Here is a 94,499-nt window from a genome sequence, read left to right on the forward strand (position 1 = left end):
CCCCCGCATGTGCTGCATCATCAGCATCATCAAATGAAATCCATAAAAATTGCGGATGATACTTTTCAAAATAATGGAGCGCTTGCGCAAAAGTATATTTATCATAGCGATCTTTATTATGAGGATGATCAAGCATTTGCTGTTCATTTAAATTATGCATGGTTGCATCGGCTTGCTCGGTTTCTGGATCATAAACGGGTAAATTACCAGCATTCACATAAGTTGTTTTAGGGATGTGCTCAACAGATAATGCAATTGAAGGCCATGATGCAAATGTTGCAACTTCTTTTTTGTTTAATTCTAATCGATGGAGTATATTTTCAGCCAGGGTCTCAACCTGAATCCTGCCGCAATCGTTATTTTCACAAAGTTGCACTTTTCCAGCCATTTGACTGTGATAAGACGGAAGACTTACGGGAATTGAGGCTACTTCCATCGTGTGTCCACTATTGGGCGCGCCATAAAAAGTTCCCTGATTTGCATAAAGTGACCACAGCTTGGGGAACTTGGTATGATCCATAAAAATATCCTGCCAGCGTGTCCCATCCAGTGTAATGTAAATAACATGTGTAATTTTTTGTGCGAAGCTAAGGGGTGAGTAAAAAAGAATAAAGATAATAAGTAAACGTATTAGTCGTATCATGTCTATCTTCCTTTTATTTATATCGCACGCAATATCTGTGTAATTGTGCTATGAGTCAATTATTTTATGTGCATCAATAAGAGAGATGGAGGTACGAATTAAAATCAATCATTCATACTACGAAAAATTGCCTTATTTTATAATGAACAAGCTTAATTTGCTGATAAGACCCGCGATATTTTAAAATCCACTTTATGATTTAATCGTAACCAAGCTCTTATTCACTCCCCACCTCATCCATAAAATTGCGAGGGTGTATAAAATCAAAGTCATGATGAGCAATCCTTGATAACCAATAAGCAAAGAAGCATATTCAAGCAATCCCCCAAAAACTGCACCCAAAAGGTTGACCCCGAACGCTGTCGTCGAGTGTTCGGTTTGACGAAAGCGATCGGTAAAAATAAGATTGGCAATAAATATGGGGGTAAAAGCGAGCAGCGTCGCTGCCGGAAAACGGGAAGCAGAGTCTAAAGACAATAAGTAACTATTGGGAATAAACCACGAGACGAAGAGGCTTAAAAGTAGCAATCCATATAATAGAAGGGGATGGAGACGATATGAAAAGCGTCTGGCTTCTATAGATAAATAAACGGTCGTTAATATGCCAATAAAGACTAGCGCATTAACCAACCATGTTGTACCGAACAAAAGAGCAAAATTGATAATATTTTTAGTTTCTAAAAGTAAAAATGCAGCACCCATGATAAAAAGATCTAAATCTTTTCTAATCGACAGATAGGATCCTACGCTTAACTTAATAGCCATTAATGATGCAAACAAAATAAACAGGATAGTCCCAAGGTATAAAATCGAAATGCTATTTTGTTCTAGATAAATAAAAGGATAGTTGTCAGTGGATGGGGAACTTGACTCACCGAAATTTTGCCAATAGGTAGGACATTGAAGGGTCCCAAGTTGTGGGCTAATCGTCAACACGGTTGCCCAATAGTCTTTTTCACTATATGTCTCTAAACAAGGTGAATGGTGATAAATAGATGCTAAGGTTTGCGCGAGTCGATCAACAAACCACCGCGGATGATAATAGTTATAGATAGTAAAAACACCATTAGCTTTTAAGTGATCTTTCGCAATGGTTAAGCCTTCCATGGTATATAAATAATTCTCTAGCCGCAGTGAAGATTGACCGGGAATAAGCATCAGTGAATCGGTGAGTGCAAAGATGATCATATCGTATTGATCATGACTTTGTTGCAAAAAAGCTCTTCCATCATTAATAAACACATGCACTCTCGGATCGGCATAAGGTGCATTGGGATTCAATTTTTTCCCAAGCGCGTAGAGCATAGGATCGATCTCCACCGCATCGACTTGTTTTGCGCCTTGAGCTAACGCTATGGCAACGTCCCCACCCGTACCGGCACCTATCACTAAAACTTTATCCAAAGGTTTTTCAACGCGGTGTTGAAAGGGAAGAAAGTAAAATGGTTTAACCTGGTGACGCTGCGCGACTGATTCAATGACTTGTTGTGCCATGCCATTTACATTCACCACATATCGATCTTTCGAATACTTTTGTACTTCAATTTTGTAGTAAGAAGACCAATAATGATTGGGTGCGCTTGATTCTTTTCCAAAGGTAAAAAGCAAAGCACTTAATGCCACAACTTGCAAAATGATGATGGAAATTGAGTTGAACGATCTCATTTTCATGAAAATAAAGAGATAGAGCAAACTTATGATTATTCCCCAATAGATTGGCCTGCCATAGAAAAAGGCGAGTAATGAAAATGAAATGATTCCTAGTAAGGATCCTAAAACTTCCAACCGATAAGCTTCTAATGGCGAAAATTTTTTAAAAGCCCTTGCGACACCGTCTGCGAGCGTTGCCATTAAACCCGTTACGAGAGTGAATAGTACGGGAACCGTGATCCAAACTGGATAGACATTGTCTTTAAAGTAACGTACATGATAACTAAGATTATCAGTTATCGGATTAACTCGGGCTTGGTATTCGAAACTAAAGTAATAACAAAGACACACTAAAATGCTTAAGAGAATAGGGGAATAGTGAAATAAAGATATTGAGGATTTAGAGCGTAAAAAACCTATCCCAATTCCCAAAAAACTCGCGAGTAATACGAAATTTGAAAAGAAGAAAAGAAAATAAATGTTGGATCCTGTCCATCGGATGATAGTGAGTTCCACAAATAACATAAGAAAACTAAGCAGAATGAGGTGCACTTTATCATGGGTTAATAACAGGTATAGTGAACTGATCTTACTGGCCATTAAAATCCCTATTCGTTTCAATAAATTCCTTGTTCCGATGCTAGCTGAGCAAAAACAAATCTACAAGAGTAAGTTTATTCAAATAAATGTACTTAATTCTTTTTGCTAGATTAAAACTAACGTTGTGATATCTTGGGCCAAGTTTGCAAAGCATGAGTTAATTTTTAAATAATACAAATGGGAAGTCAGGATGAGTATTCTTAAAATTGCGGTGATGTTGTTATTTTTGTTAACCTTTAATCTTACACACGCACAATGTACTAACACCTTTAATCAAGTTAACATTCCTTTTACCCACTTTAAACTTAACCGGGGTGAATGCATTCAAGCCACCTATCAAACAGAATTTCCCTATTTTGCATCAACTCAAATGGCACATCGACGCGGCGTCACTTGCAAACAAAGTCTATGGTCAGCTTATGACCCAGCCCTAGAATGGACTTACCACAAGGTGCAATATAAACAACTCTTGCCTGCTTCCATTGGGGTTTTATACACAAATAAAGCTGATGCTACAGGTGTAGTACTGATCAGTAATGATCATGGACCGTTTCCAGTTTACATTACGTGTGAATACGATTTTCGATAAATTACAATAAGTTAGCTAGATTCTGCCTCCGATAGTGATTATGGTAAAATAGATAATTAACTTAGGGACAAACATTTCAAGGAGGAATAATCGATGAATTCTTTTAAAGCCGCTTTATTGTTAGCAATGGTCATGCTTTATGGTTGTGCCACGACCAACCAACCAGCATCCCAGCAAGGTTATGTTAACCCTTCCTATTCGCCTTCAGTAACCAATGAGGGTTATATGTATCGCAGTCCTCCACCAGCCGCAATCCAAGCAACGGGCTTAAGCGGTAGACGCTAGATTTCACAGGGTAGGAGAGACGATTGCACCGTTCTAACGTCTCTCTGAACTTGACGCTTACCTGCAACCCCCCTTTAGTTTTCATACTTCCTTTTAAAAAAACAATTCATTCAATAAGTTAGAGAATTACTATCTTTGAAATTCGCTCTATACTTAGTAGATGTGTGAGAAAAGAGGATGATTAATGCTAAAAGTTATTAATTTTGCCAAGCTTGATAGCAATGAATTCAAAACCTTCTCAAGTATCTATAATAATCGGCTCAATAATCCTTGGATGCATTGGGCAAGACGACTCGATGTAGCCTTTCATCCTATATTCCTAGACCAATCGGAGGCAGGCAAAGTTTTTTTATATTTTCATGAAAGTGAGCCTATTGGAATTTGTCGAATTATCCTATCACCTGAGGGTGCTTATCAACATTTAGCTAAAATTGCATCCGTGGCTATTGACCCTAAGTATCAAGGAAAAGGACATGGAAAAAAAATATTAGACGAATTAAAACAATACATCATTGATCATCATCCTGAAATTGCACGGTTAGAATTAACATTCGAAATGGATAATGCGGTAGCGATGTTGGGACGTATTTACGATAAAGCCGGTTTTGTGCGCGAGAGTTATTACAATGATTGGTTTAGATCCAGTGATGATCTATATCAAGCAAAACAACATCCTTGGTACTCCGGAGAAATTTTCTCAGGCATGTTACTTGAATCTCAAGTTAAACAAGATTGCTACTTCCCCAGTAAACCCTTAGCTCAAATTAAACAAAATAAGTTGCAGACTCAGAATGACAACTATAATTTTTCTTTGGCAAAAGTAGATGACACTAATGAACTCACTACTTTTTTTGAAAAAGGCGCAACAGAATTATCGCATTTACCCTTATCAAAAAGGAAAGAAGTTATTCAGGATAAAATCAGCCGTGCAAAAATTTATACAGTACGGCTTTCCAAAGGGCAAATTGTCGCGGCAGGTGAAGTTGATGCAAAGCTAGCAGGACTGGGACACATTGCTATGCTTAACAATATACAGATCGATTTGAATCAAGAAGATGCTGGCATCGTATTATTTAAAAATTTAATTGCGCATTCTCAAGATTCAAATCCTGATGTAAAACGCCTTGAATTGAAATTGCCCGCATCGCAAATAGAAGCAATCGAGGCTTTACAAGCAATTGGTTTTGATTTTACTGGCTCACAAAAATATCGTTTCAAGGATCAAGATGGTCATTACCATGACGAACATTTTTTTGAATATAGTTTATTTAATCTTGATGACGCACTTGAATGCTGCCAACGCCGTAAAAATTCTGAGTCTAAATTACAAGAAAACAAAGAAACATTTCATTTTCCTTTGTCATTTAATTTTTTGAATGCACTGCACCATCAGCTGCAATCAATCAAAATTAGTAAAGTTTTAGATGCTGAACAAGAGCGTATACTTTTTAAATTGGTTCGCATATTATGTACGCAAGATTGCTTTTCACCCACTGAACGTCATCATCAATGCGCTAAACTAAAAGAAACATTTCCTGAAATGTTTTCTATTCCCGCAATTGTTAATCTTTATCAACTTTGCGTAAAACAATTGAAACCTAGCTCGTCCACGGAATTTTTTGAAAAAAACTCTCACTTCCAAATAAAAAAAGAAGAGACTGGAGAGCCTCATTCGTCATCCATAAGCCAGTTTGGATTGAAATGAGAGTTTCAATAACCGGTCTGTTATAAGCGTGCGTTATTAAAGCCACTCAAATAGAAAAGAGTACCTTTTCTTAATGAAGCCTTAAAACTTTAAATTAGTTTTTTTCTGTTTTTTTTATTATTTTACAATGCCTTAATCTTAATAAAGCGCTAAATTCTCGTTTGACATTCTCTCTGTGCCTCTCTATTATTGCTCAATAATTAATCAGAATAGGACCGGGCTATGATTCATAACCTCACCAAAGTACTAGAGAAATATGGCTTTGCTTCCGAGCATGCTCTCACACAAGTCCTTGAACTTTTTAACGCCGCAGGCTTTACCCAACCTGAACAATTAGAAAAAGATTTAGTCGTGGCTAGATTGACAGAAGACGAAAAAAAAATATTTCTTTCTAATCATTTTAACGCTCGAGAATATGAAGAGAAAGTTGAAGCTTGGTTTGAAGTAGTGGTCAATCAACTTTTAAATTTACCGGAAACTCCGACGGTCCATGCTCTGATAAGCAAACTTTCTTCAACTTTGAGTACGGATGCCTATCATAAAATATTTATCTTAGCGAATACAGATCGTGCTAAATTTTTAGGAAAACATTATGCGGATAAAAACCAGTTAAGGAAATCAGCATCTTGCAAATTCGTAGATGAAATAAAAGATATTAATTACCCATCTTTATCTTCTTTAGCTATACCCAATAATGCAGTAAACCAATACACGATGCCCCATATTTATTTCTCGCAACCCGATATAAATCGACACTATCTCGTCGTTTTAAGTCCACATGATTTCACAACTAAAAACATAAAGACTATTCATAAACAATTTCCGCCACACTATGGTCACTTAGAGATTGTTTGCTCATTAGCTGAATCTGTATCACAACAAGATTTACTCAATATTTTCTTCCGACACGTTCCTTTGCAACGCCAGAAAACAGAGAAAATAACTTTCTCACCTTTTAATCAAGTTCATCTTTTAAATAATAATCCTTTGGGATTGACGCAAACCTTTCAGGAAAAAGCGCCCAATCCATCCGCAGTTAAAGGACCACAATCAATTGGATTATTTCACTTTCACAAAACGCTTACGGCATTAAACAGTGATTCCCCAACACCTGCTTTAAAACCATAAGTCGGCTTACGTGTCGCTTTAATAACCGGATGACCCAAAATAAAGGTCATCCTCCTAACTTTTTTAAAAAATTATTTTTCTAATGGACTGGAGACATTTAAATTTTCCAAATTGTCACTCACTTCCTGACATTGCTCACCTTTACAAACATAAGCGGTGACTTGATCACGTGCTTTTTTCATGGCTAAAGCTTGCGGCAATGCTGTTATATCACTTGGAATAGCCAACACTATATTGTCATTTGTTTTGAGCTTATTCTTCCAATGGTTAAGTTCAGATTCTTTCCCACGTAATATAATAATCGATGGAGGTTTAAGATACGCTTGCAAAGCTAATAATAAAGAACAATGTTCTGTCGGGTGTTGTAATAATGCCGATGAGGCAGCATACAATGTCTTTTCAGCAGCTAAAAGATACTGCGTATTACCTAATAAATGCCCCAATGTCAGCAATACCTGCGCTGCTACACCATTCCCTGAAGGTATGGCTTCATCCATCATGGTTTTGGGCCGATAAAGCAATTTTTCATGTTGATGCGCTGTAAAAAAAAAGCCACCCTGGTCATGATCATAAAAATCATTTAAAAGAATATCCGCTAAATCAATGGCAAAATATAAATAATCATTTCGCCAATTAATCTGGAGCGCAACTAAGAGGGCGTCGATTAAAAAAGAATAATCATCTAAGTAACCCGTAAGGTAACCGCGCCCATCTTTGTAACACGCAAATAATTTCTTATCAGGTTTCACTTGTGCGTAAATGAAATCAAGTGCACGTAAAGCTGACTGGGTAAAACGGGATTCATTTAATACCTTCCCTGCCGTCAACATCCCTTTAATGGTCAAAGCATTCCATGCAGTTAATATTTTTTTATCAATGCTCGGTGCAATACGTAGCGCACGCGTAACCATCATTTTCTGTGTGGCTGAAAATAATATTTCTTTCGCATCGTTAAGGTTTATTTTTAATTGACTGGCCACCGCTTCCAGGGATTCGGCAAGATAGAGATGCCATTGTCCTTCGCAAAGAGGAGGGTGGAGCAAACCAAAATAACGCTCAATGAGAGCAAATTCCTCGGCATTCAGTAAACTTTCAAGGGTTTGCTTATGCCATAGATAAAACTTTCCTTCTTCACCCTCAGAGTCTGCATTCATACTTGAATAATATCCCCCGGCAGGGTCTTGCATATTGTTTTCTAACCAATAAGCAACCGCTCTCGCGATATTGTTAAAATCTACATCTTTACTTTGACTATACAAGTAAAGAAGCTGACCATTGTCATATAACATTTTTTCAAAATGCGGAATGCGCCACGCTTCATCCACGGTATATCTAAAAAATCCACCACCCAGTTGATCCACGATGCCACCTTTTCCCATATGACACATCGTGTCATATGCCATGGGCGAATGTCTTTGAATCAAAAATGCCAGTCGCGTAGGTTGAGGAAATTTTGGTGCAACCCCAAACCCGCCGTTTATTTTATCGAATTGCTGTTGCATTGTTTGTTCAGCAAGTAGCAAGGGTTCATCATTTAATAAATTGACTGGAATCGCATGCTCAGCTTTATTGAGAAAATTAACCAATTCATTGTTTTGTTTTTGTAGGGCGCTAGGATTTTCTTGGTAAGCTTGAGCAACCCGTTTTAAAATATCTTTAAATGCAGGTAATTGAAAACGCGGCTCAGGAGGAAAGTAAGTTCCACTAAAGAAGGGCACTTGATCTTGGGGTGTGAGAAAGACTGTTAAAGGCCAGCCACCGCCACTACGCGTCAATAAATAATGTGCTGTCAGGAAAACTTTATCCAAATCAGGTCGCTCTTCCCGGTCGACTTTAATGTTAACGAATAACTTGTTCATGAGTTGTGCAGTTTCTACATCCTCAAATGATTCATGCGCCATAACATGACACCAGTGGCAAGCTGCATAACCAATAGAAAGGAGAATGGGCTTATTTTCCTGCCGCGCCTTTTCAAAAGCTTCTTCGCCCCACGGGTACCATTCGACGGGATTTTCAGCATGTTGCTTGAGGTAGGGACTTGCTTCGTTAGCTAAATGATTCGACATATTTAATCCCGGAATTAATGATTAAACAAATAATTACATTATTTTATAGGCGATGAAAGATTTTTGCGGATTCAAAATGATGATTAACCCTTGAAAAATACAATCCTGCCCATATTAATTCTAAGTAACCAAATGAGGTTAGATCGATTGAAGGAGAACCTATGAATAAAAATTTTTACGTAAAACTTATTCTTTCTGTGGGTATGACGATTGTCAGTGGCGCATGGGCCGTTCAAGGTATCGCCAAAAATGTAAACTTTTATGACCAACCCGATGCAAGTAGTAAAGTAGCAGGATCTTATGATACGGAAATGGGCGTCATTCCTATTTTTACACCGAAAGATAGCCTCTGGACTAAAGTTGCAGACCCGCGCAACGGTAATGTGGGCTGGGTAAAATCGACCGAACTAGGCAATACGAAAGTGAGCTATCATGTCATTCGCAATAACGAGGGTACGCATGGTTATCAATATATTCATTATGGAAATACAACGTCACCTTCCCCGGACGCCATTTCAACTGAAATGAAGCAAATGCAATTAAAGCACCAAGCCTTTCAGCAAGACATGCATAAAATGATGCTAAGTATGTTTAAAGAAATGGACCACCCTTGGCCTTTTATTATGCCGGTGGTAGTCGTTCCGGAAAAAGTCTCGACCTTAAAGCAAGAAAAATCGCCCGCGACTGCCCAAGTTCATAAAAATAAATAAGCAAAAACAATTCACGCTGTGCAGACTTAAAGACTGGATAGCGTGGATTAAATGCAATTTCATGATTTATAGTTTTTAAAATTTTTTAAATTCACCTTTAATATATTTTACCGGAAAAGAAATATAATCTCTGCTGGTTTGTGTTGCGACTTTATTTGCAGGCATCGAACCCACGGCCATGATATGCGACAAAATTTCATCGACTGCATCACAGTTAATTAAATTTAAAAATTCATTTTTACTTAAAGCAACTTCGACGATGAGAGTGCGTCCCTTCATCGTCACCGCCATAGTCGGATTCTTTTCAGCGTAAACTTTTTCGATAAAAGCATTTACAGCATGCAAAGAAGGTTGAATACTTCTTAAAGTTGTTTCAAATTGCGACTTAGCACTATCTGAACCTAATATATTTTTGAATCTTTCCAAAGATAACATTAAGGCATCAAGGCTTGCCATAGGCGCACTGCCCACAAGAACGATATAAATCTTATTTGATTGGGCAGAGATTTCCATGGCAAAGTTTCCTTAAAGTATGAGAAAAACAGATAAGTAAGACCACCAAACTGCGTATTATTTTAACATAGAAAATTTGGGAATAATAAAGAAGAAGTTGAAGGCGTTTAGCGCTGTCACAGGGATAATTTTAATTGAAGGAATAAAATTGATGTTTAGACATTCTAAAATTCCACTAGGAATATTTGAAGCTCCCCGATTACGCAACATGCTTAAATATTGCCAGTTTAATAGTGTGATCATTTTTGATTTAGACAATACCGTTATCGAATCAACCCAAGCTTTATGCAGTGATCAATGGTTTGTCGGCTTACTCAAATATGCTGCAACGATGATCACTGATGAGGCAGAAGTCCGCACCCTTGTCCTATCCATTTATCATGCTGCTCAACATTACGCTAAAATGCAAAAGGTAGAAAAAAATACTTTGAAAATCATCAATGCTTTGCAAGCAATTGGCTTGCCTGTTATTGCTTTAACCGCACGGAGTACATCCATTGCCGAACCCACCCTTCGTCAATTAAAGGACATCGATTTAGCATTCTCCAAAAACCTATATCCCAAGTCATTGGCAATCCATAACAACGAAAATAAATCATCCACTTATCGAGATGGTATTATTTTTTGTGATGGATGCAATAAAGGGGCAATTCTCATTAACTTTTTTAAACAAATTGGTTTCCGCCCTCTCCATATCGTCATGGTTGATGATCAGCTGAAAAACTTAAACACTGTTCAATCTTTTCTTGAACCAAGTGGTATTCCTTTTGCTGGTTTACGTTATGCGTTTCTAGATTTAAAAACTCAACAAGTTGATTTGCTTGCAGCCAATCAACAGTTACAAACTATAATTGAAATGTTACCGATTGAAGCTCAAGAGGCTGCTTATAAATTACAATTAATTGACTCTAAATCAAGTCTCAAGCCTTAAATAATTCTGGCGTAGACTATTTTATAAACATTTTGGAAGCATAATCTTTTACCAACTCATGAATGTTCCCACACATCCGGCCAACAAACCAAAGCCTGAGGTAATGCATAAAACAGTACCTACAAAAATGCTATACCAACCCTTTAAAGCATATTGTGGGGGTAGGGCGCGTTTAGCTAAAAGAAATAAAAACATGAGTACCATAGGAAGCAAAATAGCATTCATGACTTGGATAGCCACACTTAACGCGACCAAATACTTAGCGTTACTATAAATTAGCAGAGCACATAAGATTAATATAAAAATATAAGAACCATAAAACCACGGTGCAGATTTTGGATGATCGCTTAGGGAGTGACGGAAGCCCATCATTTCTCCGATTCCCCAAGCTGCTGTTAATGACACAACTATCGTTGCAACGATAGCGGCTCCCGCCATTGCTAAAGCAAATAAAGTAAGACCATAAAAAGACCCTAGCTTAGGAATCACTGCATTACTAAACTCGGTGATATTTTGAAGTGGCATATTTGGATTGACTTGACCCAGGGTGACGGTGGCAAGTACTAAAACTGAAGCCATGATAACCTGAGTTAAAACAGCGCCCATGGCCGTATCCCAACGCGCTGCACGTAAATGATTTATTTTAAGCCCTTTATCAACTACGGCAGATTGTTGAAAAAAAATCATCCAGGGCATCAAGACAGCTCCAATATTGCCTGCGACTAAATATAAATAGGAAGTATTCCCCAAAGGAATATCAACCATTTCATATACCCAGCCGGTTCCACCGGGATGAGCAAGCCAAGCAAGCAAAACAAAAATAATTTCAAAAATTCCTACACAAATTGCAATCCGCTCAATCGAACGGTAAGAACCCGTCCATATCATAAGGGTAAGTAAACTAACGACCGTTACTAATGTTTTCCCGGGTGCAATGCCAAATAAATCACCCACAGCTACTAATCCACTCAGCTCGGTTAGCAATGCGCCGATGCAGCAAATCACGAGCGTCACGACTGAAATCCAAGCACTCCACGAACCAAAGTATTCTTTAATTAACTCCCCATGTCCCTTACCGGTTGCTAAACCTAAACGTAGGGTTAATTCTTGCGCCATAAATAAAACAGGCACTAGAATAATTTGCAAAAGTAATAAACGATATCCCCAAGTTGCACCACTTTGCGCAGATAAAATTAAACTGCCTGCGTCCGTATCGGCTAACATCACCAGTAAACCGGGCCCAATTAATGAAACTCTAGAGAAAAAACTAAATCGCGTTACTGTCATTTCTACTTCCCTGTAGAAAAATTTCGTGCATCATTACTTTGATTTGAGGGGGATGAGGTAAGGACTCTTTGTTTTAAAATTTAAATGTTTCAAGGGGTCACCGGTATTTTGTAGATTTCCATACTGCATCATAGCAGCTTGTCGAATCATGTCTGGGAAAAAGCTTGTGGCAACGGATAAAGATACTTCTGGCTGTGGATTTGCTTTAGTGAAAAAAGCAATAACTTCAAAATCAGTGTTTGAAGTATTGATAAAAGTATGCAAAAAACCTGCGGGCACATAAAAATAATCAAACATTTTGACAGCGATAGGCGTAGGCTCTGATCCCGCCATGATGAGATGGAACGTTCCTGTGCCTTGAGCCACGACGTACAAGGTACCAACATCAGGATACCAAATCGCATCACGCGCAACATTAGGTTTTAATTTGGCGCGCAAGATAGAAATATTTTCGAGGATAGCCCAATTACTTTGAATACCCCACACAACTGAGCCAATTAATTTTTCATCAAATAACGGCGTGACTTTAGCCAGATCAAAACCATATGGACTTGCAGTTAAGACGTGCCTTAACTCCGGAAGAGGAGGGAATTTCCCCACCAGCGGATTGCTAGTCGTACCTTGCCAATTGAGTAATTCAGTATGAGGGGAAGTATAAGCATCGCGTAAGGGCGCGGGGATCCCATTGAAGGCGACAGGTAAATCGATATCTTGTGGTGTATCTGAACTAAACCCAACAAACAATTGCGCGGGTTTATCACCCACATTATTAAGAGAATGCAATGCTGCTTGCGGGATGAACCAACACATCCCTGCAGATAAAGTAAAAACCGCACTCTCACCAGGTGAGCGCCAAATAATAACTTCGATAGTACCTGAGACAACATAGCCTAATTCTGAAGCATTGGGATGCCAGTGCGGCAACCGCATTGAAGCATCCCAAACCTCCAATGCATAACAAGTGACCCCTGCAAGGGCCGCGAAATTATTTTTATCAACAATAAAAGCTTTGCCAACATTGTTGGTAATCGTCGGAGAAATCACATCAGTTGTCTGCAGATGAAAAGCTGTTACGAGGCTACTTTTGTCCATGCTATTTTCATCCCTTGTTTTATTTATTATAAAGGTTTCAGTGTTGATGATGAAAATTTATTTTTAGTATATAAAAATAGATTCCCCCAATGGATGATTTTTCAATTAATTAACGAGTTAGCAGGTTTTAGGCATAAAAAATATGAATGAAAAAGGGGAGGTGCCTTAAATTAGAGCACAATAACTGCTTAATTTTTTACTATTAATGATTAAAAATAACTTATTTATTTTAATTAAAAACGTTAAATATACTCATCTATTTTGAGATTGAAATGACGTCTGGCTCTTTGTATTTGAGATTTAAATTGATTAATCGAATTGAGATCGGCAGCTGTAAAGTTATGAAAAAAAGAAGCGTGATCTTCCGATTGAAATTGAGTGATGTTATTTTTTAATTCACTAGGAAATTGTTGATTGCCGATGATGATGGGTGTGGGTAAATTACTGACATGAAATAACTCATGAACCTTTTTTGCAGCAGTAGGATTTTTTTCTAAATAAATATCCCATACCGTGGAACCATCAACAGCTCCCGATGCTGTTTTCAATAATAAATCTTCAAATCCGTTAGTCTCGACAAATTTAATAACAGTATCTTGCGGAACTAAATCTATTAAATAAATGAGAGGCGCCCAATAACTCGTTGTGCAGTATTCATTAACCCGACCTAATGAAAAGTTTTTAATTTCTTCAATAGTCATATTCTTTGTTGTAACAAAATTAGATTGCAATACACTTTTATTATCGGGACCAAAAAGTGCTTGCGCAATAATTTCATACTGACTTATATAAGGAAGTGTTCCCGCAGGAATAAACATTGCAGCTAATTGACCTTGATCATAAGCATCAATCATTTGTGACAAATCATGATAGGGTTTAATTTCACATCCAATCTTTGCTGCAAAATCACTCGGCAATCCAAGGTTATCATCATAGCCTAATGTAATTTTTCCCATGCCAATCTCCTTAAGCGCAAGGCGCAATATTAATATGATAACAGAGGAATTATACAAAGTGTAAAGGGCGAGATTCAGAATCTAGTCACGTATTCGGAAATTATTTTAACTCAATACGTTAGCGCCATAAAGTAATCGGTAAAAATTTCAGAGATCTAGATTAGCTCTAAACCTTAGAGGTATGTCCCCTAAGATGTAATGCGTGCAGTCGCTCAATTCATCAGTAAAATTTTTCACAAGAATATGGTGTTCAAGCCTATTGCCTCAAATTTCTCTCTTCTTATCACCAAAATTAGGTCGGGCGCTTTTAGCTCATTAAGCGCATGAAACTCTTTATTTAAAATATATAGCTCCCTATGTATGTTGACTTTACTAAGTCATGGTTTTAAAGTATGCAAATGAATTTTTAAATGAATACTAGGAATATCTATGTCAACTCAAAAAATCATGACCAAACGTTTATCACTACTATTACTCAATTCTTTACTCACCGTCCTTCCAACCAACTACGCGCTAGCTAATCAGTGCATAACCAATATTGACGATCATGCCCATCATATGCATTTACCAACAAGTCGAAGTTGTACATTAGATTTATCCCATTGCAATATAACGATCGAGCAAATACCCACCATCATTGCTTATATAAAAAAGGATGATTTTAATCGTATTGATTTAGCAGATAATGATATCAATGAACAAGGGATCAATAAGTTAATCGAAGCAAATATGGAGGCCTATAGCATCAATTTAAGTAAAAATAATATTTCTGATAAGAGTGCTGCTATGCTAGCCAATAGTAGTAATATTAGCCAATTATATTTGAATGATAATAATATTACGGATAAAGGAGCAATTGCATTAGCTAAAAATACTAAAATAATTAATTTACAATTAAATCATAATCAAATCGGTAATGCCGGATTAAAAGAACTTGCGAAAAATGTGAAGTTGCAAACACTAGGAGTTGCTCATAATCAATTTGACGCAGAAGGATTAGTAGCATTCACGCAAAACAATGTTATTGACAGTTTAAATATTTCTGATAACCATTTAAATTATACTGCTGCAGATATCATAGCTAAAATGCCTCAACTTAAATTTTTATATGCCAATAACAATCAATTCTCTGATAAAGGCGCTGTCGCTTTAGCTAAGAAAGCTACGCGATTTATCGATATAAACCTGGCTGAGAATAATATTGGTGATGTAGGCGCTAACGCGTTATCACGTTTAGAAACAACATATTTAAATTTAAATAATAATCATATTAGTGCACGAGGGGCGCAAGCATTAGCTAAAAATGATACCGTGCGTACCTTGCAATTAAATAATAATGAAATTGGTGATACTGGTATTGCTAGTTTTAGCAATAATCGAACGCTCACCTACCTATACGTAGATCATAATCACATTACTGCGAGTGGTGTTAAACGCTTGACACAGACAAAGTTGCACGATTTACACATCAATGATAATGAAGTTGGGGACGAAGGCATGGCCGCCTTAAATAAATTATATTTAGAATTTATTTATATCCGCAATAACAATTTACATGATGCAGCAGTAAAACCCTTTATTAATTTTTGTGCCTTAAGATTAATTGATATTAGTAATAATCATATTAGTCACAATGCGATTGATAAATTGCGAGAATCATGTGGTTATAAAAAAGTGATTGCTGATCATAATGATGGTTAATGTAATCACCTAATGCAACAAAAGGGATATCAAAAATGGATACAAGAACAGCCGAGAAGGTTGATCTAATAAAAAAGTTAAATCCTAATTTGCAGAAGCTCCATAAATACCGCAATGGGGTTAGCTTTTTTAACAACCCATTTGAGATTTATTCGCATGAACCATCATTGTCTTCATCATATATTTTTGATGACTCAAGCAATACTTTTGAACTACACAAACTGCTAGGAAAAGGAGCTTTCGGATCAGTCAAGAAGGGTATTTTAGTCAAATCAGGGCAAATTGTTGCCATCAAAATTCAGAATGTTACGAGTCAGATTGAATATTATTTTAAAACTATGGGTGACAAAGAAAAGGCAAGAGTTTACGTCAACAAACAAATTGAAATAGAAGATACTTTATTGAAATTAACAAATCAATTCATTTCAGGCTTAACGAGGATTAGCGTAAATAATCAAGAGAAACATTACTCTATAATGAAATATATTGATGGGATTAAATTGAAGAACATTTTTAGTCAACTTTCTGCCTCGGAAAAAATACGATGCTTCATACAACTAACAGAACAATTAGAGTTTTTACACGCTAATCATTACTTACACTTAGATGTATGGCCAGACAATATTTTATTTAGTAATGCCAAAGCAATTCTGCATGACTATGGTTGCTCAGCTCAATTAGAAAATGGAATATATTTGAGTCAATTAAAAGGTTCGCATATTCCCCCAGAAGTTATCTGTGCATATAAAAAAAATGAAATTTGTACCTATAGTACTTATTCAGATATTTATGCTTTAGGAATGACAATGTATGAATTATTATATGATAAGTATTATGACTATAATGCAGATGAAACGCTTCATGATTTTGCTAACCAATATAGCAATTATCATCAACAAATTATTGACTTTTTAAGTGAAAAAAATGACATAATGTCACAAATAATAAATGGCTTAATTAGTATTAATCCTGCCGATCGATTACCGACCAAGGAAATTTTAAACAACTTACGGTTAATACAAAACAATCAGCATCTACTAACACTCCTGGATTGTTCAAATTCTCCGGTAAAAAAAATTTGTATTTAACTTATTAATCATTAAATAAAGGGAGTATGCAGTGTGTATATGCTCATATTTGTAGAGTTCCCGCTTCGGTAATTCAATTGTTAAACGCAGCTTTTGCATATTACAACTGAGGTACAAACAATTATATATAAAGGAATGTTCCAAATTTATGGGTTTTGAAGCACAGATCATAGTTAATTAAATGTAATTGCAATGATCATTAGATTATTGAAAATGATTTACTTTCAATATTAAACATAAATTTTAAAAACTTTATTGCGTAAAAGGCTTGAGATTGAATATTTTTGGCGATTTCAAATCGATGTTCGTTTCATGCTCATCAAAATCGGGTTTGATGCGGATAACATGATTATTCAAAATATCAATTTGTACCTTGTCACAATGATAATAACTGCTGATGTCCCTCACAAATTTTAAATTAAATGGTAAATACTTTTCTTGCTCAATCTCTACTCCAAACGCGCCCAATGCACCTTGATAATTCGTGCGATAAGCACGAATATAAAAATCATCAACTTTTTTATCGATGATCAATACTCTACGATAATCGATACCTGAATTTAGATAATTAGTAAATTCTAATAAATTGATAAAATTCGCAATTCCCAAAAAAAATCCAACAAAAGCAGAAATTATTAAAGGAACTGTAATTTTAAACAAATAATTATACGCCAAATTTTCTTCCCTATTGGAAATGCTATATTTAATAGTAATTGTGTTGCTGATATTGTTGCGATAACAACACATGTCAAAAATTGATTTACTAAATGTAAGGCTTTGAATAGTAAATTATATGTTGGGTTTGTAAAATGAACTTCCATATCAGATTTTAAGTATGAAAAACCATTAAAACTAATAATGATTATTTCTTTTAAAGATACAAAAAATAAATTTGTTAACAATGGCAACAGCATCGCTAGTACTGTCAATTTAATTAAATGGTTTTCGATTTTCCATTTTCGCTGAAAACATAAAACAAAAATTAAAACCAAAGAGATTACTGGAGTATAAAAGTAGGTTAGGTAAGCTGTGAGAATAATTAGACCCATATAAACTAATGATGTAGCTGTATTGATATCCAATGTTTCAGGCATACTTAATTTGCTAATAAATCGATTCATTACTGATTAGGCCTTCTAAATGTAGAATATTTTATACGATAAAATTATATTTTTTTTATCATTATTTTTTATAGATCCGACAATGTTTTTGAATAACATCATTTCAATTTTAATCGTTCATGCCATTTGCAGAAATGTATTAACATTTATAAACTAGGAAGAATTGTTATTTCAAGTTCACTATTGCTGCAAACCAAAATATAAACAGCTATCGAACATAGGAACTTTTCAACGACTTACTGCCATACAAAATTACTTAATTTTGAGAGAAGGTAGCCTTACTATCTGTGATAAACAATCTTTGAAATTTTTTTCATGTTGAGCTTTTTCTTCTGCCATAGGATCAAAATCATCTTTTGATTTAAATAAGTCTAAAGTATAAGCGTTGAGTACATTATAATAATACTCAACCGGATAAAATGGAGAAGTTGAATAGGTTGGGTATATATCTACTTGCGGGAATATTTCCTCGCGACAAGACCAACGTATTTCTGCGGGAAAGTCTTTTTTCTTGTAACTCATACCAATCTTATATTGCTCTCCGTCTTCCTTCATCATAAATTCTCTAACTTCTTTGGCTTTTTGAATAAATTCCTTGGCGGAGTAAATCGATCCTTCCTTTGGATACCAACCATCCACGATTTGAGCCTTCCCCCACGTTTTAGGATCAGCTAGGTTACCTTCTCTATTAACAATGACGATGACATGATCAAAATTGAAAGAAATAGTTTCTATTCTTTGTATGCCTTTTTTATGCTCCCATAAATATTTAGCTAAAAGACAAGCTCTTTCAGAACATTTTCCTGCTCTCTTGGCTTGGGCGATGATCGCAAGCAATAAAACATTTCTGTGATTTTCTTGAAGATGAAACTCTGGATCCCATAAAGGATTGAGCCCGGAAAATTTTATTGCAAAATGGGGATCTGGATTTTGTGCAGAGGCATAATCTTTGCAATGATAAAACCATTTTTTATTTGTTTTAACAAATAATTCACGTGTATTATACGAATCAAAATAGAATTCTGTTTTATCTTCATTAGTTAATTGGAGAGCATTGGTCTTTCTGTAATTTCCTCTTTTGTGATAACGAAATTGTTGAAAGCAAACCCACCCATTTGTTTTTTCTATATCTTCCATTTTATTTGAAGCGCCCAATACGCATGTTGAAAGAACATGTTTAAGTCCTGTCGTAAGTAACGCTTTTGTACGATCTTCAGTAGGGGAGGTAAAGAAAGTGGAGGTGCTGAGCATATAATAACCATGAAAAATTAAGGATAAAAAAAGATTTATAATTATTGAAATGATATTATTATATACAATTAACTATTAAGGCAAGCTTTAAGCTTACTTCTAACTTCTGGTAGTCTTTCAACGCGTCTTAACAGGGCGAGTAGCATTGATTGTTTGAAACCACGGGTATTCACGCCTCTACTACTTCTTGTAACTTCTATTACAGGAAGTAGCTTGGATCTAAGGAGCGCGCATTCAACTTGCTAATGCAACCACCAAAATGTTAAATATTCCGTGCTAACATAACCACTTCGTCCGCGGAATATAGATCTTTTATCACAGCAACTTCTTCCGCTCCTAAAGCTTTTCTATACAGGGCTTTGGCTTGATTATCAGTCCTCGTAGATACTAATACAGCTTTCAGGCTTGAATTGTTATCAGCTAAATATGCCTTAATATGAGTTAATGACTCTTTAATCAGTTTCGTGCCAATGCCTTTGCCTTGATAATTTTTTAAGACTGCTATCTGTTCAAGCTCTATAACGGATTCTTGTCGAAATCCACTTTTTTGCAACCATTCTATATAGCCTACAACATTATCTTTTTCATCTCTTGCAACAAAAAACATTATTCTTGGAAAGGCTGCAAAATTGCAGCTTATCCAACCATGAGAATTATTTTGCCTAGGAAATTGTTGCGTATGTATCTTGGCTACCACATCGATATCCTCATGATGCATATGTAATACAATCACTGGCAAACCTACCTCCGCTATTATCTTTTAAAAATTTCATTGGGTGATTTATAATTAAGAGTTTTCCGGGGTCTATTATTCAATTTGTCCTCTATTATAGCAAGGTCTTGATTAGTCACTTTAGTGAACTCCGAGCCTTTTTTGAGGTATTGCCGAATTAAACCATTCGTATTTTCATTAAGGCCTCGTTCCCATGAAGAATAAGGATGTGCAAAAAAGAAATCTGCATTGAGTTCCATGCTGACTTCCTCATGTTTTGCAAATTCACAGCCATTATCTGAGGTAATTGTGTGAACGTATTTTTTATATTCTGCCAACGCATCAGTAATGGCGGCTTTTGTCATTTCACTCGTTTTTTGTTTAAGTTTTCTTAGTAATGTAAATTTTGATACTCTTTCCACTATTGAAAGTACAGCCTGTTTCTGATTTTTGCCAATAATCGTATCGATTTTCCAATCACCTATTCTTTTTTTTTCACCAACAATTTTAGGACGTTCATCTATCATCTTTCGATTCTTTATTGCTCCGTATCTAGCAACACTTCCATAGCGCTTCCTATATTTTTTATTTTTATGCCGTAAATGTTTATAAAGTTCTCCGCCCTTTTGTTTATCCTCCATAATAAATTGATAAATCCTTTCGTGGCTAATTGAAAATAATTCCCATCGTTTAGCGTAACCACTTATTTGCTCCGGGCTCCAATCCTCAAGAAGTTTTGTCCTTACGAATTCTTCAACTTCTTTAGTAAATTTATAATAATGACGCTTCGCTTTTCTTCTAGCATCAGCATAGCCTTGGGCGTAATCTGGTTTATATGCCCAATAACCTATGCTTGTCCGTACATAAGTTAAATTGCGCCTAAATTCCCGAGAAATTGTAGACTTGTATACCCCGACTTCTTTGGCAATCTGATTCTGATTAAAGCCAGCCTTCCAAAGTGCCAGGATTTGACATCGTTTTAGATAATTTAGATGCGTATGACCCACGAGCAATCCCTTTTTTTAATATTATTGACAGCGTGCACAAATATAAATACTGCCTAATAATTAATCAAAGGTTGCATTTCAAAATTGAATCAAAGGTTCACGAATCCAACTGATAAATACATATAAGGTTCTCACGTGCTTAATTTTGAACTTTCTATACGCCCAATTCTTTAAGTTGTGCGTATAATTTTAATACGATAGGTCAATCTATTTAGCAAAAATAAATGTACCTGTATTCCCACCATTATGCGTAACGATTGAATGTCCCGTTCCTGAAAGAATTGATTGTCCAACACTATCATTATTTTCTACAATCTCAACCTTGATTTCAGAATATCTATCAGGTGCTTGAATCATAGTTGCAAGAAAATTAGTTTTTATTTGGATTTCGCAAGGAGTTACCTGATTTGAAATATTCGTTATGACAGAGTTTTTATTAGAAACTGTCATGAATGAGCCGCCAAATGGCACTACTTTATTTGGATCTTTTGAGGTAATTTTTAAAATATATGCTTTCATAGCATGGTTAGAAAATTTATCTGCATAAACTATATTTATTGAAGATAATGAGAAGAAAAACAATAATATTGCTTTAATAAAAGTATTTTTCATGTTATTTCCCTTTGCAAATCAAACTAAACTGATAAAAATCTGATAGAGGATACGGTTATGAAACTATTGTCTTTTAGCGGTTACTAGCATTTCATACAAGTGACCAGAGACAGATGAAATTTGGATACGTCTTTCTTGATTTGGCGCTAGAATAAATTCAGGCTTAGAATGTATTTTTTCTTCTCCATTTTTATACTGAACATCACAATTCATTGCAATGGCGTCTTTAATCCCGGGTGCTGAAATATCTCTAGCAATTAATTCTAGGCTGAGACTATTTGTTCCATTTGTATTAGCTACAAAAATTGATGCCACTTGATTAGCCCGACTGCGAATACGCGGGCTTGAAACAAGCTTACCATCGATCAATATCTTTGATGTAATATCAAAAATACTTTTTTCACCCGTAATCCCACTTGTCATGGCTATTACTATTCCTCCAGTGAATAGTAAAATTGCGCTGAATGCGGTTATCAAAAAGGAACGTTTAATTGTTTTGGATTTCATAGCTAAAAACCTTCTTTTTAAAGTGGAATTTGTTAAATTAGTAAAAATTATATTTTTAGGTTCAGTGCAGATCATTCCTAGCAAAAGGTCACCATATTCATTTATGTTTGCACGTGTTCGTGTGCAAGTTTTCATATCACAAAAAATTTCCATTTCAAGTTCCAGTCTACGATGAAGGTAATATGACCATGGCACGAAAAATAATAATGCCTTCACTAAAAGCGAAAATAATTTCCACAAAGAATCATTTTGTTCCAAATGAATTTTTTCATGAATTATACTCATTTGTATTTCTCGAGGTGTCCATCTTTTTTCTGCGTCTAATGGGAAATAAATTTTTGCAAAGGGAAGACCAAAACTTAAGGGACTTTGAATGCGTTCAGTAAGATAAACGGTTTGTCCGTTGATCGTTGATAATAATGATTTTGATAATTGTACCTTCGCAGTTAAATATGAAAATAAAATACGAGAAAGCATTATTGCAAAACCAATCATATATGCGACAAATAAATAAATTAATCCATTGAATTGCGAGGAGGTCAATATATTGGGTACAATTTGAACCAATGTGTGATTCATTATTGCACTGGGCAGATTGACTTCAAGCGTTTTCCACGAAAATAATTTAAAAACGCTAAAAATAAATGGCGCTAACCCGATCAGCATTACACCAATTTTAATAAACTTAAGTTTTTGTTCTACAGAAGTATTTGCAAAATCCAAAACTCGAATTAAAAATATAATGAACAGACTCAAGCCTGACAATGAAATCAGAAAAAGAAAATATGAAAAGTAATTCATTCCTAATCACTGAGTAACTTTTTCAGAGATTCTATTTCTGAGTCGTTGAGTTGTTCATTCTCAACTAAGTTCAAAACCAACTTACCTGGAGAGCCACCAAAGAGACGTTTAGCTACCCTTTTCATTTCCGTTAAAATAAATTTCTTCTGCTGAAGAATGGGAAGATACGAAAACGCTTTTCCTACTTTTTGATGTTTGATGTATCCCTTTTTCTCCATGGTTTGAACGAGAGTGAGAAGAGATGTATAGGCAGGTTGGGGTGTTCTTTTAAGGCAATCTAAAATATCAGAAACCTTAAGGGGAGCTCGCTCCCAAAGTACGTACATTACTTCTAGTTCATTCTCTGTTAAGCCTGGTTGTCTCGGTCTTGGCATAATAAATATCTCTAATCTACTAATTAGATAGTAGATTAGAGATATGGAAAATAAAATGCAACTAGTTAATTAGTAAATATCGCACTTGGCTTGAAATTCACCGTAAGTGCTCAGTGATGTTTCAAGATAAGTGCAACTACCTTTTTATTACATGACCTCATTTCTCAATCCATCTTGCGTGGTGACCGTATCCAGGGTTTTACGGGGCAATTATTCGAACGGAATTGAAAGTATCCTCGCTTTATCTTTTGATTTACACTGTACTACTTCGTAAATAAATAACTTCTATGCAAATGAAACCTATTGAAGAGCAAGAAATTATCAGTCTCATGAAAACTTATTATGGAATTGATATTCAAGCTGTGCAATTTATCTCAGGTGGAGCTGATATCAATGCATGTGTGTATAAAGCAGATGCAAAATCGACATCTTATTTTATAAAATTTAAACAGGGTGATCATGATGAAGTTAATTTATCGATTATCCGTCTCCTTCATGATTCTGGCATAAAGGAAATTATTCTCCCTATCCTTACCCTCGAAGGGAAATTATATCAACAGGTAAATCACTTTCATGTCATTAGCTCCCCTTTCATCCCTGCGCCCAATGGTTTTATTAAAAATTTAACTGAAAAACAGTGGAAACAGCTTGGACAAGCTTTACATCAAATTCATGCAACGTTTGTTCCCATTCAGATTAAGCAACAATTAAGAAAAGAAAATTACTCACCTAAATGGCGCGAAATGGTTAAATCTTTATATAATAAAATTGGATCTGATATAACAGATGATAAAATTACTAGCGATTTCAAATCTTATTTGAAACAAAATCTTAGCATCATTCATCAATTAGTGGAAACTGCTGAAGCGCTATCACACAAAATTCGTCCTAATTTTGATACTTATGTGCTGTGCCACGCAGATATTCATGCAGGCAACGTTTTAGTCGCTGCGGATGAATCTATTTATATTATTGATTGGGATGAACCCATATTGGCTCCTAAAGAACGTGACTTGATGTTCATTGGTGGCGGTGTTGGTAATGTATGGAATAAATCGGATGAAATTCACTATTTTTATCAAGGTTATCAAAAGACAAATATCGATCAAACTATTTTGTCTTATTACAGATGCGAACGCATTGTCGAGGATATCGCACAATTTGCGGAAGCCTTACTTGCACGCGATCAAGACATCCAATCGCGACTTGAAATGTTTGGGCATTTCAAAAGTATGTTTAATCCGGATGGCGTTGTCGAAATTGCTTTTGCCCCATACAGAACCGAATAAATCATATTTTTGAATGAGGCGAGCCCGCCAATAGGTGTAGATGCTTTTTTACCCCATCATACTTATCTCCATGCTATCACCTGTCTTAGTTATGAATGCCACCTCCAGTAGCATTGGATGGATCGTCGTATAGGCTAAACCAAATGTTATTTATGTCTAGCCCTTGAAGATTTGGTTTGAAGTAACTTCTTCAAATCACCTTCGCTTTATCATTTTAATTCTTAAGCGGACCTTTATTATTTTGGATAAACATCCGTTCTATCTGGGAGGGCACTTGTATAATACTGACCGTTATTTGTTAAAGCGTAAGTCATATTTTCATCAGGAAATTGACTACCGATGACATGAAGATTTTCATTCACGCAAGTAAATAATTCTGGGCCATATTCTTTAGCTAAATAATGACCGTAATTATGTGCTTCACAGCCATCTGTATGAGTTGCTTTAAATATTCTTTTCTTCACGATCTGACAGTGATGACGATCACCGTAACCCACACCAAAGGTTACTAAAAAGGTTAATGTTTTATGGTCCTTATTATGGAATACCGTGGTATGAAGAATATTATCTTCAGTCTGATTAAACGTACCCCCTGCAAACCCCTCAATAGATAAATTCAATAAAATTAAAGTAAACATTGCCAGCAAATAACTCTTTTTTCGTTTCATAACCACCTCAGATTAGGAATTTAAGCTGGTAGTATGATATTTTTAATCTATGATACAATATCCTATCAATCACATCTCATATGATCTATTTTCATAAATGAAAGAATTAAATAATAATCGTATTAGCGAAATGGAAATTTTTTCTCATGTCGTAGATAGTGGGAATTTTTCGGAAGCCGCCCGACGTTTACACATGGACCCTTCCTCAGTCAGTAAAATTATTTTGCGATTAGAAACAAGATTAGGCGTACGGCTAATGCATCGTACCACTCGCAAAGTCGTTTTAACGGAAGAAGGCGAACATTTCTATCATAAAGTGATTCGTATTCTCGCAGATATTAAAGAAGCTGAAGCATCGCTTAAATCTCAGCCAAAAGGGAAAGTTCGTATTACTTGCTCCATTCCTTTTGCTTTACATCAATTGATTCCTGTTTTAGCAGAATTCACCCACTTGCATCCAAATATTGAAATTATATTATTAACAACTGACGTCGTGGTGGATTTGCTTGTGGAACGTTGTGATATCGCAGTTAGGATTGGAAAATTACCTGATTCATCTTTAAAGATGCGCAAACTTGCAGAAAGTAAAATGATATTAGTAGCCTCACCAAAATATTTGAAACATTACGGTACGCCACAAAAACTTGAAGATCTTAAAAAACATATTTGTCTCAATTTTTATGGTCATCCTGAATTAAATCGTTGGCCTTTTAAAAACAAAAAAGCAACTTGGGAATGGGATGCTAAAGATTCCTTTAGCGCAGATAACGGCGAGAGCATTGCTAAAATGGTGTTGTCAGGCGGAGGTATAGCACGGCTTTCTGCATTTATGATAAGAGAAAATATCACACAAGGTAAACTTATCCCTCTTCTTGAAAATCATCGATACGATGAAGAACAATCCATCTACTTGTTACACCCAGGCCATGTGTCGGCCCGTGTTAAATGTGTCATTGAATTTATTTTTAATAAATTGGGTGACAAACACTTTACTTAAAATAGAGTCAATAATACAAATTCATTAGTTATATAATAGTTAAGAACGATTAATTGGATACGGTATATCTCAAATTCGCTGACACATACCGCATCTCAATTTTTGAATAACTTTTTAGTGCTTGTCAGAGTATCTTATTTAATATCTATCTCAAGGTTATTCCTGCGAGGCTACTGAATATCGCCGTGCCATCTGCATTCGCATGGTGCGCAGTTAAAATTTTTAGCATTCGTAATAACAATGCTATGACCGCGATCTAAATACAAATAACATTGCGATGTCTATCGTATTTTTACCATTCTAATGTTTTTCTCGAAGCATGATTCATCATTTCGGTAATGATCGTATGCAACTTATTTGCTAATGTTTCAGAGGAACTATTATTTAAGGCTAATTTATGGGTATGAGGGTCAACCAGGGAAAAGATTTCATCAACGATAGCTGGAATAAGATCGTTATCATCGACATAGCGTTTAAGAGGATTTTCAAAGGCATTGATTAACTCTGCTAATTGGAATTGACTCAACCTATAAAATGGACTACAAACACCAAAATCAATAAAATAAGCTCGTCCTGATGTTTGATCAAACAAAATATTATCCGACTTAATATCACCATGGGCTATACCCATATCTTGAAAACGGATAAGTTCGAAGATTGTTGCCATAATGATTTGAATTAATTGATTTAAAGAGAGACTAGCATAATCGATTTGATCAAGGGTTATTCCGGGTAGTTTAGGCATAATGAAATAAACTTTGCTTTTATCGTTGCTTCGAATCACTTTACCAACTGAACCATAGGCTTGTTTAAAATATTTTGCTTCATCAAGAATATCTTTAAAAGTATCTTCATCTTCCAAGTGACCACGATTATATATTTTTACAGCATAGCCTTTATCATCAGGTTGATATCCCCCTTTCTTTTTTAAAAATTGTACTGCGCCTTTAACCCGTGCAAAAGCACCCTTGCCAAAGAAAGCATGCGGATTAGTTTTTTTATCGCGACCCCTACCATCAGCAATTAAAAAAAAATTATTTTGATTAATTTTAATCACAGTGTAACGAGGAGCTTGGTTGTATAAGTTAGTATCTTTTTTACTTATAACAGGATCAGCATTGGAATTTATTAAATGCTGTATTGCTGTCCATTCCTCTTCACTCACTGACATGTCATAAGAAAGCATGACGGGAGAAGTAATCTGCTTATTAGAACGCATTAATTATATTCCTGCATTTACAGTGAATGGATGGGTTAAGAATTAATGGCGCAACATAACCTTTGAGTAGGGCAAGCTAAATGTAAGTTAAATTTTTCAGGCTTTCTTTTAGATTACGCTTTAATTTGTTTACTTTAGTTCATTGATTTTCGCTAAAATCGAACAAAAAGCCAACACCCAATCCATAGCGTTTTCGTTATTTTGTTTTGCCTGGTAAGCACACACTAACATTGACCTCTAAAAGACGAGCTCCTAAAGCGGGTGGCTTCTTGTGGTAGCTCCTTACAAGCCTTGGTAATATCCAAGTTTTGGCTGCCTTCCCAACCCAACCATTCTTTTCCAAGTTCAATACGCTTGAGGTGACTATTTATTTAGAAATGGGAGTAGGGAGAAGGAGGTATATTTAACCTTTACATAAAATCAATAACTTAATGGCTATGAGCTTTCCTATTACGCTGAAGACAAGTGTATATTATTGACACAATTTAATTTTTAGGTTATTTTATGACCCATTCTAACAGAGGTCTAAAAATAATAAAATGAAAGCATTCCTACTGAATAGTCTTGGCAAAATTAAATACGCTCTTACCTCCCCTTATAACGCCCTTATCAATATGATGCTGGGTAATGCAGCAGCGTTAGGTGGCTTTATATTATCTGTTGTGACCTTTTTTGGTGTAAAGATCAAATCTGATTTTCAAATTATGTTGGCAACAGCATCCTTACCCATAACTGTTGTTGGTTACTCAACAACAGAAATACTGAAGACGAGATTTGTAAATCAAACGCAAACTCAACTTGAAGCAGACCAGCACTTAATTGATAGTATTATAAATGATTTAAAAATATTAGAAATGAAAGCTCAGGTTCCTGGCGACTCTTACCTACAGATTTTAAACACGCTTAATTTAGCTGCGCCCCAACATGATTCCGTTTCAGCTTATTTAGCAAGTGTACCCTTGCAAGATTGTATTCAACGCAACAGTGCAAAAAAATCAAACTACGAACATGGTCTAAAATACTCAACCCATTTTTTAAATGGCTCGCTCAGCTTACTTACTGGCGCAAGTTCTATTTACATTCAATTTATTGTTCCTGCCATTTTAAAAGAAGAGCAAGATAATGAACGCATCGCACTCGCTGCCAATATTTGCGCTCTTACTTTCGCTCTCTATTCAGGGATTAGCTCGATTATCAATTCTAATTATTATTGGCAACAATTGGATAATAAACGGTTGGATGTTGCAAAGTCGATACACGTCCTATTTTCAAAATTATCTCATGAATCGGATGAAAATATACCCAGTAATATTAAAACGTTAATGACAGATTGGAATGTTAACCACCCCACACTTACGCCTTAATTATTAAAAAAATTTCTTAGACGAACAGGAGCAGAGGATGCTCATTAATTTCTTATTCGAATACTTGCTTACGTATAGCACTTTTACAGATAACGCTTGTTCAACGATAATCTGAAAATCATCTGAAGCTCATCTCGGATGTTAAAAAGAAGATCAAGCCCTTATTTTTAAAAATCTAGCTAACAACCCATATCAAAGTAATTTTCCTTCTCATGGCTATTTAATTAGTCGACAAAAATAAAAAATTTAAAGTTAAATAAACACGAATTTTTGTTTATCCCTTTTGAGAAGTTAGGTAAACTTTACTTTATCGGACATACGCTTCATAACTTAATGAATTGTTTTGACTAAAAAAAAAATATTTTAAATCATCACCAATCATTCCGACCCATAATCATGCAAAATATGATCAAACCACTTCAACTAGGAAAACAGATTTTTCCAGTTAATCTTATTCAAGGACCTTTAGCTGGTGTTAGCTGTGCCCCTTTCCGATTGTTAACCTGGCGTTATAGCAAGCCTGCTTATACTTGCACTGAAATGATATCTTGCAAAACGATTCTGCATTCATCAGACCTGATCAAAAAACGTTATATTACTAAATATGCAGACGAAGGTCCTGTTTGCTTTCAACTCTCAGGAAGTGAAGTGAGTGAATTAGCCGCAGCGTCTCAACTGGTAACAAGTTATGGCGCTAATTTAATAGATTTAAACTGCGGTTGTCCTGCAGGAAAAATACGTCGAAAAGGCGCAGGCTCGAAGCATTTATCCAATGCAAGTCATCTATATCAATTAATTCGGGCGATGAAACAAAATACCCATGTGCCTGTCTCAATTAAAATTCGCGTGGATGGTTACAGTACTGAAAATTTCAATCATGAATTGATTCATGCCATCCAAGATGCTGGAACTGATTTCGTGGTTGTTCATGGTCGTCATTGGACAGAAAAATATAATGTGCCTTGTCATTATGATCAAATTCAATATTTCGTCAATGAGCTTTCAATTCCCGTCATTGGCAATGGCGATATTGCAAACGATGAAACGCTTCTTACGATGATGAAGTTAGGATGTAATGGTGCCATGGTGGGTCGAGCCAGTGTCGGACAACCTTGGCTCATTGGTCAACTCATAGCAACATCGCAACACTTAGAATTTTCTATCCCATCATTATCCGATACTGGCAAAATATTTTTAGAGCATGTGGCTATGCTTATAGAGTTACTGGACAACGAAAAGCATGCACTGCTGCAAGCCAGAAAAATTGCAAAATATTATGCGCGCTCAATAAAGTATCGAAATGAATTTTGCGAATCCGTTAATCATTGTTTTACTTTTGAAAATTTACAAGAAATTTGCTGTCATTATTTTAATTGAATAATTATTTTTTTTTAAAAATTGACCCCAAAATCCCTCTAATTATTTGCCGACCCAGCTGGGTTCCAACACTTCTTGCAGTTGATACAAGGACTGCTTCTGCAGGAGTTTGTCGTCGATTATTTCGTGATTGACGATTCGACGACTGACTTTTCTTATGACGCGGCTCTAACGCTCCAGGGGAGGTGTTTCTTTTATTTAATATTTCAAAAGCTGATTCGCGGTCTACTCCTTTTTGGTAGAAATCTTGTAAAGGGGATTGCTGAATTAAAGATTCTCGCTCAGTTGCCGTAATCGCGCCCATTCGCGATTCGGGAGGGAAAATTTTAGCTTGCGATACAATCGATGGAATGCCTTTAGCATCTAGAAATGAAACCAACGCTTCGCCTACACCTAATTCACTAATAATAGTTTCAGCTTTTAAATTTTTATTTTGGCGAAAAGTTTGAGCCGCGGCTTTAATACTTTTCTGATCTTTGGGGGTAAAGCCACGAAGTGCATGCTGTACCCGGTTACCTAATTGACCTAATATGGATTCTGGAACATCAATGGGGTTTTGCGTAATAAAAAAAACGCCAATCCCTTTCGAACGAATAAGTCGAACCAATTGTTCTATTTTGTCTAATAAAGGCTTAGGAGCTGAATTAAATAAAAGATGCGCTTCATCAAAAAAGAAAACTAATTTGGGTTGATCTAAATCACCAACCTCAGGCATTTTATCAAAAAGCTCAGAGAGTAACCAAAGCAAAAAAGTACTATACAAGAGACCATCATTAATTAACGAAGTAGCATCAAGGATATTTATTTTTCCGAAACCTGATGAATCTTTTTGCATTAAATCATTTAAACGGAACGCAGGCTCGCCAAAAAAAATGTCGCCCCCACGCGAAGCTAAAGTAAAAATACCTCTTTGAATTGCCCCAATCGTACTTGAAGACATATTTCCATATTTATTTTGCAACTGCGTGGCATTTGCTTTCATTAAAATGAATAGACTCTCCAAATCTTTGAGATCAAGGATTAATAAGCCTTGTTCATCAGCAATTTTAAATGCACTGTTTAAAACACCTTGTTGGGTGGGGTTTAATTCTAATAATCGAGCCAATAACAGCGGCCCCATTTCACTGATCGTGGTTCGAAGTGGATGACCTAATTTGCCATAAACATCCCAAAATTCAACGGGACAACCGCGTGGCGTATAATTCTTAATAGCAAGAGTTTTGATTCTTTGCTCTAACTTAGGATTCATCCTGGCAGGATAAGCTATCCCTGATAAATCACCTTTTACGTCAGTCGTGAATATGGAAATACCAGCGCGTGAGAATGCTTCTGCCATCTTTTGCATGGTAACTGTTTTACCGGTACCGGTTGCGCCTGCAATTAGGCCGTGACGATTCACCATGGTTAAGTTTAAATTAACGGGCTGATTTTCTTCATCTACACCAATCGGAATTTCCATAAAAATTAATGCCTCGCAGCTGTTTTACGGTGCGTTAAATTTTTAGAGGATGGTGGTGTTCGTTTTGCAACTTTAGTTTTTTTGCTGCCACGACTTTTAACTGGCTTCGAGGACGCTAAACTTTTTCGTAATAAATCAACAAAATCAATCACTTTACCGGTTTGTTTCTTCGCAGTGGATCGTGGGGCCATTTTTGATGCGGGTAAGTGATTTGCTTTTTCTTCGACCCATTTTTCGACTGCTTCTTTGTATTCATCTTTGTATTGAGAAGGTTTCCATTTTGCTGTCATGGAACCGATTAGCTTTTGAGCAATTTCTATTTCTTTATTATTAACTTTATATTTTTTGTAATCCTCTTGCGGAATATTAAATTCATTTAAATCGCGAATTTCTTCCTGATAGCGTAACAAATGAAGAACAAGAGCATTTTCAAAAACAGAAACCGCGGCTAAATATTCTTTGGTACTGATGATGACTTTCGCGACACCTATTTTATTAGCACGTTTTAAAGCTTCTCTCAATATGACATAACCCTTTTCACCATTTTTATCTGGAACAAGATAATAAGTGCCATCAATATTAAGGAAGTTAATACTATTTTTATCCACGAATTCTTCAATCGCGATGGTTCTTGCATTCTCTCCAGCCACTCTTTCCAATTCACCTTCTTCTACAGGCAAGATGACATCTTTGGCATACTCATATCCTTTACCAATTTGCTCCCACGGTACTTCTTTATTCGTCTCAACATCAACACGTTTATATTTTATTTTCGCACCCGTCTTGCGATTAATTTGCTTAAATGACACACCCGTCGACGGATCCTCGGAATTAAATAAAACGATCGGAATACTGACTAAGCCAAATGAAATAACCCCTTTCCAATTTGATCGTGGCATGTGCTCACCCTGCTCCAGTTAAATAAAAAGATGTTTATTCTTATTATTTTAGTTAATTAAGGGTGTTGGAAGGTTAAGGATTAAATATTTTTTTATCTCCAAATGGAAAATTCTGGAATTTAAGACAGGATTAGGTGATGAATTGTACAGACTGAGATGCTTTTCTACCGCCTGTGGTTAGAATTTGTCTTTAATGATGGAGGTTATTTACCTTTCTTCGTAGGGTCATTTTGTGCTTTATCCGCCATCGGCTCACTTGCGCTCTGTTCGGTTTGCGGGGCGTGAAATAAGCTATCTTTTCTGCGTTTTTTATCCTGGTAAACCCTAGTAGCAACGCCTACAACACTCCCTAATGTAGCAAGACCGAGTGCAAGTTCCGTGCCTAAAGTGAAACCAGTTAGAGCACCTACAACACCACCAGGAATCCCCATTACGCCGTAGGATATAACGGATCCGAGCAATAGACCGACAATCGCCCCAACGATTGCGCCAACAACACCATAAACTGCCACCCTCATATTTTTACTCATGCGGGGTTTATCTTTAAGCGTAACGGCAAGATCCTGGGTGAATTCTTCAATAAGTTCGACTGGCATCTTAGAGATTCCAAATTCTTCAACCTTTTCATTACTCATTAAAGTTTTAAAGCGTATAGCAATCGCAGCGTTGGTTACTTCGTTATCACTGCGCTCATCATAAAGCGTGGTAAAGAAGCTTTTAAGCTTAGCAATAACTTCGGAATTATCTTCATTGGGTGCAGGAATGATTTCTTCTTGTGACTGAATTCTATTGGCAATCTTATACAACAATGGATACTGAAGTGCGCTATCAATTATTTCAACTAATTTATTAATTTTAGTATTACTAGGTAAGTCTTGAAGAGAAAATGTCCGTTCAGTTGAAATACGTTTAGTTAAGTTAGGGATTTCATCAGTTACATAAACAAAATACTCTTCATTATTCTGATGTAATGTGTAAGCTTCATCATTTACTAACCTTAAATAATGATATAAATTTTTATTAACTTTAATTTTAAAATGCGCGGCTTGATCTTTAACTTCAGGGATATAACCTACACGAAAAATCTTATCTTCATCAAATTGATCATTTAAAAAATTCTCATAACTAAACATTGAACCAATAGTAGCATAAACATAATCCACCCTATTAGTGTAATAAGGAGGAGTTTTATTTTTATTTGAGTTGACCCTAAATATTCGAAAAGAATTGCGATAGAGCTTTGTCTTTTTGTTTAAGTTATTTCGAGAATCCATAAAATTCACATCATTTTATTAGGTCTCTTAAGCATAGCAAATTAATATTAAAAAATATTAAGGTAAAGTTAAGCGTCATTGATCTTATCTATTGAATTAAATAACAAATTGCCTTAAGACAACACATTAATGGGGAAATAAGATTGCTTTAAGCAATGCAAGTCATAATCACTCAACTTTAGCCCTTAAAGAGTCGATTTTGAAATGCGTGATAAAAAGGTAAGAAAATATCAAAAAATATCGGATGAACAATTCATTCAGGATTTATTTAATAGCCTAGCTAAAATCCCCGTTACCTTAAATTTACTTCTAAAACTTTATACGCCTGAATATTTAAGTAATATTAAAATGGATATACACGGCAATCCAATTTATAAAAGTGTTGATCCAAAGGAAATTTATGTCTTTGGAAACTTTACAATAGATTTAATGACGGAGATTCATAAAATAGAAACAATGCTGTTGTGTATAGAAGAAGAAATTTATACGGATTTTCTTTTATATATTGCAAAGCCCATGATTGAAAAAATTAAATTAGTATACGAGAATTGCTTCCCAGAAAAATCAAGCCAAAATTTCGTTGAAAAATTTGAACAATCCCTTGTCACTAGTATTGTGTATTCATTCAATAAAGTAGATGTAGAAGATTTTCTAAGAAAAAAATTGATACTTGCTATGTATATTAATGCGCCAACTATGGCTGAAGTAAAAGATAGTACACAAGCAAGTATCCAAATATTTATGAATGCATTTAAAGATTTTGAAAAAGAAAACAATTTAACTTTGGACGCAAATACTGCTTTTCAAAATTCAAGAGAATTTTGGCTATGGCTAGAAAAGAGATATGAAGAAACGACCAAAAATACCTTCTACCCTTCATTGACTTCTTTTTTAGCTCCCCTAGTTTCAATCTTCGCAACTGCGCCTTATTATTTATTTGCTGGGGAAATAAGTTACTTTTTGCTCGGTGCAAGTGCATTAGCAGGCGGCACCATTGGAGTGTTATTAATGTCGGGTGAACGAACATTACGCAAAGAGACCATCAAGTATTACGCGCAAAATTATAATAAATATGCCGTAGAAAATGAAGAAGATGAATGTGATAAAGAAGTTAATATGCAACGGGGTGTGATTTTACAAAAAAATAATAATTTCGAATTAATGGCAAAATTTGCCATTAATTATTGCCTTAAAAGTATGAACAGAATCACTTGTCAAAAATTGTCATTGGCTAATGCAGGAAATTTACGAGACACTATCCCTGTTTTTAAATTGCAACATGGAGAAAATCACTCAGCGTCTCTTCATACCATTCTTACTGCGATGGATCTTTATACTAAAGCGAAGTCAAAACGAAAAACGTCAAAACCTTTGGCCATCACTGTTTCTTCGGCAAGGCAGACGCTAAGCTCGACTAAAAAAATTGAAACCATTTTGTCTGCCGAATTAAAAGCGCAAGGTTTGTTAGTCGAAGATAATTCAGGATCGAAAGCCTTTTTTAATTATGGTGACGATCCATATGCTAGTCTGATTAAAAATACATTTAATGTAAACAATAACAATGGTCCTACCCCTAAATTCATTGCCAAAAAGGGAGAGTTTAATGGGTTTAAATTTTTAAGCGCAACACAATACGAATTAAAACTATATGATGGACATAGGATTGCATTTATAAAATCAAATGAAATAGTCAATATTAATAATCATGCTGTAACAGTATGGAAGCCTTATAAATTATTTCACAAATAGCAACTGAAAGCTGTTTACCATCCTCAAACCCACTAGCATGATGTAGTGGGTTTGAAGTGACGCTTTTACTTACTCGGTATAAGACGCATTTCGCATTTTGTACCATTGTACTTCAAAATTGCGGTTGTGTTTTTCTTGAGCGTAACTTTCTTTTTGCCACTCGCTGTCTTACACGCTACATCCTTTCCAGCACGAAAACCGAATGTATAAACGCCAGGTGGGACATTTTTATTTTCGTAAGATTTTCCCAACATGCCGTATTTTTTTCCCTGGACGGAAAATCCAAGCGCAGAAACTTGTTTAGAATTGGTTTTCACTTTTACTTGTATAGCGTACGTTTCTACCGCAAAGGACACCGTGCTGACAGCCAACAATAATCCTACGAGAAATTTTTTTCTCATCATGGGCAAGTTCCAATTTATATTAAGAGAGGGGGAGTAAATTATTACACAATTATATCTATCTAGCATTTTTTATAATGATGCAGCTAGAGGTAGAGCTTGTCCTGAATAACAAGATACCTCTATTATCAATAATTGTTAGTTACCCGTTACAATATCTTTCACATCTTCCTTTGTAGAGCGTAAATCGCCTTTGATACGATTCCCCTTACCATCAGCTTTAAGCTCAGAATCATTTGTCATATTTCCAAGCGCAGCTTGTGTTGTTCCCTTTACTTTTTCTCCCGTAGCTTTTTGACGTTCAGGATTGTTGTCGCAGGCTGTGATAAAAAAAGCAGCAACGATGGGTAGAAACAAGATTTTAGTAATATTTTTCATACGATGCATCCCTATTTATTTTATTTATGTATTTTAGGTAATGCAGCAGTTTACACGCCGCGCACGAGCGGAGCAACATGGCGTGCATTTTTCACTCAACAATCGAATATGTTTTTTTCAATTGCAGGCGTGATGTCTTGCAAAAATTATCGTGCTTCTTCAAATTCAAGCTTGAATTCCCGCAATTCTTTGCCAATTCGATTGAGCTCAGCTTCATTTAGTAATCTTTCAACTTTAGGGAATAATTTGGTTTCTTCTTCGGTAGCATGATGCTCAACATCTTTTTTTAATTTAAGAAATTTTTCTTCCCAGGCTTCTTGTATTTTTATTTTTTTTATTTCCTTGATGGCTTTTGCTGCAGTCTTTTCTTCGAAAACCAAATGTTTGATCACATCACGTAATTTTTCATTCGTCTTTAATTTTGGATACCAAACCTCTTGCTCCATTGTTTCGTGTCTAACTAGTTCATGGGATAATGCTTCAAACATTTCTCTTTTGGTTAAATCACGATGAACTTTATTACTAATTTCAGCAAAAGCTTTTCTTATTTTATTATGCTCTTTAATAAGGAAATCTACCGCATTCATAACCTTCCCCTTACTATGAATATAAAAATTTAGTATAGCACTGAAAGTCTCGTCTTTTTTTTAACCCAGCTTTATTAGACAAGGTGTTAATCAATTACTTAGCTTAACGCTTAACTACTTCTGAGCAAATATAAATCACCTTGAGCTGATTTATCGTAACTTTTGATAGTTATTTAATTAAGGATGAGAGAAAATCCGCAATCGTTAAACACAATTTATTTGCTGCTGAATGAACAAGGAATGAAGCATGTTTGAAACACTTTTATTTGCTGTAGATCATAACATTGCAACGGTTACGTTTAATCGACCTCAAGCTTTCAATAGCTTCGATAACAAAATGGGTGATGAATTAGAAATCCTTACCGAAGAAATTCGCAATAATGCAGCAATTCGTGCTGTATTGTTGCAAGGTGCTGGGGATTTATTTATGGCGGGTGGTGATATTAATTTTTTTTACAATCAATTAGACACGATGCCTAAATATGTTATGAAAATTGTACGCACATTGAATGCATCAATTCTTAATTTAATGCAAATGCCCAAGCCAGTTTTAGCAAGTGTCCATGGGTCGGTTGCAGGTGTTGGGATGAGTATTATGATGGCAGCAGATCTTGTTATTGCTGCCGAGGATACCAAATTTACCATGGCTTACAGTGGTATTGGCATCAGTCCTGATGGCGGCGCATCATTTAATTTACCGCGCATAGTTGGCGTAAAAAAAGCGATGGAATGGCTTTTACTCTCTGATCTTTTCGATGCAACAGCTGCGCAAAATGCTGGATTAATTAATTGGGTTGTTCCTCAAGATCATCTTGCAGATCAAACACAGAAATTAATTAAACGGCTCGCGCAAGGTCCTACTCAATCTTTTGCGCAAACCAAACAATTAGTCAATTCAAGCTGGGAGCAAAACTTGGCAACTCATCTTGAGAAAGAAGGCCGTGCTTTTGCTACCTGTAGTGTCACTTCTGATTTTAAAAACGGTGTGAAGGGATTTTTGCAAAAAACTCGCCCGCAGTTTGAAGGGGTTTAACAAGAATTCGTTTATCTTTTATGAGATGTTGAAGGTGGAGATGCTTCACAAGTTATTGCGGGTGAAGCATTGCCTCATTGGCGACTTTTGCGAACCTTCCAAATTTAAAGAAATCATTCTTCGACAACTACACCGTTTTTTAAACGGATTTTTACTTTCGAATTAACAGCGACGCGTTCCCCTGGAAGAAGGATACCGACTAAATTAAGGGGATCGGCTGACGTGAGGGTAATGACATGGTCATCAGGAGTTGATTTGTGACAAATACGCAATGATTCAACTGCGCTAGGAAGGGCAAATTGTTCCCCTAAAAAACCACTCACGAAACGTCCACCGCGAATCTCACCTCGATCTTCCAAACGACGAAACGTCATTAATAAATCCCGCCACCGTGGTAAATTTTTCTCTCTAACAATTAAATCCCGAAATACAACACCATAGCGAGTTAAAAGCTGCCAGCACGTGGCTTCCAATTGCTTTGCTGTTATTTCATCAGTGCCATAAGCTTGCAGTAAAGACCAACGGGCACCCGAAGCTAAAGTAAAACGGCTACGTCTGCCTTTACGTAAACGGCGACGTTTATCGATAAGAGAACGCAAATTATCAAAACCATCTGCAGTGATTAAACCCGCTGCAACAAGCTCCCATAATCCTTGTTCAACTTCTGCAGCTAAATGCTTAACCCCATACAGAATGTCAGGAAAAAAAGAAGCACCCTTTTGCTGTAAAAATTCATAAATTGATAAGGCAATAAAACTTAATTGCTCTAAATTTTCCGTCACCTTTGGTTTTTTTAAGATGAGATTAGCAGCTTGCTCCCGTAAGAAAAAAGTTATTGGAATACTGCTATTTGCCGCAATTTTTTTGGTAGTATCATGATGTTCATCAAGCATAAGCGGATGTGAAGACAAGCGGCCCCAGCCCACAACGCCTGTTAAACAAAGTTGATCCAACATACTCATTTGATAATCAAGTAATCGTTTTGAAAAAATTTGTCTTTCCCAGCGATTGGCAGGAATTTCAAATCCTTGTAATTGACGAATAATATTTAGCAATCCTTGTTCGCCCTGCAGTTGAGAATCCGAAGTCAAATGCTGCCATTGGCAAAGCCAACGCATAAAAGTCGCGCTTGGAACGGGAGCAATTTCTTGACGTAATCGCCCCACAGTCAATTTATGAATTCTCGCCAATAAGCGTCGCTCACACCATTCCAGAGCAGAAACATCATGGGTAAATTGCCCACGAAGAATTAACCCTGTGGCTTCAAGACGTAACAGGATTGCATCAATTTCAGAAATGCTAAGATATAAAAGATTGCTCAGCTTATCGGCACGCGTAGGGCCAAGATGTAAGAGCCATCCGCGTAGTAAATCAAGTAAAGCATCTTCGCGTTGTGGAATAGTTTGTTCAACAGGAATGGGCGAGCGAGGGAAAATGGCTTGAGGATATATTTGTTTAAAAGTTTCAACTTTCTCAACAGCCATCCACATACATATGCCTTGTTCATAGGCAATAACACCTGTTTGACGCTGCGTTAATTCATGCATCAATCCTTGCCAATGTTGAAAGTCAGGATCACTCTCAGTGAAGGTCTGAGGTAGAGCAATTAAAGTTTGCATAACATCATGCAACTCTTCTGCTGATCGAATGTCAGGCTTAGCATCATGCATGACTAGCTCAATTGCAGATTCATCCAACTGACCCACTTCTTGCAAAAGCGTTTCTGGCAGCATGCGACGCATTTCAATTGCACGTGCACGCCTTTCTTCAAGCGGCGCATCGTCTAAATAGGCGTAAGGATTTGCGTTTAAAATTTCATGCGCAAATGCCGAAGGTGTCGGCGTATCCACGGCAATACATTGAATGGTTTCATCTTGAATGGATTGAATAACACTCATCAAGCCTTCTATATCCATCGCCTCAGTTAATGAATCTTTCAATGCTTCAAAAACTAAAGGATGATCAGGTGGAATAATATCTTGTCCCGCTAAATTATCTTGGCACGCTGATGCGTCAGGAAACACTGCTGCCAATAAATCATCTGCCAAAGCACGCTGAATGTTGGGAGGAACTTTTTTACCAAACCGAAAGCGCGAAAGTGCTAAAGAGCGAGATGCAGTCCACCGCCACCGTGTAATGAAGAGGGGTGATTGCAAAACGGCTTGTGTTACGACATTTTTCAAGGTATTTGTATGTAAAAAATGAAATACATCACCTAAGGGGAAGCTATGTTGTTCCGCAAGAGAAATATTAATTCCGTTATCCGTCGCAGCAGCTTGTAATTCAAAATTAAATGAACGACAAAACTTTTTACGCAAGGCAAGTCCCCATGCTTTATTAATTCGTGCTCCGAAAGGTGAATGAATAATAAGTTGCATCCCGCCCGTTTCATCAAAGCAACGCTCAGCAATTAACTTTTGCTGTGTCGGTACAGTGCCTAATAAAGCACGACCTAATAAAATATATTCAATCAATTGTTCTGCACCTGACTGATTAAGACCGCAATGCTTGTTTAACCAAGTGATGCAGTTTTTAATATCAGGATGATCTGCTTGATGACGGAAAGTTTTAATGCTAATAGCAAGTTGATTGCTAACCTTTTCCCGCAGATCAGAAACATAACGGGATAATTCTAAGGATCGCGCTGGGGCCTCACCGCGCCAAAAAGGTACACTGGGCGGAGCACCGTGCGCATCTTCAACCAACACGCGTCCTGAGGCAGATTCAACGCGTCTAATTTGCCAAGAAGTGGAACCCAATAAAATAATATCTCCACGATTACTCTCGACTGCAAAATCTTCGTCTAATGTACCGACAATATTCTGCTGAGGTTCAGCAACTACAGTGAATAAACCATTATCAGGAATTGCGCCCCCACTGGTAATTGCTGTAATGCGGGCGCCACGACGCGCTTTAATCGAACCTTGAATGGAATCACGATATAAATATGCACCGTATCGTCCTCGACTGCCCGCTATACCTTCTGACAGCATTTTAACGACCGTTAAAAATGTTTCAAAAGTTAAATCTCGATATGAATAAGCTTGCTTAAACAATTCAAATAATTTTATTTCTTGCCATTCTTCACTGACGCAACTTGCAACAATTTGTTGAGCTAAGACATCTAAAGGTTGAGTCGGAATAATAAGTTGATCAAGCTCTCCGTCTTTAATCGCCTCAATGACCGCTGCACACTCAACTAATTCATCCCGCGTTGTTGCAAATAATGCACCTTTCGAAATGGCACCATGCCAATGACCTGCACGGCCAACGCGTTGCAAGGCAACTGAGATGGCACGCGGCGAACCCAACTGACATACTAAATCAATACTGCCAATGTCAATTCCTAATTCAAGAGAAGCAGTGGCGACTAAAACTTTTAATTCACCTTCTTTTAATCGATGCTCCGCAAGCAATCTCAACTTGCGTGATAAACTCCCATGATGCGCAGCTACTTTATCCTCACCCAGTCGTTCGCCCAAATGATGAGCCACCCGCTCAGCTAAACGTCGCGTGTTGACAAAAACAAGCGTAGAACGATTTTCATTAGAAAGTTCAACAATGCGATCGTAAATGTTATCCCACATTTCATTACTGGCAACTGGCCCTAATTCAATATCAGGTACTTCAAGGGTCAGTTCTAATTGTTTGGTATGACCAATATTGACAATTTTTGGCAGGGGTCTCTTCACTCCTACCAAAAATTGCGCGACAACTTCCATGGGTTTTTGCGTGGCAGATAAACCTATTCTCAAAAGAGGTTGTTCGACCAGAGCTTCAAGACGCTCTAATGATAAAGCTAAATGCGAACCCCGTTTGTCATCGGCTACGGCATGAATTTCATCCACAATCACAGTCTTGACAGATCGAAGCATTTCGCGACTTTTAGCGGATGTTAACAGGATATACAAAGATTCTGGCGTCGTTACTAAAATGTGTGGTGGTTTTTTAAGCATAGCTTGCCGATCACGCGGCAAGGTATCCCCGGTTCGGACTACCGCTCGAACTTCTTGAATGCAAAGTCCCTTTGTTCTTGCAAGGGAGGTAATACCGTGCAAGGGGGTAAGGAGATTTTTTTGGATGTCGTTGCTTAAAGCTTTTAAAGGTGAAATGTAGAGGACCTCAGTTTTATCCTCTAAACCCTGCGCTAAAGCCTTCCGGACCAATTGCTCAATGCAAACAAAAAAGGCTGCCAAGGTCTTTCCTGAGCCCGTAGGAGCGGAAATGAGTGTCGATTCTCCCTTTAAAATGGAAGGCCAGCCCTCAACTTGGGGCTCGGTCGGCATGGGAAAATGGCTAATAAACCATTCACGTACGATAGGATGTGCCCAAATTAATGGATCCGGGTTTATAGAAGGCATGGGTACTCATCGAATTAGAATATGAAAATTATATAACAATATTATAACTTATGATTGATTTTTGAGCTGATCCTTGGAGCTTTTTACCTATTTAAGGGTTAAGGAGCTTATACGCGGCTTATCAAGCTGTGCATCTTACCCCCTATTGATTATTTCTTGTCTGCGTATGTACTCCTACCACGCGTATAGGAGTTTGCGGGTAAGGTAAGTGGTTATCGGCAAACAGGTTGTAATCATTAGCACCAGAGCTCTCGGCGATAGCGTATTCGTAAGTTCCTTTGTTTGCCGCTTGAATATGATTGGAAATGATTTGATTGAAAGTCGAGCCTAAATCAGTGGCAGAGAGATAGATTGCAGTTTTTAGCATGCCTCTCGCAGATTGGTTATAAATCATATTATTCTGAATTAAATTATTTGTTACAGCGCGTGCGTGAATATCGTTCTCGCCACTGTAGCCAATTTTATTGTTGAGCACGGTGTTTAAATGGCCGTGATAAATATAAATCCCTGAACGTAAATTATTGCTAATAAAATTTAAACTTAATTTATTATTATTTGAAAGTAACAAACCATGGGCTTGACCAGGTTGGACAGTAATGCCATTGACCCCATTATTCGTCACAACATTTCGTTCAACAATATTATTTAACGCACCCGTACAAATATTAATACCGTGGCGACCATTTGCGTCGGTAATATTATTTTGAATGAGAGAATCTGCACAAGTATCACAAACAATGCCGTCTTCATCATTGTGGTCGGCGAGACAGTTTTTAATGGTTAAACGTTTAGTAGTTGTCGGACCAAAATCATTACCATGCGGATCAAATCCATAGCGCGGGAAATGATGCATATGAATATCTTCAAAACTACTATCTAGATACGTGCCAAAGTTACCTACAGCTGTTTGATAATAAGGTTTAGACATTTTATTACCGTCCATAGCTAAATGCATAAAATGCTGATTAGAGAAATAACGCTGTTTATCATTAGGAGCATTATCCATAAATCGCGATCTAAAAATGCCAGCTCGATAAAGTTTAGCACCATCAGTAAGCCGCAGTACGGTTCGCCATCCCGTACCCGTTACGGTGAGATTGTTTAGTGTTGTCAGAATGCTTTCATTAATATGATAAGTACCAGGACGAAGTATAAGTGTACCGCCTTGCATTTTTTTTAATAGAGTTATTGCATCATTAAGCATCTGCGTATCATTTTTTCCATTTCCGGATAAAAGGGGCTGCCCCACCACCGCGCTATCGCTTGCTGCAACAACAAGTGTTTTGGGGGCATGGTCTAAAAGCAAATTTAAAGTATAAGTCATATCCGTATTACGGTATCGCAGAGCTGGATGGATAGGAGAGTGTGTAACTTGTATTGTGTAATTGCCTGGCTTTAAAAAAAGAACAATAGGTCCATCTTTTGGCTTCGGACCCCTATAAGCATAATCCACAACACCTAAGCAATTGGAACTGTCTAAAAGAAAATTTTTCTGATCGTATAACGCAATAGTGTACCCTGCATTTAATCCATTTAAAAAAATGCTAAGTACATCGGGTTGTATCAATATTAATTGATATGAATTATTACCTTGATGCTGCACGGAATAATGGTTATTTAAAATCCCAAGTGGATATACGGTAGCCGAAACACAAGTTGAGACAAAATATAAATTTAAAGTCATAGCAATAAAATATTTTTTAAGCATCTTATTAACTCTTTAGATTTAATAAAGAACCTGTCTTACAAGCCTGCCATAGCATTTGTCGCGCTTGCAAAAAGGCAAGCCAAGGAGAGGGTTTTGCGGAACGAACAATCGCTAACATATCGGGCGCTATGGGTGCACAGTGTTGAGTATAAAAAGTTAGAATTGAAGGGGCGGCGCGCTTAATATCAAATTGACTACCAGCAACTGCGTAGGAAAAACCTCCTTTTGCTCGCAATGCATCAATGGGTGCTTTTGAATCTTTAAATTCGCCATTAATTTCATGTGCTCGAATTTTATTTTGCATAAAGTAATAAGCTTTATCAATGGCAGGTAAATTAAGCTGAGTGATAAGTTTTATTTCAAGCCACGGTTGCAAATCATACTGATGATAATATAACGATGATCGGTTGTGATAATCATAAGATTGTCCAGTTTTAGGATCTAAATTAATTTCGGCATGCTGCTCAGATGATTTAATGTCATCATGAAAATCCTGGGAAAGTCCTAAAACTTTATCTAATAGTAAGACCATTTTAAGTTGATGGGTGCGATGGTTATTAATTCGCGTAGCGGGACCAAAATGCCAAGCCATTTTCTTTTTGCGTAATTGTGTAAACCACGTTTTGATTTGGATTTGCTCTGCGCTAGAGAGTTGGCAAGCAATTAAGTCATAAGCCCAAATTAAACCTTCTAATCGCGTTTCATTAATGGGATTGCCCGTGGGATGATTTTTAGCAGACCATAGCAATAAAATTTCACGTGCCTTTTCTAAGTAGGCTTTATTACTACTTAACCGATACGTCAGCGCAAGGACGGCAGCTTGATCCGCTTCCCGCATGACACGTCTTGAGTTTTGCAATTTTTTATCAGTAATATTGGTTATGCCAGCACTTGCAAGTATTTCGATCGCTTGCGAAGGACTATGCATTGCCTTATCTGCTTGTTTTTTTAAAACACTAAAAACTTGAGCGTGGTTTACATCTTCATAGAGCAACGACGTGGTTGGCCACAAGAGTGGAACGCACTTCTCCTGCGCGAATGCAGTTAAATTGAATAATAATAAACTGCATCCCAAAACAAAAAATTTAAACACAAAATCTTCCTTACCAACAAATGCCATGATATTGCGAAGATTGGGGTGGCGTTTTTTGAATTCTCACCAAATCAATAATGACATGCTCGTCTTTAATATTCGTAACAACTTGCGCGAATTCTTGAGCATTATTACCAATCACAATAGTATTAGAACGATGCAAAACTTCTTCAATACTATCCACCATTAATTCAGAAATATGTGGAATATGCTTCAAGATATAGTCGCGATTTGCCCCTATTAATTTTGCTGTAGCGACGTTTTTATCAAAAAGAGTTAATTCGTACCCTTTGCCGATCAAACGTTCAATCAATTCAACGGTAGGACTTTCGCGCAAATCATCGGTGTTAGCTTTGAAGCTAAAGCCTAAGATGCCAATTTTTTTATTACCCTGATGAATAATCATATCAAGCGCTTCATTGATATGTAATTGATTACTTGGTAACACAGCATTGATAATGGGCAAATCAATATTAAGTTTTTTTGCAGCAAATAAAAATGCACGCAAATCCTTAGGAAGACACGAACCACCAAAAGCAAACCCAGGCTTGAGATAGTAAGGCGATAAATTAAGTTTAGTATCTTGACAAAACACTTCCATAACTTGATGGCTATCAATTTTTAACGTTTTACACATTTTGCCAATTTCATTTGCAAAACCTACCTTAAGCGCGTGCCAAATATTATCGCAATATTTAATTAATTCGGCCCCTTCCAGATCCATTACGATCGTATCCATATTAGTACAAGCGCGATTTAATTGAGTCAGCATATCAATTGCAACTTGGTCGTCGGTTCCAATGACATTCTTCGGCGGATGTTTAAAATCATGAACTGCAGTACTTTCCATCATAAATTCAGGATTAAAGCAAACACTAAAATCTTGATGAGCTTTTTTTTGCGAGGCAGCTTCTAGTATTGGAATTACAATTTGACGCATTGATCCCGGCAACATGGTACTGCGATAAGCAATGACGTGATGTTCTTGTTTATCTTTCAAAGCATCACCAATGGCTTGACTTACTTGCTTTACATATTGTAAATCAAGACTATGATCTTTTTGACTGGGCGTACCCACACAAACAAAAGTTAACTCACTACCAAGTACAGCTTCTTTTGCCTCAGTAGTCGCCCGTAACATTTGTTTTTGCACAGCCTCTTTAGTCATTTCAGCAAGCTCAGGTTCAACAATTAATGCTTGACCCTGATTAATCATTGCAACTTTCATTTGATTGGGATCCACACCAATCACGTGATGCCCCATATCAGCAAGGACCGCGGCTGAAACTGATCCTACATAACCTAAACCAAAAATACTTATCTTCACTATCATCTCCCTCTAAAGTATGTGAATCATGAAATTAAAAAAGATTGAAAGACCGTGAAAAATAAACAATTGCCGGCAAACCCGCCATTACTTTATTGTTTTTTGCAGCGCTATTTTGCAATTCAATGGTCACTTGGGCACTGCGATCAATACCCAGTTCACGAAAACGATATTGAGCATTTACTTCATCAACAAAACCATGCGTACGATTAATTTCTACTACTTTGCCATGAAATATTTGATTCAATGCAGGGACATACACTTTAACACGCGCACGCATGCGCAAATGGGTAACTTCATTTTGTGTAAGATAAGCAACGATTTGTTTCTTTGCCCCCATTTCTTGTAACAAAAGTAACGGTTTGGTGTTTTCTATTACGCTGCCTTCGCGTTTAAACAGTTGCACAACTCTACCGGTAAAGGGTGCAGTGATAACAAATTTTTGCGCAAACTGAGTATACATTTCTACGCGCGCTCGATTGATACTTAACTTCTTTTTAGCAGCAACAATTTCAGCCTCCAAATCTTGAATGCGCCCTTCCACTTTATTACCCGTAAAATAAATTCCTTTATCAACAGATTGTAATGCATCATGCTCAAGATGCATTAAAGCCGTGACGTTTTTTAATTTATCATCAGCGGTTCGAAGTTTTGCTTCAACAATATCCCAATCGGACTGGCTTAAATAACGTTTTTTAAATAACGGTTGTAATCGACCAAATTGTTTTTTAGTTGTTGTGTATTCAGCTTTAGCGATATCCACAGTTGCATTCGCGGCCGCAATGCGATTTTGACCGACTTGTTGATATAACTTTAATCGGTCTTGTTCATTGCGGAGTAAGGTCTGATAATAATCTACTGTACACTGCGCCTCTTCAAAAGCCAACTTGGCCATTTGCAAATCTTTTTCAATGTCATTATTTTCAACTTTAGCAAGCGGACTTCCTTTAGTGATAACTTGATTCTGTTTAATATAGACGTGGCTAATATAACCACTGAGTGGCGCATGAATGGGTTCTATTGTCGCCGCAATGACGGCAGTCGTAACTTTTAAATGCAAGATGTAAGTATTAAATGATAATAAAAGTATAATTAATAATATAATTCCTGACAAACTATAGAGTGAGGCAGGTGTAAAACGCTTAGTGAAATGTGGTAGCAATTTCAAATCCATTTCTATTCCAACCCTTAGGTTTACAAATCGATCACTTGCCTTCAGTCTGAATTGCTTGTTAGGCTATTCAATACACCCCTTCGATTCTAACGTTTATGCGGGTGTTAGCAAAGCGTTAAAAATTAATTACTTTTAATTAACCTTCAACAAGTGCAACGGAATGCTTATGCTGATACCTGTCATTTTATCCGGCGGCGCTGGAACCCGTTTATGGCCCCTCTCACGTGTGCTCCATCCCAAACCATTTTTGAAAATGCCTGATGGGAATAGTTTATTGCATAAAACATTTGAGCGGGCTTGCAGCCTGCCTGATGTGACTGAAATCATAACGATTACAAATAAAGATTATTATCTTAAGAGCATGCCTGAGTATGCCAAATTTATTTGTGCCGAGCATCTACGACCCAAGCAAAGTTTTTTACTTGAACCCTTTGGAAAAAACACTGCTTCTGCAAGTGCGCTTGCTTTACTTAAAGTCCTTGAAACGTATGGGGAGGAAGCAATCTTAATTGTTTTGCCTGCAGATCATTTAATTGTTGATATTCAAGCCTTTCAGACGGTATGTCATCAAGCAATTTTTTCTGCGCAAAGTGGTTACTTGGTTACCATTGGAATTAAACCTTCGCACGCAGAAACTGGTTTTGGCTACATAGAATGTGGACGTGATTTAGATGACCAAAAAGTTTTTTCGGTTAAACGGTTCGTTGAAAAACCTAATCTTGAGATAGCCAAACAATTTTTCGCAGGCCAACAACACTTATGGAATTCAGGTATTTTTTGTTTTCAAGTCAAAACGTTAATGAAAGAATTTCAACAACTTGCCCCCACCATTTTAGAAAAAGCAATAGAGTGCTGGCACCATGTAAAACGGGGTGACAATAATACTTTTCAATTTGACCCCGTCCAATTTGAAAAGTTAGAAGACATTTCACTTGATTATGCTGTCCTTGAAAAATCAAAAAAAATAGTTGTGGTTCCCGGTGCATTTGATTGGCAGGATATTGGCTCATGGTCCGCTTATAAAAATTTACATGCTGCAGACGAACAGGGCAATGCAGTCGTTGGGGATGCCTTAATGATTGACTCCCATAATACCTATATCCATAGTGATAAATTAGTTGCAGCCATTGGTTTACGCAATTTAGTCGTTATCGATACGAAAGATGCCTTACTTATTTCAGAACTTAATCGTTCGCAAGAAGTCAAAAATGTAGTTCAAATGCTACGTAAGCAATCACACGAAACTTATTTTCAACATTTAACCGTTGAAAGACCGTGGGGTTCATACTCCATACTTGATCAGGGTGAAAATTTTAAAGTTAAGCGCATTAGCGTGCATCCCGGTGCCTCATTATCATTGCAATCACATGTTCATCGATGCGAACACTGGGTTATCGTGGAAGGTGAGGCGACTATCATTAATGGTGAGGAAATTACAATATTAACAAAAAATAAATCCGTTTACATACCGCAAAATAATAAACACCGAATCACCAATTCAGCAGATGAAGAATTAGTGTTGATTGAGGTTCAGGTCGGTGATTATTTGGGCGAAGATGATATTAAACGTTACGATGATTTATACGGACGGGTTACAGTTTAAAAAAAATGGGTTGGTTATAAGACATTATAACCAACCCAATTGTATTACCCTGTTACTACTTATACTTCGTTATCCTTAGCTACAGAGTGAGGCCCCATCAAACGAATAGGCTTTTTAATGTTATGCAAAGTATTATTAACAACTTCGTTATAATCATTCATTGCATCATGCTCCACAATACCAAATTTATAGGCTGTTAATGCTGAAGTGCGAAGGTAATTGTTCCAAATTTTATTTTGGGTGGAATAAACGGAATGATCACCTGATAAATTGATGCCACCGTACTCGCCCTCTTTTACGCGTGAGTTATCAGCTAATTCATTTTCGATAATTTGATTAGTTGATGCAGCTCGAAAATGAATACCATACCAGCCGTTAAACTTGATTGTGTTTTTCTCAATTCTTGTATTACTACTACGATATACATAAACCCCATTCTTACCATTATGATTTAAAGTATTTTCCTTCAATTGGTTATCATTTGAAGTTCGATACAAATCAGCTCCGGGTTGTATGGTAATCCCGTTCACTTCATTATTGGTAATGACATTATTTTTTATAACATTCTTTATCGATTCCGCGACAATATTCACCCCATGTCGACCGTTAGCATCGATAATGTTATCTCTAATAGTTGAATCAGTAGTTTTTTCAAAAATAATTCCATCTTGTCCATTATGATCAATAAGAGAATCTTTAATGGTCAGATGCACAGTTGCGCTTGCTAAATTATTTTTAACTAAAGGAGTTGTTTCATAGATACTTTCATGCGGATCTAAGCCATAGCGAGGAAAATCATGCGCGCGTATATCTTCAAAACTACTATCAGCATAAGTTCCGTAATTGCCAACACTGGTAATAAAAAATGGATTGCCGACTTTATTGCCATCCAAAACCATATGCATGAAATGTTGATTAGAGAAATGGTCTTTAGCATGATTCTTACTGTCTTCAATAAAACGTGAACGGATTAAGCCTGCACCTTCAAGTTTGGCTTGATCAACAAGCTTCAAGACTGTACTCCAACCTGTGCCCATTAAAGTAAGATTGTCTACCGTCGCTTTGATATTGTTATTAATACTGTAGGTACCGGGTCTTAGTAGTACGCGTCCTCCTCCTAAATTACCAATCCATTGGATCGCTTGATTAATCGCTTTATTATCATGACGGCCCGTTGCAATAATTTGAGGTTTGCCGACTTTGACACTATTGCTTGCAGCAACAACAATCGTATTAGGGGCATTGTCAGGAATGAGATTGAGGGTATAACTTGAATCGCTTACTCGGTATATATCGCCAGGAATAACATCAGCGGGTTCGACATGTACAAAGAAATAGCCAGGTTGTAAAGGAAGAACGACAGCACCATCCGTTGTGCCGCTTTCAGAAGGACTATTCCACTTTGTGCCGCGATTCGTTGATTTACCAATCACCACACCTTTACTATCCAGAATCTCCACCGTATAACCAGCACTTAAGCCATTAAAAAAAACACTAACTGGCGTTGCATAAGGAATTTTAAACTTATAATAATTTTCACCTTTATTTTTTACTGTTTGTAGATTCGTTAAACTTCCTAAGTCTTCATATGCATGGTGAATGGGAGTTGCGAATAAGGCTTGCGAAAATAAAAAGGGCGCACAAATAATTATTGTACTTCGCATTACACTGCTAGACCTCAATGGATTGAGAATTTTTTTCATATAAGTCCCTTCCTTGGTTTAGAATAGAGGATTGTAGCGATCTGTCTGATACGATCAACAGTATCATATAATTTAGCAAGAATATTCCGCTGTTCCAAATGAATTGATTAAATACAACGAAACAACCGACTTTAATAAAATTTGCTAAATGTCGGAAATAACAAGGATTTATTTAAAAATATGGACACGGAAAAATTTTTAATTTCATCATTGCCAATGCGTGTCTTAAAAAAGCTTCGCGACCATACTATAAACAAAATTGCTTTTTCTTGGAGAGATTTATTTTTCCTATATCTCTATATTGCAGCCCTTATCACCATTGTGATGCTGCTACCTACGCAAGCCACCCATTATTATGATACCCGTACCGCTTTTATTGCCTTAGGCCTATTAGGAATTTGGCGATATAGTTGGTGGGGATTGCATGTTATTCGTTCTTTTATTTATGCAAAGTTCGTTTTTCCTCGACGTCGCTTATTAGCTAATCAGCTTTGGCAATCCGGTTGGCGGCCGACTGTGCTTTACATCATGATGACAACTTATAATGAATTGAAAGAAACGACTGAAAAAGTTTTAGATACGCTAGTCAATGAAAGTAAACATTTAAATATACCGATAAAATTATTTGTAGGAATTGGGTCGGAATATGATCAACAGGTTATTACTGATTTTTTTTCGCGCGTAAAATCTGATTTTATAAATGTTAGATTTGTGCAACAAAAAATGCCTGGCAAACGATACGCCATAGGTGAAACCTTACGTAGTATGGTAGTCGATGGTTTGGCCGAAAATGATCCCGTTATTTTTATGGATGGTGATACTTACTTTACTGAAAATTCGATTACTCAATGTTTACCATTTTTTGAAATCTATCCTAAGCTACAGGCCCTTACAACACATGAACAAGCTATTGTTTATGGCGCCCCTCATTGGATGAAAAAGTGGTTGGAAATGCGTTTTATTCAACGCCATTTTACGATGCAATCTTATGCTTTATCTAATAAAGTTTTAACATTAACTGGACGCATGTCGATGTTCCGCGGCAAACATTTATTGTCACCTGATTTCATTGAGATTATTGAACAGGATCATTTGCATCATTGGTTATGGGGACGTTATCGTTTTTTATCCGGTGATGATAAGAGTACGTGGTATTACTTATTAAAAGAAAAAGCTGAAATGTTTTATATTCCTGATGTAACCACCGTAACAATAGAAATCATTAAAGGCAACCCTTTGTCACGCATGCGAGAAAACTTACGACGCTGGAGTGGTAATACGCTTAGAAATGGTGCACGAGCGATTGCCTTAGGCCCGCAGACAGTGGGATTTTTTATTTGGTGGTGCATTGTCGATCAACGCATTGCCATGTGGAATATGCCAATTGGTTTGATGATTATTGCTCTAACTGCTTTAACAAAAAATATAAGTGTATTGTTAATTTATTTAATTTGGATTGGATTTTCACGTTTATGTTTATCAACAGTGTTATTTTATTATGGCAAACGTATTGATATGTCTTTCCCGTTTATTATTTACTTTAATCAAATTATGACGAGCTTTATAAAAATTTATATTCTTTTTCGCTTACCGCAACAACGCTGGCAAAATAGGGGAAATCAGCAAGCTGGCTTTGCGCAAACTCAGCAATGGCCATGGCGGGATTGGGTAGCTAATTCATTGACCGTTTTTTATCTGTTATTATTTTTAGTTATTATTCTTCTTTATTTGGATATCATTTCACTTCCAACTTTTACAGATATCAAAACAATATCACTTTAAAATCCACAAAGTGTAACGTCGGATGAAATTTTTACGCAAGAAGTTAAACCTTCTTTCACGGTATAGGGTTTGAACTTCATATTTTCGATCATCAGCATGCTTGTGGTTGGTGTAAGCCCAGTTAATCCTTGATTTGCAGGTGTATAATCTATTGGAAATACGACTTGGGCGGGCGCAAGAGAACTAGCTTCACTTGGTGTTATAACAGGCGTAGGTGTGGGAGGAGCCGGTGGTACGGGTGGAACAGGTGGAACGTCACTGAGAATATTACCGGTTAAATTGGTGGGTTGATTGAGTGCATAATTACTAGCAGAAACGCCATCTAAGCTCAACCCAGATACTGTGACAGGAATGTCGTTGCCTACATCAGGATTAATAAAGTTGGCTAGATAATGATTGACATCTAACGTAACGGTATCACCGCTAAATACACCTATTAATTGCGCTGTTGAAGTTGCAAGCGTCGCAAGCGTTGTACCATTATAATATTTATCATTCACCGTAATGCCAATAACACTTAAAGGTGCTTGCGTAATATCTGCGATTAATCCTGAAGGTTGAGACACACTATAATTAGAAGAACCGCTGCCATAAATTGTGTAACCGGTCGCAATGACTGATTTATTAATACCGGCATCTTGATTCACAAAATTACCTATAGCATTGAGGCTATCTAAATTGACGTTGTCGCCACCTATTACACCCGAAAGGGAAGCAGAGGTATTATTCAATACGGCGAGTGTGGTGGCATCATAAACTTTATTATTAGCAACCACGCCGGTAATGATTAAATCTTTCGCCGTGATATTGGCCGTTAAACCAGTTGGTTGTGATAACGCATAATTTGACGCATCACTACCCGTAATTGTATAACCCATGGCAGTTACAGGTTTTGCAACCCCAACGTTTTTATCATTAAACGTAGCGGTGGAACTATCGCTATCTAAGTTGACAGTATCTCCCATCACAACACCGGATAATGCAGAGCCAGTATTATTTAACGTTGCGATAGCGTTACCATCGTAAACTTTATTGTTAGCTAAAGCACCCGTAATCGTTAAATCTTTAGCAAAGATGGTTGCTGTTAAACCTGTGGGTTGAGAGAGCGCATAGTTGGATGCATCGATACCCGTAATCGTATAACCACTTGCGGTAACTGGCTTTGCAACACCGACATTTTTATTATTAAACGTACCCGTCGAACTATTACTATCTAAGTTGACCGCATCACCATCAACGACACCCGAGAGCGCAGAACTGGTATTGTTTAACGTAGCGGTCGTATTACCATCATAAATTTTGTTATTCGCTACCGCACCGGTAATCGTTAAATCTTTAGCAAAGATGGTTGCTGTTAAACCCGTGGGTTGAGAGAGTGCATAGTTGGATGCATCGCTACCCGTAATCGTATAACCTATAGCGGTTACAGGTTTTGCAACGCCAACATTTTTATTATTGAAGGTGGCGGTTGAACTATTACTATCTAAGTTAACCGTATCACCATCAACAACACCGGAGAGTGCAGAACTGGCATTGTTTAACGTAGCGGTCGTATTACCATCATAAATTTTGTTATTCGCTACCGCACCGGTAATTGTCAAATCTTTTGCAAAAATGGTTGCTGTTAAACCCGTGGGTTGAGATAGCGCATAGTTGGATGCATCGCTACCCGTAATCGTATAACCTATAGCGGTTACAGGTTTTGCAACGCCAATATTTTTATTATTGAAGGTGGCGGTTGAACTATTACTATCTAAGTTAACCGTATCACCATCAACAACACCGGAAAGCGCAGAACTTGCATTGTTTAACGTAGCGGTCGTGTTACCATCATAAATTTTGTTATTCGCTAACGCACCGGTAATTGTCAAATCTTTCGCAAAAATGGTCGCAGTTAAACCCGTGGGTTGGGTAAGCGTGTAATTTGAAGCATCGCTGCCTGACAGTGCAAAATCCATTGCAGTTACTGCTTTCCCAAAGCCAACATTTTTGTTATTAAAAATCCCCGTTGCACTACTTGAATTAAGCGTTACTGTATCGCCGTCAACAACCCCTGAAAGCCCAGCTGAAGTAGTATTAAAGGTAGCAGTCGTATTCCCATCATAAATTTTATTATTAGCGACAACTCCGGTCGTCGTAAGATCTTTTGCTGTAATTGTACCAATATTTGCATTAGCGGAACTTGCAGCAAGTTGATAACCATACACCGTCGCAGCTCCGTTTGTTGCACTTGCAATCGCAATTCCTGTAACCGCAACATTTTTATTGGTGCCAACATTCTTATTATCATAATTACCATTGACTGGATTGTTAAGGGTAACAGTATCGCCATTAATCGAACCCGTGCTTGAATAATTTGCGCCAGCGAGTGTTGCAGCCGTGGTGCCATCATATACCTTCGTAACATTACCTATAAGAGATGCAGTGATCACCGGTGCTATAGAATATAAGACACCATTGCCAGTGCCAAGGACGCTCGTTGAATTATAAATCGCATTATATTGTTTGAAGTTATAAGTCAGGCCGCCGAGCGTGTCGTTGGATGGGTCTACAGTCCAAAGAAGATAGTTACCACTTGCTGCTGTGAGTGCATTGCTTCCAACATTGTTTATGAAACTTTGTCCAGCGAGAACAATTGCATTACCATTTCCAGAAGCGATAATGCCTGAATTCAAAATGAGGCCGGCATTACTTGCATTAAGCGTGACGGTACCAGCGGATATACCATTAATTGTTCCTATATCATCTGTTATCGAATCGATCGATAAAGCATGGGTCGTACTGGTTAGACTCAAGTTGCCCGTTACATTGCCCGCTAAAGTTTGCGGTAAAATGTTATTGCTATTTAAGGTAATATTTCCGCCAGAACGTAACGCTAATTTTGCATTACTTGTTCCTAAATTAATGACACCGCCTTGCGTTATATCACCACTTGCTTGCAATGTTAAGACGCCATTGGTTGCAAAATTTGCGCCAGGTGTCCAAGCATTCACGGCAATACTATTTACCCCACTATTTCCGATCCGTACATTCGTTGCACGTACATCACTCAATGCGCCACTTGATAATAAAAGATCCCCAGCAGCACCGGCAATACCAATAATTTTATTAGCCGTTCCTGGCTGCAATATCACGGTTCCAGCAAGACCTGCGCCGGTACCCGTGCCACCAATCTGTGAAGGCGTTGCACCACCGGCTAAGCTCATGGCATCCGCACTGAGGGTAATTTTGCCTGTTGAAAGTAATTGTGAAGCATTACCTAGTGTTAACGTACCTGCTCCTGCATTCGCGATTAAATCACCGCTACCAGCATTCACAACCGTGGAAGCTGCTTGTGTAACGCCTACACCGGTTAACGAAATGGTGCTACCACCCGTTGCTTGGATCCCACCATTTATCGTAAGTAAGCCACCCGCAGCAATTGTAACGGCATTCGTAAGTGTTCCTAAATTAAGGGGTCCTGTCATATTAAGTGCAGATGTTGTAACAAGACTGAAAGCTCCACCGCGTGTAATAGAACCTAAAGTTGCAATGCTGTTACTAGCATTATTGAGTGTTATGGCATTCGTGGTATTGCCAATTAATGTACCTGTGCTAACTGAGGTAGCTGCAGTTTGAGTCACAGCGCCGGTAATATTACCTGTACCTAATACAACTGTGCCTGAATTAACAGTAATGTTTCCCAATGCTAATGATGTGGCGTTCAGAAAACGTAATGCACTTGCTGTGGCGTTCGTATTGGTTAACAACCCAGCAAATTGCATGGCTCCGCCTCCGCCTGACATAGTAATCGTGCCGCTATTAGAATTAACCGTGCCACTGGTTTGCGTAATACCATTACCGGTTAAACTAATATTATTTGCTCCTGAGGTTAGAATATTATTAGCAAGCGTTAGTAAGCCAGTCGTTGTAATGGAAAGTGCATTGTTAACAACGCCTGTCGCAATTGCACCATTTACACTTAATGCACCTGTATTGTTAATAGTAAGTGCACCACCGCGCGTTATCGCACCAAGTGAGGCAATGGTATTAGGCGTATTTCCTAAATTAATACTGCTTGATGTATTAGCTGATAAACTATTAACTGCAAGTGTCGTGGATGCATTTTGCGTAACAGCTCCGCTTACGTTCCCAACACCCAATACTAAGCCTCCAGATGCTGCGCTTATATTACCTAAAGCGATAGTTGATGCATTCGCTAATTGAATGGCACTTGTTGTAGCGTTCGAGGAAGTTAATGTTCCTGAATTAAGTTGCATACTACTACCACCACCATTAATTGAAATGGTTCCAGAACCGGAATTAACATTCGTTCCATTAGATTGACTCACGCCTGTTCCAGTTAAGGAAATATTATTGTTAGTCGTTGCAATACTTTGCGCAATCGTAAGTGATCCACCTGCACCCGATGCGTTTAAGGTAACAGCACCTGGTGTCGTAATCCCATTTACATTACCCATATCATCCGAACCATTACTGACCGTTAATGCATTCGTCGATGCATTTGTTAATGAAAAAGCGCCATTGGTTTTAGAAGCAAGAATATTAGAAAATTTATTACTGGTATTTGTTAAAATAACATCGCCTGTACCGCGCACTAATAATTTAGCATTACTATTTGTTTTAATATCAATAGCAGCTGCCTGAGTAATGCCGCCTGCAGCTAAAGTTAACGTGTTGGAAAGATACGTGCTACTCGTAGTCCAAGGTGTGCCTGCAGATGCAACCGCCATGGCTCCGGCATTAACATTGCCTAATCTTAAATTGGTTGCGCGTAACGTTCCTAACACCGTACTTGAAATATTAAGTGCACCTGCACCGCCTGCAACCCCAATGGTTGTGCCGATACTGCCTGGCTCAATGATTAACGTTGAAGCGGTTCCTGCACCGGCACCCGTACCACCAATTTGACTGCCACTATTAACTGCCAAAGCATCGGCAATAATATCGATGGTTGATCCTGTATAAACTTTCGAACCATTATTCGTTGTAAATGTACCTGTACCCGCATTTAAAGTAATGTTGCCGTAAGTGCCATCGATAACAGAACTGCCGCCTTGAGAAATACCTGTGCCCGTTAACAACATGGTGCCGTTATTGGTTGATAAATTATGGTTAATGGTAAGTAATCCGGAAGCATATAAAGTTAAAGTATTACTATTTGTTGATAATGCGCCGGCAGTTGTTAAAGTGCCGCCATTACTTCTTAATGTTAAGCCCGCAGAACCTACAGCAAGGGCTGAAGCTGGTAATGTAAGTGTGCCACTTGAAGTCACAGAAAAAGGTGTATTCGCGTTAAGCGTGGGTGTTGCCAGGGTAATATCGCCGGTATTGGAAATCGTAATACCACCTTGACCCCCGGTAAGCGTCAATATTCCGCCATTGCTTACCGTTGTAATGGGAAGCGAATTGTTACCAATTGAACTTGATCCAGACGTTGGAACAGCGAAAGTAAAACTACCATTTGTACCAGCATTAATACTGGTACTTGCAACTTGCTGAATGGAACCACCTGTCGTATTACCGCCCGTTGCAGTGGTTGCGGTCACGCCACCACCGCTACCCGTTGAAACATTTCCGATATTGATTGAACCTGATCCACCACCTGCGGCATTAACAGCGATACTGACAGCACTGTTTGTAGTGTTATTTGTAACTAAAGAACTTCCAGATGACATGGTAAATCCTTCACTACCCGAACCTTTCGTATTGGCTTGAATCGCAATCGCACCCGTACCACTTGTCACTGCTGCATTTAAATTAATATCGTTGCGAGAAATTATGTTAATACCATTGCTACCTGTATTGGTTAGCGCATAGGCATTAATACCACCTGGCGTTCCCCCTACTAAATTACCAATTTCTAAATGAATAAGCCCCGTACCTGCATTAATTGAAACACCGCCTCCCATTGAAATTGAGCCCGCACCACCCGTGCGGAAGTTAATATCAGCATCAGCTTGATTTGCAGTTAAAATAATGTCGCCATTATTAGTTGTTAAATTAGCGTTTACAAAAATACTTCGACCCGCTCTAACAACAAGAAATTTATTAGCCGTTGTTAAATTGACTGCTTCATTGAAAGTTACATCAGAATTTGCTTCAAGGGTGATGTCAGCGGCTGCTGCATTTAAACTGTCGGGTGTAATAACGGTTGTACCAGCAGGATTGTCAGCATAAAGATTATTGACGCCGGCTTGGTAACTTGAACCGCCACTACTTTGAATGGTTATGAAACGAGGATCTAATAACAAGGTACCCTGCACACCGTTTGCAGCGCTTGCATCAACATTACCACGATAATCTAACGTTTCTTTACCGGATACTTCAATGTCACCGCCATCACCGGAAAGCGCGCCACCGCGAGAAAAAATACTTCCTAAATATGATGTATGATCATCTGACCATAGTACAATTTGGCCGCCATCACCTTGAGTCATAGCATCAGCTAGAAGTGTGACATCTTTGCCAACTGTTGTATTTTTAGCATTTTTGATCGTAGGATTTTTTCCTTGGAAATCGCCACCCACTAAAATTTTACCGCCACCTTGATCCCCCGATGCATCAACGATAGCTTGTTTTTCAAGTGCAATACGCTTTCCAAGTACGCGAATTGCGCCGCCTCTCTCCCCAGCCTGTTTACCGCTTGCAATTAATTTTCCACTAACTCTAACGTCACCTTCCCCACCCATTAAAATTATTTCGCCATTTTTAACACCCACCGATTTCGCTTCAACCACGCCCTCCATATTAATGGCCTGATTCAACACTTGACCTGCAGATTGCGCCGATAAAAGCACTTTTCCTCCCGCTGCAGAAATGGTGCCCTTGTTGGAAACAGCGCTTTCAAGCGGTTGACCATTTTTATCAACAGCCGTTTGATTAGCATCGCCTACAGCAAATTGAACAAGCTGATCACCGCTAAAATCAATTGTGTAAGCTGTGCTTGAACCTAACACAACAGTACCCATCTGCGCTTCGATACGGCCATTGTTGACAGCTCCACTGCCAACGAGGGCGGCTAATCCAGCATTATGAACGACGATGGTGCCTTCATTAACAACCGATCCATGCCAGGCCGGTGATTGTTGGAAACGATATTGCCCAGCCATAAAGTCATGATCATTAATATTGGCAGTTGTAGCGACCAAGCCGGCAACATTGACGTAAGCGTTAGGTCCAAACCAAATCCCTGCAGGATTGACCAACCAGACTTGTCCATTGGCACTAATTTGACCGTAAATAGAAGAAGCACCTTGAGCAGGGTTAATGCGATTTAAAGCGATACTTCCGGAATTAGGTTGTTGATAGATTACTTTTTCAGCTGCCCCAACATTATAAGAATTCCAATTAATAATAGCCTTATCAGTTGTTTGGGTAATATGCGTAGTAGGGCCTTGCTGAACAATAGTTGCATTCCCGCCGGCTACAACCCCGCCTTGGGGCCCAGCATATCCCCCTTGGGATGACAATGTTGCGAGTGTCATCGTAAACGCTGCAATTAAAATCTCAATCTTCTTATTCACTTAAATCCGCATCCCCTAGTGCTTTGATTTTTAGTACATTACACTTAAATTTGTATAATATTTGAATACAATATGGTGATAAGTATAGACGAAAGAAAGGGAAGTTGCGTCGTGATAAAATGTTGAAATTTAACGATTTTTACTGAGTAAACTCCACCTTTTTGCCCTCTATATAATATTTGATTCTATTCGGTCTTATTGAGGGGGGACCAAGGGGGATTTAAGGAAATAAACCAGGCATCCAACGATGGGCTAGCGCTGCAGGGAAAGTAAGTTTAAGGGACGATTTAGGAGAATCGGAGGTGAGAATCCCTTTTTCAATTAATACTGCAGTTAAGCGACGCGCATGTCGATCTGTTACATTCAAAATTGTGGCGACATCACCACGAAGGAGTTCGCCGCGATAAAGAATCGCCTCAAGAATTTGTAATGCTTGCTGAGGCAAGTTGCCTAACTGAATTTCTTCTTTCGCCCAAACCAAAATTCTGGTGCGCAATTGATCGGGCTGCATTAATTTTTCCATAAAAATAATTTGATCAATGCAAGTTTTAAGAAAAAATTGGGTAAAAGCTGCAAGCGCTTCCTCACTTAAATTACCTCGCCCATCCAAATCATTTCGACGGGGCAAATCACAGTCGGCAAGATGCGTTTTATAATCCTCTACATTGCGAGCTAACCCACGTGCAATTGACCACATTCCGCCTGTGTCCAAAACATCGCGTGTTATGGCGTGGGACATTAAACGCGCTACACGCCCATTTCCATCCAGAAAAGGATGGATCCATAATAGGCGGTGATGAGAGGCAGCAAGCGCAAGTATGGTTTCCGCTTTTCCTAAGGATTCATAAGCTGAAGTAAACCGCGTCAGAAAACGAGGTAAAGCTCCGGGACTTATCGCAATATGATTACCAACTTTAACATTCTCTTGACGTAATTCACCCGGAATAATTTTTATTTTTTTATCATTCTCAGTGTCTTCTACCCACAATAAATCTTCTGGTAAGAGGGTGTAAAAATGGCTGTGAATAGCACGGATAGTTTCAGGCGCGTAAGGATTTTTAATGTTGCCTTGATCAATCCATGTTTGTACAGCAATATGCGCTTTCGCTTCTTGCTGTAAATTACGCTTCTTAATGTCAGTGCTGTATCTTCCTTGTAGAGCTTGCTCAATTTCAATAGGATGCGTGTTGTGTCCTTCAATTAAGTTACTGTAGTAACAATTCATGGATCTTACCATGTTGGCCAAAGAGGCTTGCATGGCAATGGGCAAACTACGTCTAAATCCAGAGGATTTAGCCACTAAATCCATAGCAAGGTCGAGGAGTAGGGGACGATGCGTGGAATGTTCCGAAATCAAGAGCGGCTCCATGATCGAACAGGGCTCGGTGCGATCGTAAGTCGAGTAAATGTCCTCTTTTTTGTCCGCTTTTTTTATTTTCATCATGCTGATTATAGCACTTTTTTGACAAAAATAGCGCCGTGTCCCTGATTAAATGTCCGCTTTTATGTCCGGTTTTTAAGCTTCTACGCTCAACATATTCCTTAATACATAGGGCAAGATGCCGCCATGGCGGTAATAAGCGAGCTCATTTAAGGTGTCAATCCTAGATTGAAATTGGATGACTTCCTCACGTCCTTCTTCAAAATAAATGCGCGCCGTTACCAACGAGCTTGGCTCTTGTAATTGCGTTTCAACCTCTAAAAAATCAAACCGCTCCGTACCTGTTAAGCCAAGCGACTGACGGGTCACATCCGGTAAAAATTGTAAAGGTAAAATACCCATCCCGATTAAATTGGAGCGATGAATGCGTTCAAAACTCTCAGCGATCACAACCACAACACCGAGTAATTTCGGGCCCTTGGCAGCCCAATCCCGCGATGAACCGGTTCCATATTCTCTCCCAGCAATCACAACAAGTGGTGTGCCATCCTCCTGATAACGCATGGCCGCATCAAAAATACTCATAACTTCGTTACTTGGAAGCAATTTGGTAATACCGCCTTCCTGGCCTGGTACCATTTCATTGCGAATACGTATGTTAGCAAAGGTACCGCGCATCATAACTTCATGATTGCCGCGACGTGATCCTAAAGAATTAAAATCCTGCGACGCAACCCCTTTACTTGCTAAATATCGGCCTGCTGGACTATCAGCTTTAATAGACCCCGCGGGAGAAATATGATCAGTGGTTACACTATCGCCAAGCATGGCGAGAACACGGGCTTGCTTAATGGTCTGAATAGGGGTTGGATGTCTCGACATGTTAGCAAAAAAAGGCGGCAATTGAATGTAAGTGGAATCCGCTTGCCAATCATAAGTTTGGGATTGGGGAACTTGCATAGCTCGCCATTGCGTATCGCCTTTAAACACATTTTGGTAAGTACTCTTAAACATGGCATCGGAAATAACAGACGCTTCCTGCGAAATTTCAGCATTGGTGGGCCATAAATCTTTTAGATAAACGGGTTCATTTTTTTGATCATACCCAAGAACATCGGTAAGCAAATTGATGCGGACTGTCCCTATCAATGCAAACAATACAACGAGAGGCGGCGAAGCTAACCAATTAGCTTTAACTTGTGGATGAATCCGACCTTCAAAATTACGGTTGCCAGATAGAACAGCAGACACTGTTAAATCATTTGCATTCACGCACTCAGCAACTGCATCAATAAGCGGACCGGAATTGCCAATACAAGTCGTGCAGCCGTAACCCACTAATGAAAAGCCCAAATGATCTAGATACGTTTGCAAACCAGCTTTCTCAAGGTATTGAGTGACGACTTGCGAGCCTGGGGCAAAAGATGTTTTTACCCAAGGTTTTCGTTTTAAACCACGCTCATAAGCGCGCTTTGCAACTAAACCTGCTGCAATTAAAACATTCGGATTTGAAGTATTAGTACAGCTTGTAATAGCTGCAATAACGACGTCCCCATGATGTAAATCGTAACCTTCACTCGTTGCATAATTTTGATCAAGTAATTGACTATGATTTTCATCGATTAAAAGTTTATCAAACGTTGCTTTAAGAGAGGCTAAATCAACTTGGTCTTGCGGACGCTTAGGGCCTGCCATGCTCGGTTCAATCTTCGATAAATCAACTGACAAGACTTCAGTAAATTCGGGAGCATGATTGGGATCATGCCAAAGTTTTTGTGCTTTCGCATAAGCTTCGATTAATGCAACCGTTTCTTCACTCCGTCCTGTTAAACGTAAATACGTGAGTGTTGCTTCATCAATGGGGAAAAAACCACAGGTTGCGCCGTATTCCGGGGACATATTCGCAATGGTTGCGCGATCAGCGACAGATAAATGGAGAAGCCCGGGGCCAAAATATTCTACAAATTTTCCGACAACACCGTGCTCTCGCAAACGATGGGTGATAGCTAAGACGAGATCGGTTGCCGTCACCCCTTCTGTCAGTTGTCCGGTCAATTTTACACCGATGACTTGCGGAATAAGCATAGAAATGGGCTGACCCAACATTGCAGCTTCTGCTTCGATACCGCCGACCCCCCACCCTAATACCCCAAGACCATTAATCATAGTAGTATGACTATCAGTCCCCACTAAGGTGTCGGGATAAGCTAAAGCTACTTCGGAAGTTTCTTGGTGATGCCAGACTACTTTAGCTAAATATTCCAAATTAACTTGATGACAAATGCCCGTGTCGGGTGGAACGACGCGAAAATTTTCAAAAGCTTTTTGTCCCCAACGTAAAAAAGCATAACGTTCATAATTACGTTGCATTTCCATTTTGGCATTAACACCAAATGCACTCTGAGTTAGAAATTCATCGACTTGAATAGAATGGTCAATGACTAAATCAACAGCAGAAAGCGGATTAATGTGTTCTGCGTTACTTCCCAAAGCTTCGATGGCATCACGCATTGCCGCTAAGTCAACGACAGCTGGGACCCCGGTAAAATCCTGCATAAGAACGCGTGTTGGACGAAACGCAATTTCGCGATGCGATTTTTTTGTTTCCAACCACTCTACAACCGCATGAATATCTTCAAGCGTGACACTTTGTTGGTCTTCATGGCGCAATAAATTTTCTAATAGAATTTTTAAAGTAAAAGGTAAGCGATCAACTTCTTTTAAGCCTGCTTCTTTTGCACGTTGCAAACTGTAATAGTCATAAGTTTTCCCTTGAATCGTGAACGAAGTCCGTGTTTTCAAACTATCGACTGAGCGTACTCTATTTTGAGAAGATGTGGGTTTAATATCGCTTGTCACCTTCATTTCATCACGAGGTGTGGGCCATGCAGGCGAATCACTAGCGGGAAAAGATTCTTCAGAAGATTCTTCAACAGAATAAACGCGGGGATCATCGGAATTTTCTTTCTTGGAGTTATCATGATCTTTATCAATCGCCATGGCGTAAACCTTCAATGATGGAGACGTAATTTAAAAGTCTACCTTATCAATCACTTAGTTACCATCAACGTAATCAACCTACCCTTTTCTTGCACTTTTAAGAGCAAGCCTTTAACATGAGTAAAATTAAAAAGTACCGTCCCATGAAGGTCAAAAATTTGTTCATCATTAAACGTTTACAGCAGTGGCAAAAAATTTTTCTAGCGCTAGTTTTAGGCACATTACTTGGCCTTTTCGTTGGACCTCCTATCACGATCATTAAGCCCATTGGTATTTTATTTATTCATGCGATTAACATGATGATTGTACCGGTTGTTTTTACTGCGATCATCAATGCTGTTTTATCCATGGATGATTTAAAGATAATGCGCCGCATTAGTATTAAAGCTTTTACGTTTTATATGTTTAGCATGGCGATTGCTGCAAGCATTGGACTTTGGATTGGTAATCTTTTTACACCCGGCGCTGGCTTAAAATTAAATTTACAAGCGGCCGAAACAACCACAACCCTTGCACCTTCCTTGAGTGAAATAATTGTTAACATTATTCCTACCAATCCAGTCGCTGCGCTTGCTTCAGGAAATATCTTACAAATTTTAGTTTTTGCCTTAATCTTGGGATTGTCTATTCAACTTGCTGGTGACAAAGGCAAACCGGTTGCCGATTTTTTTAAATCCTTTGGCTCCGTTGCAATTAAGCTTTCTCAACTCGTGATGAGCTTTGCTCCGATCGGAATTTTTGCACTGATGGCATGGATTGCAGGGGAGTATGGTCTGAGCGCACTCATTCCGCTGATGAAATTAGTTTTAACTGTGTATTTTGCCTGCTTTTTAATGATTATTTTTTATTACAGTGGCACCCTTTTCGCTTACACACGATGTTCTCCCAAATTCTTTTTTCGTTCAATTAGCGATGCCATGTTATTTGCTTTCAGTACTTCAAGTAGTACTGCAACGCTGCCCGTAACCATGCGATGCGCGGAGGAAAATTTAAAAATTTCAAAAAAATTAAGCGGATTTTTATTACCACTTGGTACTACCTTAAATTTAAATGGCTTATCCATTTACTTAGGCGTCGCCACTGTATTTGCTGCTAACATAAGCGGGATCCAGCTCGATTGGACTCAATATGTTACGGTCATTTTCACCATTATCCTGACTGCTATGGGTGCGGGTGGCGTACCAGGATCTGCAATCATCGTCATGAGTGCTGTCTTTAATTCCGTAGGATTGCCGCTTGGCACGGTTGCACTCATCTCAGGTGTTGATCGGCTTATCGACATGGCTCAAACAACGACCAGTGTAGTAGGCGACTTGCATGCAGCTTATATGGTTGCTCACAGCGAAAATGAGTTAAATTTGCCCGATTTTTCCATCCAGAAATCCTCCACAACTAATATAATTGATCTCCCAAATAGCGCAATCGAGTAATAAGCCTATATTTCAAGCAACTTCTACTGAAATAATCTTTCAAGCCTCTGTTTCTTATATAATAAGAAACAGAGAAGTTATTATTCATAACAGGCAAATAATGAAAGTACGTTACATTAACGGCTTACTTCTACTTGGGTTGGTAATTCTCTCTATTACCTCATTTCTCGCTTATGAACAAATCACGCGTTTAAAACAAGCCAATGCTTGGGTCATGCACACACAGGAAGTAATTAATGCAGCAAATAAAACCATTTTAGCCACAGAAACCGCACAGCTTTTAATTCTGCAATATTTACTTACGGGTGAAACAAACAAAATAAAACAATTCGAACGTCACGTTTTGACGTCAAAGCAACATATCTCCATTTTAAATAAATTAACCGCAGATAATCCGGCTCAACATTACAAAGTGCAGCGTCTCGAACAACAAATGAATTCTTACTTAGTTGCGTTAAGCCAAATTGTTAGTCACATCAAACCTGTGCAAAATACAGCGCTTGCTACTAATTTTCGAACGCTTGAAAAAAATCACGTACAACATATCAATGAAACGCTTAGCTTAATTAGCCAGGATGAAAAAAGACTGCTGGTCGAACGAGCAGCAGTCTCCACTTCAACCTCACATCTCATTAATTTGATCTTAATCATTACGGGTGCGCTTGGTACTTTAATGCTTTTATATAGTTTATATTTTCTAAATCATCATTTAAATAAACGTCTTCTAGCTGAACGGGCGAGCGCTGAAATCCAAAACCGGTTACGTCGGATTATAGATAGCAGTAATGACCTCATTGCGGCAGTAGATAATGATTTAAATTACATTGCATTCAATAATGCTTACGAAGAAAAATTTAAAGAATTGTTTAATCAACCTTTATCCTTAGGATTTAATCTAAAAAAATTATTACCCAGCAAACGGGTTGAAAATATGATTTTAGATTGGGAACGTAGTTTAAAAGGTGAAGAATTTAAAATTATTACCAGTTTTGATGAATACAGGAAGGATAGTCATTACTTCGAAGCCACGTATAATGCGCTTTACGACATGGACGGTCACCGAATGGGTGGCGCTCACATCATGCGCGATATTACGGAACGACGTAAAGTCGATCAATTAAAAAATGAATTTATTGCTGTTGTCAGTCATGAATTACGCACGCCGTTAACTGCTATTAAAGGTTCATTGTCTTTATTATTAGGCGGGGCAATCGGCAGCCTTGATGAAAAAATTAAAAATATGTTGCAAATCGCCTATAATAATTGTGAACGTCTTATTACGCTCATTAATGACATGTTGGATATAGAAAAAATTGAATCGGGGAAAATTGAATTTAATTTACAAAAAATTGACTTAAACACGCTCATCCAAGAAGGGATTAGCGCAAATCAATCTTACGCCGATAGTTATAATGTTTCAATTGAATCAGAAATGCCGTCTCAACACGTCTACGTCTATGCAGATCATTCTCGTTTAATACAAGTTCTTAATAATTTACTCTCAAATGCAATCAAATTTTCACCAACTAAGCAAGCTATCATCTTGAATCTTTCAACCAATGATCATCATGCGATTGTTTCTGTAACCGATCACGGTGCAGGTGTTCCTGTAACCTTTAGAAAACAAGTTTTTGAAAAATTTTCTCAAGCCAATACTTCTGATGTTAGAAAACATGGGGGTAGTGGTCTAGGTTTAAATATTAGTAAAGCAATCATTGAAAAAATGGGCGGTACCATCCATTTTAGATCACAAGAAAATATTGCAACCACATTTTATTTTAGTCTTCCCTTAATTTCAAAACTTAATATGAAAGAACCACCTATTGAATAGGAATTCTCATGGCGATCAAAGATCAGCTTAGGATTATTTCGCGCGTTATTGATAGGACTGAAGCACTAAAAATACAGTATGGTCATAATAAAATTGCGCTAAATGAACTTAAAAAATTAAAAAATAATCTTACTTCACTCAAACAATATTTAAAAAATCTTGATGAAACTAATTCCACCTATAAATCCAATGAAGTTAATGAATTGGTTAAGCCCCTCTTTTTGCATTTAGATATTTTGAAAATTGAAATGACTGCGAACGATTATCGTAAATTGAGTAAAGCATTAACTGGCTTGAAAAAGTTGTTACACTTCCACGCCAAACGTTATTCCACTTTCCAATTCATATGTGCTTGGGTGTTAGAATTTTTTTATTTTATTTAATAACGGTTCAACGTGCTGATAAAGTTATTAGAGCGGAAAAAACTTGGATTACCTGCCAAGCGATTAGCTAGCAGGTTTGCGCAGCAATCCAAGTTTCAATCATCCTTAAGCAACTGTCTTTTTTTCAAGATTTTTGGTTGCAGGTCCTTCTAACACGTTGCCCGCTGTATCGAAACGGCTACCGTGGCAGGGACAATCCCACGATTTTTCAGCATTATTCCAATGAACAATACCTTTCATGTGCGTACACACCGCAGAGACCGCATGTAACTTATTATGTTGATCACGATAAACCGCACACTTTTCTCCCGCGATTTTGACGATAGCACCTTCTTCATTTTTAATTTCATTTAATGATTCATGTTCGCCAAATGTATAATCTTTTAAATATTGAGCAAATACATTAGCATTTTCTTTTAATAACGAAGGAAGAGAAGCAACAAGTTTTACTCGAGTTGCATTATAAATTTCTCGCCAGATATTTTCATTACCAGATATAGCCTCAGATAAGATGGCAGCAGCAAGCGCACCATATACTAACCCGTCAGCGAAGTAACCCGTTGCCATCAAAGTTCTTTTCGCGCCACGATGGGCAAGTCCAATGTAAGGTATATCATCTGCTGCTTGGTAATGTTGAGCTGACCATTGATAAGCTGTTTCGGCAACATCATAATGATTTTCTAAATAAGCTTTCAATGCGCCGAAATGACTTTTTGCATTTTTTTCTTGGCCGGTTTTATGATGACTACCTGCTACCATCAACAAGCCAAGCGCATCGCTTTTCCATGGGTGCGTACAAGTCGCATGATGTGGATCGCTTAAATCCCAAAAATGGCCTTCCGGATAATCATTATTTTTAAGCGTAACCGCCATTACATAGCTTCGATAAGGTGCAGTAAACATTTGTACCGGATTGATACCGATGGGTGTGTGCGTTGCAATGATGACTTGCTTGGCTCGTATCGTGCCATCCTTTGTTTTGACGGTACAATGTTCTTTTTCTTCAGCATATTCTAAAACGCGACTATTTTCAAAAATTTGACACCCTGCTTTGGCAAGATAGTCGGCAAGTTTAATGACGAATTGATACGGATTGAAACGTGCTTGATCTTTTAAAACAAGTGCTTTTTTGAATTTGACTGGAATCGGCAACGTTTGGACAGTTTTAGCGTCCAATCCAATCTGCGAGAAAACAGCTGCTTCACGGTCAAATTGTTTTATTTCTTTATCTTCAGTTGCATATAAATACCAAGGTCTATGAGCGAAACGACAATCAATATTAACTTCTTTAATAATCGCTTCAATAAGATTTAAAGCAAAAGTACGTGAATCAACGACCGCCTTCGCAGTTTCAAGATTAAATTTACTGACAATATTTTGTAAATAAGGTTGGACAGGTAGATACAAATTACCGGTTGAATAAGCAGTCGTTCCATCACCAACAAGACCTGCATCTAACATAATCACTTGCTTGCCTTGCTTGATGAGTTGATAGGCAGTGATTACACCCGTTATACCGCCACCTATAATTACAACATCTGTATCGACAGATCCCGAAAACGAAGAAAAATGTGGTGGTTTTGATGCTGTATCTTTCCAAAGAGAAATCGTATCCATGATTATTCCTAATGTCTAATCGTAAAATTGTTAGTAGCTAGTCATTCGATAAAAAAAAATTTGCTATTCACATGACTAATCACTGATCCTTTTTAGAAAAAACTTTTAAGATTTATCCTTTGTTGATTTTGTTTTTTTAGCTTTAATTCTTTTTTTACGACGAACTAAATTAAGGGATTCTACAAAAACAGAAAACCCCATGGCAAAGTAGATATATTCCCGCGGGATATGAAAGTGAAAACCATCAGCGATAAGAACTGTTCCGATTAAAATTAAAAAGCTCAATGCGAGCATTTTTATAGTGGGATGTTTATGAATAAAGCGAGATATAGGTTCGCTAGAAAAGATCATCACAATAATGGCAATCGTAATCGCAAGTGCCATTAACCAAAAATGCGGCGTTAAACCAATCGCAGTGAGAACACTATCTAACGAAAAAATGATATCGAGGAGCGCAATTTGCGTCACGACCCAATAAAAACCGCTTTTGATGGGGCGAATTGAATCCGCTTCGTTATTTGTTTCCAATTCGGTATGAATTTCTTGCGTTGACTTCGCAACTAAAAACATCCCCCCTGCAATAAGAAAAATATCCCGCCCAGAAAATGAAAAATCAAACAGAGTCACGATGGGATACGTTAATTTTGTTAACCAAACTGCTGAGCCTAACAAAAGTAACCGCGTGACCCAAGCCATGAGAAGACCCAGTTGCCGTGCTTTTTTTTGTAAATGATTTTCAACACGTTGCGAAATAATGGCAAGAAAGACTAGGTTATCAATCCCGAGTACAATCTCTAATACGGTTAACGCTAAAAAACTAACTAATAAATTAAAAAATTCGGTCATACCTAAAGCATTCCCTTCTACTCACAAAATATTTCTAATAATATATTTAACCGTTTTATCAAGCAGATGGCGATAAATTCTCGTTCAAAGCCCAAAAGTTGACTAGCATTTGGTCAAAAATTCTCTTAATATTAAAGAGTAAGCCACCTTTCTGGAGGTTAAATCATGGAAAACATTGATCTCAAGCAAAAGCTGGCTTTATTACGAAAACAAAGCGTCTTTTCCCAGTTAAGTGATAAAGAAAATGAAGAACTAGCCTCCCTTTTAAAAGAGAAACACTTCGAAGCTGGAGAGACGGTGGTTAATGAAGGTGAATTAGTCGACAGTGTATACTTAATCGTTCAAGGTAAAGCCGACGTGCGCCACATTCGTATCCAAGACGGTCAACCTGTCATTACTTCTGTCGCTAAACTTAAAGAAAATGACGCAATCGGACTGAATGAAAGCGGTTTCTATTCGATTTCAGGCGTTCGTACCGCATCAGTCATTGCAGAAACCCACCTTGTACTTTTATTCTTAAGTGTTGCATCTTTTCACGGTTTTGCATTGATGCATCAACATGTAAATGAAATAATGCGACGAAATGCTCAGAAAATATTATTAAGTGATTAAAAAACATCAAATGTTGTTTTTGGTTCTACACTTTTCTTGGGAATAATTTTAGCTTTGATAATATGAGAACCTTTCACTTTTAAGATAATAACGCGAAACTTTTTAAAATCAATTTTTTCCTTTTCCGCAGGTAGTCTTCCTAAATGATTCAAAATAAGTCCGGTTAAGGTTTCGGGCGCTGGATCATGCGCTGATAAATCAATTTCGATACCGAGCGCCCTTTCCAAGGAAGATAAAGGACTGTCGCCCCGTACCGTTAAACTTCCATCTGGATTTAAAATCCAATCATCTTGCGTACGGTGAAACTCATCTTTAATCCGGCCAATTAAGATATGTAGTAAATTATCGAGTGTTACAAAACCTAACAAGGTTTCACGATTTTTATAAACCAAAGCGAAGTGAGGCATGCCTTCGCGAAATTTACGGAGTAAATCAAGCGCGGGTAATCGTTGTGATACTTTTAAAACGGGTCTTAAAAAAGGTTTTAAGTTAGTGATTTTTTTTCCATCGTAAAGGGCTGCAAAAAAATCTTTAACATGCACAATGCCAATAATTTTTTGTTTACGATGATCAAACACTGGGTAGCGACTGTAACGATGTTGTGATGCGATTTTAAACATTTCATCCAGGGTCTGATCGGTTGATAACATAATCATTTCTTCTTGCGGTCGCATGACTTCCGTTACTTTTAATTCGGCAAATTCTAAAGTGTGTTCCAAAATTTCTGTTTCATCTTTACTGAGTTCGCCATGCAAATGACTTGTACTTAAAATAAGTTTAATTTCGTCTGTCGAATAAAAATATTCTCCACGTTGCACGGTATTGAACCCGGTTAGTCTCAATAAAAAATTGGCGCAATTGTTGAGTACCCAAATGGCAGGATACATAATCCAATAAAATGCATATAAGGGTAGCGCAGTCCACAGTGAAACCTTTTCTGATTGACGAATAGCGAGCGATTTTGGCATCAGCTCGCCAATCACAATGTGTAAGAATGAGATAAAGGTAAAGGCTAAAAAAAATGCGCCGAGTTTCACAAATTCAGGATTTTTTAAACCGATCAATCCAAACAGGGGTGTAAAAGCTCGCGCAAAAGCTGGCTCTCCCACCCACCCTAATCCGATTGAGGCTAAAGTAATGCCTAACTGGCAAGCGGAAAGATAGGCATCAAGATGTTGATGTACATAAAATAAAACCCGTCCACGGACCCCATAGAGGCGTTTTATGGCAGCTACCCGAGTATGCCTAAGTTTGACCATGCCAAATTCAGCTGCAACAAAGAACGCATTCATGAGAACTAGAGCGACAGCTGCCAAAATGAAAAAAAGATTGGTCATCTTAAGGGTAGATATCCAAGTTAGACGTATTGTTTAGTAGGATCGGGCTTATCGGTTGGGTCTTTTGGTGGTGGTTCTTTCACGGGTGGCGTTTCATTGGGACTTTTTGGCCTATCATTCTCTTCGTGAGTTAATTTAAAATGCATGGATAATCCTTATGTAACTTTTTAGTTCAATATATGATGGTCACTCTTTACCTTATGCTACTCTATTATTTTTGTCCTTTTTAACGTTCCCTTAAGGCTTACGTTACTAAAATAGAAAATAACCTTCAATGAGGTTTTCATGTCAGCCGAGCAAAAGAGCAAACTTAGTACAATAATTGAACAAGCTGAATCTCAACTTAAAAAGACTTGGCTGAGAGTGGATGCAGAAATTGCGAAATTTCGCGCTGCAGAAGAGTTGCAAAACAACATCTCAACACCTGCCATCCAAGCTAAATATGAAGACATTGCTAAGCATATCAAACTACAGCTCGTGAGCCCTATCGCTAAAATAACAGCTGGAGCTTGTGTAGCGGCTCTAGAAAGGAATGCCCGGGCAGATACACTATCTAATTATCAACGCGAAGGACAAATTCCTTCCGTTTCTAAATTAAGTTTATTTGCACCCGCTAATCGATTAAATAAAAAACAGGGTACTTTAGCGGCCAAGACCACCCCTATTTCCAAAGTTAGGTAAAGAACCTTGAAGGCTTCAACCCTGAAATCATACAAATTAATGATATAATCAAATCATTGTCTGGCCAATTCAAGGATGATGACCATGTTCATTCGTTTACTTCCAATTCTTATGCTGATTTGTTTATTAGGTGGTTGCGCAACACCAATGGGTAGTCCCTGCAGTAATAACGGATGCGGCAGTTGTTACTATGATGTATTGCAATGTCAAACTTGCAATACCCGTTATTGTAATGGGATGTACACTTGCCCACCTTGCAATAACTATCATGAATGTATCGACCGGGTCGATAAATCCGGTTGTCTCCGCCGTTGCTAGTTTAACGTCGTGCTAGATGTTTGAAATGAATATAACAAGTAAGAATAGCCAATAAGGTAAAGGCTATCGCAAGTTTATCAAAATACTGCGGTAGCCATATCATTAACAAGAATAAAACAAATGCTTCTGCACGTTCCATTAATCCCGGACTAAAATGCGCTGCTTTTTCGCGTATTGGTTTTGCGTAAACTTCAGTTAAGAAAAAACACGTCATGCACAAGTAACAGCCTCCCAACATAAACAAAGCAAGAAAACCCCGATGCACAGGATCGATGGCCAATAGACCAACGATAACTGCAAACTCAACAATACGATCTGACATCACATCCAGTATCACGCCCCCTTCTGTTGTCAAATCAGCTATCCTTGCGATGGTACCGTCTAGTGTATCTAAAAACCCTGAAATCAGCAGTAAAACGGTCGCTAAAAGGGGACGATTGACGATAAGCGCCGGTGCTACAAGGATGCCCGTTAAGCACGCCATATAAGTAATCATAGACGGTGGAATCTTTTTTAAAATGCGTGCAATAGGATCTAAAAAATAAAGTTGATAGATAGGACGTAAATAAGTATCAAGCATTGCTTACCTCACTTTCCGGGATGAAAGAGAATCCTTCTAAATCCAAAATGAGTGCATTAACGTGATTCATCATTAAGGAGAGTCGGGGGGAAATTTTTTTTCTGAAAAAATCAGAATATGCTTGAGAGATAAAGAGTGGGGATGGAAAAAAAACTTTAAGGTCGCCGCAAGAAGTCATGCTACATCCCTAAAACGAAAACACTTGCATTATTATGCCATTGTTAGACCTGAGGGGTAAATTGTAATATTGCTCCCCCAATTATAAAAACGAAACAATGCAAAGAGAGGCTTTTTATGCTAGTATATGTCACCATAATCTATAAAAAAATTTCTCAATTCGAGCTTGAAATTCTCATAGCCTCCGATTATAAATCCTCTTAAAAAGGTGTGCACATGCGTCTTCAAATAATAAACATCAAGATATTAATTATGCTAACGCTTGCAACGCTTGCAGCACTGGCTACGTTTCCTTACGGTTATCGCTTTATTTCTCATTACGGGCTTGCTAACGATTACCTAACACTTGCGACAAGTATTTCATTTGCGCTGATTGCAACGCTTGCTAATGCAATTCTTGGCACTTATTCCTTGGTTAAAATTGATATTGAAAAATGGGACAAAACCACTATCGTTATTATTTTCATTAGTCTTTTGGGATCTATTCCCATGGGGTGCGTAAGTTTTTTTGGTTACATTGGAATTTTACCCGGGTTTATTAATGCTTTAATGAGCTGCATCGTAGTTTTTGTAAATGCTGCTATTGCTTTCACGGCGATGCGCGCCATTGCTGCTAAACGTAAATCTCTGCTCATCTTCTTTTTCAGTACAAATGAGCAACGCAGCTCACAATGGCTACTTTGTGTTATCGGTGTATTCATTGGAATTTTGGTAAGTCTAGTCGGGTATGTTGCAACCTTTAATGGTTTAAATGCTTTAATTGCTGCTTTACATATCAATTATTTAACAAGTTATTATCTCACCGCGACGTTAGCTGCCATTGCCTGGCTCCCTTCCGCTGCGTTATACGCGCATGCCAATCATAGCGTTGCGAGAGAATTACATTCATCTTTACTTAATTTTTCACAGCAATTAAAGCAATTAAAACTATCACAGTTTGTTTTACCGATCATTTTTTTAATTTCTGGGACTGCGCTTGCTGAAATCACTCGCGAGACTTTTGAGCATGCTCTCAAATCTTATCACTTCGCTGTAGATACACCGTTACAACAATTTTCTTACTATCTTCTTATGCCCCTCGCGCTTATTTCGAGTGCAGCTGTGAATTATTTTTCTACCACAAAATTATTACAAATTTATGTAAATAATAAAAAAGCTGAGTCCTAACCCTAATTGGTTTCATTGGTTAAATGATGAGTATAAAAAGCAGGCAAAAAATAAAAAATACTAGCCAAAATTAATACGGATGAAAGCACGATGGCAATGGAAAATATACTTCCATTATAAATCATACCGACAACAAAACTGCAAAGCATACAACTCAATGCCATGCCACAACCAAGAAAAGCAGCTGCCGATCCTTTAATGAGAGGGGCACTCGCCATTACTTCATTAACAAATGGAGCTGAACAAAAACTAAAACCTAGTGCATAAAGAACCATGGGGATAATAAACACGTATAAATTATTTCCGAAAAAATAACTTAAACAAAGCATGAGTAAGCAACTTAATAATACAACCTTAAATCCTATTTGTGTAACCTTTTGTGCAAACACATCATTATCAATCCGATTAAATAGCATGGCGCCCAAGATATACATTCCAAATACAGGAAGTTGCGTGTACCCAAAATTTGAAGGTGAAATATTTAATTGTTTAATAATAATAAAAGGCGCTGTTGTTAAGTAAGCAACTAATCCACCTAAAATCAAGCAATAAGGAATAAGATGCCTAATTAAATTTTTGTTTTTCGTAAGCATAAGATAATTATGCATGACATGTTTAACATTCAAAGCCTGTGGATTCAATTGCAAGTTACTTTCAGGTAGCTTTATCCACAATCCTATGACACTAATTAACCCCATGGCAAAAATAATATAGAAATTTGCTTGCCAACTAAAATACGTTAAAACGTATCCACCGATAACCGGGCCAATTAACGGCGCCATAGTACCAAACATATTTATTCTATTCATAACTTGAATACGAGCTTTATATTGATAGAGATCAATCAAAATACTAAAAGTTGTTACATTCAAACTACAAACACCTACGCCTTGAAAAAATCGCGCAATAATAAAAATCGCCATGTTATTCGTCGCTATGCATGCAAGGGTTGCGACAATAAAAATGATGCCACCGCCCAAAATAACCGGTCGGCGACCCACTTTATCAGTAAGTGGGCCGAAGAAGAGTTGTGGTAGGGCAACGCCTGCAAACCAGGCAGTCATAGTCAGCTGAAGAGTGGCTGGCGTGCTGTTAAAAAGCTGGACCAGTTTGGGCATACTTGGCAAATAAATATCATTGGAAAGGTTAGCGCAAAAATTATAAAGAATAAGTAAGGTCGGCAACCAAATCAGATTTTTTTCAAAAATTCTTCCCATAAGTTCACTCTTTTTGGTGATATTTAATAACGTATTGATCTATTTAGCAATTTATATCCATTTTCTTGCGTAATTTTAGTATGACTAATTTAAATTCTTGACAGCCTAATACAAAGATCGATAAGTTAAAATAACCTTAATGAGCCTTTAAAGTTTTTACAAGATGTTAATAGAAGGTTAATAAATAAACAATAGAATAATAATTAAGGGCAAAATAAAAATAATATTATTTAGCTTCTAATCGAGGATTGTTGCAGTGGCAAATCCAATCCACACTGGTCGTCAGGGTGTTGCAAGTGTACAGTTCACTAAACCCTTGGGCTTTTGTGAACATAAAATAGACTTTCTTAAAAAGCGGGAAAGCTATAAAGAAACCAACACGCCTGAAAACAACAATGCAGGGGTCCCCGAAGCACCTTATTTTTCTTTTGAGGTTGAGGATGGCGCCTTAACTACCTTTGAAACTAACTATTCTGCCGAACAACTTTCCGCTCTGGTAAGCTCTTTTCCGTACGAAGTAGCAATGCCCCTTAGAAGGAAGCTAATCACTGCTGGCTTTGAGATGCCAGTCCTTTGGGAGATGCCAGATGATCCGACGTGGGTAAAGGCTACTAAAGCGCAGCTTGCATTTGATCGCAAACAAAAAGAAATGTTTTGTAGACTCGCAATAGATCACACTCAGCCAGGTGGCGAACAAGCCCTTTTATTACAAAAAAGTTTTGCCGCTGAACTTGCCCGCCTGCATTATGATGGCTCAGAAGATCTTGCGAAGGATTTATGGAAATCGAATGAATACCGCCTCCAAGCAGGCTTACCGCCCATCGACGCGGGCGATGATTTATTTAGGACAAAAAAATATTACGAACTCGCCAGCAAATATACTGAAATACGTATCAACTGGTATATTGTTCAAGAAACATTTGCCCCATTTAGACCTACTTTTGATAAAGTTGGATTTAATTCAAACTCTGTTCTTAACGCTTTAGGCATCGCTTTTATTCATCGAATAGCTGGTTATGCCGGTTTATCCTATGGACTGGATTTCTTATTTGATTGTGGTGTTATTCTTTATTCCACCTTTTTCAAAGAAAAAAATGAAAGAGAAAAAAGGGCAAACCTCCCCTACCTAAAACTTATTGCAGAACGATTTAAAAATGTTGTTCACAAGGAAGGTCGCTTACCACGCATGGCCAATGCGTTGCTTTGGTTTAGCATTAATTTTTCTGCCTTTGTTGTTACTGGCGGTCTCTCTATCATTTTTAATCTGATTGGGTTTGGAATTGATTGTCTTTCTATCGCTGGCTACGGTATAGCAGATGTCAAAGCACAGAATGTTACATTGCAAAAATTAAAATCAACTGTGCAATTACAAGAAGTTGAAATTCAAGACTTGGTTAAAAAGGAAAATGTAAATGAAAAAATCATGGAGCTTAGGCAGCTTGACAAAAAAATTATCGAATTAACTTCATTTTTAAAAGAAATAGAGAAAGGTTACTTTCACTCTCATCCCGAGGCAAATAAAGAGAAGGAAAAAACAGAAAACGAATTGGTCGTATTAAGAGACCAAAGAAACGCATTGAATGACTCAATAAATAAAAGTAAAGATTTAATCCAAACTAAAGAAACTGAACAAGCAGGACTTAAATTATCAATTAGCAAACAAGAAGCACAAATTAAATCCAATAAACAAAAATATACGGGTGCCTTTGTTTATACCACACTTACCTATACGAGTATTGCCTTAACCTTTTTTCCACCAACTATGGCGATAGGTTTCATCCTCCTTGCTACGATGCTTGCTATCGGTGCAACTTGGATGGTCAGTCAATTTGCTTACAATTATTATAAAATGCATAAAGCCCATCGCGCTGATATGATGCAAGCCAATCCCAGTTTGTCAGCAGCGCCCGATAAAACAACCATTGCGTTGGACTCAACTTTACAACCCGACTTGTCTTCGAACCCATTTCGGATAGCACAGGTGGGTCCACAAACACTGGTGAAACCTATTGAACCACAGCCAGAAATTCAATCGCAAGATTCCAATAACAATCGTTTAATGAATATGGCACCTTCACCCAAAATCTCTTTTCCTCCACATCATGATAGGACGCGCAATGCGTCTAAATTTACTACATTCTATAATGCATTGGGACCTACGATCTTCGGCAACCCATATCATGGTGGTCGCGCAAACAATTTAACCAAGCAAATTACGATGAAACGGCACCCCAATGTTAATCATCTAAACTCTCCCAAACAGAATATCCATCATCATAGAGTTGATCATCAACATCAGGATGCTGATCATGACATAGAATTATCTAAAGAGTCGACTCACGTATTTTCCAAATAATTTTTTTTATATTCTAATTTTTTCTCCTACCTTGACATTTTGTTTTAATGACATTAAGTTAAATAGGAGCAGTAAATAAATTGCCTAACAAAAATAAGTTTTGTTTTACATCGTAATCATCGATACACAATGCGTATTCACAAGTTCCACTTGCAGTTTTGCTTTTAATTTTCGCAAAAACAAAATAAGGGAGAACACTTATGAATAAAGAAAATATTAAAGAAACTTGGAAAGTCATGATGCGAAAAATCAAACAACAATGGGATGGCTTTAGCCAAGACGAATTATTTCAAATGCAAGGCAAATTTGAAGATCAATACCGTCGCGTTTATCGACAACAACATCACGATAAAGTACAGCATTCAAGATTAATTAAAATATAAAAAAATTAGGGGATGCAGTGAGTATAAAGTACACATTGCATCCCCTTTATTATCAATCTCTTTCAAATTCGAATAATAAATCCGCACCCGTATCAAAACTACTTGTTTCTGTTTGAATAGCTAAGCGTTTGTTAATTTGATATTTAAGATTCAGCACAGATACTGGATTAAACACACCGACGCGATAATGAATAGATAAGTTTTTACCAATTTTCTTTTCGATATTAACCGTCGTATTTGTTTCTTTTTTTCCATCACCCGCGTTAAATGTTTCTACGCTACCCATGGATAATTCAGTTAAGCCAAAAACCTTTTGCACTTTATTTGTAATCGTTGCAACCTTAGAAGGACCGCTATTTAAACCTGATGCAACATGATTAAGCTGAGCGAGCATACCGAGATCTTTCACCTTAGCACGCGGCACACCGAAAACAAGGTAGGAAAGTATGTCATTCTGATCTAACCCAACAGGATCCGAATAAAGACCCACTGTAGGCTTGTCTAACGTCCCTTTAACCCAAACGCCAACTGATAAATCTGCAGCCCCTTGATAAATGGGTTTAAAATCCATGCTACTGTTAAACTGACTTTTAACTTCAGTAAGCGTAATATTTTCCATTTTCTTTAGCGCTCGAATATCTAAACCTGGATTGGTTAAAGCATTGCCAGCATAGATTAATCGTCCCTGTGTAATCTTTAAATCTTGACCATACGCACTATATTTTCCATTGACAGTATATAATTCACCCGTTCCGATTGGTGGACTCCCCGCTTTTTCTGCAATTAAAACACTACCCTTTAATTGAGCATGCAAATTTTGATAAACAAATTTAATTTTTTCTCCCAAAGTAACGCGTACATTGAGTGATAAATTGGTTGGCATTGTTTCAGTCGATTTCTGCTGATCCACAATAACGACTTCATCAGGCAACGTGGTAACGCTGCTGTAATCTTTCGGTGCAATTTTAGCTTCCGGAATATTAATTTCACCTGCTACATCAATTTTATGATCAATTTGAGTAAGCGTTAACGTGGGTGAAACAATAACTTTATATTCGGAAAGATTAGCTAATAATAAATCTTTACCCAGTACATGAATCATTACGGGTAAACCATCTTGGGTTAAATTAACGTTTCCATTAATATCGGCATTACCGTTGCCTGAAATAAAGTGTCCTTTAAACTGCAAAGGATGATTAGATTGGTAATCCGCATCAAGCTCAATATTTTTTAGCGTAATTTTTAATTTTGGAATATGAACTTGCCCATCTTTCAATGTAGCTTTGACATCTAGTTTCGGAGCATTAATACGACCCGCAATTTTAAGGTCACTATGTAAAACACCTTGCAACTGACTAATATAGGGCGAGGTAATGAAATTTAAAAGTTGATCAAACCGGACTTGGAATTGCCCAATGACTGCAGAATGTGCATTAATCAGGGCAAATGGTGGTAGTTGCAACTCACCAATCGCTTTATTTTTTTCATTTATATTCAATTTTAAATTAACAATCATTTTGTTTTTCAGATTCAGAGCATCTGCTATTAGGGTTGCATGCGGAATGCCGTAACCATTAAAACTAATTTGCTTAGCAATAATAGTAGCTTGGGCTTTCTCAGTTTGTGCGTTCGAAACAATATTACCCTGAACATAATCTAATTTAATATTTTGGTAGGTAAATGCTTTGCTTTGGAAATCAGCTAAGATAGTGGGATTTTTTTGAAGCCCTTTTATTTCCCCTTGCGTCATGAGGCTGCCTGTTGCTACAGGGACAATGTGATTCACTTCTGGAATATTAACTTGCCATTTGATGTGCCATTTCTCGCCAATCGTACCTGATCCCAATATTGTTGCGTTTGCTAAACTCACTGCCATTTTTTGAATGGCTACTTGGTTATCTTGATAATCCACATTAACGTCAGCAGATAGAGGGAATGCTCCGAACGTTCCCTTGAGGACTGCCTGATATAAAGTTGTTTGATGATTTATTTCTAAACTTTTAATTGCCAATATGCTACCAAGCCCTGCATCGATATGTGCATCCTGTAACTGAACTTTTTTGAAATGAATCCAATTCAACCACGATAAATTGCTCGCGCCAGGTTCTGTGGCTTTGCTTTTCCCCGCTTTATCTTGTTTAACTGAAACTTTTAAACCAGTCACATTTAAATGATTGATGGTGATGCCGTCTTTTAAAACGGATAGAAGCGACCAATCCACATCAACTTGATCGATAGAAAGCTCCATTTGTTTAGTTTGAAAAATCACTCCCTGAAAACGGATGGGCGAAACCAATTTTCCTTCAACTTGAGCAAACCTCAATTGACCAGGAAGTATGAAATCGATGCCATACAGTAAGGATTTAAGACCTAAAGTCGTACTACTAAAAAAATAGACCGCACCGCAGGTGGCGACGACCACAACCATTAATATTGTAATAAGTTTGCGCATTAAAATTCAGGCCCTATGCTAAATTCAATCGAGCGAGGTTGATTACGTTTACTAACCGCTTGAGCCAAATACAATTTTATCGGGCCAATCATAGATTCATAAATAATTCCAACACCGCGGCTGCGCGCCAAGGGGGTACCGAAATGATTGGTTGCAGTTCCTGCATCGTAAAAAATTGCGCCGCTCCAATGATCTTTTATATGATTTTGATATTCAATGCTGCCTGTATAGAGATAACGCCCGGGACCAATACTGCTATCCCGAAAACCACGGATACTATTTAAGCCACCCGCAAAAAAGCGCATTGATAAGGGTAAATCTTTTAAGTTGTTAACTACCATATATCCTAAATCAGCCTTAACAATCACGTGTGCAAAATTAAAGGGACTAAAAAGGTACTTCGTTTTAACCTCAGTTTGGATAAAGCTTGTTGAGGATAGAAGGGTTTTGGAAGCCCCACGCAACATAAAATTGACAAGCTTACCCGAATGAGGATGGATCAAATCATCAGCGTCAACATAATTTAAATTTAAATTAGGATAAAGTAATTGGCTTTGCTCATTTGATGTGTCGTTGACTTTGTAGTGTTCAACTAAATAATTAAGATCAGCGCTCGTTTGCAAATGTTCAGTTTTTTTAATGTAACCCGCTGAAAGTGTACCAGACGTACTAGAACCATTCTCTGGTAAAAAACGTTGATAATTAGCACCCAACACCCATTGGTCCGTTAAAGGATTTTTACCAGGAATATAATATTTACCAGCAAGTCCTGAAAGCACCGAGGAAAGTTTTAATTGTGCATCAAAATGCTGACCCGTATCGGTTAAACGGCGTAAACTTACACCCGCAGTCAACCGAGGACCTGTGAACGTACCGTAACCTATGCCTAAATTATATTTTTGTGATTTAGGCGGCGTCACTGAAACTGTCACTGGAATTCGATTATTACTGATGTGATTAAAATCTGGCGTTACCAAAACTTGTTGGAAGTAAAAACTAGTGGAAAGCGATTGTTGTAATTGAATTAATTTTTCACTTGAGAACGGTTCATTTTCCTTCACATCAATAAATCGATCTAAGAATGATTGATTGTAGGGATTGTCGGAAAAAGTAAGGGGTCCAAAATAATACCGTGGACCGGTTTGAAAATGTAAAATAATTTTAGTGGAATTATTTTTAAGGGATATCAGTACTTTACTTTCTTCAAGATAAGCTTTGACATATCCTTCAGCATTAGCTACTGCAAATAAATCTGTTTTTACTTTCTCGTAAGAATCAGCACGAAAAACATCACCGCGATGCAACGGCAGCTTTTGCAAATAATCAACTATCGCTGGATTATTTGACCCAGGACCTGAAATATTGATATCAATGTCCGTTATTTTTAAACGCGGTCCTTTAGTAACCGTATAAGTCGCTGTAAATTCTTCTCCGCGCTTAGCATGGATTGAATTTTCTATGTGGGTGTGAAAATAACCAAAAGGTTCAATCGCAGTTTTAATTTCATTGGGAATAAGCTGATAAAGTGTATTAATTTTATCCAGATTTAACGGGCCATAGCTGTTTTCTAAAACTTTAACGCGTGCTACAGCATTTTCTAAAGCGTCGGTTTTAAGTCCTTTAATAACCACATTGAGCGTAGGCAGCCCGTAAGTAGCTGAGATTAATACTAAAAAAAGGCTTAGGCCTGCGAACAAGTTTTTAAAGTTCATGTGATCTTAGTGTGAGAAATGAATGTGAATTATATTATTGTGTGGTGATTTTAATACATTGAGCGCTAGTCTGCAAAATTTGATCTCAGCTCACTTGAATTTTTCGACCAGGTTTTAGAATAACCATAAATAAATACTTTTTGATAAACGAGATCCGTCAAAGTTTGTGGCACGTCTAGTTCAAGTCGATTTAAACAATTTCTTAAAAGAGAATGAGACTTCTTAAACTGTCTTAAGCTAAAACTTGAAAAAAATCCCCATACTAATTGCGCACGGGTACATTGCTTAAGATACTCCAAAACCTTTTTAACACAAGCCTCAACCGGCGTTAAATCTGAACCAAACGGATAAGGAGTAAAGAATGTATCTAACTTCAATTGATGAAGCCGTGTTTGTATTTTATTTAAATAATTATTTTGATAGATCTGAGGAATATTATAATTGGCTTCAATCTTCCCGTGACGTTTGGCAAGTTCAAGTAAATGTCGTTGAAAACGTGAATCAGTAATATTAAGTAAATTTTTAATAATATCTTGATCTGTTTTACTGCGGCAATCGGCAATACCAAATTCAGTGATAACAATATCACGGAGATAGCGGGGAATCGTTATAGCTGGATAGTCCCAAATAATATTACTCACAGTTTGCTGGTTTTTTTCACGCGTACTACGGCAATTAATAATGGCTCTCGCATCAGGCAATTCATAAGCCATATACATAAAATCAAACTGACCGCCAACGCCACTTACTTCTTTATAATTCTCTAAACCGTCAGAAATAATGTTCCCGCCTAGTGTCACCATCATGCCTGTATTAACGCAACGCATATCCTTTCTTTGGACCCTTAATAACTCAGGATCAAGGGATAACGCATTGGTTTTATTAACCGCCGTCATACAAAAACGTTGTGATTCCGATACGGGAAGTGCATGAAGAAAATCATAAAAATTATTACTACCCAGAAAAAAAGCAGCATGAGTAAGGACGCCGCCTTGCAGCTCTTCGCCCAAACAATATTGGACTATGTTATCTTTTGCATGACTATCAGACAAATCATTAGAAATCTGCATGGCCTGATTAACAAAAAGAGTATTATCAATCCATTGAATAGTTGGTTTAAAGATACCGAAACGCTGTAAGAACGTTACATCCTGAGACGATAACTTTTCATTAATAATAGCCGCATCTAACAAAACATTTAAAATATCCGGTGTAAACTTTTCCTGGATTAAATTTTCATTTAATAACTGTTGTAATCCTTTATGCTCATAAACATATTTTTTTAAAATTTTATTTTTATAAAGATGCATATATTCATCACTTAACATTTCAGTTGAACCATATACACCGTGCTCAAAACATTCTAAATTGCCTACTTCATCAATAATTGATTTAAAATGACTGGTAATTTCCAGTGCAGACAATAATTGACGATAGTTTTCATTAGCATGCTGACGTAAAATTAAAGCATTGGAGAGTGCAAGTCCTAATCTCCCGATCCCAATCTGCAAACAACTATTGTCTTTAATGAGCGTACTCGTATAAAGACCAATGAGGTGATCTTGTAAATTGATTTCTTCACGCGGCAAATTAAACAAATGATGATATTGCTTCGTATCAATTAAGTCCGTCCATTGATCTGTTGAAGTGAGCGCGTCTCCCAGCATAAAAGGTAAATTTTGATTCACTTCAGCTATAGCTGCAACTGCATGTCCTTTTGCCTTTTGCTGCGTAATGTAGCGCATCACTTCAGTAAATAAATCAGCATTACTACTTAAACTTACAACATTGGGATATGCTTCATGCTGACTCACTTGTTGCGCAATGACATTAACTTGATAATAACGTAAATCTTTGATCACACTTGTATATTTGGTACTAACATAATGGCGTTGAACGAGCTGATTATGTAAGTATTTTCCGGGTGCTAAAAAAAACTCAATAACAGAAATATTTTTAGGCAACGTTTGCTCAACACGCGCTTTTTCGTAAAGTGGATCTTCGTAATTGCCTAATAATCTTTCTTGGATGGGTAAAACAAACCTCTCCTCCAACTTCGAAGAAAAATGCTGTCGGGCCAATGTTAAACCGGTGATAATCGTGAGAGATATGGAGGCATCACTTTCAGCGAGGCGATAAAGTGCATTTAAAAAACCGATAGGTTTACCAATACCGATAGGCATTGCTAAAACAATAGTTTTACCGACAGTATCGACAATATGCTTCGCAGCCTGCTCACAATCCTTGTGAAACTGAGTCATTATCTTTCCAGTATAGCTGCTTGAAGGGATGATGAAGCGAAAGCGTAATAATATCTACAAAACAACTTAAAATTTTAATTACGCCTCCAGCTTAATCAACTTTTCTGAAGATTAACTTGCCTGTGTTTCAAACAGGAACCACGTACGGCGTTCAGTTTCATCAATAAAGACTTCTAGAAAGCTTGCTGTAGCAACATCATTCGCTTTGTCACAAACTTCGTGCGCAGCTCGCATGCGCTTTGCTAAAGCTTTGTTTTCTTCCATCAAGCGACGAATCATTTCTTTGGGTGGAACAAACTTTTCATTGTCATCTTTCACTTGTTGCAATTGGCTGATTTCATTAACCGAATGAATCGTAGTTTCGCCTAATTTACGAACCCGCTCAGCTAAAATATCAATCATTGCAAAAATTTGTCCTGCTTGTTCATCAAGCAATAAATGATAATCACGATAATGACTACCGCTCATATGCCAATGATAATTTTTTGTTTTCACAAAAAGTGCAAAACAATCTGCAACAAGGGGATTAATGGCTTCGGCGACTGCACGACGGCCTTGATCGTTTAAATCATTAGGCGTTGCAAGTTGAGGGGAAACGCCGGAAAACAATGTTTCGTTTTTTACTTTCATCATTTGACCCCTTCCTCTATAAAAAAATTAAATGAAAAAATAAGGGATTCATTTTAACATCTTTTAAGTATCGGGGCGAGAGACACCGTTGACCTTACTGCTGGGTCTTAAATTTCATCAATCCGTGGTTCCATAAGATCTGCTTTTTTTCTGGCATGATCTTCCGCTAAAAAAAGATACATCGCAGGCACGACAAATAAAGTGAACAAAGTTCCAATTGAAATGCCAGATGCGATGACTAATCCAATTTGAAACCGACTGACGGCGCCTGCGCCTGAGGCTAAAATAAGAGGAATCACGCCCAAAACCATTGCAGCGGTGGTCATTAAAATCGGACGAAGTCGAATACTTGCAGCTTGTTCAATCGCTTCTCGTTTAGTTCGACCGTCTTTCTGTAAATCATTAGCAAATTGTACAATCAAAATCCCGTGCTTACTGATTAAGCCGATGAGCGTAACTAAACCCACTTCTGTATAAATATTTAAACTTGCGCCGCCTACCCCTAAACAAATAAATATCAATGCGCCGCAAATTGACATAGGAACACTTATTAATACGATCAAGGGATCACGGAAACTTTCAAATAGTGCAGCCAGTGATAAGAAAATAATAATGAGGGCAAAAACAAAAGTTAAAACCAGGGAACTGCCCTCGTGAATAAATTGGCGTAGCTCACCGCCATAATCTACTGTATATCCCTCAGGTAAAACTTCTTTACCAATTTCATCAAACTTGGCTAAAACATCACTCATACTAACGCCCGGTATGGAAACAGCATTGATGGTCGCTGAATTTAATTGCTGGAAGTGGTTGAGCGCTTCAGGAACAACTTGTTTTTTTAAAGTCGCAATCGTTGAAAGAGGAATGTTCGCACCTGATTTGGTACGAATATAGTAATTTAAAATTTGCTCTGGATTCAACCGTTGCGAAGTTTTAACTTGCGGGATAACTTGATAAGAACGACCTGCAAAATTGAAATAATTAATATACCCTTCACTCAAAGCACTTCCTAAAACATTCCCAACTTCTTCCATGGTTAAGCCGAATTGTGCAGTCATCTCACGATCTAATAAAATACTAACTTGCGATTTATCGATCTTTAAATCGGTATCAATAAACATAAACATGCCCGTTGCTTGGGCTTTATCCATAACTGTTTGCGTCACTTCATTCAAACGTTGATACGTATCAGTGGTCAGCACGACATATTGAATGGGAAATCCGCGGGCACCTGGCAAAGAAGGTAATTGAAAGGCTGCGACTTTGGCACCTGTAATGTTTTTTAATTTGTCTTGAATAAGCGGTTGCAAATCGTTAGAAGTACGACTTCTTTGATCCCACGGTTTTAATCCCATGCCTATGATACTTTGGTTTAAACCGCCTGACCCATCAATTTGAAACACGCGCCAAGTTTCAGGAAATTCTTGATAAATTTTGAAAACTTGATTTGAATAAATCTGAGTTTGAGCCAGGGTAGAATTAGGCGGCGTTGTAAGAGAAGAAATAATAACACCCTGATCTTCTTGGGGTGCTAATTCAGATTTTGAGTAGATAAAAAGAAAATAAATGCTAAGCAAAATGATCACTGAAAACACTGCAACGACAGGTAGAATTTCTAAGGTTCGGTGGAGGGCTCTGTGATAACGTGCTTGCAAACGTTCGAACTGTCGATCGATATAATCAATGAAAGTTCTTTTATCATCCGCATGAGGAACTTTTAATAATTTCGAACACATCATGGGTGATAGCGTTAAAGCAATAATCGCAGAAATTCCAACTGCACCTGCTAAAGTAAAAGCAAATTCAGTAAACAGTGCACCTGTTAATCCACCCATGAAACCAATCGGAACATAAACTGCAATTAACACGACTGAAATCGCTATAATTGGACCCGCTAACTCCCGTGCGCCCAGGATAGCAGCTTCTAACCGAGTCATGCCTTCTTCCATGTGGCGTTGCACATTTTCTACAACAATAATGGCATCATCGACTACAAGACCAATGGCAAGCACAAGCGCTAGCAAGGTTAGCAAATTAATGGAATATCCAAATAACAGCATCATGAAAAACGTGCCAATGAGAGAGAGTGGTATGGCGACAATGGGCACAATGACTGATCGCAAAGAACCTAAAAAGAGAAAAATAACTACGGTGACAATAAGCAGTGCTTCGAAGAGTGATTTCTCCACTTCGTAAATGGCACTATTCACAAATTCCGTCGTGTCATAAACCAATTTAGCATTCAAACCCTGCGGTAATTCTTGCTGAATCATGGGAAGTAACTTTTTAACATCCGCAATGACCGTTAACAAATTGGCAGCTGGTGCAGTTTGAATGCCTATATAGACTGCTTTTTTACCATCAAAACTAACCGCGGTATCATAATTGGTTGCACCTAGTGAAACTTTGGCTACATCTTGCAAACGAATTATCGCCCCATCTTTCGCGGTTACCACCATTTGACGAAATTGAGCAACCGTACTAAGTCCGGTATCGGCCGTTAAATTAACTGTAATTAAATTACCCTCTGTTCGTCCTACTGCAGAGACCACATCATTGGTAGCCAAAGCGAGGGCAATATCGCTTGCAGTCAATCCAAACCCAGCCAGTTTGTCCATATCCAACCAAATTCGCATAGCAAATTGCCTGGACCCTAAAATTTCTGCATTTTGCACGCCATTGATAGCTTGTAACTTTGGTTGTACCACGCGCGTTAAATAATCGGTAATTTGATTTGTTGCTAAAATATCACTGTAAAATCCAATATAGAGGGCATCAATCGTTTCACCAATCGCAATGCGAATCACAGGCACTTGGGATTGCTTAGGGAGTTGATTTAAGACGGCATTAACTTTGCTGCTAATATCAGCCAAAGCATAATTAGGGTCATAATTGAGTTTGAGATTGATTGTAATTGTACTGACATTTTCAGTACTGCTTGATGTCATATAATCAATACCGCTTGCTTGCGCGATAGAATGTTCAAGTGGGGTTGTGATAAAACCTGCAACAACTGAAGGATCTGCACCGGTATACACTGTTGAGACCGTAACCACTGCATTTTGAGTGAAAGGATATTGACGAACGGGTAATGGACCTAAAGAACGAATTCCTAAGGCTAAAATCATCAAACTTATGACGGTAGCAAGGACAGGACGTTTAATAAAAAGATCAGTAAAATTCATGACTAACCTTCAGTTTCATCGACTTGAGAACCAACACTAGTAGGCTTAATCGTATTATTAATTTCTACTTGCATCCCATTTTTTAACTGCAATTGGCCAGTCGTGACAACCAGATCACCCTTTTGCAAACCCTTGAGCACTTTGACTTCGTTACCCCGCGTTTCACCCGTTGTCACAAAAACCTGATGTGCAGTTAAAATCTTTTTTCCTTTTTTATCTTTTCCATCTCGCACAAGAAAAATAACTTCACCGTAAGGATTAAACGCAACAGCCGTAACTGGCACGGTAATATATTCTTTTGCCGTTCCTACAATAACTTCTACTCTACCAAACATCCCCGGAACTAATTCTTTAGAAGGATTAGCAAGCGTTGCTTCAATCAAAACATTACGAGTTGCTGTATCAATTGCGGGATCAATGGTGGTAATTTTCCCTTTAAACGAACGGTTAGGAAAACTATCCGTTTTATAAGTAATTTCTTGATTCAACTTTAAACGTGGCAGAATTTGCTGAGGAAAATTAAAATCTGCATAGATGGGATCGAAGGTTTGCAAACTGACAATTTTGTCTCCTGGACTGATAAATTGTCCGGGATTAATTAAGGAAACACCAACGCGCCCAGCAAAAGGAGCGCGAATCGTTTTTTTGTTAACGATAGCTTGTTGTTGAGCAACTTGCGCAGTTAAATTCTTTAAATTCGCAGCATCCGTATCGACAGCCGCTTTACTTACTGCTTGTACCGCATACTGAGCTTTATCTCGCTCAAAATTAATTTTAGCAAGCTCAGCGCTTGCTTGTAATGCTTGCAACTGAGCAATATCCGAATCAGCCCTTAATTGAACTAAAACCGCACCCGCTTCCACATCGGCGCCGGGTGAGAAATAAATTGTTTTTACCATTCCTGCCAATTCAGTAGTGACATTAACACCACGAATACTCCGTAAACTCGCTACAGCTTGTTCGGTTGATTGCCAAAGCGCAAAGTCAGCTTTAGCTGTTGATACTGTTGCCTTGGGGACATAACTACTCATGAAAAGCATGAAGAGGATATGCATGACCAATTTATAAATGAATATCCCCCCGAAAAGTACTGCTAAGCAAATGAGCATGATTTTCATGGGTCTTTTAATTTTTGCTTTATCCATAAGCGCCGCCTCTCGTCTTTACATTGGTCCGCTTAACAATACAACGCTGGCTCTGACATGCTGTTCTCGGATAATTCCACCACCCGCCACCCAATGCTTGTAGCAATCCAGCAGTGTCATTGTATCGATTGGTTTGGGCTTGAATCCGAGTAATTCGGGTTTGCTGATATTGTTGCTGCGCATTTAATAAAACGATATAGCTTGCTCCACCCAAACGATACTGAGATTGTGCGAGTGTTAGCGAATTGCGTGCTGCAATTTCAGCGGTTCTTTGCGCTTTCAAAATTCTTCCGTCTGTCTCAATCGCTTGCAAACTATCCGCCACATTTTGAAAAGCTTGCAACACAGTTTGTCTATATTGCTGGAATGCTTGCTGGCAAGCATCAATGGCCGCGCGTCTTTGCGCTTGTAAAGCGCCACCGCGAAAAACCGGCTGCAAGAAAGAACTCATGACACTCCAAACATGATTAGCCGGATCAAACAATCCACTGGCGGTCATGGCGGTCCAACCATAGTAACCACTTAATGTGACTTGCGGTAAAAGATTAGCTGTCGCCACACCGATTTGAGCACTTGCTGCGTGCAGAAGCGCTTCAGAAGCTTGGATGTCAGGTCGCATACGCACTAATCGTGAAGGTAAAACAACCGGCAGATTCGCAGGTAAAGTCAGCTCGCTTAATTCAAGCTCCGGTAACTTGCAGCTTGGTAATACACCGACTAGCGCCGCGAGTGCATGCTTGGATTGGGCTAAGCGTTTTTGTAAAGAGGGCAATGATGCTCGCGTCTGGTTGACTAAAGTTTCTTGCGTATAAACTTGAGTTCTTGAAATTCCGCCTAAATCGAATTGCTTAGTTAAAATATTTAACGTGACTTCTTGCGCACGTAATAAATCCAAAGTTGCAGCAATTTGAGCTTTGAAGGAAGCAACGGTGATTGCAGTCGTCACAACATTGGCTGTTAACGCAAGATAGGCACCAATCAATTGATATTGTTGATAATCAACCTGTGCGCCATATGCTTCAACAGCACGTCTTGCGCCGCCAAATAAATCGAGCGTATAAGAAACATTGGCTTGCACATTAAATAAATTAAAAATACTGCCTTGATTAAAACCAATCGTATCATCTGAAAACCGTTGACGTTGTCCAAAACCTTGCAAATCAACGCTAGGGAAAAGTGTCGTGCCAATTTGACTCAGCAAATTCTCGCGTGCTTGCGCGAGCGCGGCTTTCGCTGCAGCGAGATTAGGACTATTTTTTAAACTTAGTCGAACCAATTGATCTAATGATTTTGATTGAAATAAACCCCACCATTCATGAGGAATATCACGCCCCGGTTTAAAATGTTGCACGATACCTGCTTTACCTAAACTCGGTGTAGCAACCGTATGTTCTGGTAATCTTTCATCAGTGTATCGATGAGTCGCTGGGGAAGGTGGTGGTTGAAAGTTGGGTCCCACTAAACAGCCTGTTAACAAGACAGGACTGACAAAAATCATGAAACTGCAGAGAATAGAACAGAAATTTCTACAATGCACTTGATGCCTTCCGGTGACCACAATTTCAAATAGGGACGGGCAATTTAATAATCTAGTCTAAGTGAAAATGTTCCTTCATTGCAACCAACGCCTCAGCGAGTAATCGGTCTCACCTTTGTCAATAAGTGTTTAAGATACTTTACGTTTGATTTCATCTGTCAAGTTAATGACGCGGGCATCAGGTCGTGACGTGCGCTCAACAAATTCTTGCATGAGTGAAATTAAAATATTACTAGCGGTTTTCGGAAATAAAAAAGGGAAAATGCTATGGAGAAGGCAGGCGAAACCGCCCAACATCATTTTGAAGCCAAACACACAGGCAAATTTGAAGTGAACGAAATAGCTTTCGCCCAGAGAATGTGGGTGTTGAGTAAATAGATTTTTCATAATGCCTCTAACAATCCAATTTCCGAGATACATTTTCAAATTAATTTTTACACTGCAGTTTACCTTGAAAATGTGTCAGGTCAAAGGTTTTGAACGATTCCCGCAGTGTTGGAAAAAAAAGATACACTAAATGAGCGTGTTTATCTAGAGAAAAAACTCATTCTAAGCTAGTATTGTCAGTCGAACTATATCAATAAAGGGAAAAAATTGTGAGATCAATTATCACTTTAATCTTAGTGACCATTACTGCGCTCGCTTTAGTTTGGACGGATGCGGAAGCAAAACGTTTTGGTGGCGGTAGAAGTTTTGGCATGCAACGCTCAACCAGCAATTTTTCGCGTGCTCAACCTAGCGCGATGGGTCAAAGCGCAACCAATCCCTTACGTCGATTTCTTGGACCGATGATGGGACTCGCAGCTGGTGCTATGCTTGCAAGTCTATTTATGGGTAATGGACTTGGTACTGCATTCCTTTCTTGGATTGTTGTTGCAGCGGTTGTTTTTCTGATCATTGGCTTAGTCAGGCGCCTACGCAATCCGAATGCGTCTCAACCTTTACAACATTTAAATCTCAATAATCAAAATACGCAAACCACACAACAACGGGAAGCCCAACAAGAGCATTGGTTTGGACAACGACAAGGGGTTTCAAGCTTACCCAGTAATTTTGATAGTGAAGCATTTATTCGCGAAGCCAAAGCAATATTTATCCGCCTCCAAGCCGCTTATGATCAAAAAAATACAAATGACTTACGGCAATTTACCGCGCCACAAGTCTTTGCGGAAATTCAGTTACAATTACAAGAACGCGGCAATGAACCGAATTACACTGAAGTTATTTCTCTTGAGGCTCACGTGCTGGATGTTAACACTGAACAACAGATGACGATTCATGGTAATACAACATTAATCACAGCCAGTGTACAGTTTACGGGTAAAATCCGTGAAGCTGAAAATGCTATGCCAGAAAACCTCAATGAAACTTGGAACTTACAAAAAGAAAGTAACGACGCCAATTGGTTAGTTGCTGGAATCCAACAAAATTAATTTCGCTTAAACTAGGTTGATGTTGCACTTGTTTAAATCAACCTAGTTTTTTTCTTTACTTAACCCATGACAGTTTCATTCAGAGTTGCTATCCTCTCTCAAAATTAGAACAAAATGAGGTGGCATTTGAAAAGATATTCATGCTTATTCATCGTTTTTATTTTCGTTTACTTAGGCAACACTTCTCTTTTTGCAGAGTCTCCCGAAGAAATTTATGCAACACAGTATTTCGCTCAAATCAAAAAAAATTCTGAACTACTTAATCACTTTCTTAAAGCGATGCCAAAGGGCGCTGATTTACATGTGCATCAATCTGGCGCAGTGTATCCAGAAAAATTACTCACCCACGCGAAAGCTGATCAGTTTTGTATTGTACCCGACACGTTTCATGTTTATGCAGCAGCATCCTGCGATAAAGATCATAACTTAAACGCTGCCATTCAAGATTCACAATTTTACGAAGCTATCATTGACGCCTGGTCGATGCGTCATTTTAAAAGAGGAATGGAGACAGGACACGATCACTTA

70 protein-coding genes (1 of these 70 running past the window's edge) are annotated in these 94,499 nt (G+C 37.9%); 26 read left to right on the forward strand and 44 right to left on the reverse strand.

Annotated features, from left to right (window positions below; genetic code table 11):
* Window positions 1–643 carry the 5' portion of an alkaline phosphatase family protein gene (locus H0W64_09455; GenBank protein ID MBA3661943.1) on the reverse strand. Its footprint begins 296 nt before the window's first position, so the window shows 643 of its 939 coding nt (coding positions 1–643); its start codon is at window positions 641–643; the stop codon falls past the left edge of the window.
* Window positions 644–835: 192 nt separating this feature from the next.
* Window positions 836–2,893: a spermidine synthase gene (locus tag H0W64_09460; GenBank protein ID MBA3661944.1), complete on the reverse strand. Its 2,058-nt coding sequence runs from the start codon at window positions 2,891–2,893 to the stop codon at window positions 836–838.
* A 190-nt stretch (window positions 2,894–3,083) separates the two neighbouring features.
* Here H0W64_09460 and H0W64_09465 point away from each other — a divergent pair, with 190 nt between their 5' ends.
* The 4 genes from H0W64_09465 (at window position 3,084) to H0W64_09480 (ending at window position 6,600) form a co-directional block, all read left to right on the forward strand.
* Complete coding sequence (locus tag H0W64_09465; protein MBA3661945.1) at window positions 3,084–3,482, forward strand: hypothetical protein; 399 nt, start codon at window positions 3,084–3,086, stop codon at window positions 3,480–3,482.
* 93 nt (window positions 3,483–3,575) lie between these two features.
* The gene (locus tag H0W64_09470; protein ID MBA3661946.1) at window positions 3,576–3,767 is read left to right on the forward strand and encodes a hypothetical protein; all 192 of its coding nucleotides are present in this window, start codon (window positions 3,576–3,578) and stop codon (window positions 3,765–3,767) included.
* Window positions 3,768–3,951: 184 nt separating this feature from the next.
* Complete coding sequence (locus H0W64_09475; protein MBA3661947.1) at window positions 3,952–5,472, forward strand: GNAT family N-acetyltransferase; 1,521 nt, start codon at window positions 3,952–3,954, stop codon at window positions 5,470–5,472.
* Between the two features lie 222 nt (window positions 5,473–5,694).
* On the forward strand, window positions 5,695–6,600 hold the full coding sequence (locus H0W64_09480) for a hypothetical protein (protein MBA3661948.1): 906 nt from the start codon (window positions 5,695–5,697) through the stop codon (window positions 6,598–6,600).
* 71 nt (window positions 6,601–6,671) lie between these two features.
* Here the strand turns inward: H0W64_09480 and H0W64_09485 are convergent, their stop codons facing one another.
* The gene (locus H0W64_09485) at window positions 6,672–8,666 is read right to left on the reverse strand and encodes a thioredoxin domain-containing protein (GenBank protein ID MBA3661949.1); all 1,995 of its coding nucleotides are present in this window, start codon (window positions 8,664–8,666) and stop codon (window positions 6,672–6,674) included.
* Between the two features lie 161 nt (window positions 8,667–8,827).
* Here H0W64_09485 and H0W64_09490 point away from each other — a divergent pair, with 161 nt between their 5' ends.
* The gene (locus H0W64_09490) at window positions 8,828–9,376 is read left to right on the forward strand and encodes a hypothetical protein (protein MBA3661950.1); all 549 of its coding nucleotides are present in this window, start codon (window positions 8,828–8,830) and stop codon (window positions 9,374–9,376) included.
* A 75-nt stretch (window positions 9,377–9,451) separates the two neighbouring features.
* On the opposite strand, the gene H0W64_09495 is transcribed toward H0W64_09490, so the two are convergent.
* A complete protein-coding gene (locus tag H0W64_09495; GenBank protein ID MBA3661951.1) occupies window positions 9,452–9,889 on the reverse strand; it encodes a hypothetical protein in 438 nt (145 codons plus the stop codon).
* Between the two features lie 151 nt (window positions 9,890–10,040).
* On the opposite strand from H0W64_09495, the gene H0W64_09500 reads away from it, so the two are divergent.
* The gene (locus H0W64_09500; protein ID MBA3661952.1) at window positions 10,041–10,820 is read left to right on the forward strand and encodes a DUF2608 domain-containing protein; all 780 of its coding nucleotides are present in this window, start codon (window positions 10,041–10,043) and stop codon (window positions 10,818–10,820) included.
* Between the two features lie 48 nt (window positions 10,821–10,868).
* Here H0W64_09500 and H0W64_09505 read toward each other — a convergent pair whose 3' ends face one another.
* From H0W64_09505 to H0W64_09515, 3 genes are all read right to left on the reverse strand, one after another.
* The gene (locus H0W64_09505; protein ID MBA3661953.1) at window positions 10,869–12,044 is read right to left on the reverse strand and encodes a divalent metal cation transporter; all 1,176 of its coding nucleotides are present in this window, start codon (window positions 12,042–12,044) and stop codon (window positions 10,869–10,871) included.
* Window positions 12,045–12,140: 96 nt separating this feature from the next.
* The gene (locus H0W64_09510; protein ID MBA3661954.1) at window positions 12,141–13,199 is read right to left on the reverse strand and encodes a cupin domain-containing protein; all 1,059 of its coding nucleotides are present in this window, start codon (window positions 13,197–13,199) and stop codon (window positions 12,141–12,143) included.
* Between the two features lie 242 nt (window positions 13,200–13,441).
* Complete coding sequence (locus H0W64_09515) at window positions 13,442–14,155, reverse strand: hypothetical protein (protein ID MBA3661955.1); 714 nt, start codon at window positions 14,153–14,155, stop codon at window positions 13,442–13,444.
* Between the two features lie 429 nt (window positions 14,156–14,584).
* On the opposite strand from H0W64_09515, the gene H0W64_09520 reads away from it, so the two are divergent.
* Window positions 14,585–15,856, forward strand: a complete 1,272-nt coding sequence (locus H0W64_09520) for a hypothetical protein (GenBank protein MBA3661956.1) — start codon at window positions 14,585–14,587, stop codon at window positions 15,854–15,856.
* Window positions 15,857–15,891: 35 nt separating this feature from the next.
* Window positions 15,892–16,944 (forward strand): protein kinase, encoded by a 1,053-nt coding sequence (locus H0W64_09525; protein ID MBA3661957.1) that lies wholly within the window; start codon window positions 15,892–15,894, stop codon window positions 16,942–16,944.
* 252 nt (window positions 16,945–17,196) lie between these two features.
* Here the strand turns inward: H0W64_09525 and H0W64_09530 are convergent, their stop codons facing one another.
* The 7 genes from H0W64_09530 to H0W64_09560 form a co-directional block, all read right to left on the reverse strand.
* Complete coding sequence (locus tag H0W64_09530) at window positions 17,197–17,619, reverse strand: hypothetical protein (protein ID MBA3661958.1); 423 nt, start codon at window positions 17,617–17,619, stop codon at window positions 17,197–17,199.
* 698 nt (window positions 17,620–18,317) lie between these two features.
* On the reverse strand, window positions 18,318–19,316 hold the full coding sequence (locus tag H0W64_09535) for a hypothetical protein (GenBank protein ID MBA3661959.1): 999 nt from the start codon (window positions 19,314–19,316) through the stop codon (window positions 18,318–18,320).
* 262 nt (window positions 19,317–19,578) lie between these two features.
* On the reverse strand, window positions 19,579–20,034 hold the full coding sequence (locus H0W64_09540) for a GNAT family N-acetyltransferase (GenBank protein MBA3661960.1): 456 nt from the start codon (window positions 20,032–20,034) through the stop codon (window positions 19,579–19,581).
* Between the two features lie 35 nt (window positions 20,035–20,069).
* Window positions 20,070–21,035 (reverse strand): IS30 family transposase, encoded by a 966-nt coding sequence (locus tag H0W64_09545; protein ID MBA3661961.1) that lies wholly within the window; start codon window positions 21,033–21,035, stop codon window positions 20,070–20,072.
* Between the two features lie 207 nt (window positions 21,036–21,242).
* Window positions 21,243–21,647, reverse strand: a complete 405-nt coding sequence (locus H0W64_09550; GenBank protein MBA3661962.1) for a hypothetical protein — start codon at window positions 21,645–21,647, stop codon at window positions 21,243–21,245.
* 63 nt (window positions 21,648–21,710) lie between these two features.
* Entirely contained in the window at window positions 21,711–22,955 is a 1,245-nt protein-coding gene (locus H0W64_09555; GenBank protein MBA3661963.1) for a M56 family metallopeptidase, read from the reverse strand.
* A 2-nt stretch (window positions 22,956–22,957) separates the two neighbouring features.
* The gene (locus H0W64_09560; protein ID MBA3661964.1) at window positions 22,958–23,329 is read right to left on the reverse strand and encodes a BlaI/MecI/CopY family transcriptional regulator; all 372 of its coding nucleotides are present in this window, start codon (window positions 23,327–23,329) and stop codon (window positions 22,958–22,960) included.
* 287 nt (window positions 23,330–23,616) lie between these two features.
* Between H0W64_09560 and H0W64_09565 the strand changes: the two genes are divergently transcribed.
* On the forward strand, window positions 23,617–24,618 hold the full coding sequence (locus H0W64_09565) for an aminoglycoside phosphotransferase family protein (protein MBA3661965.1): 1,002 nt from the start codon (window positions 23,617–23,619) through the stop codon (window positions 24,616–24,618).
* A gap of 236 nt (window positions 24,619–24,854) precedes the next feature.
* Here H0W64_09565 and H0W64_09570 read toward each other — a convergent pair whose 3' ends face one another.
* Complete coding sequence (locus H0W64_09570) at window positions 24,855–25,286, reverse strand: hypothetical protein (GenBank protein MBA3661966.1); 432 nt, start codon at window positions 25,284–25,286, stop codon at window positions 24,855–24,857.
* Between the two features lie 97 nt (window positions 25,287–25,383).
* Here H0W64_09570 and H0W64_09575 point away from each other — a divergent pair, with 97 nt between their 5' ends.
* A complete protein-coding gene (locus H0W64_09575; GenBank protein MBA3661967.1) occupies window positions 25,384–26,283 on the forward strand; it encodes a LysR family transcriptional regulator in 900 nt (299 codons plus the stop codon).
* A 292-nt stretch (window positions 26,284–26,575) separates the two neighbouring features.
* Here the strand turns inward: H0W64_09575 and H0W64_09580 are convergent, their stop codons facing one another.
* Entirely contained in the window at window positions 26,576–27,502 is a 927-nt protein-coding gene (locus H0W64_09580) for a phosphotransferase (GenBank protein MBA3661968.1), read from the reverse strand.
* 539 nt (window positions 27,503–28,041) lie between these two features.
* Between H0W64_09580 and H0W64_09585 the strand changes: the two genes are divergently transcribed.
* Window positions 28,042–28,866: a hypothetical protein gene (locus H0W64_09585; protein MBA3661969.1), complete on the forward strand. Its 825-nt coding sequence runs from the start codon at window positions 28,042–28,044 to the stop codon at window positions 28,864–28,866.
* Between the two features lie 405 nt (window positions 28,867–29,271).
* Window positions 29,272–30,243, forward strand: a complete 972-nt coding sequence (locus H0W64_09590) for a tRNA-dihydrouridine synthase family protein (GenBank protein MBA3661970.1) — start codon at window positions 29,272–29,274, stop codon at window positions 30,241–30,243.
* Between the two features lie 4 nt (window positions 30,244–30,247).
* Here the strand turns inward: H0W64_09590 and H0W64_09595 are convergent, their stop codons facing one another.
* From H0W64_09595 to H0W64_09605, 3 genes are all read right to left on the reverse strand, one after another.
* Complete coding sequence (locus H0W64_09595) at window positions 30,248–31,702, reverse strand: DUF853 family protein (protein ID MBA3661971.1); 1,455 nt, start codon at window positions 31,700–31,702, stop codon at window positions 30,248–30,250.
* Between the two features lie 5 nt (window positions 31,703–31,707).
* Window positions 31,708–32,601: a Ku protein gene (locus H0W64_09600; GenBank protein ID MBA3661972.1), complete on the reverse strand. Its 894-nt coding sequence runs from the start codon at window positions 32,599–32,601 to the stop codon at window positions 31,708–31,710.
* Between the two features lie 203 nt (window positions 32,602–32,804).
* Window positions 32,805–33,875, reverse strand: a complete 1,071-nt coding sequence (locus H0W64_09605) for a hypothetical protein (GenBank protein MBA3661973.1) — start codon at window positions 33,873–33,875, stop codon at window positions 32,805–32,807.
* 204 nt (window positions 33,876–34,079) lie between these two features.
* Between H0W64_09605 and H0W64_09610 the strand changes: the two genes are divergently transcribed.
* Complete coding sequence (locus H0W64_09610; protein ID MBA3661974.1) at window positions 34,080–35,624, forward strand: hypothetical protein; 1,545 nt, start codon at window positions 34,080–34,082, stop codon at window positions 35,622–35,624.
* A gap of 65 nt (window positions 35,625–35,689) precedes the next feature.
* On the opposite strand, the gene H0W64_09615 is transcribed toward H0W64_09610, so the two are convergent.
* The 3 genes from H0W64_09615 to H0W64_09625 form a co-directional block, all read right to left on the reverse strand.
* The gene (locus tag H0W64_09615; protein ID MBA3661975.1) at window positions 35,690–36,028 is read right to left on the reverse strand and encodes a hypothetical protein; all 339 of its coding nucleotides are present in this window, start codon (window positions 36,026–36,028) and stop codon (window positions 35,690–35,692) included.
* A gap of 135 nt (window positions 36,029–36,163) precedes the next feature.
* Window positions 36,164–36,403: a CsbD family protein gene (locus H0W64_09620; protein MBA3661976.1), complete on the reverse strand. Its 240-nt coding sequence runs from the start codon at window positions 36,401–36,403 to the stop codon at window positions 36,164–36,166.
* Between the two features lie 146 nt (window positions 36,404–36,549).
* A complete protein-coding gene (locus tag H0W64_09625) occupies window positions 36,550–36,990 on the reverse strand; it encodes a hemerythrin domain-containing protein (protein MBA3661977.1) in 441 nt (146 codons plus the stop codon).
* Between the two features lie 247 nt (window positions 36,991–37,237).
* Between H0W64_09625 and H0W64_09630 the strand changes: the two genes are divergently transcribed.
* Complete coding sequence (locus H0W64_09630; GenBank protein ID MBA3661978.1) at window positions 37,238–38,023, forward strand: enoyl-CoA hydratase/isomerase family protein; 786 nt, start codon at window positions 37,238–37,240, stop codon at window positions 38,021–38,023.
* Between the two features lie 113 nt (window positions 38,024–38,136).
* Here the strand turns inward: H0W64_09630 and H0W64_09635 are convergent, their stop codons facing one another.
* The 5 genes from H0W64_09635 to H0W64_09655 form a co-directional block, all read right to left on the reverse strand.
* Window positions 38,137–42,384 (reverse strand): DEAD/DEAH box helicase, encoded by a 4,248-nt coding sequence (locus H0W64_09635; GenBank protein MBA3661979.1) that lies wholly within the window; start codon window positions 42,382–42,384, stop codon window positions 38,137–38,139.
* 142 nt (window positions 42,385–42,526) lie between these two features.
* A complete protein-coding gene (locus H0W64_09640) occupies window positions 42,527–44,092 on the reverse strand; it encodes a right-handed parallel beta-helix repeat-containing protein (GenBank protein MBA3661980.1) in 1,566 nt (521 codons plus the stop codon).
* Between the two features lie 4 nt (window positions 44,093–44,096).
* Window positions 44,097–45,185, reverse strand: coding sequence for an alginate lyase family protein (locus H0W64_09645; protein MBA3661981.1), 1,089 nt, complete (start codon window positions 45,183–45,185; stop codon window positions 44,097–44,099).
* A gap of 10 nt (window positions 45,186–45,195) precedes the next feature.
* Entirely contained in the window at window positions 45,196–46,512 is a 1,317-nt protein-coding gene (locus tag H0W64_09650) for a UDP-glucose/GDP-mannose dehydrogenase family protein (protein MBA3661982.1), read from the reverse strand.
* Window positions 46,513–46,546: 34 nt separating this feature from the next.
* Window positions 46,547–47,686, reverse strand: a complete 1,140-nt coding sequence (locus H0W64_09655) for an HlyD family efflux transporter periplasmic adaptor subunit (GenBank protein ID MBA3661983.1) — start codon at window positions 47,684–47,686, stop codon at window positions 46,547–46,549.
* 166 nt (window positions 47,687–47,852) lie between these two features.
* On the opposite strand from H0W64_09655, the gene H0W64_09660 reads away from it, so the two are divergent.
* Window positions 47,853–49,289, forward strand: coding sequence for a mannose-1-phosphate guanylyltransferase/mannose-6-phosphate isomerase (locus H0W64_09660; protein ID MBA3661984.1), 1,437 nt, complete (start codon window positions 47,853–47,855; stop codon window positions 49,287–49,289).
* 59 nt (window positions 49,290–49,348) lie between these two features.
* Here H0W64_09660 and H0W64_09665 read toward each other — a convergent pair whose 3' ends face one another.
* Window positions 49,349–50,992 carry a right-handed parallel beta-helix repeat-containing protein gene (locus H0W64_09665; GenBank protein ID MBA3661985.1) on the reverse strand — a complete coding sequence of 548 codons (1,644 nt, stop codon included), beginning with the start codon at window positions 50,990–50,992 and terminating at the stop codon, window positions 49,349–49,351.
* Between the two features lie 180 nt (window positions 50,993–51,172).
* Here H0W64_09665 and H0W64_09670 point away from each other — a divergent pair, with 180 nt between their 5' ends.
* Entirely contained in the window at window positions 51,173–52,774 is a 1,602-nt protein-coding gene (locus H0W64_09670; GenBank protein MBA3661986.1) for a glycosyltransferase, read from the forward strand.
* On the opposite strand, the gene H0W64_09675 is transcribed toward H0W64_09670, so the two are convergent.
* From H0W64_09675 to acnA, 3 genes are all read right to left on the reverse strand, one after another.
* Window positions 52,771–60,300 (reverse strand): filamentous hemagglutinin N-terminal domain-containing protein, encoded by a 7,530-nt coding sequence (locus H0W64_09675; protein MBA3661987.1) that lies wholly within the window; start codon window positions 60,298–60,300, stop codon window positions 52,771–52,773. The genes H0W64_09670 and H0W64_09675 overlap by 4 nt on opposite strands.
* Before the next feature lie 220 nt (window positions 60,301–60,520).
* Entirely contained in the window at window positions 60,521–61,669 is a 1,149-nt protein-coding gene (locus H0W64_09680) for a Fic family protein (protein ID MBA3661988.1), read from the reverse strand.
* Between the two features lie 147 nt (window positions 61,670–61,816).
* A complete protein-coding gene (gene acnA, locus H0W64_09685; protein MBA3661989.1) occupies window positions 61,817–64,681 on the reverse strand; it encodes an aconitate hydratase AcnA in 2,865 nt (954 codons plus the stop codon).
* A 143-nt stretch (window positions 64,682–64,824) separates the two neighbouring features.
* On the opposite strand from acnA, the gene H0W64_09690 reads away from it, so the two are divergent.
* The 3 genes from H0W64_09690 (at window position 64,825) to H0W64_09700 (ending at window position 68,325) form a co-directional block, all read left to right on the forward strand.
* Complete coding sequence (locus H0W64_09690; GenBank protein ID MBA3661990.1) at window positions 64,825–66,111, forward strand: dicarboxylate/amino acid:cation symporter; 1,287 nt, start codon at window positions 64,825–64,827, stop codon at window positions 66,109–66,111.
* Window positions 66,112–66,211: 100 nt separating this feature from the next.
* On the forward strand, window positions 66,212–67,942 hold the full coding sequence (locus tag H0W64_09695) for a CHASE3 domain-containing protein (GenBank protein MBA3661991.1): 1,731 nt from the start codon (window positions 66,212–66,214) through the stop codon (window positions 67,940–67,942).
* Between the two features lie 8 nt (window positions 67,943–67,950).
* Entirely contained in the window at window positions 67,951–68,325 is a 375-nt protein-coding gene (locus H0W64_09700; protein ID MBA3661992.1) for a hypothetical protein, read from the forward strand.
* 105 nt (window positions 68,326–68,430) lie between these two features.
* Here H0W64_09700 and H0W64_09705 read toward each other — a convergent pair whose 3' ends face one another.
* On the reverse strand, window positions 68,431–69,942 hold the full coding sequence (locus H0W64_09705) for an FAD-dependent oxidoreductase (GenBank protein MBA3661993.1): 1,512 nt from the start codon (window positions 69,940–69,942) through the stop codon (window positions 68,431–68,433).
* Between the two features lie 105 nt (window positions 69,943–70,047).
* Complete coding sequence (locus H0W64_09710; GenBank protein MBA3661994.1) at window positions 70,048–70,788, reverse strand: TerC family protein; 741 nt, start codon at window positions 70,786–70,788, stop codon at window positions 70,048–70,050.
* A 165-nt stretch (window positions 70,789–70,953) separates the two neighbouring features.
* Between H0W64_09710 and H0W64_09715 the strand changes: the two genes are divergently transcribed.
* The gene (locus H0W64_09715) at window positions 70,954–71,400 is read left to right on the forward strand and encodes a cyclic nucleotide-binding domain-containing protein (GenBank protein ID MBA3661995.1); all 447 of its coding nucleotides are present in this window, start codon (window positions 70,954–70,956) and stop codon (window positions 71,398–71,400) included.
* Here the strand turns inward: H0W64_09715 and H0W64_09720 are convergent.
* Window positions 71,397–72,737 carry an HlyC/CorC family transporter gene (locus tag H0W64_09720; protein ID MBA3661996.1) on the reverse strand — a complete coding sequence of 447 codons (1,341 nt, stop codon included), beginning with the start codon at window positions 72,735–72,737 and terminating at the stop codon, window positions 71,397–71,399. The genes H0W64_09715 and H0W64_09720 overlap by 4 nt on opposite strands.
* Before the next feature lie 285 nt (window positions 72,738–73,022).
* Between H0W64_09720 and H0W64_09725 the strand changes: the two genes are divergently transcribed.
* The gene (locus tag H0W64_09725; protein ID MBA3661997.1) at window positions 73,023–73,418 is read left to right on the forward strand and encodes a hypothetical protein; all 396 of its coding nucleotides are present in this window, start codon (window positions 73,023–73,025) and stop codon (window positions 73,416–73,418) included.
* A gap of 319 nt (window positions 73,419–73,737) precedes the next feature.
* On the opposite strand, the gene H0W64_09730 is transcribed toward H0W64_09725, so the two are convergent.
* Window positions 73,738–74,316, reverse strand: a complete 579-nt coding sequence (locus H0W64_09730; protein ID MBA3661998.1) for a CDP-alcohol phosphatidyltransferase family protein — start codon at window positions 74,314–74,316, stop codon at window positions 73,738–73,740.
* 393 nt (window positions 74,317–74,709) lie between these two features.
* On the opposite strand from H0W64_09730, the gene H0W64_09735 reads away from it, so the two are divergent.
* Window positions 74,710–75,660 carry a hypothetical protein gene (locus H0W64_09735; protein MBA3661999.1) on the forward strand — a complete coding sequence of 317 codons (951 nt, stop codon included), beginning with the start codon at window positions 74,710–74,712 and terminating at the stop codon, window positions 75,658–75,660.
* Between the two features lie 2 nt (window positions 75,661–75,662).
* On the opposite strand, the gene H0W64_09740 is transcribed toward H0W64_09735, so the two are convergent.
* Complete coding sequence (locus H0W64_09740) at window positions 75,663–76,877, reverse strand: multidrug effflux MFS transporter (GenBank protein ID MBA3662000.1); 1,215 nt, start codon at window positions 76,875–76,877, stop codon at window positions 75,663–75,665.
* Between the two features lie 256 nt (window positions 76,878–77,133).
* Here H0W64_09740 and H0W64_09745 point away from each other — a divergent pair, with 256 nt between their 5' ends.
* Window positions 77,134–79,233 (forward strand): hypothetical protein, encoded by a 2,100-nt coding sequence (locus H0W64_09745; protein MBA3662001.1) that lies wholly within the window; start codon window positions 77,134–77,136, stop codon window positions 79,231–79,233.
* A gap of 200 nt (window positions 79,234–79,433) precedes the next feature.
* On the forward strand, window positions 79,434–79,616 hold the full coding sequence (locus H0W64_09750) for a hypothetical protein (GenBank protein ID MBA3662002.1): 183 nt from the start codon (window positions 79,434–79,436) through the stop codon (window positions 79,614–79,616).
* 52 nt (window positions 79,617–79,668) lie between these two features.
* On the opposite strand, the gene H0W64_09755 is transcribed toward H0W64_09750, so the two are convergent.
* The 8 genes from H0W64_09755 to H0W64_09790 all read right to left on the reverse strand — a co-directional run bounded on the left by H0W64_09755 (window position 79,669) and on the right by H0W64_09790 (window position 92,925).
* A complete protein-coding gene (locus tag H0W64_09755; protein ID MBA3662003.1) occupies window positions 79,669–82,068 on the reverse strand; it encodes a translocation/assembly module TamB domain-containing protein in 2,400 nt (799 codons plus the stop codon).
* Complete coding sequence (locus H0W64_09760; protein MBA3662004.1) at window positions 82,068–83,780, reverse strand: BamA/TamA family outer membrane protein; 1,713 nt, start codon at window positions 83,778–83,780, stop codon at window positions 82,068–82,070. Before H0W64_09760 ends, H0W64_09755 begins: the two co-directional genes overlap by 1 nt.
* 65 nt (window positions 83,781–83,845) lie before the next feature.
* Window positions 83,846–86,041, reverse strand: a complete 2,196-nt coding sequence (locus H0W64_09765; GenBank protein ID MBA3662005.1) for a hypothetical protein — start codon at window positions 86,039–86,041, stop codon at window positions 83,846–83,848.
* Window positions 86,042–86,152: 111 nt separating this feature from the next.
* A complete protein-coding gene (locus tag H0W64_09770; GenBank protein ID MBA3662006.1) occupies window positions 86,153–86,671 on the reverse strand; it encodes a DNA starvation/stationary phase protection protein in 519 nt (172 codons plus the stop codon).
* Between the two features lie 107 nt (window positions 86,672–86,778).
* Complete coding sequence (locus H0W64_09775; protein MBA3662007.1) at window positions 86,779–89,856, reverse strand: efflux RND transporter permease subunit; 3,078 nt, start codon at window positions 89,854–89,856, stop codon at window positions 86,779–86,781.
* 2 nt (window positions 89,857–89,858) lie between these two features.
* Window positions 89,859–91,001 carry an efflux RND transporter periplasmic adaptor subunit gene (locus H0W64_09780; protein ID MBA3662008.1) on the reverse strand — a complete coding sequence of 381 codons (1,143 nt, stop codon included), beginning with the start codon at window positions 90,999–91,001 and terminating at the stop codon, window positions 89,859–89,861.
* A complete protein-coding gene (locus H0W64_09785; GenBank protein MBA3662009.1) occupies window positions 90,994–92,499 on the reverse strand; it encodes an efflux transporter outer membrane subunit in 1,506 nt (501 codons plus the stop codon). The genes H0W64_09780 and H0W64_09785 overlap by 8 nt, the downstream gene beginning before the upstream one ends.
* A 168-nt stretch (window positions 92,500–92,667) precedes the next feature.
* The gene (locus tag H0W64_09790) at window positions 92,668–92,925 is read right to left on the reverse strand and encodes a hypothetical protein (GenBank protein ID MBA3662010.1); all 258 of its coding nucleotides are present in this window, start codon (window positions 92,923–92,925) and stop codon (window positions 92,668–92,670) included.
* Window positions 92,926–93,134: 209 nt separating this feature from the next.
* Between H0W64_09790 and H0W64_09795 the strand changes: the two genes are divergently transcribed.
* Together H0W64_09795 and H0W64_09800 are read left to right on the forward strand one after the other, a co-directional pair.
* Window positions 93,135–93,971 (forward strand): TIM44-like domain-containing protein, encoded by an 837-nt coding sequence (locus H0W64_09795; protein MBA3662011.1) that lies wholly within the window; start codon window positions 93,135–93,137, stop codon window positions 93,969–93,971.
* 126 nt (window positions 93,972–94,097) lie between these two features.
* The coding region (locus tag H0W64_09800) for a hypothetical protein (protein ID MBA3662012.1) at window positions 94,098–94,499 on the forward strand (402 nt) is incomplete at its 3' end.

It is taken from the genome of Gammaproteobacteria bacterium, from assembly GCA_013816845.1.
In the GTDB taxonomy this organism is placed as follows: Bacteria; Pseudomonadota; Gammaproteobacteria; order DSM-16500; family DSM-16500; genus Aquicella.

Coding starts and splice junctions, on each gene's coding strand:
- H0W64_09460 (MBA3661944.1), bottom strand. CDS start 2,893: ATGGCCAGTAAGATCAGTTCACTATACCTGTTATTAACCCATGATAAA.
- H0W64_09465 (MBA3661945.1), top strand. CDS start 3,084: ATGAGTATTCTTAAAATTGCGGTGATGTTGTTATTTTTGTTAACCTTT.
- H0W64_09470 (MBA3661946.1), top strand. CDS start 3,576: ATGAATTCTTTTAAAGCCGCTTTATTGTTAGCAATGGTCATGCTTTAT.
- H0W64_09475 (MBA3661947.1), top strand. CDS start 3,952: ATGCTAAAAGTTATTAATTTTGCCAAGCTTGATAGCAATGAATTCAAA.
- H0W64_09480 (MBA3661948.1), top strand. CDS start 5,695: ATGATTCATAACCTCACCAAAGTACTAGAGAAATATGGCTTTGCTTCC.
- H0W64_09485 (MBA3661949.1), bottom strand. CDS start 8,666: ATGTCGAATCATTTAGCTAACGAAGCAAGTCCCTACCTCAAGCAACAT.
- H0W64_09490 (MBA3661950.1), top strand. CDS start 8,828: ATGAATAAAAATTTTTACGTAAAACTTATTCTTTCTGTGGGTATGACG.
- H0W64_09495 (MBA3661951.1), bottom strand. CDS start 9,889: ATGGAAATCTCTGCCCAATCAAATAAGATTTATATCGTTCTTGTGGGC.
- H0W64_09500 (MBA3661952.1), top strand. CDS start 10,041: ATGTTTAGACATTCTAAAATTCCACTAGGAATATTTGAAGCTCCCCGA.
- H0W64_09505 (MBA3661953.1), bottom strand. CDS start 12,044: ATGTTAGCCGATACGGACGCAGGCAGTTTAATTTTATCTGCGCAAAGT.
- H0W64_09510 (MBA3661954.1), bottom strand. CDS start 13,199: ATGGACAAAAGTAGCCTCGTAACAGCTTTTCATCTGCAGACAACTGAT.
- H0W64_09515 (MBA3661955.1), bottom strand. CDS start 14,155: ATGGGAAAAATTACATTAGGCTATGATGATAACCTTGGATTGCCGAGT.
- H0W64_09520 (MBA3661956.1), top strand. CDS start 14,585: ATGTCAACTCAAAAAATCATGACCAAACGTTTATCACTACTATTACTC.
- H0W64_09525 (MBA3661957.1), top strand. CDS start 15,892: ATGGATACAAGAACAGCCGAGAAGGTTGATCTAATAAAAAAGTTAAAT.
- H0W64_09535 (MBA3661959.1), bottom strand. CDS start 19,316: ATGCTCAGCACCTCCACTTTCTTTACCTCCCCTACTGAAGATCGTACA.
- H0W64_09540 (MBA3661960.1), bottom strand. CDS start 20,034: ATGCATCATGAGGATATCGATGTGGTAGCCAAGATACATACGCAACAA.
- H0W64_09550 (MBA3661962.1), bottom strand. CDS start 21,647: ATGAAAAATACTTTTATTAAAGCAATATTATTGTTTTTCTTCTCATTA.
- H0W64_09555 (MBA3661963.1), bottom strand. CDS start 22,955: ATGAATTACTTTTCATATTTTCTTTTTCTGATTTCATTGTCAGGCTTG.
- H0W64_09560 (MBA3661964.1), bottom strand. CDS start 23,329: ATGCCAAGACCGAGACAACCAGGCTTAACAGAGAATGAACTAGAAGTA.
- H0W64_09565 (MBA3661965.1), top strand. CDS start 23,617: ATGCAAATGAAACCTATTGAAGAGCAAGAAATTATCAGTCTCATGAAA.
- H0W64_09570 (MBA3661966.1), bottom strand. CDS start 25,286: ATGAAACGAAAAAAGAGTTATTTGCTGGCAATGTTTACTTTAATTTTA.
- H0W64_09575 (MBA3661967.1), top strand. CDS start 25,384: ATGAAAGAATTAAATAATAATCGTATTAGCGAAATGGAAATTTTTTCT.
- H0W64_09580 (MBA3661968.1), bottom strand. CDS start 27,502: ATGCGTTCTAATAAGCAGATTACTTCTCCCGTCATGCTTTCTTATGAC.
- H0W64_09585 (MBA3661969.1), top strand. CDS start 28,042: ATGAAAGCATTCCTACTGAATAGTCTTGGCAAAATTAAATACGCTCTT.
- H0W64_09590 (MBA3661970.1), top strand. CDS start 29,272: ATGATCAAACCACTTCAACTAGGAAAACAGATTTTTCCAGTTAATCTT.
- H0W64_09595 (MBA3661971.1), bottom strand. CDS start 31,702: ATGGAAATTCCGATTGGTGTAGATGAAGAAAATCAGCCCGTTAATTTA.
- H0W64_09600 (MBA3661972.1), bottom strand. CDS start 32,601: ATGCCACGATCAAATTGGAAAGGGGTTATTTCATTTGGCTTAGTCAGT.
- H0W64_09605 (MBA3661973.1), bottom strand. CDS start 33,875: ATGGATTCTCGAAATAACTTAAACAAAAAGACAAAGCTCTATCGCAAT.
- H0W64_09610 (MBA3661974.1), top strand. CDS start 34,080: ATGCGTGATAAAAAGGTAAGAAAATATCAAAAAATATCGGATGAACAA.
- H0W64_09615 (MBA3661975.1), bottom strand. CDS start 36,028: ATGATGAGAAAAAAATTTCTCGTAGGATTATTGTTGGCTGTCAGCACG.
- H0W64_09620 (MBA3661976.1), bottom strand. CDS start 36,403: ATGAAAAATATTACTAAAATCTTGTTTCTACCCATCGTTGCTGCTTTT.
- H0W64_09625 (MBA3661977.1), bottom strand. CDS start 36,990: ATGAATGCGGTAGATTTCCTTATTAAAGAGCATAATAAAATAAGAAAA.
- H0W64_09630 (MBA3661978.1), top strand. CDS start 37,238: ATGTTTGAAACACTTTTATTTGCTGTAGATCATAACATTGCAACGGTT.
- H0W64_09635 (MBA3661979.1), bottom strand. CDS start 42,384: ATGCCTTCTATAAACCCGGATCCATTAATTTGGGCACATCCTATCGTA.
- H0W64_09640 (MBA3661980.1), bottom strand. CDS start 44,092: ATGCTTAAAAAATATTTTATTGCTATGACTTTAAATTTATATTTTGTC.
- H0W64_09655 (MBA3661983.1), bottom strand. CDS start 47,686: ATGGATTTGAAATTGCTACCACATTTCACTAAGCGTTTTACACCTGCC.
- H0W64_09660 (MBA3661984.1), top strand. CDS start 47,853: ATGCTGATACCTGTCATTTTATCCGGCGGCGCTGGAACCCGTTTATGG.
- H0W64_09665 (MBA3661985.1), bottom strand. CDS start 50,992: ATGAAAAAAATTCTCAATCCATTGAGGTCTAGCAGTGTAATGCGAAGT.
- H0W64_09670 (MBA3661986.1), top strand. CDS start 51,173: ATGGACACGGAAAAATTTTTAATTTCATCATTGCCAATGCGTGTCTTA.
- H0W64_09680 (MBA3661988.1), bottom strand. CDS start 61,669: ATGGAGCCGCTCTTGATTTCGGAACATTCCACGCATCGTCCCCTACTC.
- acnA (MBA3661989.1), bottom strand. CDS start 64,681: ATGGCGATTGATAAAGATCATGATAACTCCAAGAAAGAAAATTCCGAT.
- H0W64_09690 (MBA3661990.1), top strand. CDS start 64,825: ATGAAGGTCAAAAATTTGTTCATCATTAAACGTTTACAGCAGTGGCAA.
- H0W64_09695 (MBA3661991.1), top strand. CDS start 66,212: ATGAAAGTACGTTACATTAACGGCTTACTTCTACTTGGGTTGGTAATT.
- H0W64_09700 (MBA3661992.1), top strand. CDS start 67,951: ATGGCGATCAAAGATCAGCTTAGGATTATTTCGCGCGTTATTGATAGG.
- H0W64_09705 (MBA3661993.1), bottom strand. CDS start 69,942: ATGGATACGATTTCTCTTTGGAAAGATACAGCATCAAAACCACCACAT.
- H0W64_09710 (MBA3661994.1), bottom strand. CDS start 70,788: ATGACCGAATTTTTTAATTTATTAGTTAGTTTTTTAGCGTTAACCGTA.
- H0W64_09715 (MBA3661995.1), top strand. CDS start 70,954: ATGGAAAACATTGATCTCAAGCAAAAGCTGGCTTTATTACGAAAACAA.
- H0W64_09720 (MBA3661996.1), bottom strand. CDS start 72,737: ATGACCAATCTTTTTTTCATTTTGGCAGCTGTCGCTCTAGTTCTCATG.
- H0W64_09725 (MBA3661997.1), top strand. CDS start 73,023: ATGTCAGCCGAGCAAAAGAGCAAACTTAGTACAATAATTGAACAAGCT.
- H0W64_09730 (MBA3661998.1), bottom strand. CDS start 74,316: ATGCTTGATACTTATTTACGTCCTATCTATCAACTTTATTTTTTAGAT.
- H0W64_09735 (MBA3661999.1), top strand. CDS start 74,710: ATGCGTCTTCAAATAATAAACATCAAGATATTAATTATGCTAACGCTT.
- H0W64_09740 (MBA3662000.1), bottom strand. CDS start 76,877: ATGGGAAGAATTTTTGAAAAAAATCTGATTTGGTTGCCGACCTTACTT.
- H0W64_09750 (MBA3662002.1), top strand. CDS start 79,434: ATGAATAAAGAAAATATTAAAGAAACTTGGAAAGTCATGATGCGAAAA.
- H0W64_09755 (MBA3662003.1), bottom strand. CDS start 82,068: ATGCGCAAACTTATTACAATATTAATGGTTGTGGTCGTCGCCACCTGC.
- H0W64_09760 (MBA3662004.1), bottom strand. CDS start 83,780: ATGAACTTTAAAAACTTGTTCGCAGGCCTAAGCCTTTTTTTAGTATTA.
- H0W64_09765 (MBA3662005.1), bottom strand. CDS start 86,041: ATGACTCAGTTTCACAAGGATTGTGAGCAGGCTGCGAAGCATATTGTC.
- H0W64_09770 (MBA3662006.1), bottom strand. CDS start 86,671: ATGAAAGTAAAAAACGAAACATTGTTTTCCGGCGTTTCCCCTCAACTT.
- H0W64_09775 (MBA3662007.1), bottom strand. CDS start 89,856: ATGAATTTTACTGATCTTTTTATTAAACGTCCTGTCCTTGCTACCGTC.
- H0W64_09780 (MBA3662008.1), bottom strand. CDS start 91,001: ATGGATAAAGCAAAAATTAAAAGACCCATGAAAATCATGCTCATTTGC.
- H0W64_09785 (MBA3662009.1), bottom strand. CDS start 92,499: ATGATTTTTGTCAGTCCTGTCTTGTTAACAGGCTGTTTAGTGGGACCC.
- H0W64_09790 (MBA3662010.1), bottom strand. CDS start 92,925: ATGAAAAATCTATTTACTCAACACCCACATTCTCTGGGCGAAAGCTAT.